The sequence below is a fragment of the Mucilaginibacter sp. P2_A5 genome (genome assembly GCF_056404995.1).
Genome location: NZ_JBFUCY010000008.1, coordinates 1 through 115,343, shown reverse-complemented (window position 1 = coordinate 115,343; position 115,343 = coordinate 1). Strand labels below are relative to the sequence as shown.

The window sequence follows — 115,343 nt, the reverse complement described above, 5'->3', positions numbered from 1 at the left end:
GGCAGGGCCGGTGGTTTTGGTGAGCGATCATTAAAGGAATTATATAGAGACTAAAAGCAGAAGGCAGAAGGCTCAAAGCTGACATTGATTTTCCATTCGATAATCTATATAAAAACAACATACACTCAAAAATCTCAACAATTCAAATACCAACCGGTATATTTGTATTATGGAAAAGGAATTATCAAAAGCCGAACGCACCCGCAAGTTCATTGTAGAAACCACCGCGCCCATCTTCAATAAAAAAGGATATGCCGGCACTTCATTGTCTGATTTAACTGATGCTACCGGCCTTACCAAGGGCAGCATTTATGGCAACTTTGCCAATAAAGAGGAAGTTGCCGCGGCGGCATTTGATCATAACTCGGCTATCCTGAGAAAACAGATCCAGGACCGCATTCAAAAAGCCGGCACTTATTACGATAAGCTGCTTGTTTATGCCCAGGTGTACCACAGCTTTACCAGGGCTACATTCCCGGCAGGCGGCTGCCCCATTTTGAATACTGCCGTTGATGCCGACGATACTAACCCTATGTTAAAAGATAAGGCCGCCCAGGCGGTACTCCGCTGGCAAAAATCGATAGAAAACCTTATCCGGGCGGGTATCGATGCAGGTGAGTTTAAGCCCGATGCCGATTTAAGCGGCACCGCCCTATCTATGATAGCGCTGATTGAAGGCGGTATTATGATAGCCAAGGTTACCAACACCCCCGCAAGCCTTGATAAGGTACTGCAAACTGTAACCGCTTTAATAACAGGCCTTAAAACAGGCTAACCATATTGCCGGATGTAACTATGCAGCCTTGTTATGGTAAAATTGTCTTCCTTTTGTAAGAAGCTTGTTACCGCAAAATTTATTTGACTGTATTTCAAAATATTATCATAACAGGTTGCAGCCGCAAGAAACAAATGATACCGGCCATACGTTATAAGGAGCACCAATTATATAAAAAATGTCTAAAAAAATCTTGATACTCGATGATAGCGAAGATATCCTTGAGGTGATGAAAGACGTGCTCGAGATGGAGGGTTACGAGATTGAAATTTTAAATTATACCGCTGATATATGCAAATCGGTCATAACTTTTAATGCTGACCTGGTGATATTAGATTATATTCTTTTTGGCATAAACGGCGGCGAACTTTGCCATATGCTAAAAACCAACCCGCTCACGGCACACATACCGGTAGTTATGGTATCGGCTTACCCCCGCGTACTGGAGTCATTGGGCAACTACGGCTCTGATGCCTTTGTAGCCAAGCCCTTTAGCCTTACCGACATTGTTAGTACAGTAAAAGCATGTTTGTTGAAGGCCGGGGATATTGAGCATAGTTTGAACTAATATTTGGCAGAACTCTAAAGCGGAGAATGGCGCTCAAAATAAGAAGACTGTCATATTGAGTTGTAAAATTTCGCGAAACTCTGAAGCAAGAGCAACAACGATTTAATCCCCAATGTCATGCTGAACTTGTTTCAGCACCCCACATGCTAAGTGTCCTTCATGCGGGTAATAAAAGACTATCATGCTGAGGAACGAAGCATCTATTCGCGAACTTTTCTATCGGTCATGCACAGCTGATAGATCCTTCGTTCCTCAGGATGACAGGAAAATGGGATATCTCATGGGTAACCGAGTGAAGGCTATTCGCGAACTTTTCTATCGGCGATGCATGTCGGTTAACAGGTTCTTCACTCCGTTCGGAATGACAAAGGCGTTATTTCCAAATACACCATGTGATGGCATAATCAAACAAATTCGGTACCAAGCTTTTTAAGTATACCAACAAGTGTAAAAGTGATTACCCAATGCTATGCTCATCCAGTTCCATGCCTTCTGCATCGGGCTCATGATAGCTTTTAATAAAACTCGCAATTTCCTCGGCTTGCGGGTGGGTAAGGTCGCCCATGCTGCTGTACTCCCATTGGTTCATGTTATCGTCAAAAACAATATCGCCCAAATCAACCATGCCTTCGCTCAGGCCAAAAACACCGGTAGCTTGCTTATTGCCACCCGGAATGGGTTGCGTTACCGGGTTAATAGTAATATAGCGGTCGCCATCTGCTGTATATAATATATATTCTACAGGCTTTGTCATGTTCAATGTATTTGCATAACCTACAAATACAGGCAGTTTTTGTTTATTTTATTTAGTTAAAAAACACTACCAACCCATTATTTCCATAACCCTGGTAAATTCGGGCTGAAAACCGGCATTTATAGTTATTTGCTGCCCCGTAACCGGGTGGCTAAATTCCAGGTGCGATGCATGGAGCAACATGGTATTCATCTCCCAGGTTTCGGTAAAAAACTTATTTTGTTTATTGCAACCATGTGTACGATCGCCAATAATGGGGTGAAATATATGGGCAAAATGCTTGCGAAGCTGGTGCATACGGCCAGTGGTTGGTATAGCTTCAACCAGCGAGTACCTTGATGTGGGGTGCGCGCCAAAAGGCACATGGAGTTCGGCACGTTTAAGCGTAGTGTATGTTGTAAAGGCATCCTGTAAAGTTCCGTTCTCTTTTCGTAGCGGATAATCAATATCCTCGGTATCAACCGTATGGCCGCGAACAATGGCCAGGTACTTTTTTTGAACCTTGTTATCCATAAAAGCCTGCTGCATAGCTATCTCCACCTGCTTATCCAGCGCGAAAAGTAAAATACCGCCTGTTTTCCTGTCTATCCGGTGTACCGGGTTAACCTTCTTCCCTATCTGGTCGCGCAGCATCTGTAAGGCAAACTCCGTGGCCTCCGCCGCAATCGGCGACCGGTGTACCAGCAATCCATGCGGCTTATTAACAGCAATAAGGTATTCATCCCGGTATACGATCTCTAACATCCGGCAAAGGTAATGATAGATTTGAGATGTGAGATTTGGTTGAATAAGTTGATTTGGTTGAATAAGTTGGATTAGGTTGATTGGGGGTATATTTTACATAATGTAATCTCACAACTCACAACTCACAACTCACAACTCACAACTCACAACTCACAACTCACAACTCACCACTCTCAACTCACAACTCACCACTCTCAACCACTCCGCCTTTTTTTTTACCTTTGGTGTTTACAGCATCTATTTTATATGAAAATTATTGCCATAGGCCGTAACTATGCCGAACATGCCAAAGAGTTAAATAACCCGGTGCCAACTGCCCCGGTTATTTTCATGAAGCCCGACACCGCACTTCTAAAAGATAATAAGCCATTTTATCATCCCAATTTTTCGGAAGACATACACCACGAGATTGAACTGGTACTTAAAGTGAGCAAGGAAGGCAAGCACATTGGCGAAAAATTTGCTGCCGGCTATTACGACGAGATAGGCCTGGGAGTTGATTTTACAGCCCGCGATATCCAAAGCCGTCACAAAGAAAAAGGATTGCCCTGGGAATTGGCCAAGGCTTTCGATGGCTCGGCACCGGTTAGTACCTTTGTACCCAAATCAAAATTTGCCGATATTTACAATATCAGCTTTAAACTGGATATTAATGGCGAAACCCGCCAGCAGGGCAATACTAATATGCTGCTTTTCAGTTTCGAGAGCATCATCTCTTTTGTATCCCGCTATATCACCCTAAAAAAGGGCGACCTGATATTTACCGGCACCCCTGCAGGCGTAGGCCGGGTAAGGGTTGGCGACAGGCTGGAAGGGTATATTGAGGATGAAAAAATGCTGGATTTTTGGGTGAAGTAGAATCCCCCCCTGTCATTCCGAGGAACGAAGAATCTATTATACGCCAGGCATAATGCACCTGCGAAGTTCGCGAATAGATGCTTCGTTCCTCAGCATGACAGGATTATTACGATGTCATCTATATTATCGAATTAAAATTATTCCGCTATCAAGCATGATTAAAAAAACAATTGTCCTCTTCTCCATATTATTTTTAGGCGTCTGCACACATTTACAGGCACAAACCACCACCATTCAAAGCAGGCAGTATCCACAAAACTATTTCCGCTACCCGCTTGATCTGCTGCCACATACCACTGCGGGTTCATTTGGCGAACTAAGGCCCGCACATTTTCACTCGGGGCTCGATTTTAAAACCAACCAGCGTACCGGCTACCCGGTTTACGCTGTGAATGATGGGTATATCTCGCGGGTGCGCGTTCAGTTTGGCGGCTTCGGGCGGGCTATTTATATTACGCACCCTAATGGATATACAACAGTATACGGTCACTTACAAGCTTTTACGCCTGCCGTAGCGGCGCTGGTTAAAGCCTATCAATACGAGCATCAAACTTACGAGGCCGATTTCAAATTGCCCCCTGCCCAGGTTACGGTTTGCAAAAATGACGTAGTGGCTATCTCCGGTAACGCGGGCGCATCTGCCGGCCCGCATGTGCATTTCGAGATCAGGGATACCCAAACGGAAGAAACCATCAATCCCCAACTATTCGGACTAACCATTCCAGACGAGGTGCAGCCTACTATTAGTTCCATTGGCATTTATCATTTAAATGGCAATCCATTCAGCGAAAAAACACAGCACGAGTTTATGGCAGTAAACGGCGCTGCGGGTAATTATCACCTGGCCAAACCACAGGTGCTCCATTTAAGCGGCAACATTGGTTTCGGCATCAATGCCACCGATATGAACAGTACATCGGCCAACCACAATGGCATCTACTCGGTTGAATTAAAGCTGGACGGCCAAACCGTATATACCTTTGCCGTAGAGCGTTTCGCGTTTGATCAAACACATGCTATTAATGCCTATATCGATTATCCATCGTATACCCTTGGCCGCCGTTGGATGCAAAAATGTTTTATTATGCCGGGCAGCCATATTTCGCTTTATCCGCAATCCGTTAACCGGGGTATCATCACCTTTAATGATAATGCACTGCATGATGTTGAATATGTAGTAAAAGATGTAGCCGGCAATACATCAACCTTAAAATTAAAAGTACAGGCAAGTCCTTTTAATGCGGTGCCCAACAAAATAGCCGGCACGCTTTTTCACTACGATACAAAAAGCGAGTTTAGTACCGATAAAGTAAAGGTTACCGTGATGCCCGGAAATTTGTATGATGACCTGGACTTTATTTATTCCATATCTCCAAAACCCACAGGAGGCTATTCATCTTTACATCATATCCATAACCGCCTTACCCCCATTCATGAAAACTATGAGCTGTGGATAAAACCTGAGGTTGATTTGGGCAAGTACACCGATAAGGCTGTTATTGTAAGTACTACCATAGGCTGCGTAGGCGGTTACTACCAAGATGGCTGGGTAAAATCGCAGGCAAGCACCTTTGGCGATTATTTTATTAAGTTAGATACAATCCCGCCTGTGATCCATCCGCTCAACATCCACGATGGCAGCAATTTGAAAGCTGCCCGCACTATCAGTTTCAGGATGAGCGATAACCTATCGGGCATTAAAACTTACGCCGGAACCATTGATAATAAGTGGGTTTTAATGGAATTGGATTATAAAACTAAAATTCTAAGTTATACCTTTGGCAGCGATATCGCGCCGGGTAAGCATACCTTCAAACTGGTCCTGGCAGATAACAAAAACAATTTTGCAGATTTTACCGCAGATTTTTATAGATAATATCTTAAAACTATGTCAACACTAAAAGAAGGCGATAAAGCCCCTGATTTTACAGCAAAAGATCAAAACGGAAATACGGTGTCATTATCTGACTATAAGGGCAAAAACGTAATCCTATATTTTTACCCGAAAGATGATACCCCAGGCTGCACAGCCGAATCGTGCGATTTCAGGGATAACTACCAATCGTTGCTAAGCAAAGGTTATGAAGTGATTGGCGTAAGCACCGACGACGAAAAATCCCATAAAAAATTCGAAACCAAGTATAGCCTGCCTTTTACCCTGATTGCCGATGAAGAAAAAGCCATTGTAGAAGCCTATGGCGTTTGGGTAGAGAAGAACATGTACGGCAAGCAATATATGGGCACCGCCCGCACTACTTTTATTATTGATGGTAATGGCATTATCCAGCACCTCATCAGTAAAGTAGATACCAAGAACTCATCACAACAAGTGCTCGACTTAGTAAAATAAGTGTTAAAAGAACAATAATTATTTTTACTTTAGCCGTTCAGTTTCCTAAATTCATAATGAAATCAACAATTCAAGACTTAGAAAAAACCGCGTCGCAAATCAGGCGCGACATTGTACGTATGGTACATGGTTGTCAATCGGGCCACCCAGGTGGATCATTAGGTTGCACAGATTTTTTTACCGCCCTATACTTTGAGGCGATGAACCACGATCCTAAATTCAACATGGATGGTATTGGCGAAGACCTTTTCTTCTTATCAAACGGCCACATTTCGCCGGTGTTTTACAGCACCCTGGCGCATGCAGGCTATTATGATAAAGCAGAACTTGCAACTTTCCGTAAGTTAAATACACGGTTACAAGGCCACCCTACAACCCATGAGCATTTACCGGGAGTACGCATTGCATCGGGTTCATTAGGCCAGGGTTTATCTGTTGCCATCGGCGCGGCTTTAGCTAAAAAATTGAATGGCGATAAATCGCTTGTGTACACCTTACATGGCGATGGCGAGTTACAGGAAGGCCAGATTTGGGAAGCAGCCATGTTTGCGCCGCACAACAAGGTTGATAATTTAATCTCGACCATTGATGTTAACGGACAGCAAATTGATGGACCAACCAATTTAGTATTGTCTCTTGGCGATTTGCATGCCAAATGGGTAGCTTTTGGATGGGATGTTTTGGAGATGAAAGGTAATGATATGGCCGATGTTGTTAAAACGTTGGAGTTGGCTAAGAGCCGTACAGGCCAGGGCAAACCTATTATGATATTGATGCACACCGAAATGGGTTACGGCGTTGATTTTATGGCAGGCAGCCACAAATGGCATGGTATTGCGCCAAACGACGAACAGCTTAAATTAGCTTTAGCACAATTGGAAGAAACTTTGGGCGACTATTAGGCTATCCATGCTTTTTTAGGTTGTACGTGGGACGTTATACGTTCTACGTTTGCCAGAAAGCACAAAGCCCATCAGTTAACGTACCATTTAAATAACACGTACCACGTAAAACGTCCAACGTATAACGTCCCACGTAAAACCCTATCCCAACAGAAATGAAAAAGTATACTTATACAGATAAAAAAGATACCCGCTCGGGCTTTGGCGCCGGGCTGCTGGAAGCCGGCAGAAAAAACGACCAGGTGGTTGCACTTTGCGCCGACCTTATAGGATCGTTAAAAATGAATGATTTTATTAAAGAATTTCCTGAGCGTTTTGTTCAGGTTGGTATTGCCGAAGCAAACATGATGTGTATTGCCGCAGGTATGACCATTGGCGGTAAAATACCTTTCACCGGTACTTTTGCCAACTTTTCAACAGGCAGGGTGTATGATCAAATCCGCCAGTCAATAGCTTACTCCAACAAAAATGTTAAGGTTTGCGCATCGCATGCCGGTTTAACTTTGGGCGAAGATGGCGCCACCCACCAAATATTGGAAGACATAGGCATGATGAAAATGCTGCCCGGGATGACAGTAATTAACCCTTGCGATTATAACCAAACCAAGGCTGCCACCATGGCCATTGCCGATTATGAAGGCCCGGTCTACCTGCGTTTTGGCCGCCCGGTTGTTCCTATTTTTACCGATCCTGACCAAAAATTCGAGATCGGAAAAGCATGGATGGTGAATGAAGGCGCGGATGTTAGTATATTTGCCACCGGTCACCTGGTATGGCAGGCTATTTTAGCAGGCGAGATTTTGGCAGAGCAAGGCATTGATGCCGAGATCATTAACATTCATACCATTAAACCTTTGGATGCCGAAGCGGTATTAAAATCGGTAGCTAAAACCGGCTGCGTTGTTACAGCCGAAGAGCATAACCGTTTAGGAGGTTTGGGCGATAGCATAGCGCAACTGCTTGCCGTGAATACGCCGGCCCCGCAGGAGTACATTGCCGTTAATGACAGCTTTGGCGAAAGCGGAACGCCTGAGCAACTGATGACCAAATACGGTTTAGATGCAGAACATATTGTGCTGGCCGTTAAAAAGGTGATCGAAAGAAAAAACAAAAATGCTTAATTAGCATTTAACTATAAAAATTATAAAATGTTGGTGCAGGTAGAAGATTCAGAGATTTTAAGCAAATTCCAGGACGAAAAAACGCGTAACGAAGCGTTTAACCTGTTGCTTAAAAAATACCAGCAAAAAATTTACTGGCACGTAAGGCGCATGGTTATTGATCATGACGATGCGGACGACCTTACCCAGGACGTTTTTGTAAAAGTTTGGAAAAACCTGTTGGGCTTCAGAAATGACGCGCAGCTTTATACCTGGATGTACCGCATAGCATCCAACGAATGCATTACTTTTTTGAATAAGAAAAAACTTAAAAATAATGTTTCGTTGGATGATGTTGCTTATGAACTGGCCGATACGCTGGCCGATTCGACCTATTTTAACGGCGATGCAGCGCAGCGTAAACTGCAGGAAGCATTGCTTACCTTGCCCGAAAAACAAAAGCTTGTATTCAACATGAAATATTATGAGGATATGAAGTATGAAGAAATTTCGGCAGTTTTGGGCACAAGTGTAGGCGCTTTAAAAGCCTCTTTTCACCTGGCAGTCAAGAAGATAGAGGCATATTTAATATCAAAAGATTAAATACAGAATTAATTCAGAATTACGTTAAACCTTTTAGCACTTTGTTCATCTATAGTTATGTATGAAAAGCGATATGGACAATAGGGAATGGCTGGATGACTTTGAGTCACTAAAGCAGGTTGGCGCAAGCAACCCGTTTTTGGTGCCTGCTGGCTATTTCGATGAATTAGCGCAGCACATAACATCACGCATCAGGCTGGAAGAGCTTAAAAACTCATCCGAAGGGTTTACTATTCCTGAAAATTACTTTGAACAATTAAACAGCAACATACAAAGCCGCATAAATATTGAGGCAGCTTTAGGTACTGAAGAAACCGGCTTTACCACGCCCGAAAATTTTTTTGACGAGCAAGCCAGCCAAATCCAAAGCAGGATTGCCATTGAGCAATACGTGAATAACGACGCTGAGAGCTTTAGCGTTCCCGAAAATTATTTCGGGGAATTGGATAATAACATCCAAAGCAGGGTGGCTATCGAAGAATATTTGGATAACCAGGATGAAGGTTTTGCGGTCCCTGAAAATTATTTTGACGAGCTAAGCAGCAATATCCAAAGCCGTATAGCGGTAGAGGAGCTGATGAACAATGAAGCCGAAACTTTTGCAGTACCTGCAAACTATTTTGAGCAATTAAGCCAAAACATTTTAAATAAAACAGTTAACGAGGTTATGACAGTTGAGGTTGAAGAAACCGACAATGTTATCAGTTTTAAACAGGCTGTTGATAAACGCAGTATTGTACGCAAGATGCTTGCATCGGGCACTTTCAGGTATGCTACCGCCGCTTGTTTCGCGGTTTTAATAAGCATTACTGTTTTGCTTAAAGGAAATTCTGTTCCGGATCATAACCACTCATTTTTACATGAGCAGGTTTCGGCTGTACCTGTAGATGAAATAAAAAGTTACCTGGAATTGCACAGCGATGCGAGCGACACCCGCACATTGATGGATGCTAACCAGAAAAGTAACAGCTCAAATGTAGACGAAAATCTGTCGGATTATATAGACGCTAATTAATAAGGAGTTTTAATGGTTAAATTGATCAGGCATATTTTTATAGTACTCTTTTTTATAGCGGTGGGTTATCACTCACGTGCGCAGGCCCAACTGGTGCCGGGCGGACGGGTAACTCCTAACACTAAGCTTAAAAAAGGAACAGGTGCCAAGCTTGAGGCAGCCCGTAATAACTACATAAGCAGGCAACTTGACCTGAGCGACGAGGAAGGGCGTAAATTTTGGCCATTATATCGTTCGTATCAGCAGGAGTTAACTGCTGTACGTATCTTAAAACGCTTAAATAACTCCAAGGCCACATCAAACGGTACCGAGCAGATAGACAAAGAAATTTACTACGAAAGCCAGCTGGTAGCCATCCGCAAGCGTTACAGGGATGCCTTTGCCAAAATCCTTCCACCCGAAAAAGTGAGTATGCTTTACAAAAGCGAGCAGGAGTTTAATGACGAGTTGATTAAACGCCTGAGCGAAAGCAGCGAAAGAGCGGGGAATTAGTCATTAGTCTGAGTGGTGAGTGGTGAGTGGTGAGTGGTGGGAAATACTTTTGGGAAGCTTTGTTTTGATTTTTTTCAAGCCTATTCCGAAAAACCAAAATCTTGATACTTGATACTAATTACTTGATACTCTTCCCCCTACCGCCGGATGAATTCAAAACTTCCATCGGGGGCCAGCTTCATGATGGTTGATGGATTGCGGATTTCTTTATTGTGCTGTTCCAGGTCAACAACGTAATCAACACCATCAATAATTTCCTGGTCAATTTGCGAAAAATATTGAGGCGATGGCTTACCGCTGATGTTGGCCGATGTAGATACCAGGGGCTTGCGCAGCCGCTGTATTAATTGCTTGCAAAAGTCATGATTGCTTACCCGGATGGCTACGCTCCCATCGGCAGCTATTACTGCAGGCGACAGGTTTTTAGCGCCCGGCATTACCAGGGTTAGGGGGTTTTCTGCATATTCAATCAGGTCATAAGCCAACGGGTTAACTTCCTGAACATAACTTTCCAATTTGTTCTCGGTATCAACTAATATCACCATACTTTTGGCCTCATCGCGTTGTTTCAGGCGAAAAATCTTTTTGATGGCTTCAGTATTTGTGGCATCGCAACCTATGCCCCAAATAGTATCTGTTGGGTACAGGATAATACCTCCCTCTTGCAGTACTTTAAATGCGTTGGCAACTTCGTCTCTAAGCATTGTTCAATGTATTGGTGTATAACCGCTGCAATTGCAGGGCCAGTTTGTCGTCGTTAAAATTAGCAGCATGTTCAATCCCCCGTGTTATCATGGCTTGCCTTAAACTATCGTCGTTAAGTATCTGGTTTACCTCTTTGGCCAAACCAGCCGCATCGTCCGGATCCACGTATCTGCTGCCGGGGCCACCGGCTTCTTCCAGGCATGAGCCTGTTGCTGCTATAACCGGGGTACCGGAGTTTAAAGCCTCTAAAACCGGGATACCAAAACCTTCATAGCGCGATGGGTAAATAAATACCGACGCTAATTGATAAATGACCGGCAATTCATCAAACGGAATATCCCTTAAAAAAATAACACGGCTGGTTAAATTACCGGCAGCAATGTAGGCGTTTACTTCGTCGGTGTATTTTGTTGGCTTACCGATTACCACTAAAGGGATATCGCCATCAATGTTTCTTAAGGCCACTACCGTTAGTAACAGGTTTTTACGTTCTTCGATAGTGCCTATGCTCAACAAAAATTTATCGGGCAGGTTGTATTTTAGCTTTACCGCGGCTTTTTGATCGGGCGTTTTTGTAACGTCAAATATAACGTCGCAGCCCTGGTAAATTACTTCAATTTTTTGGGGGTTGATGTCCAACAGCTCTACCAAATCGGCCTTGGTTTTCGCACTTATGGCGATGATTTTATCGGCTACCTTGCAGGCATATTTTACTTTGGCGAGGTAAATACGATAATTAAACCAGCCAAACTGCTTAGGATAGCGCATAAAAATAAGATCATGTATCGTGACAACCGACCGTATGCCGCTATTGGCAATGCCCGAAGGCAACTCATGGCTAAGGCCATGATACAATTGGATACCATCGCGCAATAAATCCTTAACAATACCTTTGCTACGCCACCAGGAAGTAAAAAATTTGCTGGCAGGCGTTAAAGTAAAAACATTGCCATGATCGCCCAAAAACTTAAGCCTTACATTTGGTTTAGCTTTTGGTGTATATAAAAAATAGGCGTTTTCGGGATGGAAATATGCCAGCGTTTTAATAAGCCAGCGGCTGTAGTTTCCGAGGCCCGTATTGTTATAAAAAGCCCGCTTGGCATCGTATCCTATTTTCATATTTTAGATATGAGATGTGAGATGTTAGATATGAGATTAAAACAGCCGCGTTTGAAGCGGTCTCAAATCTCATATCTAACATCTCAAATCTACCTTTAAACCGCTACATTATTTTCCCTCAACGCATCGTTAAGAGAGGTTTTTTTATCTGTCGACTCTTTGCGGGTGCCGATGATAAGTGCGCAAGGCACCTGGTAATCGCCTGCAGGGAATTTTTTGGTATATGAACCAGGTATAACTACCGAGCGGGCAGGTACACGGCCTTTATATTCAACCGGGGTCGACTGGGTTACATCAATAATTTTGGTTGATGCGGTTAAAACCACGTTGGCGCCCAACACCGCCTCGTGCTCAACATGTACACCCTCTACAACGATGGCCCTCGAGCCAAGGAAGCAGTTGTCTTCAATGATCACGGGAGCAGCTTGTAAAGGCTCCAAAACGCCGCCAATGCCTACGCCGCCACTCAGGTGTACATGCTTACCAATTTGCGCGCATGAGCCCACTGTAGCCCAGGTATCAACCATGGTACCTTCATCAACGTACGCGCCAATGTTTACGTACGACGGCATCATAATAACACCCTTTGCAAGGTATGCGCCATAACGGGCAATACCATGCGGAACTACACGAACGCCGTTTGCTTTATAATCGGTTTTCAAATCCATTTTATCATGAAAAACAAAAGGACCAACCTTAATTTCTTTCATGCTGCGGGTAGGAAAATAAAGGATAACAGCCTTTTTTATCCACTCGTTTACGTGCCAGCGCGTACCAATCATTTCGGCTACACGGATCTCGCCTTTGTCTAACCGTTCAACAACGGTTTCAATAGCGGTGATATATTCATTATAATTCAGCAGATTCCTGTCTTCCCAGGAATCTTCAATCATTTTTTTAAGATCTTGCATTGATAAATTAACTTTTGGCAAATTAAAGGATTTTTAAGGAAAAATACAGGATTAGCTTCAATAACTTGTTAGCCCTTTGCTTTTGTACCAGGCCGGTAAACCTATCTTCATTATTAAAAAATCAACCTTAAGGCAAAAATATATTAACTATTACGCCCAAAGCTAAATACGCTGATTTTTAATGACATAAGTTATATGGTTATGATAAATTACATTTATCATTGCCGTTATAAAACACAAATTCACCAACCTAATCTCCCCCCTCATTATGAACGTTATGGCTTTCTTTTGCATCGCTTTGCTGACAGTCTCCTTACTTATGATTGCCGGCATCGCATTTTTTAGCTTTTTAAAATGGATCAAAAGAGCCTATTATCCAAACTGGAAATTTCCTGATTATATCAGCGTTGGTTATGCAGAATACCTGTACCACAAATTCATAAAAAAAGACCTGGAGGCCTGGCAAAGCAACCAGTAGATTTATTAGTTGGATTGCTTAATTTTGCGCAAGTGCCGGCCAAAACTAAAATAACCGGAACCAGCGTAAATTAAATGCCCAATCATAGCAATTTTTGTAAAGATATTCTGTTTGGTGTTGCCGTTGGCGACGCTATCGGCGTTCCTGTTGAGTTTAAATCAAGGGAAGAAATTTCAAAAAAGCCGGTAACCGACATGATCGGGTTTGGCACTTATGACCAGTTACCCGGCACATGGTCTGATGATAGTTCACTTACCTTTTGCCTTGCCGAATCGTTAACCAATGGTTACGATATACATGATATTGCCAACAATTTTGTAAGATGGCGTTGCGACAATTATTGGACGGCCCGGGGCGAAGTTTTTGATGTTGGCATAACTACACAACAGGCTATTGAAAGGATAGTAAGGGGCGTACAACCAAACCTTGCCGGCGGATTTGATTCATGGTCGAACGGAAATGGTTCACTGATGCGAATTTTGCCATTGCTGGTTTACATTATGGATTTGCCGATAGCAGAGCGTTTTGCTATAACCAAAGATGTGTCCTCCATTACCCACGGTCATGTCCGGTCGGCAATTACTTGTTTTTATTACCTGGAATTTGCGAGAAAACTTTTAACGGGTAATGATTTGTATACTATTTATCATGAGGTAAAGGCTGAAGTCGCAGCGTTTCTTGATACAACAACCATCAGCAGGGACGAGATAAAACTATTTGACCGCCTTTTGGCCGGCAATATTTATGACGCTCCCGAAAGCGAGATAAATAGTAGTGGCTATGTTTTACACACGCTCGAGGCAAGCATTTGGTGCCTGTTAACCACAACAACGTATACGGAAGCTGTACTTAAAGCTGTAAATTTGGGGCTTGATACTGATACCACCGGCGCAGTAACCGGTGGCCTGGCAGGCCTGCACTACGGTTTTGAAAAAATACCCGAAGATTGGGTGCTCAAACTTGCCCGAAAAAAAGATATAGACGATTTAGCTGACAGGCTGGCTAAACTATTGTTGCCTAATTGAATAAACAATGGCCGAAAAAGAAAAACTAAGAATTGATAAATACCTGTGGGCTATCCGCATTTTTAAAACCCGCACACTGGCATCTGATGCATGCAAAGCCGGGCGCGTAAAGCTCGATAGCAAAAACATAAAACCTTCATACGAGGTAAAAATTGGTGATACCTACCAGGTGGCAAAAGGTCCCGACCGGAAGGTGATTCGTGTAACCGGCCTGTTGGAAAACAGGGTTGATGCAAAAAAAGCGGTTGATTATTACCTGGACATAACGCCGGTTGAACAAACCCAGGCTTTTAAATCCATGTTTCACGCCCCCATCCTTAAACGTGATAGAGGTGCCGGTCGCCCCACTAAACTCGACCGCCGCGAGATTGATGATTTAAAGGATAATTTTTTTGAGAAAGACGAGGAAGAAGATTAACCAAGTACCATGTCATTGCGAGGAACGAAGCAATCGCGAACTATACAGACTGCAATTGCACAGTTCGCGATTGCCGCGCTACGCTCGCAATGACATATAATATAAAGTCAATACTTCGTCTTATTCTCCTCTATTTCCCACAGCTTAAAAACAGCCATGGCTTCATCGCGGAGTAGTTGGACAAAAAGCAGCTTCCTGTCGGCCATAGGGCTTTCCAGTTCATCGTATATGTCATGGTCGTCAAAACCAATGGCTGCGGCATCGGCTTTGGTGTTGGCGTAATAAACTTTATCAATACGGGCCCAGTAAATAGCGCCAAGACACATGGGGCATGGTTCGCAACTGGTGTAAATTTCGCAACCGGAAAGGTCATAAGTCCCCAATTCCTGGCAGGCCAGCCGAATAACCGATACTTCGGCATGCGCGGTTGGATCATTGGTAGACACGACCCGGTTGGCACTACGGGCCAGGATCATACCATCTTTAGTTATAACAGCGCCAAAAGGGCCACCCGTTCCCTGCTTAACATTATACTCGGATAGCTCAATTGCTATCCGCATAAATTTTTCGTGTGCCGTGTTTTCCATAGTCCTCTAAATTAAAAAACCTCAGCCGGAGTTGAGGTTTTATTTGAAATTTGAGAATTCGGCAATTTGAAAGTTTGAAGATGCTTTTCATTTTCAAATCTTCAAATTCTCAAATTTTCAAATCGATTTTATTTTTTCTCCTTCGCGTAAGCGTCGTTAAGCCTTTTAACCACGTCGGTGGTTACATCTAACGATGGATCGCCATATAATACGGTTGGGTTTGCTTTTGAGTATAACAACACCAGTTTGTAACCCTTTTCTTTGGCGTAAGCTTTAGCAAAATCTGCAATTTTATCGTACTGCTTCGTGGCTTCTGTAGACTGCAGGTTTTGGAACTCAGCAGTAGCATTTTGCTGGTAACCTTGTAATTCTTGTTGTTTACGTTGTAAGCGTTGCTCGGTGGCCTGGCGCTGGTCGGCTGATAATGTAGCCTGGCTTTTTTGATATTCGGCAACTTCACGCTGAAATGCCTGGCCTTTATTTTGCAAATCGCCTTGTGAGGCTTTGCCTTTTTCTTCCAGGCGTTTGTTCATATCTTTTGTATACTCATATTTACTTAATAAAGTATCAGAGTTGATATAAACAATTGCTTCTTTGCCATCACTTACAGTGGTAGCGGCTGCGCCTGGTTTGTCGGCAGTTTTATTTTGGTTACAGGCCGCAATGCTGCCTGCAATTAATATCCCGAAGGTGAATTTTGTTAAAGTTGAAACAGTAGTTTTCATTATCTCACGTAAAAATTTAAAAAGTTTGACAAAGATAAACTTTCGTTGCAAGTATCCTAATTTGATGTGCAAATTACAGATTTCAGATGTGCAGATGAGGGGGGATGTGCAGATATGCAGATTTCAGATATGCAGATGATGATCAATTTGAAAGTATTGCGCTTACCGTCATCCGATTAATCATCTCCTCCACCTAAATTATTAATCTGCGCATTTGCATATCTGGAAAAACATCTGCACATCTGAAATCTACATATCTGCACATCTATCCACACCTCGTTTTTTATCCACAATCATTCGTCATTACCGTCAAAATTTCGTACTTTTGAAGGTTGTTGTACTAAATAAATATGAGCGAAGAAAATCAGGACAAATCCAATTATTCAGCAGATAATATACAGGTATTAGAAGGTTTAGAGGCGGTACGTAAGCGTCCGTCCATGTACATTGGTGATACAGGCGTTAAAGGTTTGCACCATTTGGTATATGAGGTTGTTGATAACTCTATCGACGAAGCCCTTGCCGGCCACTGCGACACAATTAAGGTTTTTATACTAAAAGATAACTCGATAAGGGTTGAAGATAATGGTCGCGGTATCCCGACCGCCATGCACACTAAAGAGAAAAAATCGGCTTTAGAGGTGGTAATGACCGTATTGCACGCCGGTGGTAAATTTGATAAGGATACCTATAAGGTATCCGGCGGTTTGCATGGTGTGGGTGTAAGTTGCGTTAACGCGCTATCTATTCACCTTACCGCTTTAGTTTACCGCGAAGGTAAAGTTTGGACACAGGAATACTCAGAAGGTAAACCTTTGTTCGAGGTTAAAACTATTGGCGAAACAGACAAAAGGGGCACTACCATCATATTTAAACCGGATGCTACCATATTCACACTCACAACCGAGTATAAATACGATACACTTGCCGGCCGCCTGCGCGAACTTTCATTCTTAAATAAAGGTATCCGCCTTAGCTTAACCGATGAGCGCATCCCTAACGAGGATGGATCGTACCCAACCGAGGAGTTTTACTCTGAAGGAGGGTTACGCGAGTTTGTTAAGTTTTTAGATGGCACCCGTACTTCTATCATTCCGGATCCCATCTATTTGGATGGTGTAAAGAATGGTATCCCTGTTGAACTTGCCTTTCAATATAATGATACTTACTCCGAGAATGTATTCTCGTACGTAAATAACATCAATACCATTGAGGGTGGTACACACGTAGCGGGTTTCCGCCGTGGATTGACCCGTACCCTGAAAGCGTATGCCGATAAATCGGGACTGTTGAAAAACATGAAGATGGAAATTACCGGTGATGACTTCCGCGAGGGATTAACCGCTGTAATTTCTGTTAAAGTGCAGGAGCCGCAGTTTGAAGGCCAAACCAAAACCAAATTGGGTAACAACGAGGTGATGGGCGCCGTTGATATGGCAGTAGGCGAAATATTGGGCAACTTCCTGGAAGAAAACCCCAAAGAAGCCAAGCTAATTGTAAACAAAGTAATACTTGCCGCTACCGCCCGTGCCGCTGCCCGTAAAGCACGCGAACTGGTACAACGCAAGAGTGTAATGACCGGATCTGGCCTGCCGGGTAAATTATCTGATTGTGCCAATAACGATCCGTCACTGTGTGAGCTATACCTGGTAGAGGGTGACTCGGCGGGTGGTACCGCCAAACAGGGCCGCGACCGCGAATACCAGGCAATTTTACCTTTACGTGGTAAAATCCTGAACGTGGAGAAGGCCATGGAGCACAAAATTTACGAGAACGAAGAGATCAAGAACATGTTTACCGGCCTTGGCGTAAGCCGCGGTACACCCGATGATGATAAAGCTTTAAATATCACTAAACTACGTTACCACAAAATCATCATCATGACGGATGCCGACGTGGATGGATCGCACATTACAACGTTGATCCTTACGTTCTTCTTCCGTTATATGAAGGAATTGGTTGAAGCTGGCTATGTTTATATTGCATCGCCACCATTGTACCAAGTAAAAAAAGGTAAAGAATTTGAATACTGTTGGAATGATGTACAGCGCGACGCCGCTATACAACGCCTTAAAGGCGCCGGTAAAGAAGATAGCGTACACGTACAACGTTACAAAGGTTTGGGCGAGATGAACGATATCCAGCTTTGGGATACCACCATGAACCCGGCCACCCGTACCCTTAAACGTGCTACCATCGAAAACGCCGCCGAATGCGATCATACCTTCAGCATGCTGATGGGCGATGAGGTTGCTCCACGCCGCGAGTTTATTGAGCGCAATGCTAAATACGCTAAGATAGATACATAGGATTGATGTGCAGATGTGCAGATTTCAGATGTGCAGATGCTATTTAAAGTTAATATTCAGCCTCGCTTTTAAGCGGGGCTTTTTTAGTTTTATAACCCGCTTGCCGTAGTCAATTACGGCCCTGTATTTCATCAAAATATCGCCGCCTAAAACACCCAATACCTGGGGATGCCCCATCTGGCCATAGGCTATGTTGATGGTGGACAAATCCAATACGGCAACTTCAAATTCATCAACCAATAAACCGCCTATCTGCATGCCGCTGATTAGCGCCGTGAATGATTGCATGGTATTGGTCCCTAAGCCTGTTGATAACCTGTCGCTCTCCAGTATGGAAGTTGCCTCACTCGCCCCGGCCAGCATGCTTTGGTCAAAAGCGGTTTTTGATGCACCGGTGTCTAACACCATAATAAATGCTTTGCCAAACAGGATCACCTCAATTAGCGGATGGTAGCCATCGTCATGCAGGTCGATGATCTGGAGTGGAATAGATGTCATTTTAGATGTGCAGATTACAGATGTGCAAATATGCAGATTATAATTATTGATAACTGAATTGGTGGGTGTTCAGGCAGGGAAATTGCTTTTAAACTTTTTCAGCTACAAACGGTTAACCTTTACCAGATAATACACTTTTAAGCTGCCTCGTAGAGGCTACCTGTTTGTAGAAACAAATAATTTAACCATTTTTTGCTCCTTAGGAGCTACCTTTCTCCAGCATTAACTTTTAAAAGCGATCCCTGAGTTTTCAAGTATGTTTAACTCGCTAATTCAGCAAATCGATAACTCAATAACTAAAAAGGATATCCTATTGCCAGGTTAAATACGCTCCTGTGCCAGTCAAGATTCCACTGGGGTTCGCCGGGGCGAACGTAGGGGGTACGAAGCGGCACGCCCAAGTCTGTCCGCAATACCAGTACCGTAATATCAAAGCGCAACCCAAAGCCAACGTCGACCGCTATATCATTAATAAATTTTTTACTGAACACGCCACCAGGCTGGCCTCCGTTTGAATTAAGCAGCCAAATGTTACCGGCATCGGCAAATAATGCGCCGCGAACAATGCTAAACAGTTTTGGCCGGTATTCAATATTGGCTTCAAGCTTGATATCGCCAGATTCATCGGGCAGGAAATTATTCTGGGCCACAGTTGCCGTTGGATTAAAGTGCCCCGGACCAATTGATCTGGCCTGGAACCCCCGCAAGCTGTTAGGCCCGCCTATGAAAAACTGCTGACTATACGGTAACTGAGTGGAGTTACCGTAGGGCAACCCAACGCCCAAAATAACCCTGGAGGCTATAGTACTATTCGGCGCCGTTTTATGGAAATATCGTATCTCATTTTCCAATTTTACATATTGATTGAAAGTGGCGCCAAACAGCTTACGCACTTTACCCGCGGTTGTATCGGCACCGGTAACCAACCCGTATAAATTATTAGATAAGCTTACCTTGCCGTTATAGTACATGGTGTTGGTACGATAGTCGTCGGTAGTGTTGGTATACGTATAACTATAGCTTGGCCCCAATATCAGCTGCTTATCTATAACGTGTTTTAAAGCCGGGTTTGGTAACACTCCGGGATGCTTTACGCCGCTTAGGCTATCAAGGTATAGCTGGGATACACTCAAGGGATTTACAAATGTAAAATTCAACACATTCAACTCATGCGTTCGATGCTTGTTTTCTTTCCAGTTGTAGCCAAATGTGGCATTATATGAGTTTAGGTTGTAAAGCTTTTGCCGGTTAACAATAGTATAGCCCAACGTTAAATTGGTATGCGGTATATAAGCATTATCGGCCCTGGGCTCAATTGGGCTTATAAACCGTGGCCACGATAAAGTGGTTTGAATACCAAACTGGTACACATTAAAACCGTTGTTGCCCCCTCCTACCTGTACATCAGAGCTACCAAAAAGCGTAACACCTAATGCTTCTCCGCCTTTAAAGGCGTTCCGGTGTTTCCAGCTCAGGTTTACCTGCGTGCCGGTATAATTGGCCGATGTAGTACGGCCCAAAATCTCAAATTGTAATGATTTACGCTTGTATGGCGTTAAAAAATAATACACATCCAGCTTAGGCGAATCGGGTGTAACATCCTCGAACCTGTTTTTTACAAATTTATAAGGCCCGAGGTTTACAAACCTGTTCAGCGAATTATTATGAACCGTCCGGCTGTAAACATCATTAGGATGCAGCAATACCGTATTGGCAAATGCAAAGCTGCTGATGGTTTTTCGTCTTTCCACTATGTTATACCAGCGGTAATGCTTCGCTTTGTCGAGCATCAGCGAGGTGTCTGTTAACGAATAATTGGGATACACATAAATATTCCGGATAGTGTAAACTTCCTTGGCCCGTTCAACGGTGCTGTTTTTTATTTTAACAAACAGGTCAACCTGGTGATTAGCAACAGTACTATCATACTGCACAATAATATCGTCGGGCGAAAAAAAGAAAAAGCCCTCCTCTTTTAATTTCGCGTCAATTCGCAGGCGCTCATTTTTAATTACATCAAGATTAAACTTATCGCCCGGTTTCAATAACGTTTTGGCGGCCGTGCCTACAATGGCAGTATCAGCATCTTCGACCCCGCCGGGAAAAGCTACTTTCCTTATTTTATAAGCTGGGCCTGCATGTACGGTATATACTGCTTTAGCTGTTTTACCCTTGCTAATGGTATCCCCATCAACCATCGCCTGAAAATAGCTGATATTTTGCATGCGGTTTTGAAGTATACTGGCATTTTTTTCAACATCTACCGCGCTTATTAACACCGGCGGCTCGCCAAATTTAGTGTTGAGCCAGTGTGCAAGCCCTTTTGTTTTTTTTGTTTTGGTGATGTTGTATATATATAGTTTTACCCTTAGCCCTAAAATAGAGCTGTTGGGATAAGGCCTTAATAATGATGTTAAATCGTTGGTTATCAAACTTTGCTCACTTTTTTTGATAGAATCCTTATCGGCTATTTTCACCTCGCTCCCTGTGTATAGTTTTTGACCTGGTGCCAGGTATTTTGTATTACTACAGGCGTTTAGTAAAACAGTTAATATCAATATATATCTTAAATGTTTGCTCATGGCGGCTTAGCTTGTAGGTGTATTTTGCGCTTTTTCTGCGGCTGCTTTATCGGCGGCCTCTTTGGCTTTTTCTTTTTCTTTTTGTTCCTGCCTGTATTTGCGGCGTAGTGCTTTTTCTTCCTCGGTACGCTTACGGAAGATCTCCCTGAACCGGTTATAATCTACGGTTAGCGTAAAACCCAAACCCGTTTCAATAACCTGGCCTTGTATCACAATAAACTCATCCTTGCGGTAGGCGCGTAATGCATACCGGCCATCCTTGCTCAATTTATAACCTACCGAAACATCGCCGGCAATATTGGTGGCTTTTTGCCCCTGCTGGGCACCTTCAAGGTTAAAATTGTTGCCTACGGTTACCGTGAGCCTGTCGTTCAGGAAACGTTTGGATAGGCCAACGTTTAAATCAGTACGGTTTGTTGCCGTGCCCGATGAATAATCCTCGCCCGATGTCAATCCAAAATTCAGATCGACGCCCGAGATCAGGTTCCCGGCCAATTTATTCAGCTGGTCAGATAACAAACTACTCACACTATTGCGGATGGCCCCTTCTACGCCACCACCGCCACCCTGGCTTTGCAGTGGGTTATCGCCAATAAAGTGGCCCAGCACCAGTACACCTAACACCTGCTTATTAAGCTCGTTAGGGTCCTGCCTAACCTGGGCAAGCCGCGTATTAACGTTGTTTACCACATCTGATGATACGGTGTAATTGCCTTCGGGCAAAACAATATCAAAGCTGATATCTGGTGTTAATAGTTGGTTTTTAAGGCTCAGGTTAACATTAAATGGCAGCTTCTGCTTATACATCACCGAATTATCATTTGCCGATAGCTGATTTTCTACCAGGTCTATCGGGGGCACGTTAGCTACATATACCGCGGTCAAATCAATGTTAGCGCTGGTGGGGTCGCCCGTCCATACAATGGTACTGCCTTTTTTAAACTGGAAGGTGCGCTTTACAGTAGCATAAGCCAGGTTATATGAGCCCGAATTAACTACATAAGTTCCCGTTAAATTTATTTTTCCGCTAGGATCAATACCGCCGTTTAAATTGGCTTCGCCCTTCAAATGCACTATATCGCCGTTACGTTCGTCAACCACGATAGTGAAAGCAGCATCCTTATCTATTTTTATATTGGCCGATACATCCAACCCTTTTACATCCGCTTTTTTGAGCGAATCCAACTGCCGGGCCAGCAGTATCGAGTCGAGTTTTGGCGCATTTCGATCGATAGCTTCAACCACACCTTCCCTGTCCTCAATAGCCGGATCGGTAGTTGGCAGCACAAAAGTCATGTCTGTTTTGGGGTTTACTGTTAGGGTGGCGTCAACCACAGGCTTTATGGTATTACCCCGGATGGTGATACGGCTATCAACGTAAAGCTTGCCGTAAAACAACTTATTATCTGCCTGGGTAGAGTTTACGGCCCTGAAGTTACTGGAGTTGATATCTAATCCAAATGCAAAATCTGTATAGTTTTTAGTGTACACACTGCCGGTAACAATGGCTTTGTTCCCGGTTGAATCAACCAGCGTAAAATCGTTAAAGCGTATTCCCTGGTCATTAAAAGTAATGCTCTCCTTAGGCATAGTAAAATAAGAGTTGAGCATGGCTACATTAAAACCCACTTTGTTAAAATTAACGTCGCCGCGGATAGACGGGGCTGTAGTTGTTCCCGATATTTTTAACTGACCACTAATATTACCGGATGAATTGCGTAAACTACCAAAAGTAAAACCTTCGATGCTTTTCATGTTTAAGGTTACAATGTTCAGGTTAAGATCAAACTTATTTTCGGGGTCTGTGTAATAAATACCATCCAGCTTAACCTGGTTCCCTTTGCCCGTAATATCCATATTGGCGGCGTAAGCATTGGCTGTTTGGTTATTTACCTTTAAGGCGATGTTTCCTACGGTATCCCCTTTAAAATTAAAGTCGTTGATGTTGATGGCCGCCGTAAATACCGGCGAGGCCTGGAAGTTACTAATCTCCGCATCGCCGTTAATAACGCCGCCTACCTGCAGGCTATCCTGTTTGGCCATTTTGGCAAGTCCCTCTATTTTAAAATTGCTGAACTTAACATCAATCGGGGCATTTGTTTCCTGCGTTTTGCTGTTGATGCTAAGCACCTGGTTATTATTGGCTACCGTAAAATTATTGGCTAATATTCCTTTTGGCCCGTATTGCAAAAAGTTATCGGCATTAACCGCCCAGGGCATATAATCCAGCAGCAGGCCATCCTGGTTAAAGCTAAACCGGTATTCATCCGGCAAGACGCCCAAAGTACCTGCTACACGAAAACGCTCCTTTTTTGCAGCATCCCTTACCTGTAAGTTTATGCCCAGCTTGTTGTTTTGGGCGCTGCCAGACAGGCTGGTATACAACAGATCAACCGATGAGCCAACTTTTACTTCATCTACAGATAGATTATAATTGAGCGCATTGTTGCCTGTATTTATTTTCAGGCTTCCCTTGTTAATGGTATTGGTACCGTAAACTACTTTTGGTATCGATCCGTTTACAATAAGTTCGCCACTTTCGCTGTTAAAGCTTCCTTTTAACAGTACCGGATCAAGTTGTTTTAAATCGGGCGCAAACTGGGTAAGCAAAGGTGTTTTAACCAGTTTAGCATCAAACACAAATTGCTGCGGCGAATATTTGGCGGCAACGGCAGGTTTAACTTTACCGGTTTTAACCGTTTTACCTTTTGCGTCCTTTTTGGTAACGGCCACCTGCTGCCCGCCTGCAATGGCGGTGTTAAAGTATTTATTGATCACATCCCGCACAGCATCGCCAACCTGCGTAAGTTTGTATTTGCCGGCCATGTGGGCACTCAATACAGGCGTTGTTAAGCGTAAGGTGCTGCTATCGGCATTAGCGGTAGATATTAGGCTTATTGTATCCAATTTTATGCGTTGGGTTCCGTTTACCACCAATAAATCGGTAGCCTCAACATCGGCGTTCAGGTAATCAGGATCGGCAGTTGGCACAGCAGCTACTACCTTACCATGAAAACGCATTTCGCCCGCAGTAAAATTAAGTTTTTTAAGGTTGATGCTGTCAACGGTTAAAGTTCCCGTTGCCGATGGATATTTTTTATTCAGGTTGGCTTTGGCATCCAGGCTAAAATCAATATTAGGGTCCTTCATTCGGGCTACAGCGGTGTAAGCTCCATTGTGCGAACTGCCTTTTAAAACCAGGTTTTTATAGGTATAACCTTTAACATAAGCGCTGGCCAGGTTACCATTAAATTTAATATTGGCCGTTTTAGGGTGAAGGCCATAACCATCTATATTAGCGGTTAACGTAATTTTACCTACGGTTTGCGGTTGTTTGGTGAGTGCGCCTACGTTTAGCCCGTTAACTTTAATATTGGCCTTATAACTTGCCTTTTGCTTGTTTTGTAAGTTTTTTACCGATGCAATAACATCTGCAGCGCCAAGGCTCGATCTCAACCCCAGTTTGGTATTAAAAGTGTACATCCCACCTTTAAAATTCCCCTTCAGGTTCATATTTTCGGGAATGGTTACGTTTTCCGGGATGCTGCCTGCGGGCGCCAGTTTGGCAATATCAGTACGGCTGGTGTTAAAATCATTTATGGTAACATCAAAATAGGCCTTGTTTATATCGGGCAGGCCTTTAAGCTTAGCCGATGCCTTAATGCGGGTATTGCTTAGGCCGGCAATATCCAGGCTGGGGATATCCAGGTTATTTACCTGACCCCTTACTTTGCCGTTTATTTTAAATACTGCGCCCGGCGACGATTTAAATGGTTCCATGGCAGCCATAGTTGGCATCAATAGTAACACATCTTTTAACCCCAGGCGGCTCCCGTCCAAATTGGCATTAATACCTAACGAGCCAATATTTTTACTGATAGCTGCAATAGAAGGATACCGCACCTGTACCGATTTTTGCAATGTGGTTTGCGGCGTTTGCAACAGCAGGTCGTTCATATAGGCGCTGGTAGGCCCATAAAAAAATGCTGTATGAAACTTATTGATCTTTAACCCGCTTTTTTCTGCAAAGGAAAAGCTGTTGATTTTCCCCGAAATAGTATCCGGGTTATAGGAAATATTTTCGGCATTGGCATTAAGGTCGCGGATGTCCATATGGGCATAATCCAGGCCCTTGGCTATAGTCTTTTGCGCGTTATTATCAAACTTAACGTTATTGTTGATCAAGCTGATCTTCCCTAAAGTAATCGCCCAGCGCGATGACTGCGGCGAGGCCACCAGCGTATCCAGTTTTTTGGCGGTTTTGATAATGGCTTTGGCTACAGTTTGGGGCTTGGCAAAAGTTAAAGCCGCTTTAGTATCATTCAGTTCGATGTTTTTGATGGCCACTTTTTGATGTTTGAGGTCCATCTTATCTACCTCAGCCAAAAGTTTATCAAAGTTGATATTGGCCGTCATTTCGCTGCTTTGGTAATCAACTTTTATTTTAGACAGATCTATCTGCCCCAGGTTCAAATCCAGGTTGAGGGGTTGTACCGCGGTATCTACCTTGGCCGCCTGCGCTATTGAGGACCCTGCCGGTGTTTGAATGATGCGTGCATTTACGCCCGACAAAGTAATTTTGGGTATGGTAAACTTCATTTTATCCATATCAAAATCCTTTATCCGGGTATCAAAGTGGCCGAGGAGGAATTTTACATCGTTGCCGGTTGTTAAATCCTTGTATTTTACATTGATCCTATCCAGGTTTACCTTATCTATAGAAAATTTCATGGTAGACGTTGTATCCTCAGGCTTAACTTCCTTTTTTTGTTCGCCTGCAAATGCCTTGATAATGTAATCGAAATTAAAAACGCTGTCGGCGCCCCGGTTTATGTTGGCGGTAATGCCCTGCAGGTTAATTTCACTAACCTCTACCTGGTTGTGCAACAGTTTCAGCATGCTGATATCAACCTTTAATTTTTCGCCGGCTATCAGGGTGTCTTTCTTCTGGTCTTCAAAGTATACATCTTCCAACACCAGCAGTTTGGGAAGGCCAAGGCTGATGTGGCCAATTTTAACTTTAGTGTGGATTTTGTTTTGTAAAAAAGTTACCGCTTTATTTTTAGCAAAATTTTGTACGGCAGGCACCTGTATCAAAATAACTACAAGGATAACCAGTAAAACTACACTCACCAGTATCCAAAGTATTGTTTTGAGGGCTATTCGTAGTATTTTTTTCAATTGTATTAATTTTTCAAAGGTGAAGATCGATGCGCTTAATATAGTCAAATAATGTGCTAAAGTAGCAGCCCGACCCCCTCTAAATCTCCCCCGGTAGGGGAGACTTTTAAATATTTTTTTTTCCTCTCCTTTGGAGAGGGCAGGGTGAGGCTCTTTTTTCAACACTCAACCCCGCGAACTTGTTTTTTAATAACTTTGTATTTCTACAGATTTTGTTGAAACGGATTTAATATGCCAGATTTTTCTCACTTACACGTTCATACCCAGTTCTCGTTACTTGATGGTGCCGCCGACATCTCTAAATTATACAAAAAGGCCGCAGCTGATGGGATGAAAGCCCTGGCCATTACCGATCATGGAAACATGTTTGGTGTATTTAAGTTTGTGGCCGAAGCTGGTAAACACAATGTAAAACCCATTGTTGGCTGCGAGTTTTACGTGGTAGAAGACAGGCATAAAAAAACCTTTACAAAGGAAAAGAAAGACATTCGCCGCCACCAGCTGATGCTGGCCAAAAATCCCGAAGGTTACAAAAACCTGGTTAAGCTATGTTCATACGGCTACATGGAAGGCCTGTACAGCAAATGGCCCCGTATTGATAAAGAGCTGATTTTAAAGCACCACAAAGGCATTATTGCTACAACCTGCTGCATTGGGGCATCGGTACCCCAGGCCATATTAAGGGATACCCCCGAAGCGGCCGAAGCCGAGTTTAAATGGTGGCTTGATTTGTTTGGCGAAGATTTTTACATCGAACTGCAGCGCCACGATATTCCCGACCAAAATACGGTGAACAAAGTATTGCTGGAGTACGCCAAAAAGTATAATGTGAAAGTAATTTGCTCCAATGATTCACATTATGTAGATCAGCAGGACTCCAACGCTCATGATATTTTGCTTTGCGTAAACACCGGTGATATGCAAAGCACCCCTATAGCTACCGACGAGGAAGGCGGCCGTGGCTATCGTTTTGGTTTCCCTAATGATCAGTTTTATTTTAAAACCCAGCAGGAAATGAGCCACCTGTTTAACGACCTGCCCGAATCATTGGATAACACCAACGAGATTGTGGACAAGGTAGAGGTGCTGAAGCTGAAGCGGGATATCCTGTTACCTAATTACGTAATACCAGACGAATTTAAAATTCACAATACCGGCGATGCCGATACGCTGAACCAATGGGAATACCTGAAGCACCTTACCTTTATGGGCGCCAAGGAACGTTACATTGATATATCGCCCGAAACTGAGGAGCGTATCAATTTTGAGCTGTTCACCATCAGAACGATGGGCTTTGCAGGCTACTTTTTAATTGTGGCCGACTTTATAAAGGCCGGGCGCGATATGGGCGTATTTATTGGCCCTGGCCGTGGTTCGGCGGCAGGATCAGTCGTGGCTTATTGTACCGGGATAACCAATATCGACCCGATGAAGTACAACCTCCTGTTTGAGAGGTTCCTGAACCCCGACCGTAAATCGATGCCCGATATTGATACGGATTTTGACGATGCCGGCCGCCAAAAAGTTATTGATTACGTGGTAGATAAGTATGGTAAAAACCAGGTAGCACAAATTATCACCTATGGATCGATGGCTGCCCGTACCAGTATCCAGGATGTGGGCCGCGTATTGGATATGCCCCTATCCGAAATGAACTTAATTAAAAAGCTGGTACCTGATACCCTGGGCATTACCCTTAAAGATGCCATTGAACAGGTACCCGAGCTTAAAGAAATATTAAATGGCAACGACCTGCGCAGCCAGGTACTGCGCGAAGCTGCCAAGCTGGAAGGCTCGGTACGTAATACCGGCGTACACGCGGCGGGCATCATCATTGCCCCTTATGATTTAACTGATATTGTTCCGGTAGCCGTTGCAAAAGACTCTGATTTGCTGGTTACCCAATATGATGGCCGTGTAATTGAAGATGCCGGTGTAATTAAGATGGACTTTTTGGGCCTTAAAACCCTTACCATTATTAAGGACGCACTGCGGATGATCAGGCAAAACCATGGTGTACACATCGATATTGATTACATCCCGCTTGATGATTTGCAAACTTATGAGCTTTACCAGCGCGGCGACACCAATGGTACTTTCCAATTTGAAAGTGACGGCATGCAAATGTACCTGCGCGAGCTTAAGCCCGATAAGTTTGAGGATTTAATTGCCATGAACGCCCTATATCGCCCAGGACCAATTGAGTATATACCCAACTTTATTGCCCGTAAACACGGCAGGGAGCCTATTGTGTTCGATTTGCCCGACATGGAGGAATACCTGGGCGAAACCTATGGTATTACCGTATACCAGGAGCAGGTGATGCTTTTATCGCAAAAACTGGCAGGCTTTAGTAAAGGCGATGCCGACGTTTTGCGTAAGGCGATGGGTAAAAAGCAAATTGAGATACTCAATAAGATGGAAGCCCAGTTTATGGATGGCGCCATAGCCAAAGGCCACCCCAAAGATAAACTGACCAAAATATGGACCGACTGGAAGGCTTTTGCGCAGTACGCTTTCAATAAATCGCACTCTACCTGTTACGCCTTTGTGGCCTACCAAACGGCTTATTTAAAGGCGCACTATCCATCTGAGTACATGGCAGCGGTTTTAAACAACCAGAACAACATGGAAAAGATTACCTTTTTTATGGAGGAGTGCCGCAGGATGGGTGTAGAGGTTTTAGGCCCGGATATCAATGAGTCTGACATGGCATTTGCGGTAAACAAAAAAGGCCAGGTACGTTTTGGATTAACCGGCGTAAAAGGTGTAGGCGATAAAGCGGTGGAGAGTATTATTGATGAACGTGTTGCCAACGGTGCTTACACTTCTGTGTATGATTTTGCACGCCGGTCAAACACCCGCAGTGTAAACCGCAAATCATACGAGAACCTGGTTTACGGTGGTGCCTTTGATGAATTTGGCTATAACCGCGCCCAGTTTTTTGCTAAAACAGATGTTGGTGTATTAACAGGTATTGAACGCCTTACCAAATACGCCAATGATTACCAGAATGTACAAAGCAGCTCGCAATCGTCATTATTCGGCGGTTCGGTAGCATCGTATGTGCCTGAACCAGCCATGCCCGAGGCTGAAGAATGGCCGTTGATAGAGAAACTGAAATATGAAAAAACAGTGATCGGCATTTACCTTACCGGCCACCCGCTGGATAACTATAAGGTAGAACTTGACCGCTTTTGCAACAGCACCATCAGCGATTTGAAACTGATGCAAAAAGCACGATCGGGAGAAGGTGGCGAAGAGATCATGGGCGCCTTTAACGAATTACGTAAACGCGGCGAGATCCGCATAGGCGGCCTGGTGGGCAATGTTCAGCATAAAATAACTAAAACCGGTAAGCCCTTTGGCACTTTCGTGTTGGAGGACTACAATGAATCGTACGAGTTTGCGTTGTTTGGCGATGATTATGTAAAGTTCCGCAACATGATGATGGACGGTTATTTTTTACACATCAAAGGCACTATCGAAGAAAAATTCAGGCAAAAGGACAACTGGGACCTGCGCATCCTTGTGATGGATTTACTGTCTGAAATGCGCGACAAGCTCACCAAATCGTTAACAGTTTGTATCGACGTGAGCATGCTTAGCAGCAAATTACTGGACGATATACAACACATCATCGACGAAAACAACCAGAAATACCCGGTAAAAAACTGCAAGCTGCGCTTCAAGATTAATAACCGCGAAGAAGCCATGCACGTGGAGCTATCATCCAAAAACTTTAAAGTAAACCCCAGCGATGATTTGATTGAGGGCATATTTAATATTACGAATACGCAGCCTTTGTTGGGGTAGAATGATAGATTTTAAATGTTGGAATGGCCCAGGCCCAGGGACCGAAAATATTAAGAAGTCTCCAGCCTATTCTCATTCTGTTTTTTAAACCGATATACGATGTAGCTAATTACCGCGATTAACGGCGCCGTAATAACCTGCAAGAAAAAACTACCACACAGAACTGCAAACTGCGGCATACCGCACCTAACTCCAGTGGGAGAAGAGGGAAGTTCAACAGTATTCATAGCAACAAAGGAAAAAACAACACCTATAAAAAATGCCAGGAACATGATGCCACCAATAGGCACACCTATATGGCCTGTTATCCTTAATATTGACGCTATGATCTGCAACGTTGGCGCTGCTATTAACAGTATGATGATAATCATAACGTTATAGTAGCTTCAGTTTTATGAGCACTGGCGTATCTTAAATAACTTACAATGGCAATTATAGGTGTCGTAATAAAAAATTGAAGGAATCCCAAACCTAAAAAGCCGGTACAACCAACGGCACATTTTATATTTGGAGGCAGCCCCCACATTGAAATGATAAACGCGAAAAATGATAATATAACAACCAGCGCGAAGGACATTAATGTAATGGCATACAGCGGCAGCTTAACTTTATCTTTTATCCTCATTCCAGATAGTTTAACCTGAAAGATGAGTGGCAAAAGAGTAAGAATCAGCGGGATAATAAAAACGAACATATGAGTAAAGGTTTATTACTTATTAATACCAAAAATTCATTAAAAGTAACCCTTGTTAAAAACTTACAGTCACGCCAGCGTTAAGTGGATAACTTATATCAATATAATTGTCACATTGTCAGGTATGGTTTGTGGCAAGCTATTTGAATAGTATATATTTGTACAACAAATTATTAAAAAATAGAAATCATGGCTTTAGAAATAACTGATGCAAACTTTGACGAACTTGTCCTTAAATCAGACAAACCCGTACTTATTGACTTTTGGGCTGAATGGTGCGGTCCGTGTAGGATGGTTGGTCCGGTAGTTGAAGATATTGCAAAAGAATACGAAGGCAGAGCTGTTGTTGGTAAAGTTGATGTCGACAACAACCCAGGTATATCTGTAAAATTCGGTATCCGTAATATTCCTGCTTTATTATTCTTTAAAAATGGCGAAATTGTGGATAAACAAATTGGTGCAGTTCCAAAATCAGTATTAACTGATAAATTAGCTAAGCAATTAGCTTAATCCGTACAGGCATAAATTAAGTTTATCAACAGCTTAATTCACCATATTTTACTTTAAAAAGCGTTGCTAATGTTGGCAACGCTTTTTTTATGCCCTATATTAGCCCTATGCCCAAATTAAACGACGATCAGCAAATACGGCAGTTGGCCAACCTTGAACTGTTGGCCCGCCAGGTAGTTGAAGGTTTTATAACCGGCCTGCACCAAAGCCCTTTCCATGGCTTTTCGGTTGAGTTTGCCGAGCACCGTTTATACAACAACGGCGAATCGGTAAAAAACATCGACTGGAAATTATTAGCCCGTACCGATAAGCTGTTTGTAAAACAATTTGAGGAGGAAACCAACTTGCGTTGTTACCTGCTGCTGGATACCTCATCATCCATGAACTTCCCCGAAAAAGAGACCAGCAAGCTGCAGTTTTCTATCTATGCCATTGCATCATTAATGCATTTGTTTAAAAAACAACGGGATGCATTTGGCCTGTGCCTTTTTTCGGACAAGGTAGATTGGCTGAGTTCGGCAAAATCAACTACAACACACCTGTTTCATTTATACGCCGAACTGGAGAAAGCTTATAATAATCCGAAAGCCAACACAGTTACCAATATAACACAGGTATTGCACCATGTTGCCAACGAGATTCATCAACGATCCATGGTCATTATTTTCAGCGATATGCTGGAGAATAGCCTTAATCCCGACAAAGTACAGGCCTTGTTTGCAGCTGTTCAGCACCTGAAATTTAGCAAACACGAAGTGATCATTTTTAACATCAGCGATAAGCACAAAGAACTCGATTTTAATTTTGATAACCGCCCGCACCATTTTATTGATATGGAAAGCGGTGCCGAAATAAAGGTACATCCTGGCAAAGTAAAGGATGCTTACAAAGCATCGTTAACCGAATATCGTCACCAACTTGAACTTAAATGCGCCCAATACCACATTGACCTTGTTGATGTTGATATTAATGAGGGCTACCACACCATGCTAAAAACCTACCTGGCCAGGAGGAATAAAATGGTATAAGTTATTGAACCGGGATAGGTGTATTAAATATCAGCGTTATTGATGTACCCTCGCCTTTTGTAGAATTTATCCTGATTTTAATGCCGTGAAAGGTGGTAATACTTTTAACTATGGCTAAGCCTAAACCATAGCTCTCTTTTTCATCGGTATCCAGCTTTTCAAAACGATTAAAGGCGTTTTCTATTTGCTTTTTTTCCATTCCTGCCCCGGTATCGGCAATAGTGATGGTATAAACATCGTCGTTAAGCTCGTCAGAAATGGTGATGCTACCGCCCGGATTGTTGTATTTTATCGAATTGTTGATAATGTTAAACAGCAGCGTATGCATAAGCGGCCGGTTGCCTTGTATGCTGTAAATATATTTGAGATTATTGATAAACGTCAGCCGCTTTTCGTCAATACGGTCTTCCAGTTCCTCCCGTATCTCCATAACTACGGCCGCAATCATTACCATATCCGCTTTATCATACTGGTTGTTTTCAACTTTGGATATCAGCAGCAAACTATTGATGATAGATTTAAGCCGGTTAAGTGTTTTTAGCGAAGCATGCATTTTGTTTTCGCTGCCCTCGCTTAACTCCTCGTGCAATAAAATATTCTCCAGTCTTGAACTGATGATGGATATCGGCGTAAGCAATTCATGCGATACATTGGCAATAAATTGTTTTTCGAGGATGAAAAGGTTCGAGATCTTTTTCATGAGCGAACTTATACTGTCGTCCAGCAGTTCAAAATCCTGTGTGGTGGTCTTTATTTTTTCATAATCAAAATTCATCGGATCGTTCACCTTAATCAATTTCCGGTCGATGATCTGGTAAAAAGGTGCCAGCAGGAATTTGGTAAACACAAGATCGCTTACCAGGGTTAAAACCAGCGCTATAATCAACACCACAATAGTGAACTTTTTGATAATGGATTTTAATTCTTCAACCGATTCAATAGCCACCCCCACTTCCAACATGTAGGCATGGTTGTTAAAATTAAACTGGTGTGATAGCACACGATAATCCTGCGTATTGTGGTCAATTTCGCGTTGCTGGGTGGTAAATTCTCCGTTGGGGGCTACATCGGGTTTATATTCTACCGGTTTAATTAAGATAAACTCCTCCTTAAGGATATTATAATCGGTATAAATTTTTTGAGTGCTTAAATATCCGCTGATTTCTTTGGACGACAGGCTTCTTAATATTTCCCGCTCGTCATTCTGCAGCCGCAATTCAATATGGTTATAAGAGATCTTCTCGATAGACAACAGGATGAGCAACCCTGTAAACAGGATGATAGCTACCTTGGTTAAAGTATTATACAGGGCCAGCTTTACCTGTAGTTTCATTGGCGGTTGTTTAAATATTGATGCGGTAACCTATACTGCGTACCGTTTCAAACCAATCAATAGGAATATATTGCGACAGCTTTTTGCGCAGATTTTTTACGTGTACGTCAACAAAATTCGAATCGCTGTTTATTTCGAGCACATCGCCCCAAACATGTTCGGTAAGATTAGTACGGGATATCACCCTGTTTTTATTGAGCACTAAATAGTTCAAAATTTCAAATTCCTTTTTGGTGAGGTTTATGCGGTCGTCGTTAAACATTACCGTGCGGTTTTGAATATTTATTTTAAGGCCTTTAATACTGATGTCGTTACTCTCCAGCCTGTGTTTGCGGCGGGTAATGGCGTGCATCCGGGCCAGCAGTTCACTTAACGAAAACGGTTTAGCCAGGTAATCATCGGCGCCCTGCTCCAGGCCGGATACCCGGTCGTCAACAGCGCCGCGGGCAGTTAGGATAATAACCGCATCCTCGCGTTTATCAAGCCCTTTCAGCATTTTTAACAGGTCGAAACCATCACCATCAGGCAAACCAAGATCAAGCAGGATAAAATCGTAATTATTAACAAAAATTTTTTCCTCGGCCGATTTTTTAGTCCGCGCATGTTCAACAGTAAACCCCTCGTGGCTTAAAAATTCATCAACTTCAAGGGCTAAGCCCTTTTCGTCTTCAACAATCAAAACATTCATAAGTGCGCAATTTAGTAAAATAGAATCAAGAGTTAAGAATCAGAATCAAGAGTCAAGAATCAAGAGCCAAGACAAAATTTATATTTGATTGGATTACATAAACCAATGCTGTCTTAACTCTTGAATTCTTGCTTCTTTTTTTAAAAAATATCAGAACCAAGAGTCAAGAACCAAGACAAAATTTATATTTGATTGAGTTACTTAAACCAATGCTGTCTTAACTCTTGATTCTTGACTCTTGATTCTATTTTAAAAAATAGCTAAATCAATTTCTGCTTAATAGTGTTACCAAATAAATACTACTATTGTATATATGAGACTTTCCATCGAACGAAAACCAATAAGAGTTAATCCAGATCCCAAACGTGTTATTGCCAGATTCTTTTTTAATGGGAACGATCGTGCAAAAGAAGTAATTGAACGGGTTATGCAAATAAGTGAGGAGGTAGCCTTTGGTATAGTATCCCCCTTGTTACAGGAATACTCCAAACGGCACCGTAACATAACCCGCGTTTTAAACAGGCATTGCAGCAAATTAAAGCCGCTTTTTTTAGAGCTGAATATTGATTACGACACGTTAACAATTAACCGCAAGCTGCTCATAGGCTCCTACTTTACGCATGAGTATTCCATAGAATCTGCTGCCTTTTTTAACCCTTCTATTGTTGAAGATCCGGACCAGAGCGAGTTGGAAGACGGGCAACGCAGGGTGATTATTAGTTTCAGGGCTGTGGGCGAAGGACATATTTCATCTATCACCTTTCGCCGGGGAATGATAGATAAATATAATAACATTACCATTTTGCCGGCCGGCAGCTATATTGACGAAGCTGAAATTGTGAGGAATGCGGTATACAATAAAAAGCTGTTTTTTGATAAGGCGGCCATTACCCAAATTAATATTGACGTTTTACACGAACTGGAATCCAAGCTCGACCATCATTTTGAGTATGCCAACCTGCGCCGCATTATTATCGATTCGCAAAAATTGCAGGAAAGCGATATGAAGAAGCTGGAATACGACAAGGTACTATGGCTGGCCGACTCCTACTACGAGATTGTTTTTTCGCTGGATACCGATATTTCCGACAGGGTAATATTCCCGATATCGGAGTACGAGCGTAAAGGCATTGAGGATGCACGTTTTGTACAGTTCAGAAACGATGATGATACTTCGGTTTACTATGCAACGTATACAGCGTATGATGGCGCGCTTATTATGCCCAAATTGCTGCAAACAACCGATTTTTATAGTTTTAAAATAATGCCCTTATACGGCGCGGGAGCCCAAAATAAAAACCTGGCTTTGTTTCCGCGTAAGGTGAATGGCAAGTTTGTAATGATTTCGCGTATTGATGGTTGTAATAATTACATCATGTATGCCGATAAAATCAATATATGGGAAAAGCCAATTATGCTGCAACAGCCGCGCTTTAGCTGGGAGTTTGTACAGATAGGTAACTGCGGATCGCCTATTGAAACCAAAGATGGCTGGCTGATGATAACCCACGGCGTAGGCCCTATGCGCCGCTATGTACTGGGCGCCAGCTTATTAAAACTTGACGACCCTGCCATTGAAATAGGCCGCCTGCGCGAGCCTTTGCTTATCCCTAACAGTGATGAACGTGAAGGCTACGTGCCCAATGTGCTATATTCCTGCGGGGCAATAATTCATAATGAAAAATTGATAATACCTTATGGTGTGTCCGATTCGTCGACCGCGTTTGCAGAAGTTTGCCTGCAGGAACTATTGAATAAATTGAAGGAAGATCAAAGCGAATAAGGCTGCTTTTGTTATCCGTTTAAATAATATTAATTTAACAGCTTAAATTTAAATAAAGTGCAATTAAGTGGTTATTATTAAACGGATTAACGGCCAATTGGCCAACAGGCTGCACTTTTTATCCTACTTTATTGCCAACAGCAAGGCATACAACTATTCGTTGCTTGTAGCCTGTTTCCCGGAGTATCATGACTTGTTTACGGCCGTTGGTGATCATGAACCCAGGGTAGCTTTTACAAGCCCTGGAATAAAGCAAAAAGCTTTAAACAAAATTTTAAATAAACTTCATGCGCTCACGCTAAAATTCGGGATAAAACTACCAGGCATTATCTTTCATTCCATCCCCGAAAACGACCTGAAACTTTCACAATACGATATCAACAGCCCCGAATTTGTAAAATTAGCGCAGCACCGGGTTGTAATACCTGAAGGTTGGGTTTACCGCGATTACGTTAATTTCAAAAAATATCTGCCTCAAATTAAAAAGCTGTTTTCGCCTAAACAGGAATTCAGGGATGCGATAAAACACGAAGTTGGCCTGGCTCGCGGCATGGGCGATATCCTGATTGGCGTCCACATCAGGCGTGGCGATTATAAAGATTTCAACGGCGGCAAATGGTTTTATAGTAATGAGGTATACATAAATAAAATGCAAGAAGCAGAACAGCTTTTCGCGGGGAAACAATGCGTGTTTATTATATGTTCACAGGAAAAACTTGACACTAACGAGTTTAGTGGTTTCAAAACAGTTATTGCCGAACGGCCGGCAATTGTCGATTTGTATTTACTGGCCGAATGCAACTATATTTTTGGCCCGCCAAGCACGTTTACGGGCTGGGCATCGTTATACAACACCGTACCTGCTTACTACATGGAGTCGGCCGGGAAAAAAATCACCATCGATTCGTTTAAGGAGTTTTTTGATTAATGATAAATCCTATCGCCAGGTTCTACTGATTTTTTTAAGGGTAAACTTTTCAAAAATCTCAATAGCAAATTCTTTGTGGTCGCCTTTTTCTGATTTACGAACGTAATTATTAAGACTTAAGAGTTTTAGCTGCGATGTATTACCGTTACCACTTATGTTCAGGTTGGCATACATCGTCTTTAAAACTATGGTATCTGCATCTTTTACCCGCTCATAATCAATAAGCATGGCCAAAGTATCTCTTTTGTTTTTAATCAGCGACGAACTGTAGTAGAAAATATTGCTCCTGCTGTCAAAGTCTATCCTGGCGGTATCTTTGTACAGTGCGCCATAACTAAGTTTATTATTGTCCCGGACATATTTGTTAACCTCATGAACGTAATCCAGTTGCAGGGCATTAATCCTGGAAACCAGTTCGCGCTTAGGAAAATCGAAAGTGTAAATTTTATTGATATCGTTAAACCTGGTATAAGTACCCGGAGGCATGGTTGTAGCAATAAAAGATATCAAACAACACACCATCAGCATATTTAAAATTACAGGTCTTACTTGATACGCCGCCGGTTTATTGAATCGATAAAATGATAGTGGCAGGCTAATCAGCGCTATATAATCGGTATAATCAACCGTGCGGTGAGCTCGGATGCCGGCGCCATTTAGTGCATTGATAACAGGCTGCATTAAAGGCGATTTCCAAACTATAAAAAACAGTAAGGTAAAAAAGTAAACCGGCCTAGCTTTTCGCGGAAATAAAGCACTCCATAAAAACGGGAAAGCAAACAAACCGGCAAAATCAGAAAGCTTACCTGTTAAGCCGTTATGAAATGTTTGTTTAAAATACCAATCGTTTGCAATTAGTAATAAAACCGCGGTTATAAATGCCGGGCTGCCTAATTTATGCTTTGCCATTGCTGCAGGTTAATTAACAGCAAGTTACAGAATAATTAATTCAGGGCCGGCCAAACTTAGTTTTAAAAACTTAAGTTTATCTGAACTAACGCCAGGGCATTTTATAAAATGTTTGTTGAAGCTGTATAAATTGTCCCATAAATCCGCTTGTATGTCATTTTATTGGCTTGCTATAAACGACAAACCGTCCTAAATAATAAGCGAATTATTTGGCGTCCCATCCCTGTTTTCCTGTAGTTCATATGCAAAAATGGCCGCTGCAATTTAATACGGCAGGTTATTAAACTTTTTCGAAAAAAAAGCTGTTTGGCATATCCATTGATATAAATAATTTAGTATATTTAATTGGTATATTGAACGTTACAAATTATTATATGATAAAAAACTTATAAAGCCATGGACCATTTCAGAGAAATAAAAAACAGCTTAACCTGGCACAATGAGGGCAAATTTGAAGTTGAGCTGATTAATGGTATTATTACCAAACTTAATTTTTGTGAGCCGGGCAAAGGCCCCGAAGATGTAGGCAAGTGCCTTACCTCAACCAACTATAAATATTTGCAGTCGGTTTATTCATGCCTCGGCGATCTGTTCAATTTTATTGAGGAAGAAAACAAAAAATTAGGTTACAGCTATGCCCGTGCAAGCGAGGTTTTGCCACATCAGCAGGAAGAAATCACAGAAAACACCTATCCGCTGCTTGGCGAAACTAAAATAAGGCCGTTAAATGATTACGTTAATCAGCCGGAATCAGGCAATTCTTCCCAGGAAAACCAACTGATAAGGGATGCCGGTTGATAGCTGCAGGCAAAAAATTACCCTCTTTTTGGTATTGTGTGGCACTCAAAGTACCGCGATGCTTCCGCTTTGTGTTTTTACTTCATTATCCACCCAATATCTTCTCATACAGTTTTAAATAATCGGCAACCATCTTGTCGCTTGAAAACCGGGCGCTTGCCCAATTACGGCAATCAACTCTTTTAATTTCACCCAGCCGGGTTACAGCCTCAAGCGCTTCGTCAACCGTATCAACCAAAAAGCCTGTTTCGGCATCTTTAATCAGTTCCGGCATCGATCCTTTGTTAAAGGCTATAACGGGCGTTCCGCAAAGCATCGCTTCGGCTACACTCATACCAAAGGGTTCATTAAAGTTAATAGGGTGCAACAGGGCCGCAGCATTGCCTAACAAATCTCTCCGTTTATCCGGCCCGGCATGGCCAATATATTGTATCTGGTCGGATAAAAAAGGCTCAACTTTTTCGCGCCAGTAATTCCCGTCCTGAATGATCCCGGCAATTAATAACTTGCGTTTACTTTTTCGGGCTATTTCGATAGCTTCAGCAGTTCCTTTATCAGGGTGAATACGACCAAAGTATAGCAAATAATCTTCGGGCTGTTCGTAAAACTTAAAATCGCGGGTATCCAAACCATTATAAACAGTAGCCAGGTAATTCAGCGCGGGGCTGCGGTCTGAATTACTGATAGAAACATAGTGCCCTATATCATTATACTTTTTATAAACAGGAATAATTTTCGGCGACGAAAAACCGTGTATCGTAGTAATAACAGGTGTTTTTATCAACCTGGAATAAGTAAGCGGCAAAAAATCAAAATTGTTATGGATAATATCAAACCCACCTGCCTTCTCCATGAGGTTGCTAATGTGCAGGCACTCCAAAACTTTGGCATCCTGGCTTCGGTCTTCCTCGTAGCCTGTATCACAAATTGCATCCAGTTTACCGGCAGTTACCGAATCGCCCGTGGCAAACAGTGTCACCTCAATGCCCAGTTTTACCAGGCCTTCGGCTATGTTTGATGCAATTTGTTCCCAGGGGCCGTAATGCCTGGGCGGTGTGCGCCAGGCTACGGGGGCTAAAACGGCTACCCTCATTTAACAAACCTCCAGTTTCTGCCCGTATTTGTTGTATTCGTATTCCAGCTCAAACGCTTTCAATACCGTCAAATGCGATATCAGGTAAGCCAGCGTACTTTCGGCGCCCTGGTTACGGTTAATGCCGCCAGGCAGCAAACCATCGCAACAGCCCTTGGTTTCGTGGTCATAAAGCGGGGCACGCAAAGTGTTTTCGCCCAGGAACCATTTGTAGCACAGGAACATTTTCTCCACATATTGCGGCACCCTGAAAATCTGGTAAGCTTGGAAATGCATCAGCACCATAGCCATAGTTTCAATAGCCTGCTGATCAAACGTTGGGAACGTACCCCCGCGGTGATACCAGCCATCATTACCAACAGGGCTTAAATAACCATTTGATAAGGTTAATTTATCCAAAAAAGCCATCGAGGCCAATGCAATCCTTTTGGCATTCTCGTTCCCGGTTATCTCGCAAGAGTGTAACAAGGCCAGCGGAAGTATAGCGTTATCGTAGGTCATTTTATCTTCAAACCATTGCCAATCATCAGCCTGTGTATTTTCAAAAGCATCAATAAGCGGCCTGGTCAAATCGTTCAGAATTTTAATCATACCATCATCTGTGGGGATGGCCCGCAGGTAAAGGCTAATCCCAATTATGGTATTCGCTATGCCCCTTAAATGTTTTAATGCAGCAAAGTGGGGTACCGATTTATGAAATATCTCCAGAGCAAATTCCCTATACGAATTATTGGCAGCACAACCTATCAAATGCCCTAACGACCAAATGGTACGGCCAAATGAATCTTCAGAACCAACCTCGTCCAGGTAACGCCTGTCAAAACTCAAAAAATTACGGAAGTTACCATCATCAGTTTGCATATAGTGAATATAACTCAGGTAGATAGGCAGCAGCTCAAAAGCCTCTTTGCTTCCGCTGCGCTGGTAAGCCATCAAGGCCATAATCAACGCGCGGGCATTATCATCAAGGCAATACCCCTCTTTTAAATTAGGGATGCCATATTTGGCATGCTGTACAATACCCGTATCATCAGTTAGCCGCAAAACGTGTGTAAGGCTGAATTTTGGCAATATCTCGGGGTCAACAATGCTGTTTTTTAATATTTTATCACTAAAATCAAACCGTGAAATAGCCTCCTTGGCAGCTTTTATAAATTCGGCCCCAACTACCGGCCAGCGCAGGTGAAGGCCATATTGATAGGTGTTCTCTTTCAATTCCTTTAATACCCTGTCCTGGTCAAGCAGTTCAATTACAGTATCGGCAAGTGCATCTGAATTTTTAAAATCGAAAAGCCTGCCGCGTCCGTCAGCCAAAAGTTCGGTGGCGTGCCAGTATGGCGTAGATACTATTGCTGCGCCGGCACCAACAGCGTAGGATAAGGTACCACTGGTAATTTGTGCCTCGTTCAGGTATGGAGTTACATAAATATCGCAGGCGGTAAGGTAATCTACCAGTTCCTCTTCAGAAACAAATTTGTTAATGAAGGCCAGGTTTTTGGATACGTCAAGCTGCACTGCCAATGATTTCAGATGGTCGCGATATTCCTCGCCCGAGTTTTTAATAACGCCGGGGTGGGTGTTACCTAATATCACGTACATAACATCGGGATGCTTTTCAACAATTTTAGGCAAGGCCCTCACCACGGTTTCCAGGCCCTTGTTTCGGCTTATTAATCCGAAGGTGAGCATCACCCGGTGATTTTTAAACGAACTGAGTGTTTTAACAGGGTTTTCTTCAGAAGCCTCTACATCGGGCACGCCATGTTCTATTATCTGGATTTTATCCGCAGGGATCTCATAAATAGTAGTTAAAAATTCCACTGCACGCTGGCTCATCACAACAATTTTTGATGACTGCTCGGCAATCTCACGGATGATGATACGCTGCACGTAACTGGGATCTTTTAATATGGTGTGCAATATTGATATCAGCGGTTTCTCCAGCCTGTTTATCAATGGTAGTATGTAAATACCGCTCTCGCCGCCATAAATACCAAATTCATGCTCCATAATACAAACATCTGCGGCGCTGGTATTAATGTAATTAGCCGCCCGGATATAATCTTTTTGATGGTTTTGGCGGATAACATACTTTACTTCATCCGGGTATTCGTATTCATGCAGGTCTTCAGAATCATTAAGCGCTACAACAAAGCCGCCTTGCAATAATGATTTCCTGTCGGGATAATTGGCGCTGATAGCGCGCATTAAATTGTAATTGAATGTGGCTAAGCCGCACTCGCGGGGAGGATAGGTTGATATATAAGCGATTTTCATAATTCGATAGAAATATTAAAACCCGTAGTTATAAGCAAACAGCAATATAGTGGCACTTGTTTAGTTCAATGACTACAAAAAAGTGCATTTGCTTGCTGATTTTTCAGAATAGAGGCCATTGTGGCACATTTTTCTACGGCTATATGATAATTGCATAAACCATACCAGCTTAACTAAAAATAAATATTATGAGATATTATTTAATATAGATGGCGTAAAAGTTACATAGCAGTACCGGCAAACCCGGTTATTAAGCTGAATCCGGACACTACCTCTGAAGGATTTTCTTAAATTAGAGGGGTATAGAAACCGATGGCTTCGATGATTACCGCGCAGGCCTTTTCTATCTCGTGAGGCTGGATAATAAGCGGCGGCGCCAGGCGCATGGAGTTGCTGCAATGTAAAAACCAATCGGTTATTACACCATTTTCAATACAGCGGTCTATTATTTTTTTATTCAGGTCGAAGTTTTCCAGTTCAACGGCCAGCATCAGGCCTTTGCCTCGCACCGCTTTAATAGCTGGGTGCACCAGTAGCTTCCGAAACAGGGCCTCTTTTTGGACTACGCCAGGTACAAGGTCATCATTAATCAGTACCTCCAATGCAGCCAGGCCCGCAGCGCAGCATACCGGGTGGCCGCCAAACGTGGTTATATGGCCAAGTATAGGGTTATCCTTTAACGCATCCATGATTTGGGTTGATGCGATAAATGCGCCTATCGGCATTCCGCCGCCCAGTGCCTTGGCCAGCAACAAAATATCCGGTACTATGCCAAAGTGCTCAAAAGCAAACAACTTACCCGTACGGCCAAATGCCGCCTGAATTTCGTCCAAAATCAATAACGCACCTGTTTCATCGCAGCGCTTGCGCAAGGTCTGCATATAGGCGATGTCAGGTACACGGATACCAGCCTCGCCCTGCACGGTTTCTATAATCACACAAGCGGTTTGTTCAGTTATCAATTGCAGGTCATCTGCATGGTTAAAATTGATGAAAGCCACACCCGGCAATAAGGGGCGATAGGCTTGCTTAAACTCCTCGTTACCCATTACGCTTAACGCGCCGTGCGTACTGCCGTGGTACGAGTTGTTGCAGGCGATGATCTGTTGCCTGCCGCTAAAACGTTTAGCTAATTTCAACGCGCCCTCCACCGCCTCGGCACCCGAATTGGTAAAATAAACTGATTGCAAATTGTCCGGTAACAACGATACCAGTTTCTGTGCAAACATTACCTGCGGTGTTTGCACAAACTCGCCGTACACCATCAGGTGCATATATTTATCAACCTGCTGTTTAATAGCTTCCTTCACATAAGGGTTGCCATGCCCAAGGCTGCTTACCCCAATGCCCGATATCAGATCGATAAAAGCCTGCCCGGACGAGTCGTACATATAAATCCCCTCGGCGCGTTCAAATTCCAGCAATAAAGGAAAGTTGGTAGTTTGCGCATTATTAGCCAAAAAAAGCTGACGGAGAGTGGGCATGAGAAAGTTGTATGTTATGAGTTGTAAGTTGTATGTATGGCAACAGCGCAAAGATAATGTTAATGCCGCTAAATGATCGTTTTTGAAAATCAGAAAATAAGCATTCCTGGTAGCCATGGGTTTAAAGTCTGGAGCGTTCGAAAGCAACAGAAAAGAGCAGGGAAGATGCCGGCTATCTCAAATCCAGAGTTTTCGACATTTTTTTGTTTCTTGGCTCTCCAATTTTTGATTTCCCCCCTGCTGTTGCGATTTTGTTGCGATTTTTTAAATATGGCAATTCTTAATTTATTGATTATTAGACAATTGACATTTTTACCTGTTTCACCTGTTGCGCAACACAACACTCTTGATTTTTTATAAAATGCAAAAGATTATTGCACTGCAGGTTTGAAATCCATCACTGTAATAAACCTGCTGCTACAAGTAACTAACGGCTTTTAACGTTTAAAATTTAGAGTTTAGATTTTAGCATTACCTTTGCAGTTCATTCGGCATTTAAAACTTATAGCTTGATATTTTAAAAATTAGAATTTAGGTTTTAGAGTTTAGGATTTTAAAGAACTATGAAAGATCACCTGCGGCATCCTGTATTTTCTGTTATATCAAAACTTGCCGCGCAGCATAACCTACAGGTATATGCCATTGGTGGCTTTGTGCGCGATATTTTTCTGGATCGCCCGTCAAAAGATATCGACATTGTAATTATTGGTAACGGGATTGAATTTGCCGAGGCCGTAGGCGCTAAGCTGAAGGTGAAAGTTGCTGTTTATAAAAACTTTGGCACTGCATCACTCAAATACCAGGACCTGGAGGTTGAGTTTGTGGGCGCCCGCAGAGAATCGTACCGCCGAGATTCGCGCAAGCCTATTGTTGAAAATGGTACGCTGGAAGACGATCAAAAACGCCGCGACCTTACCATTAACGCGTTGGCCATATCTCTTAACCCGGAATCATTTGGCGAGTTGCTTGATCCTTTTGGCGGCATTACCGATCTGCAAAAAAAACTGATCCGCACACCGTTAAATCCGGTGGAAACTTTCTCTGACGACCCATTGCGTATGATGCGTGCCATCAGGTTTGCGTCACAGCTTAATTTCAGGATAGATGATGAAGCGCTTACCGCTATAAAAAATAATGTAGAAAGAATCAGCATTATATCGCAGGAGCGTATTACCGACGAACTGAATAAGATCATCTTATCAAAAGTTCCTTCCATTGGGTTTAATTATTTGTTTGATACCGGCTTGCTGCATAAAATATTCCCACTGATGGCAGGGCTTTACGGGGTTGATTATATCGACGGCAAAGGCCACAAGGATAATTTTTACCATACCCTGCAGGTGCTGGATAACATTTGCGAAACCACCGACGACCTTTGGTTGCGCTGGGCGGCTATTTTACATGATATTGCCAAACCTGCCACCAAACGCTTTGAAGTCGGCCACGGCTGGACATTTCATGGTCATGAAGACCGCGGCGCGCGTATGGTGCCTAAAATATTTGCCCAGCTAAAGCTGCCGCTTAACGAAAAAATGAAGCAGGTGCAAAAACTGGTACAGCTGCATTTAAGGCCCATCGTACTCTCGCAATCTATCGTGACAGATTCGGCGGTGCGGCGCTTGCTTTTCGAGGCGGGGGATGACATTGAGGGCCTGATGTTGTTGTGTAAAGCAGACATCACCACAAAAAACGAATACAAGGTTAAAAAATACCGTAACAATTTTGAGCTTGTTCAACAAAAATTAAAAGATGTTGAAGAGCGCGATAGCATCAGAAACTGGCAGCCGCCGGTTACCGGGCTGGATATTATGGAGCTTTTTGGTATAAAAGAAGGCCGCGAGGTAGGAATTATCAAAAATCAGATCCGCGAAGCCATACTGGAAGGCGAAATTCCGAACGAACGGGAAGCTGCCATCAACTACACAATTGCCAAAGGTTTAGAAATTGGCTTAAAAGTTGTGGCAAGCTGAAATTGAATTAAAACACTATTTTTGTCCCCATTAAAAATTTACTAACAAAATGGCACTATACAGGTTCAGGGTTACTTTCGAAGATTATGATGATGTGATGCGTGAGATTGATGTAAAATCGAATCAGACATTCGAAGATTTACACCGCGCAATACACCAGTCAACCGGTTATAATCCCGAATTCCCATCGTCTTTTTATATCAGTAACGATCAGTGGATGAAAGGCGAAGAAATTACCTATTTGCCAAATCAAAAAAGAAAAGATCGTGGCATTTCGCTCATGACCAATGTAAAGCTCCTGAGCTTTATAGACGATCCGCATCAAAAATTTTATTATACGTTCAACTTCGACCGTCCTTTTGATTTTCATGTCGAATTGATGAAAATCATCCTTGATGAAACACCGGGCACTACTTACCCCGCAGTTATAAAATCAGTAGGCGAAGCGCCAAAACAATTTGGCAACGTATTTACGCCGGCTGCAACAGCTGCTGCCCCTGATGAAGATTTTGACTTTTTGAATGAAATGGCCTATAACCCGGAAGATGCCGAAGATTTTTCGGAAGTAACCGATATTGACGCCGACCTGCCCGAAGAAAAAGTAGCGGAGGATGAAGAGGAAGATGAATTTGGCAATGATTTTGCCGACGACGAAGGCTTTGAAGATGATGATAAACCACATCGCGGTAGTGGTGATGATTATTAATTGCTTCGCAGTTCATGGTTCATAGATCATGGTTAATGGCCATAACAAACAATAGCGTTGATGGTTGATGGTTCATAGTTCATGGCCGGATCTAATAAAACGGGAAATGTTTTTTTACCATGAACTATCATCCATGAACCATGAACTATCATCTATGAACTCCCCCAAAACCAAAATCCTCATTGTAATTGCCGGCCCTACAGCCATTGGTAAAACGGCGGCGGCTATTGAGGTTGCAAAGCATTTCGATACCGTGGTTGTGTCGGCCGATTCCAGGCAATTTTTCAGGGAGATGAGCATCGGTACGGCCAAACCCAGCGCGGAAGAACTGGCGCAGGTAAAGCATTATTTTATTGATTCCCATTCTATAACCGAACCTTTTTCGGTAGGCGATTTTGAAAGGGAATGCCTGATGTTACTCGACGAGCTTTTTAAAAAGCACGACCATGTAGTTTTGGCAGGTGGCTCTGGCCTGTACATCAAAGCCATTTGCGAAGGTTTTGATGATTTACCAACGGCCGATCCGGCTATCCGCGAACAATTGAACCTTGAGCTGGAAGAAAAAGGGCTTAATTATTTGCAGGAGAAGTTAAAACTGGCCGATCCGGTTTACTATAACCAGGTTGACCTGGGCAACCCGCAACGCATCATCAGGGCGCTGGAAGTTTTTGAAAGCACCGGCAATCCCATTTCATCCTATCGCCAGGCAACGGTTAATAAGCGCCCGTTTCATATCATCAAACTGGCCCTTAACATGCCGCGCGAGTTATTGTACCGCCGTATTAACGACCGGGTTGATATGATGTTACAACAAGGCTTATTAGCCGAGGTAGCGTCATTACTCCCCTACCGCCATTTAAATGCATTGAATACAGTGGGATACTCGGAACTGTTTGATTACCTTGATGGAACAATCACACTTGAAAAGGCAGTAGAGATGATAAAGCAAAACACCAGAAGGTTTGCTAAACGGCAGCTCACCTGGTTTCATAAAGACCAATCTTTTCTTTGGTTTGAGGCAGGAACACCGGATTTAATCGAAAAAATGATTGAAGTAGTCGAAAGTGCTTCCTAAAAGTCTTTAATGCTAATCCCTTTTATTTGGCTTAGTAAAATCCATCAGGGAAATCGCCTTTAAAAGTTTGTCTATCGGATGATGGGTAGCCTCTACGAGGCAAAATAGCTGTTCTGTTTCTTGCTACAAACGGGTAGCCTCTACGAGGCAAAATGCCATACAATTAATGGTGCTTGCCTCGTAGAGGCTACCTGTTTGTAGAAATATGATCTAAAATCTTTTTTTGCCTCGTAGAGCCTACCTTTTCAAATAGCAGTTGCATTCAAAGAAGTTCAAACGCTATTCCCTGTAAAATCCATTTAATACCCTCAACATTAGTATAAAATTGCTAATATTGCAGTTTAAATGCTAAGTACTACTATTTAGGTGGATTTAGCGGGTTTTTTAAATTAGCATGCACAAATATTATCTTACCCATCTGCAGGAATTAGAATCGGAAGCCATTTACGTAATAAGGGAAGTGGTTGCCCAGTTTGATCGGCCTGCAATACTGTTTTCGGGCGGTAAAGACTCCATTGTTGTTACCCACCTGGCCCAAAAGGCTTTTTGGCCCGCCAAAATACCTATGCCGCTTATCCATATTGATACCGGGCATAATTTCCCCGAGACTATGGAATTCAGGGACCTACTGGTAGAAAAGCTTGGCGTACAACTTATTGTTGGCTCGGTACAGGATGCCATCAACAAAGGCCGCGCGGTTGAAGAAAGCGGTATTAACGCCAGCCGGAACGAATTACAAATCGTATCGTTATTAGATACCATCGAGCATCATAAAATTGATGCTGCTATTGGCGGCGCCCGCCGCGATGAGGAAAAAGCACGTTCAAAAGAACGCTTTTTTTCGCACCGTGATGAGTTTGGCCAGTGGGACCCTAAAAATCAGCGACCAGAGTTGTGGAATATTTTTAACGGCCGCAAACGCATGGGCGAACATTTCAGGGTATTCCCGATCAGTAACTGGACGGAAATGGATATCTGGAATTACATCCTGCAGGAAAACATTGCTATCCCTTCGTTATACTTTGCACATAACCGTAACGCCGTTTACCGCGATGGTACATGGTTGCCGGCATCGGAATTTTTATCATTACGCGATGGGGAATTTGTAGAGAATAAACTGATGCGTTTCCGTACCCTGGGCGATATTACCATTACCGGTGGCATTGAATCGGATGCAGATACGCTGGAGAAAATTGTAGCCGAGGTATCGGCTACGCGCAGCACCGAGCGCGGTAACCGCAGCGACGACAAACGCTCGGATACGTCAATGGAAGACAGAAAAAAACAAGGCTATTTTTAAATTGAATTAACAGGCTTTTTGGCCAACAATATACTACGCCAACCTGGCAACAGGCCACACGTACCTCATTATTATGGAACTATTACGTTTTACAACAGCCGGCAGTGTAGATGATGGGAAAAGCACCCTCATAGGGCGGTTACTTTACGACTCCAAATCTATTTTTGAAGACCAGATGGAGGCCGTAAAACAATCGAGCGAAAGGAAAGGCTTGCAGCACATCGACCTTTCATTGCTTACGGACGGGCTGCGTTCCGAAAGGGAACAGGGCATTACTATTGATGTTGCCTACCGTTATTTTGCTACGCCTAAACGTAAATTTATTATTGCCGATACCCCAGGGCATATTCAATACACACGTAACATGGTTACCGGCGCATCAACCGCTAATTTAGCTTTGGTGCTGATAGATGCTCGCAAAGGTGTTGTTGAACAAACCTGCCGTCACTCTTTTATCGCGTCGTTGTTAAAAATACCTCATATCATCGTCTGTATCAACAAAATGGATTTGGTTGATTACTCCGAAGAGGTATTTAATAATGTAGTTGAGCAATACAAAGCTTTTGCTGCCAAGATAGATGTTAATGATATCCGTTTTGTGCCTATCAGCGCGCTTGAAGGCGACAACGTGGTTAACGATTCGGTTAATATGCCGTGGTACAAAGGTGAAAGCTTATTACACACCTTAGAAACCATTCATATTGCAAGTGATGAAAACCATGCCGATGCGCGTTTCCCGGTACAAACCGTGATTCGCCCGCATGCTGCCGAATACCATGATTACCGTGGCTATGCAGGCCGTATTGCCGGTGGTATATTTAAACCCGGTGATAAAATAACGGTATTGCCTTCGGGACTAACATCGGCTATTAAATCAATTGATACGTTTTCGGGACCTGTTGAGGAAGCTTTCGCGCCAATGTCAGTATCCATTACTTTAGAGGATGACATTGATGTAAGCCGTGGTGATATGATTGTTAAAGACGAAAGCGAACCGTTTGTAAGCCAGGACCTGGAGGTGATGCTTTGCTGGATGGGGACCCGTGGCCCACGGCCGGGTGCCAAATATCACCTTAAAAATACCACCCGCGAGGTGATGGCCATTATAAAAGAAGTTTATTACAAGCTTGACATTAACACCATGGAAAAGCTTGAAAATGCCGGCGATATTAAAATGAACGAAATGGCCCGTGTACGCCTGCGTACCACCCAGCCGCTTGTTTTTGATGAATACCGTAAAAACCGCATTACCGGCTCATTAATTTTGGTTGATGAGGCCACCAATGAAACCGTAGCAGCAGGAACGCTGGCCCCCCCCGCCCTGTAATTGCGGATGTGCAGATTACAGATTTCAGATGATAAAAACAGGGTCCGGCTTCTTATGAAACCGGACCCTGTTAGCTTAACAAGCTACTATCTTATCATTTGAAATCTGCACATCTGAAATCTGCACATTTGCACATCTGAAACCCTAAATATACTTCGTCCCGAATTTACTCTTCACATCGGCGACCACTTGTTTCACATTCTGTTCTTCGTCGCGTGGGCAAATCATCAGGGTGTTGTTGGATTCCACTACGATGAAATCATGCAGCCCTTTTAAAATCACCAGTTTTTCGCCCGGTACGTTTACCATACAGTTAGATGAATCATACATGATCACCTTTTCTGAAGGAATTACGGCGTTGCCAACATAATCTTTATCGGCCAAGTCATAAATAGACGCCCATGTGCCCAGGTCGCTCCAGCCAAATTCTGATGGCAGCACATAAACATTATTGGCTTTTTCCATTATCCCATAGTCAATGGAGATGTTAACACATTGCTGATAAGCCTTGTGTATATGTGTTTTCTCGCCATCTGTATTATAAACCGGCCGTGCATCGGCAAAAATCTCATGCATTTCGGGCAGGAAAGTATCAAACGCTTTCAATATCTCTTTGGCCGACCATACAAAAATGCCCGCGTTCCACAAAAAGTCGCCGCTTTGGATAAATGTTTTCGCTATATCAAGCGTCGGCTTTTCGGTAAACGTTTTTACCTTGTGGAAGTCTGAATTTATGGTGTTATCAGTGTATTGAATATAACCATAGCCGGTATCCGGCCTTGATGGTTTGATGCCAAGAGTTACCAGGCAATCGTTGGCAGTGGCGGTTTCTAACGATTTAATAATGGCTGTTACAAAAGCATCCTCATCTAATATCTGCTGATCTGAAGGGGCTACAACAATTGCAGCATCGGGGTTAAGGCTTTCTATCTTAAAACACCCGTAAGCTACGCAAGGGGCGGTATTACGCATAACCGGCTCGGTAAGTATTTGCTGGTCTTCCATATCCGGAAGCTGGGCCTTTACAAGTTTGGTGTAATTTTCATTAGTTACAACGTAAATGTTTTCTTTAGGACAAACTTTCAAAAAGCGTTCGTAAGTATTTTGTATCAGGGTTTTGCCGGTTCCAAGAATATCAATGAATTGTTTAGGATGCGATGTGCGGCTTATAGGCCAAAAACGGCTACCTATTCCGCCTGCCATGATGATGGCATAGTAGTTTTTGTTCATGTGTAATTTTAAGAATTAAGCTGAATATATCATAATCGAAAATTAGCAACTTTGAGTACTAAAATACACTAACAATTCAACAAAGCAGTAGTTTCATTATAAATTATTTAACAATTAAACTACTCATTATTAAGCATAAAGATCCCGGCCAATTTTAATGACCGGGACTACTTTAAAAATAAAATGCAATTATCAGGCTTTAAATACACCTATTGGCTTGGCAGTAAAATCAGGAAACAGCACTTTATCATTACTGATTCTGAGGTGCTTATCCGCTACTTCGCTAAACACGTTTCTAAAATCAGTTGTAACCGCAAGGTCGCGGCCATCTTCCAGGTTTTCTGTTGCAAGTGGCTGTACACTACCGTGCACCAGGCCGCCATTTACACTGTTGCCTAAAATAAAGTTACAGGATGCGCGGCCATGATCGGTACCGCCAGTGCCATTTTGATGAACGGTGCGGCCAAACTCAGTCATCGTCATTACCGTTACATCATCCTGGTAGGTGCTGCCTATATCTGCCCAAAAAGCCATCATGCTATTGCTTAAGTCGGCTACGTTGCGGGCAAATACGCCATTCCCTGTTCCCTGGTTAAAGTGCGTATCCCAACCATTTGATTCGGCAAAAGCCACCTCCATACCCACATTCATTTTTATCAGCTGCGCAATTTGCTTTAAAGAATTACCTAAGGCCGAGTTTGGATAAACGGCTCCGTTGGCGGGTGCATAATTTTTAACATTAGCCTTTTGCAGCATTTTTAAGGCATCAAAACTTTCCTTACCAGTATCTTTTAACAAACCGGGAGCGGTTCTGTCATAAAGCTCCTCAAAGCTTTTCGCGGCCAGGTTGGTACCTGCCGGGTTACCGCGCATTTGCAATGCAAAATCCTGCAGGTTGCTGATGGCCACCGCCGGATTGTCGCCATAAAATGACCGTGGCATAGCCGATGTTAAGCTTACTGCCGTAAAAGGCGTAAGCGCATCATGACCTAACAGGCCAACCGCACGGTTAAGCCAGCCGCTGGCGGTACCTTTATTAAAAGGGGTGCCGCTTTCCATATAATCCTGCGCATCAAAATGCGAGCGGGTATTATTTGGGGAACCGATACCATGCACGATACCCAACCTTTTTTCGCGAAACATAGGTTCAAAGGCCTTCATAGCGGGATGTAATCCAAATCTGCCATCCAGGTCAATCAATGGGTTATCGTTACCTGTTTTGGCGGCATCCATAAATAAGCCGGGACGCGCGTTTTTAAGATACTGATCGGTAAACGGTGTTACGGCCATCAGCCCATCCATAGCGCCGCGCTGAAAAATACACACCAGCGTTTTGCCTTTTTTATAAGGGGCTACTATCTTATCCCGCGCAGCAGCTTCGGCTATAAATGCCGGGATGCCGCCCAGTAACCCAACACCAAAAAGGGCAAGGCCGCCTGTTTTTAAAAATCCTCTTCTTGATAACATGATTGCAATTTATCAAATTAACGCCTCTGATACTCCGGCGACCCGATTATTATGCCAACCACCTGCGCCAGCATTGATTTTGTTTCGTCGACCCCGGGCATCAGCTGTACCGTGGCTTTTTTACCGGCAGAATCGCCCGCCATTGATAACGCATCCTTAGCCGGCGGCGTGATATTGTTGCTTGCCTTATTTACCTTAGCCATCAGCTGCGGATCATTGAGCATCGGCGTCAGCTGCTTTATGGTATTATCCAGTGGCCGTTCGGGCATAATAAGTTTGCTATAGGTAACCAGGGCAGCCTGGGTACTTTCGGGCTCGTGGCCTTTGTTTAATTTTAGCAAATCGAATTTAATGCCTGGTATACGCCCGGTGGCAAAAGCCAGTCCAAAATTCATCCGGCTAAGTAAAGCGCCTGTATTGATCCAGTACTGCCCCTTATCCGGGAAACCGGTTGGCGCCTGGTAATAATATACTTTTTCGCCCATCCGGTTTATCCAGGTATATAACTGGTATGGCTGGGTTACCTGGGCGTTTAAGCTACGCACGGTATTTATAGCCAGCTCAAACGGCGATTTTGTTTTTCCCCGCAAGGCAGATTCCGACCAAAACTCCGGCGCCGATACCATCGTAATTAATACCTGTTTAATATCGCCATCACCGTTTAAAAAGGTTTTGGCCATTTTATCAATTAAACTTTGTGGCGGAGTATCACTTACAAACCTTATCGCCAGCTTACGCGATATGAATTTTGCGGTTGACGGGTGATGTGCCAGCATATTCAATAATTGTACACCTTCATCGTAACCGCCGTTGGGGCCAAAGTGCCGGCCTAATACAATCTTCTCGCTGTTATCGTGCCGGTTTGGGGTGAATAAAAAGTCGCCGTCATGCACCTTTCCCCCGGCAATGATACCCTTATCTATACCTTTTGATATGATATCGTTTCCCTTGCTATAATCGCCCATAGGGTATACCGACCAGCCTGTTAGCACCTTTGCTGCCTGGGTAACATCCTGCTGGCTGTACCCGCCATCAACCCCCAACGTATGCAGTTCCATTACTTCGCGGGCGTAGTTTTCATTAAGGCCACGTTGCTGCCTTGCTTTTTTTAACTTGTTAAGCGCCATGACTTGCTTGGTTGTATCAGCAAACACCAAATGGTGTGTTATTTTAGGCTTCTCTGGCAGGGCAGATGCGCTGCTAAAATTATCCAGGTAATACAACATAGCCGGCGATTTGGCCGTGGCTAATAACAAATCATTAAACTTGCCCAACGCATTAGGCCTGATAACATCGCGCTCATAATCGGGTATAAACTGGGCGCATTCATTTTTAGTAATAGATACATTGAAATGGTTAAACCAAAAACTGGTCATTACCTCCTGCAACTGGTTATTTGTATAGGCTGCCCGCAGTATTTTCTGATTGATGAATTGCCTGAACAACTCCTGCTGTGGCTTCATCCCATTTTTAGCCATATATTCCTGCAGCATCTTTTTATACTCGGGCTTGTTATTTTGAATTGAATCTTTATTGATAAGCCCATCCTTTACAGCCCGCCGGGCCACAATACCTGGCCGGGGATAAATATCAGCAATTTGGCTATTGCTTAGCTTAAGTGCATCCAGGCCATCCAGGGCATGGCTAAGGGAATCATCCGGTAAGTTAGCATCTAACTGCTCGCTAAACCATTTTTCTAAACCCTCGCTTGCTACAGCTTCAACCTGGCCTGGCGTAGCGCCGTTGGTAAAGCGACTTAGTAAATGTGCCGCAGCCTGATCTTTGCTTAAACCAGCCTGTTTATAGGGGAATTTATGAATCTCATTTGGATTGCCGCGGTCATAAAACGACGAAAATATCAGCAAACTACCGATAAGCACAAGCACCGGTAGTATCAAACCTTTTAATGATTTCATAAATGAATTATTTGCCGTTTACAATTCTATGACGAACACGGGCATGTATAGTTTAATCTAAATGTACCAGGACTTTGTAACAAATATGTACAGAAGTTATTAAACTAAAAAGCCTGCAAATAGTTGGCAGGCTTTTCATGAAAGTTTTGAAAATGCTAATTAAAACCAAATTGCCCGGCAGCCATATCGGCAATTGCATTGCCGATAGCTAACGATGCCGTTGCCGCCGGTGATGGCGCGTTGATAACATGCAGCATATTATCTTTGGCCTCAATTTTAAAATCATCAAGAGTTTCGCCTTCGGCAGATATGGCCATCGCCCTTACGCCGGCGCGTCCGGGCTGCAAATCGTCCATAGTAAGGCTGGGAATAAGCTGCTGCAGGCCGGTTAAAAAACGTTTTTTGGAAAAAGCACGCCGGTACTCATCAAGCCCAAAGCGCCAGTGTTTTGTAAACAGGTTCCAGGTTCCTTTAAATTTCAAAGCCTCGATAGTATCGCCTAACGAAAAATCGGTTTTGCCGTAGCCTTCACGCTTAAATACAAATACCGCGTTGGGGCCGCACTCCACAGTACCGTCAATCATCCGGGTAAAATGTACGCCCAGGAACGGAAACTCGGGGTTGGGAACCGGGTAGATGAGGTTTTTTACTTTACTTTTCCCCTGTTCGGTCAAATCAAAATAATCGCCTCTGAAGCCAACTATATGGGCCTCGCTTGGCGCACCAGCACCGGCCGCCAGCCTGTCGGCTTGCAATCCACCCGCGGTTATCAAATATTTTGTATTAAAAGTACCTTTACTGGCAACAACTGTGGTATAATCGGCATGGTGCTCAAATGCTTTGGCAGCACAATTGGTAAGTACTTTGCTTTGGGGGAATTTAGCCTCAAACAGTTCGCGGTATTTGCGGGTAACGGCAGCAAAGCCAATAATGCCGGTACAAGGCACCCAGATGCCTTCAATCCCTTCACAATAACGCTCAATTTCTTTAATTTGAGCGCTATTTATCCTTTCAATCCCTTCTACTCCGTTGGCCAGGCCATTATTAAAAACCTTGTTCATGTGCGCCAATTCGGATTGTTTGGTAGCTACGATGATCTTCCCGCAGATATCATGCGGTACATTGTGCTCTTTAGCAAATGCAACCAACTCGCGGCGGCCATCTACACATAATTTAGCTTTATATGAATTGGGTTTATAATAAATACCCGAATGAATAACTCCCGAATTATGACCCGTTTGGTGGGCGGCTACCTCGCCTTCCTTCTCCAGCACCAGGATTTTTTTATCCGGGTTGCGGGTATTGATTTTGTAGGCTGTTGCCATACCTACTATGCCACCACCTACGATAACGAGGTCATATAAATTTTCCATAGTTTGTTTACGCTACGTAACCCTAACAGCATTGATATTTGGTAATACTTACCGCTTTTAAGGCAACCCAAAAATACAAAAACGGACTGACGCAAGTCAATCCGTTTTCATTTTTATAAAGCCCTGTATAATTTCAGGTTCCCTGATATTATTGTTGTATACTTTGAATATACTTGCCGTAACCGCTTTTAATATACTTTTGAGCTAAAGCCTGCAGGGCTTCGTAATTGATGAACCCCATGCGGTAGGCAACCTCTTCAATACAGCCTATTTTGGTTGCCTGTCGTTTTTCAATTACCCGTACAAATTCAGTCGCATCGCTCAATGAATCAAAAGTACCCGTATCAAGCCATGCGGTACCCCTATCCATTACACCTACATGCAATTGCTCTTTTTCAAGATACACCCTGTTTACATCGGTAATTTCAAATTCTCCTCTTGGCGAAGCCGGGATATTTTTGGCTATTTCGACTACCTGGTTATCGTAAAAATAAAGGCCGGGAACTGCGTAGGATGATTTCGGCTTCAATGGTTTCTCTTCTATCGAAACTGCTTTAAAATCTTTATCAAATTCAACCACCCCATAACGCTCAGGATCGGCAACCGGGTAGGCAAATATTGCGGCGCCGTTTACATCATTAAAACTTTGCATTAAAGTGCTAAAGCCCGACCCGTAAAAAATATTATCGCCAAGTACCAAAGCTACTTTGTCGGTACCAATAAAATCGGCCCCTATTACGAAGGCCTGGGCAAGCCCGTTAGGCACCTCCTGTACTGCAAACTCAAAGCGGCAGCCAAGTTCGCTGCCATCACCCAATAAACGCACAAAGCCGTGCTGATCTTCGGGGGTTGTTATAATTAATATCTCGTTTATCCCGGCCAGCATCAATACCGATAAGGGATAATAAATCATTGGTTTATCGTAAATAGGCATCAGTTGCTTGCTGATGGCCTTGGTAATTGGATAAAGACGGGTTCCGGAGCCGCCTGCCAGGATAATTCCTTTCATATGAGGATAAATTAGATTTTATTGTTCAGATTCAAGCGCTTTAATACAAACTATAAGGCTATCGCGCCAGTATGGAATGCTGATACCAAATGTTTTCTTGATTTTGGATTTATCCATTACAGAAAAAGCAGGCCTTGCTGCCCTTGTGGGGTATTCGCTTGTACGTATAGGATAAACTTTCACCTGGGTATTTGATATATCAAATATCCCTTTGGCAAAATCGTACCACGAAGTAACACCCTCATTACTGTAATGATAGATACCATAATTATCTGCACCAGAAGTAATAATATCCAGTATCGCACCCGCCAGGTCGATACCATAAGTTGGTGTGCCTACCTGGTCGGCAATGATCTTTAACTCGTCTCTTTCCGCACCAAGCTTAAGCATAGTTTTAACAAAATTATTGGCAAATTCAGAGTACAACCAACTGGTGCGAATAATGTAATGCGCCGGCAATATAGCGGCAACGTCTTGCTCGCCCTCTAATTTTGTAAGGCCATAAATACTTATCGGCTCAGCAATATCATCTTCTGCAAGTGGGTTGGGTTTATCTCCTTTAAACACAAAATCAGTTGATATCTGTATTAATGCAGCGCTATGGGCTTTACATTGGATTGCCAGGTTTGCGGCCCCTGTTTTGTTTATTTTACGAGCAAGGTCAACGTCGTCCTCTGCTTTATCTACAGCGGTGTAAGCCGCGCAATTAATGGCGTGAGTAGGTTTATATTGTTCAAATACCTTGTTTAATAAACCGGCATCCAGGATATTGGCTTCGGATTCCGGAGGGAAAAATATCGAAGTTATACCTTTAAGGGCGGCTACTTTTTTTAAACATTGCCCCAGCTGACCCGAGGCACCGAACACCACTATATTTTGCATATCGAAATTTATAATTTAGCTATCGGGGATAAATGTAATTATTAAAAGCCCAGATCACCTGCATCTTTTAAAAATGGCAACTCCACATCTTTTTCAGACACTAATAGTTCGCTTGCCGGCATACTCCAATCAATATTCAATTCCGGGTCTGCGTAATGTAACCCGCCTTCGGCAGCTTTATTATAATAATTATCGCATTTGTATTGAAAAACTGCCACATCGCTCAAAACAATAAAGCCGTGCGCAAATCCCCTGGGAATAAAAAGTTGTTGATTATTTTCTTCGGATAACTTCACTGAAAACTGTTGCCCGTAGGTAGGTGACCCTGTTCTCAGATCAACAGCTACATCCAGCACCTCCCCTTTTGTCACCCTTACCAGTTTTGCCTGTGCATGTTCGCCTTTTTGAAGATGTAACCCTCTAAGTACGCCCTTTGTTGAATAGGATTGATTATCCTGAACAAAATTAACTTCGTATCCTACTGCATTGTTAAAACTTTGTGTATTATAGGATTCAAAAAAGTACCCCCGCGCATCATTAAAAATCCGGGGTGCTATAATTATACATCCTTCGAGCGGAGTAGGTGTGATTATCATCGTTTCTGTAAATGGTTATTTATCGCTTAACGTGTTTGTACTATATAAAAATAAAAACTCCCGCTTGTATCCCTCGTAGTACATGTTATTGATTATTTTAAAGTTAGAGACGGCCTTTCAAAATAAGCATTGCCTGTTTGTTTATTCATGAACACCTGCTTTTGCTTTTTATTTATGATGTAAAGGTACAAAATCAAATATTTTAATGCGGCCTGCTTTATCGGATTCCGCTATTTAACCATCTTAAAACATAGATGAATAACTTCATTAATATTATCTACCTGCCTGTAAGTACCCGGCCCCTAACCGTCAAAATAGCACAACCCACATCTTGCAATCAATTATCTTTTTTGTTTGTCCTAACGCCATCAATACTGCACCTTAACAATTTCACCGCTTAAAAGAACCAGCTTTTTAGCAAAGATGATAGTATTTTTACCTGAAATATTCAGAAGCGATTGCTGGCTGATCAACCCTAAAGAGCACACCTGCAACAAATTCCTTATCTTTGTGCCACAATGCAATTAACAGGAGAGAAAACAGCGGTATGGGAAAAGGGTTATAACAATTACGGCCCATGGCTTAAAGAAAAATATAAGGGCCACCGGGTATTTAAGGTAATTGTTGATGGCGGCTTTACCTGCCCCAACCGAGATGGCAGCAAGGGCTATGGCGGCTGCACCTATTGCAATGTTGATTCGTTTACCCCATCGGTAAGCCGCAATGCCCCTACCGTACGCCAACAGGTGATGGAAGGCATGGAGCGTGCCCGTAAAGGCAACAAGGCCGATAAATTCATCATTTACTTTCAGCCTAATACCAATACCTACGCACCCGCACATTATTTAAAAATGATGTATGACGAGGCGCTGAGCTATGGTACCGAAGATATTGTTGGCCTGAGCGTTGGCACACGCCCCGATTGTATTGATGCCGAAAAAATTGCCCTGCTTGAAAGTTATACCGATAGGTTTGACGTTGACCTGGAGATGGGCATGGAATCTATCTACAACGAAACCCTGGGCCAGATAAACCGTGGCTGCAGTCACGAGGAATTGATAAAAGCCCTTAAACTGGTGGAGAACAGCAAACTGGATATTTGCGTACATACCATTTTTGGTTTCCCCTGGGAAACTCACGAAATGATGCTAAAATATGCCGATGAGATAAACCGTTTCCCGCAAATAAAATTTGTGAAATTCCATCACCTGCATATCGTAGAAGGATCGGTAATGGGCGTAAAATACAAACGCGAACCGTTTAAACTGTTCGGCATTGATGAATACGCCGATTTTTTATGCGAACTACTCCCCCGCGTTCGCCCCGATATCGTGATCCAGCGCCTGTTCGGCTTAAGCGACCGCGAACTGCTGATAGCGCCAAACTGGGGTTTAAAAAAATCGGAGATCCAGTACTATATTGATCAAAGGATATTGAGCCGGGGTGTGGTACAGGGGAGTAATCTTGCTGTTTGAATTACAACACCCCATATTTTGTTGATTTACGGAATTTGGAATGCGCTTAACATTCTGAATACTCTTTAATCTGTAAGTTCTGATTCCCTCCTTTGGTACCAGTTTTGTTAACCCATAGTTGAAAAATCCCGTATAAAAATTTTAACTTAGATACGTTTTGTCACAAAGAGCGCAACAAAATTACATTCCAGCATTAACCGGTGTACGCGCAATGGCTGCTTACCTGGTTTTTATATCGCATTTTGCGTATGTTTTTGATGAAAAATTTCCTCACACTGTGCAACGCTTCTTTAACGAGTTCCACATTGGGGTTACCATTTTCTTTGTACTATCGGGCTTCTTAATTGCTTTCAGGTACTTTGATAGTTTTAAGCTTACTAAAGATTGGTTTAAGCAATACCTTAAAAACCGGGTAGCACGTATATATCCTATGTACGCCATTTTAACCATCGGCGCTTTCATTGCTTTTTATTTTACCAACAATCAAACGGTTACCGCCGGGCACAACCCGGTTGCCATGTTCCTGATGAACATTCTTTTTTTGCGGGGCTTTTTTGATCAACTCAAGTTTACCGGGGTAGCCCAGGGCTGGTCGCTCACGGTTGAAGAATGCTTTTACTTTTCGGCACCCTTCATATTCCTGGTAGCCACCAGGTACAAAAAATTTTACATTCAGCCTGTAGCCGTTACTTGCCTGGGCATTGTGCTTGTGCTAATATTCAGCCATGTTAACTGGTATGGTTTTTTTGGCAACTTCACTTTTATGATGTTGTATACCTTTTTGGGCAGGTGCTTTGAGTTTTTTGCAGGTATACAGCTTGCACTTATTATACGTAGGCAAAAGCCGGATGGTAACGGCAAAAAGAAACTAACTTACATTGGTTTTTTCATGATTTTTGTTTGTGTATGGATCATGTCTTTATTGCCCATTCCAAAAGGACAGGAAGCTGGCCTGCATAACCCTTTGGGTATTATCACCAATAACTACCTGCTGGCCTTATCAATAGCGCTGTTTTTTTATGGTATCCTTACCGAAACAACCCTGTTAAAAAAAATCCTGGCCACGCGGTTTGTGGAATTGCTTGGCAAAAGTTCCTACATATTTTACCTGGTACACCTGGGCTATATGTACAACTTTTTACATTTTGGTTTTAACTGGCTTAATGATTACACGTTTACACTTTACGACAAGTGGGGGGTCGACTGGAATTCGCCGTTTCAATACGATAGTATGAACCTTCTGTATGCTTTTATCGTTTTAAATATAATTTCTATCACGTTGTTTAAACTTATTGAAGAACCGTTAAATCATTATATCCGTAAATCAGACTTCCTGATAAAAAACAAATCGCTTAAGACCGAAAATGCGCCGGCAAATATCAATGCTTAGTGAATATATCATGTTGAAGAAACTAAAAAAATATTTGATCTTAATTTTGGCTTTATCGGCTTTTCAGCAGGCTTTTGCACAACACAGTTCTCCTGAAGGTTCTAAAACACTGGCGAACGAAGATGAAGAAAATGTATCAACCACATTAAGTATTAACAATAAAGACGGCATTTTTAATTCGGTTGCATCATTTACTTTTGACGTAAAAAACACTTATAATACCGACCAGGAAGGCACGGTATCGTACATTGTTACCAACGAAAAGGGTGTAAAAGTTAAAACACTTTCAAAACAGGTGAAAGTTGGAAAAAAAAGCGAGGAACGCTATAGCTTTGAAATTCCGGCCCTTAAAAGCGGATTTTACAAGCTTAATATGATGATCAATGTATCCGATTATGACGATACCACCCGCCGTGCTTTTGGCATCAGACCCGATGAGATCAAATCGGCTTACCCAAAGCCGGCAGATTTTGACAGCTTTTGGGCCAATGCCAAAGCCGAACTGGCCAAGGTGAAGCCGCAATTTAAAGTGACGGAGGCCCCATCTCAAAATACCGATAACCGCAGGGTTTTTCTTATCGAAATGAAATCGTTAGATAACCTGACTATCCGGGGCTGGATGACGATTCCCAAAAACAACAATAAAAACAAGCAATTTTCAGTACTTTTAGGGTTGCCGGGTTACCAGGTTAGTTTGCAACCCATTGTAGGGCGCGACGACGACCTGGCAATTATCACCTTAAATACCAGGGGGCAGGGTAATAGCCGCGATGTTATACATACCGAACGCGATGCCTTTATATCGCACAACATTGAGGACAAAGATAAATATGTAATGCGCGGCGTAATTATGGATTGCGTACGCGCTGTTGATTTTATTTATTCGCGAAAGGAATTAAGGCATGATCAAATAATGGCTACCGGTGGCAGCATGGGCGGTTACCTGGCTATTGCGCTTGCTGCATTGGATAAACGGGTAACTATTTGCTCGGCCCAAAACCCTATCATGAGCGATGTGCACAATTTGGCCGGCGCGGTTGAGTGGCCAATAAAAGATATCAGAAAATATGTGGCCGGGAAGCCCGGCGTAACATTTGAGCAGGTTTTGCATAATATGGAATATTACGATACTAAAAACTTTGCAACTGACGTTAAGTGCCCCATTCTGCTGGGTTTAGGCCTGCTTGATCCCTATGTACCACCCGGTAACGGTTTTGCGGTTTATAACTCGTTAAATACCGATAAAAAAGTAATGGTGTATAAAGACCTGGGGCACGAAGTGAGCCAAAAATACAAGGACTACGAAGGCGCCTGGATGCGCGATACCTTTGGATTATTTTAAAATTAAGCCTATGGACAAAATCATGACCTTCAACAAAAAGCTATTTAAATACCTGCTTGCCGCCGCCATACTATTGGTATTTGCGCCGCGCAACAGCTACGCCGATGGGTTCCCCGTAAGGCCGGGCCGGTTCATATTATCGCCATCGGTAAGTTACTTTTTTGCCAATAAGCAATTTGATTCAACAAGCCACAGGCGGGTATTTGATGATAACGGGCGTTTTCATTCCGTTAGTTATGCGTTTTATAGCGAATATGGTATCAGTAGGAAATTTACATTATCAGCCCTGGTGCCCTATTCCATGAACTACTTTAATACCGATAGCCTAACACATGCCATCACCACATCGGGTTTGCAGGACATTGAAATTGGCCTTAAATATTACCTGGCCAACATCAATTACAAATACTATTTCAGCATAAAAGCTACCGGTATTATCCCCACCTACCGCAATAACGCAAGCCTGGGCTATGGATACTATGGTTCGGAACTTAAGCTGGCATTTGCCGGCAGCGGGCATTTGTTTGGCAAACAAAGCTACTTTGTTGCCGAAAATGCCGTTCGCGAATATTTTGGAAGCGAGTCTGTTTTCCAGGACAGGTATAACCTAACCTATGGTTTGACGCTTGATAAAAAATTCAAAGAGCAGCTATCCATAAGTATTGGCGGTTTTTATGCTACCAGCGGCAATTCAATGACCAATCCTAACCCTATTATTTCTGCCAATCCTAATACCAGTAAAAACTTTGCGTTTAACCAGGTATCGGCAAGCTACGGGCACGCTTTTAGCAAAAATTTATCACTGTTTTTAACCGGCGGAACCTTTATAACCGGTCGCAATACCGGTGCGGGTACAAGCCTTTCGGCATCGTTGAATTACCGGTTAGATACCAGGTAGTTTTAATATATTTGAGATAGAAATTATGATCAGCCTAAAATCCATTATCCGGTTGTTGCAACTTGCCATGTTTTTATTCATGGCCGGCGCAAATGCGAAAACAACTATTCATAAGGCTGATCAGGAAGTATCAACCACGCTTATAGCGGGTAACAAAGATGCCATTTTTAGTGGCCACGCCAGTTATACCTTTAACGTAAAAAATGCGACGGATGTACCGCAAACCGGCACCGTATCTTATGTAGCCCTTACACCCACCGGGGTTACAGTTGCAAAAGAAAGCAGGAGGGTAAATCTATCCAAACATAGCAGCGCCAGCTATGACTTTACCGTACCGGAGCAAAAACCGGGATTTTACAAGATCAATTTTATGATCAATGTATCTGATTACGATGATACAACACGCCGCGTGTTTGGCGTCCGCCCGGAAGAGATCCAATCGCAACATGGCCGTCCTGCCGATTTTGACAGTTTTTGGCAGACTACCAAAAGCGAATTAGCTGCGGTTAATCCGCAATTTAAGATGACCGAAAAAGCCGATCAGGAAACAGAAAACCGCAAGGTTTATTTAATAGAGATGCGTTCGCTGGATAATATCACGGTTCGGGGCTGGCTAACAATTCCTAAAACCACCATCAGGAACAGACGCTTTACAACCCTTTTGGCATTGCCTGGCTACCAGGTTGATTTAAAACCCATGTTAGGCGAGGATAATGACATCGCCATAATTACACTTAATGTACGCGGCCAGGGCAACAGCCGCGATGTAATTCATCCTAAAAGACCAGATTATATTAGCCTGAACGCCGAGGATAAAAACAAATATGTACTTCGTGGCGCCATTATGGATTGTATCCGCGCTATTGATTTCATTTACTCGCGGCCCGAGCTCGACCCTAAACGTATTGAGCTATCGGGTGGTAGTCTGGGCGGTTTTCTCGCTGCTGCGGTAGCTGGGTTGGATAATCGCGTGCAGCTTGTATCATCACAAAATCCTATCCTGAGCGATATCCGCAACCTTCCCGACCAGGAAGACTGGCCCATGTATGATTTGCACAAATACGCAGGCGAAAAAGGGATTAAATTTGATAAAGTATTGGATAACCTGGATTACTTCGACATCAAAAACTTTGCGCAAAACATTCAAACCCCAATCCTGCTGGGTATCGGCTTGCTTGACCACCTGGCACCGCCCAATAATGAATATGCATTTTACAACCTTATTCCTCAAAAGTACCGCAGGATAATGGTTTTTAAAGACCTTGGCCACGAAGTAGCCACAACTTATGTGCTGAAAGATGGCCACATGATGCGGGACAAGTTTGGCTTGTTTTAAAATGCTTTTGAGGATTTAGCGAAGCGTAACTCGCGGCAGCATATAGACTTTTCCCTTTTGCCGTTTAGCATAATTTCCATTTTTAAGAGCTTCTTAATGCTATTAAATTAAGGAAAATATAAAAATTTAAGTTTCGCGCAAAGACGCCAGGACGCTAAGCAAAAATAAGCAAATCACTTTGTGCCTCCGCGTCTTTGCGCTAAAAAAATCCCTTAACTTAATAGCCTTGAGGAGCTTCTTACAGAACCATCAGGCTTTTTGCTTATAAGCCACCGAAACATTTTTTAACTTCTCTATAATTTCGTTCAGTTTCATAGGCTTGGCTATATAATTATCCATACCGGCCTGCAGGCAAATTTCTTTATCTTCGGCCATGGCATTAGCCGTCATAGCGATTATGTATGGCTGCGGCCGTCCATTTTTCCGGATGTGTGAGGTTGCTTCAAGCCCGTCCATACCGGGCATTTGGATATCCATTAATACTACATCAAAATCATTCTTCTCTATCTCATCTAAAACTTCAACCCCGTTTTGAACCATACCCGGCATATAGCCCAGCTTGTTTAAAATGCGCTGTATCAACTTTTGGTTTATAGGATTATCTTCGGCAACAAGTATCTTAAGCGGATTTTGCGCGGCAAAATCAACCGAAAGTGTATGTTTACTTTTATCTTCGAACAAAGAACCGTCATTGTTTAAGTTTAATGCTATCTGCAGGCTGTTATATAAGTACTGCTGCTTAACCGGTTTTATCAAAATAGCCGCAAATAATCCAGGAAACTTTTTCCTGCTCTCATCGCCTATCGAACTTAGCATAATAACAGGCATTAACGGCTTAATACTTTTTACCGCTTTGGTCAGGCCTACTCCGTCCATTTCGGGCATCTCCATATCCGTAATAAGCAGTTGTATGCTATTGTCTGTTAACAATTGGTTAAGGGCATCTTTGGCCGAAGTAGTTGCTATAACCTTCATACCCCAGTTTTCGAGCTGGTTTTTCAAAATTTTAAGGTTTGTTTTATTATCATCAACAATTAATACCTGTATCCCATTAAAACCTGCTGTGGTGTACATATCATCCCGGGGCGCTTTAGCATTACTTACACCTGCATTAATAGTAAAATTAAAAACCGAGCCTTCTGATGGCAGGCTTTGAACCCAAATCTCTCCACCCATAAATTCGACAAGCTTTTTGCTGATTACCAAACCAAGCCCGGTGCCGCCATATTTGCGCGTGGTTGAAGAATCTACCTGGCTAAAAGGTTTAAATAAATTTGATAACTTATTTTCCGGAACTCCAATACCGGTATCCTTCACGCTAAAGCCAATCAGTATATTACCGTCGTGAGGTTTAGAGGCAGCAAATACCCTTATAAATATTTCTCCTTTCTCGGTAAATTTTATGGCGTTACTTACCAGGTTTATCAATACCTGTTTAAGCCTGAGTTCGTCGCCCACAATACATGCCGGTACATCAGTATCTATTTCATAAATTAAATCAATATGTTTTTCAGCAATTTTGGTCGAGAACACATCCATCACATTTTCTATGCTTTTACGAAGCACAAAATCCTCGTGTTCAATTTCGATTTTACCCGATTCGATTTTTGAAAAATCAAGGATATCGTTAATCACGTTCAGCAAGCTTTCGCCGCAATTGATAATGGTGTCGGTATACTCGCGCTGCTCGCTGTCAAGTTTGGTTTCCGCCAGTAATGATCCCATTCCGATAACGCCATTCATTGGTGTGCGTATCTCGTGGCTCATGGTGGCCAAAAAAGTACTTTTGGCCAGGTTGGCTTTTTCGGCCTCCTCACGGGCCAAATGCTCCTGGTGTTTTTGTTCGGTAAGTTGCTGGTTAAGCACTTTCAGGTCATCAGCCTGCTCAAGCAACTTATCTGATTTTATGGTTAATTCGGTGTTTAACGAATGTAATTCTTCTGATTGTGCCTGCAGTTCCTCGGCCTGTGCCTGCAACGCTTCTGATTGTGTTTGCAGCTCTTCGGCTTTATTGGCAATATCGGCGGTCCGTTCTTTAACCTGTTTTTCAAGCTCAATCTTTTGCTTGTTGATGCTGTTAATACGGCGGCGGTAATAAGAATAAATGCCGGCAATAAAAGTTAGCCCGGCTAAAATCCGGAACCAAAGCGTTTGCCAGTACGGAGGCGTAATAATAATTTGAACCGAGGCTGTTTTAGGGTTCCAAAATCCATCGTTATTTGATGCTTTAACCCTAAATGTATAAGTACCGGGATCAAGATTGGTGTAAGTAGCTCTTTTGGTGGCATCGGCACTTGTCCAACTGGTATCAAACCCCTCCAGCTTGTAAGCGTAGCTGTTATTTTCGGGTATTACATAATTTAATGCGTTAAATTCAAAAGTGAGCGACGTTTGCTGGTAGTTTAAATGCAACTGCTTTGTTAAAGAAATATCGGTTTTTAATATCGAATCCTTTTGACCCGGAACAATGGTTTTATTAAAAATCTGTAGCCCGGTAATAAAAACAGGCGGCAGAAAGGTGTTGATTTTGATATTTTTAGGATAAAAAGTGGTGAGCCCTTTGGTACCGCCAAAAAACATTTCGCCATCTTTGGCCCTTAAAAACGAATTGGATTCAAATTCAATCCCCTGTAGGCCATCATGAATATTAAATTTTTTGTAGGTGTGCTTATCCGGATTAAACATAGACAGGCCGTCATTAGCTGATACCCATAGGTTGCCAAATTCATCTTCGGTTATGCCTTTAATCACATCATCAAGCAGCTCTGGCTGTTGGCTGTAAGGTGCAAACGCGTTTTTTTTCGCATCAAAAAGATACAAGCCCGTTTGACCGAGCCACAGGCGTCCTTTATGGTCGGTAAATATTACCCTGATATCGGGCTTCTTGGCAGATTCATTAAAATAGTGCGAGAAGCGCCTGCTTTTTAAATTATAACAATTTAAGCCGCCGTCGTCGCCACCAAACCAAACATTGCCGGCTTTATCCTGGTTAATTATAAATACATTATTGCCCAAAAAGCTGGTAACCCCGTCGGGGTCTTTAGTAACACGCCTGAATTGATGGGTTTTAGCATCAAGCAGGTTTAGCCCACCACCAAAAGTACCTACCCACAGGTTGCCTTCGCTATCCTGGAAGGTTTTAAATACCATATCCGAACTAATCGTTGTTTTATCATTCGGGTTATTTTTAAAACGGTTGAACTTTGTACTTCCGGGGCTGAGCAGGTTTAACCCACCGGCCCAGGTACTAATCCATAGGTTTTTATCGCGGTCTTCGGTAATGTCAAGCACCGCGTCAGAGCCAATACTGGCCGGGTCGGCCTCGTTGTATCTGAAATGTTTAAACGATGCATTCTCCCGGTTAAACAGATTTAGCCCGCCCCCATCGGTACCAATCCAGATATTGCCCCTGTTGTCTTCACAAAACGACTTAACATCGCTGAAGCTTAAACTATTGGCATCTTTTTCCTGCCTGTAAACATTAAACCTATTGGCCGCAGGTGTATACAGGCACATGCCTCCGCGGCCTGTACCCACCCATAAATTGCCCTGGTTATCCTCAAATAAGCCCGATGCCGAAAGTTGGGCCAGGCTGGTTGGATCATAAAATTTATGTTTATAATGATAAAAACTGTCATCTTCCGCATTATAAAGGTTAAGCCCCCCGTTTATAGTTCCTATCCAAACATGGCCCTCGTGGTCAATAAGCAAACCCGCAATCGTTATCTCGTTGCCCGATAGGCTGCCCTCCGATCCCGGGATATGTTTATATTGTTTAAAAGAATTGTTTTGCGGGTCGAAAACCAGCACCCCTGCCGTTTGGGTAGCAAGCCAAAGTTTGCCATCATGGGCTTGCTGCATATTTTCTATATCGTTGCCCGTTGGGCCGAATTGATTTTTAACCAGGCTGAATTTTTTTGTAACACGGTTATACAGGTTTAAACCCGAATCGGTTGCTACCCAAAGCCTGTTCTGCCTGTCTTCTAAAATAGAATTAACTGCGCCGGCGCTAATACTGTTGCCATCCTTTTTGTTGTGGGTAAAATGTGTAAACTGTTTTGTTTGCCGGTTAAATATATCAAGCCCGCCATCTTCGGTAGCAATCCATAAAGTATGCTGGCTATCTTCTAAAATACAATCTATGGTCCTTCCGCTAATGCTGTTCTTATTTTTAGCATCGTGATTGTAACGCGTAAATGAATTGCTATACGGGTTAAAGCTATTTAGCCCGTTTAATGTGCCAATCCATAAAATTTTATTGCTGTCTTCGTAAATATACTTGATCAGGTTATCACTAAGGCTATGCGCATCGCCTGGTATGGTACGGTAAACAATCATTTGCTGCCCATCGTAACGGTTTAAACCATCCTGGGTACCAAACCACATAAAGCCACGGCTATCCTGCCGGGTTACAAATACATAACTGTTTGACAGGCCCTGCTCTATACTAATCTGCTTGAATTTTATTTCGGGCGCTTGTGTTTTGCCTATTGCGGGGTATAAAAGGCATACAAGCGCTATGAGCCCGAAAACCAAACACGTAAACCATCTGTGCGGTTTAATCATTACTATAATAAATATAAAAGTTTTTTTAGGTTTAGCTATTTGCTGTCTTTTTATACGTTTACTATCAAGTAAAGTTAGCATTAAGTAAAATTTTACATATTTAATAAAAATTTGACACAGAGGCACATAAGTCAGTTAAAACGAGTTCGTATCATTGCACATACTAATTTAAGTATTATGGGACGCATAGTTATTGTAGCATACAAACCCAAGCCGGGCAAAGCCGGGGAGTTAAAAGAACTCACCAAAACCCATGTACCGCGTTTAAGGGCTGAGAGGCTGGTTACTAATCGTGAAGCTATAATTATGGAAGCTGCTGACGGTACAGTTGTGGAAGTTTTTGAATGGCTTTCTGCAGATGCCATCAGGCAGGCGCACGCAAATCCCGTTGTACACCAGTTATGGGCAGAGTATGCCGGGGTGTGCGATTATATAAACTTAAGCAGCCTTGCCGAAGCAGGAAATATGTTTGCGGAGTTTAATGGCGTGGATTAATGGGCGACCATTACTGCATCAAACTTATTAACTGCAGGCCAACAAAGCGGGTATTTTATTGTTGGGCTGCAATAAATATAAATACTGATACACTTTAACACCAGGAAATATGAAATTCAATCTTGTAGCAATCATTGCAATTTTAGCTTTTTGTTCCGTAGGGCAGCGCTCATTTGCCCACTCGGAAAAAAATACCATAACAACTTACGCGGTTACAATTGAGCCGGGCGAAGTGCTGCCCCAATTTCCGGGCGGGCAGGCGGGTCTTACCGCTTTTATCAAATCAAAATTGCGTCTTGTAAAAGGCGCGTCGGGCAAAGTTTTGGTTTATTTTGTTGTGGAAAAGACCGGAAAACTAAACCATATTAAGGTGGTAAAAGGGCTTAATGCCGAGGCCAATAAAGAAGCCGTCCGGGTTATCAAACTTTCTCCAAAATGGAAGCCGGGTTCGCAAAATGGGGTTGTGCGTAGGATAGCCTATACTACTCCGGTAATTTTTAGTTAAACCCTGGCGTCGAAAAAAGTTTTAATTTAATGCCCGCGCAAACATTTTGGGGCGGCTACAGCGGCTTTTTTACCGACCCGGAAGATAATTTGTGGGAGCTATGCTACAACCCGATACCCGGAACCAAGGCCTGAGATCCTATCTAAAATGAAAATTATCGGCCTTTAACCGCTTCTGCATTTCCTGTTTATAGTTACGGCCAATGGGCAATTCGTGCCCGTTCACCTCTACACTGTAGGCGTAAAAGGAACTGATATGCGCAATGGCTATAATAAAAGACCGGTGCGCGCGCACAAACTTATTTTCGGGCAACATCCCTTCCAGCAGGCTTATTTTTTGTTTGCTGATATAGGCGTTACCGGTAGTTATCACCTTTACATAATCGCGCAGGCTCTCTACCCATAAAATATCATTTACATTTATTTTAATGGTTTTACGTTCAACCTTCAGGTACAGGAATGCCTCGGTATCGCCAACGGGTTTTTCATAATTGTTGCCTGCGCTGGCTTTATTGCCATTAAGCTGGTAAACCTTATCAATAGCCCGCATAAACCTGTCAAGCGGAATGGGCTTAACCAAATAATCAACCACATTTAACTCAAAACCATCAAGAGCATACTGGCTGTAGGCTGTAGTAAAAATAGTTTTGGGTGGATTTTTAAGGGTCTTTAAAAAATCAATACCCGTTATTCCAGGCATCTGGATATCCAAAAACATCAAATCAACAGTTTTTTGCTGCAACAACTGGAAGGCCTGAATGGCGTTATAGCATTTGCCAACAATCTCCATATCATTAAAGTTTCGCAGGTAATTCTCCATCACCTCAATGGCATAAGGCTCGTCGTCAACTATGAGTATACGCAATTTCATGGGTGTTTATTTTATATGGGCTGTGAGGTGCAAAATTAAGCCTGAGATCGAGCACGGCCAGAAAAGTGTCATGGTCGTCCATTATTTTAAGACTGTGGCTGGTTGGGTATATCAGCTCCAGCCGCTTCATCAGGTTTTGCAGCCCAATATTCCCGGTTTTACCTGCGCGATTGTTTGCGCCCGCTACTTTACTGTTTGATATTTTGAGTTTAAGCTCATCGCGCATAACATATAAATTGATATTAATCCACGCATCGCCCATTTGCTCGCCGGCACCATGTTTAAAAGCATTTTCAACAAGCGGCAACATCAGCAATGGAGCTATCAGCTTGCCGTCGGTATCGCCATAAATATTAAAATTGATATCCAGCCTGTCTTCATAACGCAGCTTTTCAAGGCTTATAAACTGCTGCAGCATTGCTATCTCCTGGTTTAACAATACCTCGCCGGTATTGCATTCATATAGCATGTAACGTAAAATATTACTCAGGTTAAGGATCAGCTGCGGCGATTTTGCAGATTGGTTTAAACTTAAAGCGTAAAGGTTATTTAGCGTATTAAATAAAAAGTGAGGGTGTACCTGCGCTTTCAGTGCATTTAGCTCGGCCTGTAAAGTGGCCTGTTTACGCTGATACCACATTTTAAACAACTTAATAGCCAAAACAAAGCCTATTACCAGGTTGGTTCCTTTTAATGCATTGATCATGTTTTGTAAATCGAACAGCTTCACTAAAAACGGCCGCCGCGAAGATTCAAAATAGTCGCCTTCGGTAAGATGCATCATGCGAATGGTATAGGGCGTTACAAACAAAATACCAACTATGCGGGTAACAACAACCGACAATACAAACACCCCCAACGCCAGGTAACCAAACTTTAAATACTTGCCCGGAAACAGGTATTTAGGGATAAGCCAGCCGGCTATGGCATAATAGTAAGCTATCTGGATAGGCATAAAAATAAGATTGTTGCGTAGCGATACCATGAAATTGGTTGGTACCGAATACATCATGGTCATGATAAAGCTCACCGTTAGCCAAAACAATATGTGCTGCAGGGGCCTTGGCATTTTAAATTGGGCAACATCAAAATCAGCAAGCTGTTTCATATAGCTAAATTACTTATAGTCAGTTAAAAGAATGAATCATTTAGTCGGTCCGTCGACGGATGACACGCCAGCGTCGACAAAACGCATTTCAACAGGTTTATCCGGCATGCTTTTGCACATTAATGCAGTTTATGTATACCACAAGGCTGTTTGTATCCGGTATCCTGCTATATGACGCTGTTAGTTTATAAAGTGTTACCCGGCCTATAATTTAGTTACCGGATTTAAAAAATAACCGACATGAAAAAGACCATATTAACATTTGCCATTATTTGTATGGCGGCTGCAGGCAGCATAGCCCAAACAAAAACCAGTAACACCGCTACCTGGGTTGTGGAAAGCAACCTTAACAACCCGGGCATCCAAACGGTGAGGTTTTATGATAATGATAAGCACCTTATTTACAGCGAAACCATTAAAGCCCGTATAAATGTGAGTAACAAAAAAGTACAGCAAAAGCTCAATAGCATGCTGGACCTTTTAATTACAACCGGCAAACCAGTAAACGACAGCAACATGCTTGCAGCATCTTTCAAAGTAAAAAAAAGCTAAACGCGCAAAACGGAAGTGAGGGGGTGTTGATTTGCGCTAACCAAAAATTATATAAAGGTGCTTTTTAATTATACTCAGGGGAGCGCGAGGCGAACCTGTTTATTTTTGCCGATGCCTTATTAAAAACAAAAAAGGCAAACTTGTTATAAGTCTGCCCCTTTTTTATGTACCAATATATAGTGAAGCCTTTAAGGGCTGCTTGTTTTTGTAGTGTTTGTTACCTATAGTTCTTAATTATCTTATGCCTTAATATAGTCCGTTATCCCGTCAGGATATCGGGCTTTCAGCCTTGAGCATTCTGCTTTAAGCTTTACTATTACCTGTAAATGATGGCTAATATCTGGTAGGTTCCAAAGTACAATTGCAGTAATCTGCTTTTTATGAGTTCTATGTTTTCCTTTTTCATGACCGTATTGTTTGATTGACATGTCAAAGGTACTGCGCGTAGCGGGGCGCATCAATCTCAATAAATCGGTTTTAACAACCAATTTTTCCTGATGCCGGTTATTACCGTCAGCCGATAGTCATAACGGCGATTGGGGTGAGCTAAATGGAGAGAATTTTATTGAAGCTGCTTAAACTCCGAAGGATTATTACCCGCAAAGCGTTTAAAAAAACGACTGAAATGCGAGCTGTTATCAAAGTTCAGCCGCTCGGCAATTTCTTTGATACTCAAACCGGATGAAGAGAGCAGGTATTGCGCCTCCAGGTACATCCGGTTATGGATAACATGCAGGGCGTTTTGGCCGGTCTCGGCCTTTACAATTTCGGTTAAATACTTTGCCGATATAAACAAGGCATCTGCATATTCCTGCACCGTTTTAAGAGTGAGAAACTGATCCTCCACCAGCTTTTTAAATTTATAAACCAGCTGATATTGTTTGCTCAAGTGGCGGGTTGAATGCAGCAGGCAGTTTTCGCAGGCCCGGTTCATTTCGTAAAGCAAATCTGTTAACAGCAACCGCAGGATGGGTAAGTGAAAAGCGCCTCTCTCCCTGCTTTCGTTGCTTATTTTTTCATAAAGGGCTTTTAACGAGGCACAGCTTTTATGCGACAGGCCATAAATTGGCGGATAATCGGGATTTACCTCCAACAGGTTATCCAGTATGTTTTCTTTTAGCAGGTTATTGGTGAGGAATTCTTTTTTAAACAATACCTCATACAATAATAAATCGGGCGAGGCATCTTCAAAGGAAGTTATAAACTGGGGCGATACCAGGTGGATGGAATTGGTATAAACCTCGAACACAAAATGGCCGATTGTTTTTTTACAGCTACCCCTTAAACATAAAATAACCGAGTAATAATCTGTTTTAACAGGCAAGCCATGAGCAAGGCCTGGCTGGTTATTGAGCACTGCAAAATCATCCTGGTTCCAGCCATCGTTAATAATCCCAAAATCAGGCGCGTGATCACCTGCCGATGCCAGGTGCTTTTTTAGTGTCGATGGAATATCTAAAACGGTGATCTTATCGCTCATAAATTAGGTTTATTCCTGCTCAACCCAGTTGCCGTCGTCTTTAATGATGCCTATAAGCTCATCTAAAGCGTTTGCCGCACTGATGTTTTTCTTTACGGCTTCTTTACCACGGTAAAGGGTGATTTTATCTGTGCCCGAACCAACGTAGCCATAATCAGCATCCGCCATTTCGCCAGGACCATTTACAATGCAGCCCATAATACCAATCTTCAAGCCTTTAAGGTGACTTGTGCGGCTGCGGATCATCTGCGTGGTAATCATCAAATCAAACAAGGTACGCCCGCAACTTGGGCAACTGATATATTCTGTTTTAGAAATTCTTGACCGCGTAGCCTGCAAAATACCAAAAGCGGTTGAAGTGATCACCTTGGTATCGACTTCAGGCGCATCAATCCAAATGCCATCGCCAAAGCCATCAACTAATAAAGCGCCAAGGTCGGTGGCGGCGTAGAGCTGCAGTTTAGACGTGAGATTTGAGATATGAGATGTGAGTTCTGCTTCACTTCCGGACTTTCCGACTTCCGGACTTTCGGACTCAAATGCATAACTCATTTTCACTATAACCGGCACATCCAAACCCAGTTCTTCCATTTTGAAGAAGAAGCTGCGTTGATCGGCCATACCATGCAGTGCGTTGGTTTCTAAAACAAACACCAGTGAGTTATCAAACGGTAATGAGCCAAACTCTTCCGAATCAATATCTTCCGGAAACAGCGTCACCAGGTTTAATGCTGATGTTTTGTTGGTGGCCCCGATATATTCTTTCAGTGTAAATAATGGATGGCAAAGGGTTTTATCAGCCAGTTTTAACCAGGTTTGGTAGTTATAAAGCTGTTTTAAATTGCCTGGTAGGTTAAACGAAGGTAACTCATCAGCCAGGTAAACAAAATCAACCGATTGCTCGGCCATATTATATTTATCCAGCAAGGGCGAGTAGATATAACCGGCATCCGCCATAATACCCGGATCTTTCAGATTCTTTTTTGACAGATCAAGCACCACCCTTGGCACCATATGGCCGCCAATAAAAGCATTAGCCTCGTAGGTATCTCGTTTCTTATACTCATATGGATTATGCGTTTGAGGCGAAAGGTGAAAGGCGAAAGGTGAAAGGTTCTTATCTGTGATAATCTCCGTGCCTTTTGCCTTTAACCTTTCGCCTTTAACCTTTTCCCTCAAAGAGTATCGTTTCACCAATTCAATAGCTACCGGTGCTTCGGCCTCGGGTTCTTCGGTTAATGATACGCGAACGGTATCGCCAAGCCCGTCTTCCAGTAAAGTGCCAATACCTACGGCTGATTTAATGCGGCCATCTTCGCCGTCGCCGGCTTCGGTTACGCCAAGGTGCAGGGGATAGTTCATACCTTCGGCAACCATGGTCTCTACCAGCAGGCGGTAGGCTTGCACCATTACCTGCGGATTGCTGGATTTCATGCTGATCACCAGGTTATAGTAATTCAGCGTTTCGCACATGCGCATAAATTCCATGGCCGATTCCACCATGCCCTGCGGGGTATCGCCATAACGGCTCATGATCCTGTCGCTTAAGCTACCGTGATTGGTGCCAATGCGCATGGCGGTGCCATATTCTTTGCAAATGTTTACCAGCGGCGCAAATTTTTGGTAAATGCGTTCCAGTTCGCCCTGGTACTCCAGGTCGGTATAATCAATCTGGTCGAATTTTTTTTTATCGGCATAGTTGCCGGGGTTTACGCGTACTTTTTCAACAATACGTGCGGCAACCTCGGCAGCATTTGGCGTAAAGTGGATATCGGCCACCAGGGGTACATTATACCCACGGGCGCGAAGTTGTTTTTTTATCTCGGCCAGGTTTTTGGCTTCCTTAATGCTGGGTGCGGTAATGCGCACGTACTCGCAGCCGGCATCAACCATGCGGATAGATTGCTCAACCGTACCCATGGTATCCATGGTATCGGTAGTGGTCATGCTTTGTATACGAATAGGGTTATTGCCGCCCATGGGTACATCGCCAATATTTACCTCGCGGGTAACAAAACGCGAATATTGGGTTAACGAATTACAATAACGGCCTTGCAGCAATTTAACAGCATCAGTATTCATGCAGCGGATAATTAATAAGCTGCAAATTTAACGATTATGTTGAGGAATAAGTTGTTTGGATGTAAATGATAAATTAATGGTGGATTAAGTTATGGTGAGGATAAAATTTATACTTTAGGGGTGAACAACCTTTAAGTATCACAATGAAAAATATACTGTTATTGGGTTTGATGATGTGTTTTTTGCCGTGCTGCCGGACTAAACGTTCACCATCCATCGCAGAGTCATTTAAACAAGCATTTGAGGGTGCATGGGTAAAAAGCGAATATATTGATGAAGTAGCGACTACAAAATCTCCGTATTTGTCGCAACGCAAATCAAACGGATTTACAGCTTTAACAGTTGATCCTGATTTGATTAATGATAGCAGTGCCGTAGTTAAGGCAATGGGCATAATTTTACTTTCAGATGGATTTTTAAACAAGGCCTTAAACCTACGTCATTTAAAATAGCTGACCCAAATGATTACATTCATTCTTCAAATTTTAATGAATTGGGATATGAAATTTCAGCGGGCGATACCAGCATGGTTTTGTATAACTATGATAAAGACAACACATTATTGGGCAGTACAAAATATACCAAAGTGTTAAACAAACCGCTAAAAAATGATCTTGTACCTCTTTTACAATATGCTATAAACAAAAAGTTGTTTGCCGGCACTTATTCATTTTCGGATATCAACGGGAAAACATTAAAGGCTACGTTTACAAATGATGGAAAAGTGATAGGGCTGCCTGATTTTAAAACATACTATGTTAGTACCGATTTCGGCCCTGAAAGTGACCGAGATCAACTATTTTTTGATATTCAGCCCGATAAGTTCTTCTACGATTTAGAGCCTAAGGATCAAAAGCGATACCTTTTTAAACTTGCAGGAGACACCTTGAATATTTTTAATATCAGCCCAAAGAGAGACGAAACGGGTGGATTAAATTTTGGAAGCTTAAAATATAGTTTGGTGAAGGTGAGGTAGCTTACTTTATTAAAACAGCTTGTCAACATCTACACTGACACCTTTTCCTGCTTTTAAGTCTGCTTCACCTTGTAAAATCATGTTTACAAATTGAGAATCGTAAGTGCTTTCTTCTTCAAAAGGGATGTTAAATGCCTTCATCAAACCTTTTAACGCATTATACTTTTCTTTATTATCAGGATAAATAATCAAAGTGGTCATTAGGTTTTAAATTTCTATATCCAATAATCTTGAGCCGTGCACAATTCTAATAATATTGATGTTCTTTTCATCAACAATTTGATATATGATCCGATATTTGTTTAGTAGCAACTCCCGCACAGATCTGTTATTGATTTCCCGGACAAATTTTCCCGACATCGGGTAATGATAGAGTTGATCGATTTTATCAAATATCTTATTAATGAAGCGTCTCGCTATATATTCAGAGTCTTGAGAGATATAAGTTTCAATATCTAAAAGATCGGCGTAAGCCGATTCAGTAATTGTAATATTTACTGGCTCCACTTATCGATAAACTTTTTTTTAACTTCTTTATAATCCAATACTTTACCCTCAGCAACATCTTGCAATCCCTTCTCAACTTTTTCGACAAACAATAGTCTTTCAATCAGTTTTTCAGTATCAAACTCTTCATCAAACGAATCAAGGGTTTCAATAACAGTGGTCTTTTTCATCTGATTTAATTATATAAGCTAATATACAAAATAATTAATTACCCCCCTAAAACAACCTCTCCTTAATCACCAGCGTACCCGCCATCATATCATGTAAACATTGCTGTTTCTTGTTAAAAAAGGCCAGCAGGTAGCCGATAAAAAAAGTAAGTACAGAGAATATTTTGCACAGGTTACGGGCTACAGCTTTGCCAAAAGTAATGCGGTCGCCATTCATATCAACCACTTTTATTTTGAGCATCAGTTTTCCGTAGGTGGCCTGTTTGGCCGAACTTTCCATCACCATGTGGTAAATAATTTTGGCAAAGGGCACACAAGCCGATAAGCCAAAGCTGGCTGTCATACGCGTTTCTTTATCCCGCAATACCAACAGTACTACCACAAAGATAACGATCACAAATGCGCCGAAAACTATAAACCAATCCAAAAACGAAGCCAGCAAACGCTGGTCGAAACTACCAAAATACTGCATCAGCAACGCCGGCTTTTTAAAACCAAAAAGTTCGCGCAGTTCGGCAATTTCCTGGGCTTCCTTGTAATCGGGCATTTCGGGCGTCTTTACAAAGTCGGCAGGTTTTATTTTTCGGGCTTTTAGCTCATCAATACTGAAAGGCCCTTCGGGCTTGCCATTGATTACTAAAATATAGTTTGGATGCATGTGCAGGAGCTTTTCTGTTAAGAATACTTTTGGTGCGAAAAGTTACAACTTTAGTATCAAGTCGCAAGTATCGAGTATCAAGTACTTTGCATGTTGTTTAGAATTTTACTCTTCTCGATCTAAAAAAATCTTGATAACTGATGCTAAATACATGCTACTTTTTCCACCAAGTAAATTGTCTTTTATTTAAGATTTTGCGCTCGGATATCCAAAAAAATCTTGATACTTGATACTTGCGACTTGATACTTCTCAAGATACTTGATACTTGCGACTTGATACTATTCTACCATGCATTACGAGGACGAAACATTTACCAAAGCCCCTGCCGCGCAGCTTACCGGGCGCAACCATACGTACGAAAATTGTAAATTCATCAGTTGCGATTTGTCGCATGCCAACCTGTATGGTTTGATTTTTATCGACTGTGTATTTGATGGCTGCAACCTGGCGCTGGCCGACGCAACCGACACCGGTTTCCAGAACATCCGGTTTAAAGATTGCAAACTAAGCGGACTAAACTTTGGCAAAGCCCGCGACTTTCTGTTCGAAGTTTACTTTGAGAACTGCATTTTAGATAACGCCATCTTTTACAAAAAGAAAAACAAAAAAGGCCGGTTTACTGATTGCTCCATGACCGAGACCGACCTCACCGAAGCAGATTTAACCGAGGCTAAATTCATCAACTGTAACCTTAACCGCGCGTTTTTCAGCCGTACGATATTGAAGGGGGCCGATCTGCGCAGCTCCTATAACTACACCATCGACCCGGATGATAATATGATTAAAAAAGCCATGTTCTCGCTCCATGGTCTGCCTGGCCTGCTGGACAAATACGATATTAAAATTGAGGGATAATATTCTGGCTGATATTTAGTTATATGTATTCCTTGAGATAAACCTTATGCGAAAAATTGTACTGCTTGTTGGATTACTTTTGGATTGTTGTTGCGGTTTTGCGCAGACACATGATACAACTGCATTGAGATACAAATTAACCAGTTGCTACACACACGAAATGGATACGATGGCATATCCTTCGTTGGTGCTTGCCCCCGCAAGGAAACGCAAAACTGTGACCCGAAACCCATGGAACCTCCAAACGGTTCCGTTTAATGTTTTGGAAGTCAAAAATTACGATCCTTACCCAGTTATACCAGTACAGGAGGAACAATATGGCCAAAGGATGGATACTATTCCTGTTTTTCAGAATTTCGATAAACTGAACACCAAAGTTTTGCAAGGCGGCGTAAAAAAAGGGGAAGTTCAAAAAGCTATAAAACAGTTAAGGCACCATATTACACAATGGCTTCTTTTGCGCAGCCAGATAGATGAGCTAAATGACACATGGATATTTCCATTAAGAGGATACAATTACCATGCTATTGGAGGCAATGGCGATGGCTATTCAGATAAAGGCTACCATTACCTTGATGGCAACAAACACGGTGCACATCCTGCACATGATATATTTATAAATGATAAAAACCAGGATTGCATTGACGACCACTCTCGTAAACCGGTAGATGTACTTGCTATAGATCATGGTATTGTGATTGCTTGCAGTGATACATGGGAGACTAACAGCGATCTTCGTGGTGGGAAATATATCTGGATCTATCACTTTGTTTATGGCTATCATAAGCTCGGAAGCAAGTTAAAAGATGATTTTTCAACCGCTGGAGTAATTACCTATTACGCACATAACAATAAAATTTTTGTGTCCCCTGGACAAGAAGTTAAACCCGGCCAAAAAATAGCTGAGGTTGGGCGTAGCGGTTACAATGCTTATAAAAAACGCTCTCCAACACATTTGCACTTTTCGGCGTTCCGATTGGTTGATGATATCCCAGTGCCCTTTAACCCTTATCAGCAATTAAAAAAAGCTAAAACATTATGAAGGCGATTTTGATACTCATGATACTGGGTTTGATGACCAGCTCCGTAAAAACCGACAATGTTATCACCCGTTTTAGGCCCCCTACTGGTTATAAACAAAGTGCCGTAGCGCCCGGTAGCTTCAGTGCCTGGCTACAGAACGTACCGCTGAAACCTAATGGATCGCAATGCCTCACCTACCAGGGTAAGGTGGCCCGTACGGAGGGTTATACCGCTGGCATAGTTGATTTGAGTGTTGGCAAGCACGACCTGCAGCAATGTGCCGATGCTGTAATGCGCCTGCGCGGCGAGTACCTGTACAGCCAGAAGAAGTATGATGACATATCCTTTAACTTTACCAGTGGTTTCCGCTGCGATTTTGTGCATTATGCCAATGGTTACCGTTACAGTAATGATCATTGGATACTTAAAGCCAAAAAAGATTATGGTTACGATAACTTTATGCGGTACATGACCCTGGTATTTAGCTATGCCGGCACCCTATCGCTACAAAAAGAATTGAAAACCGTAAGCAATCCATCAACCTTAAAAACCGGCGATGTGTTTATTAAAGGCGGTTCGCCGGGGCATTGTTTTATAGTGATGAATGTGGTAGAAGATGCGGCCCATCATAAAAAATTCCTGCTGGCGCAAAGCTACATGCCTGCCCAAAGCATCCAACTGCTCCAATACCAGGAAAATCCCTGGTTTACCCTTGATGAACCAGCCTACATCCTTTATGGCGAACTGGTAAGACCCGCATACTTAAAACGTTTTGAGTGATCCTGGTCATTTTTTAAACTATACCCTGCTTGTACATTTGCATGTATAGTTAACCAATAATGATCATGAGAGAGTTTTTTATAAACGGCCTGCACGTTTTTGTTATCGTAGTTATAGGTGGCTTCGTCATTTTGGGCAACATGGCATTATCAGGTAAATTCGATCATTGGGATTCGCGTTTTATCAAAAAAGCCCAACATATGTTCAATCGCTTAAGGCGTTACTTTGACCGGAAACACTCCAGGCAACAAATTATTAAACAGGATGAAAATATCAGCGCCCGCCGTGAACACCATGCACATCACGAAACGCATACAAATGATAACGAAATCATTAAGTAACTCCGGACGGTATCATAATGCCACTACGTTATGGGATTACGAACAATTTAAATATTGAACACTGAATGTCCAATATCGAATAATGAAGGAAAAACTTCGATGTTGGACATTCAAAATTCATTATCCGATATTATTTGGCCATCTGTTTTAATTAACTTACTACCTTTTCTCCACCCTGTCATAAAACCCACCAAAGCTGTTATTTTTAACTGCCTCTTCGTTAAAAAAATCGCCGGGGAAACCTAACTCAATGGCGCTGGCGTCACTGAGACGTTTCATCTGGTCGGCGCTTAAGGTAACCTCAACGGTTTTTAAATTATCCAGCAGCTGATCTACCTTGGTAGCCCCTACAATTGGGATACACGAAAAATATTGCTGGCGGGTCCAGTTAAGGGCAACGTGGCTTTCAGATACACCCAGTTCGGCGGCAACCTCCATTACTACTTTGGTAATCTTTTCGGCACGGGCATTCAGCCGGTTGCTTTCGGGTTTTATGCGGCCTTTATCGCCTTTTAAATATTTACCTGTAAGCGCACCTCCTGCAAGCGGCGCCCAGGGTGTAACCGTCATCCCAAAATGTTTGGCCATCGGTATCAGCTCGCGCTCGGCTGTCCGGGCAAGCAGGCTGTACTCAACCTGTAAAGCTATAAACTGGCTCCAGCCCATGAGTTCGGCAAGGGTATTGCCTTTGGCTACTACCCAGGCAGGCGTATCGCTGATCGCGGCATAGGTAATTTTACCTTGTTTTATCAGGTCGTCCATGGCGCGGAGTACCTCGTCAATAGGGGTAATATTATCCCAGATGTGCAGATATAATACATCAATAAAATCAGTTTTCAGGCGTTTCAGGCTTTCCTCTACGCTGCGCATCATATTTTTGCGGTTATTACCCGATGCATTGGGGTTGGTTACATTATCCTTTAGCGTATACTTTGTTGCCAGTACAAAATAGTCACGGTCATGATTGCTCATATAATCGCCTATGATCTTTTCGCTGGTGCCCAGCTTGTAAACATTGGCAGTATCCCAAAAATTGCCCCCTGCATTAGCGTAGGCATCCATAATGGCAAAACTGGTTGCCGCATCGGCACCCCAGCCACCTTCGGTGCCAAAACCCATAGTGCCCAGGCACAGTTCAGAAACTTTAAGGCCCGAGCGGCCAAGTAATTTGTAGTTCATAGGGAGATTTTTAAATATAAAGTAATGCCATTGCGAGGTACGAAGCAATCGCGAACTATGCAGATCCGCCCTGAAAAGTTCGCGATTGCCACGCTGCGCTCGCAATGACATAATTTTAAGTCGCTGATTATCAATATTATTTTTTAATGTAGAGACGCAATATTTTGCATCTCCCGCATGCAAATCCAACCTTGCAAATCCGCTTGTCTGGCGGGAGACGCAAAATATTGCGTCTCTACAAGAATCCAGGCTGTAGCTATGTCATTACTGTTTTTTCCGGCCCAGGCTGGTGGTTACTCGCAATGACATAAAGAACGAAACAATAACAAAGGTGCTTTGTAATATTAAACAATACAAATGTATTACTATGAAAATTATAACACTCCATACCCCAATTCATATTCACGAGTTATTTAACATACTGCAGCATAAGCTTAACCAGCTTTTTCATGAGCGCAGGCAAAGTGCTATTAACTTTACCATCAGCGGGCATAATGATGTTATTGAAATAAGTCAGCCCGATTTGTACGAAGGGGTTTTGTTTAAGCTGGAAATAGTTGATCACGAACTACATATTACCCGTAACGAGCATTATGTAGACGATGTAAATTCCCTCACGGTAGAATCGATCCTGAACGACCTGTTTGCCGATGTGGCGGGCAAGCACGGTACCGACCTTGTGCAGGAAGGCTAAGCAAAAATTTGAAATATAATTTTTAGCTTTAACAGAAAAACTACCTATGCGTAATACCTGGTACCTGTTGATCTGTTTTTTATTAGCATCGGTCAACCTAAACGCGCAAGCGCCTGTTAAAGGCAAAGCCCCCGCCCTTGCTCCTTTGCAGGGCGAGCCGGTTATCATTAAACGTGATACCCTGTTTAAATTTTATACCGGCCAGGGCTTGTTTGAAGTGCAGGAACGTGCGGCCATAGTTACCAAACGGATAGAAGCGCTTGTAAACCGGATAGATTTTAACCCCGATTCGCTTACATTAAAAAACGACAGCACGCTATCGGTTATCTATTACAACTCGCAAATTGTAATGGCGGTAAACAATAAAGATGCTACCTATTCTGAACTTAACCGGCCTCAGCTTGCCACCAGCTATTTACTCATCCTTAAACAAAAACTGGGCAATTACTTTACCAACAACAACAGCCAGCAGGTTGTGGTTAATATATTGGAAGCCATAGCGGTTATTATATTGCTGATAGTGTTGATCTGGGCGCTCTTTAAAGCATCGCGATGGTTAAAACTGAAGCTTTTGAGGGCCTGGGAGGCCCGGATGGACAAACTGGCGTCGCAGGGGGCGCCCGTGGTTTATGCCCATCGCGTGCTGCCTATTGTTACCGGCCTGCTGAGGATAGTAAGAATAGTTATTATTATTGTGCTGGTTTACCTGGCGCTGCCGGTATTGTTTTTTATTTTCCCGTCATCAAAACCTATTTCGGTACAGTTGCTTGGATATGTAGTAACGCCATTTAAGGGCATATTGCTGGCCATAGTACGTTATATTCCTAATCTGCTTACCATCGCGGTTATTTACGTGGTAACCCGCTACATTGTTAAGCTGGTAAAATTTATCGCGAACGAAATAGCCCTTGGCAATTTTACCATCAATGGTTTTTATGCCGAGTGGGCCATGCCTACCTATAACATTATCAGGGTGCTGCTTTTCGCGTTCATGTTTGTGGTGATATTCCCTTATTTACCGGGTTCCGATTCCAAAATTTTCCAGGGGGTTACTGTTTTTCTGGGTGTACTATTTTCGCTGGGATCGTCATCGGCAATTTCAAATATGGTGGCAGGTATTGTACTTACCTATATGCGTCCCTATAAAATTGGCGACCGCATAAAAGTAGGCGAAGTTATGGGCGATGTGGTAGAAAAAAACTTATTGGTAACCCGCCTGCGCACCATCAAAAACGAGGATATTACCATACCCAATGCCACCATATTGAGCGGCCATACCATTAACTATACTACCGTAGCCAATACCATGGGCCTGATATTGAACACCACAGTTACCATTGGTTACGATGTGCCCTGGCAAACGGTACATCATCTTTTAATCAGCGCAGCCGAAGCCACCGAAGGCATCATGGCCGATAAAAAACCTTTTGTCCTACAAACCGAATTAAACGATTTTAACGTGAGCTATCAGCTGAATGCATACACAGCCTTGTCGAACCAAATGGCTGCCATCTATTCGCGGTTACACCAAAACATACAGGATAAGTTTAACGAAGCTGGGGTCGAGATCATGTCGCCGCATTATACATCGTTGCGGGATGGCAACCATATCCAAATTCCGGATGGATATGTGGCCGAAGGGTATGTTAAACCGGGGTTTAAGGTGGGGTAGAAGTATTAACGCAAAAAAAAGTGTCGATAGAGCGAGCCGTGGGGAGATTTCTCTTTCGCGCCCTACTTTTTGCCCCTGCTCTATCGTATGGCATTCGGTCATCGCTGGTGGTAGAAGATCTCGGATAATCCCCAAACAAAAAAAGACGCATGTAATGCGTCTCTACAAAAATTATTTGGTAAGCTTAGCCGTTTATCCAGCTAAACTTGTATTCCAGCATAGGGTTTTTCATCCTGTCGGCAACGCGCAGCAGGCGGGTGGGCAGCCCCATGATATAGTCGCGGGCTTTTTCGCCGCTTTCATTAAGGTCGGTAACACTTTCAATGTGCCAGTCTTCAATTAGTTCCTTCAGGATATCTACATAATCAATAGCGGTATAAATCCCCAGGCGCTGGGCAGCATCGGTAAAATGGCCAAAAGTTTGGCCTATTTTTAAACCTACTTCGCGCAGGAAGTGGGCCGGCATTACAATTTTTTTACGCATCATATCCTCAAAGGCTATCATGGCTTCGTTCGGGTCAACCTCAAATATCTTTTCGATAAAGTATTTGTAAGCTTTGGCGTGCCGGGCCTCATCGCCTGCAATTACACCGCACATTTTTGATAGCAGGGTATCGCCATCTTTTTTAGCCTGCGATGCCACACGCCGGTGCGATACATTAGTTGCCAGTTCCTGAAAAGATGTATATATAAAGTTGCGGTACGGATCATGACCGGTACCCAGGTCGAACCCATCGGCAATAAGGTATTGGGTAGATACCTCCATCATGCGCATGTTAACCCGGCCTGAAAGGTAAAGATATTTATTAAGCAAATCGCCGTGGCGGTTTTCTTCGGCAGTCCAATGGCGGGTCCATTTCATCCAGCCGCCGTCTTCGTTTCTTGATACACCTTCAACCATGGTTAACCATGATTCGTAGGTTGGCAGCGCTTCCTCGGTAATGGTATCGCCTACCAATACAGCAATAAGATCATAGCTTAATCCCTGCGCGCTTTCCTGTAGTTCCTTAATTTCGTTGAAGAAGGTATCTCTTGAAGAATCGGGCAAAAAATCTGATGGCTGCCATATGGTATCAACAGGTTTTAAAAAATCATACATCTTTTCGAGCATGAATTTTTCAATGTGGCTCATTACTTCCCTGCGTTTTTCTACAAAAAATTCCATAACAAATTATTAGTGTTCAAAGGTAACATTTAAACCCCAATAAAGTTACATCATTTTAAGGCATTATAACCTATTGCGTCTTGCATACACGCAGGTAAATTGTCCATCGAAGGCTTACCCGCGAATATTGAAAACGAGCTGTTATAATCCCAAAGCATCCCCGGAATGTCCAGTCTTTTTAATGCGGCCCTTACGGCCTTAATGTACCTGCAGCGGCTGTCCAGATCAGTATATTGGTTGTATACGCCATATTCGCCGCAAATTATGGGCACATCATATTTATTTGCCCAGTTTTTTACAATCTGCAACTTATCATTTACCGATTGTTCATTACCATCGCGTTTATACATTTCGTAGTTACTTTCGCCCGGCGTGCCTTTTGCTATGGGATTAAGGGCTGGAAAATTTTCCGCACTATAAGGAAATGGCACCCCGGTTGTGGCAACCTGGCTGCCCACCCAGCTGGCGCCCTGGTGGGTAAAAAAGAAAGGTTCGTAAAAGTGGAAGGTGTATATGATGTTATCATCCGCAAGCCGCACAAAGCGGCTTAATTCATATATGCTATTGTAATTGCTGGCGCCAATTATTAGCGTACGTGTTTTATCAATTTTACGCAGGGCGGTTACTACGTTATATGCCACATCTTTCCACACATCGGGGTTCATATGGGGCGGCTCATTATATAATTCAAAAAACAACTCATCCGGGCTGATATGTTTATATCTTTTGGCCAGTTTTGTCCACAAATCGATTATTTTAAGGGTTTCGGCACGGCCGTTTGTATCATTTAAATTGCCATAATGGTAATCCAATACCAATTTAAATCCGTACCTATGGCTTTGCTTAACCACTTTATCAATGTATTCCAATATTTCGGCAGCCGGCACTCCTGCCGATTCAAAGTATGTAAAAGCTACGGGAAGCCTGATACTCTTAAACCCTAATCTTTTTAATAATTCAAAATCGGTATCTTTTATAGCGCCCTGGCCCAATGGCATTTTGTTCCATGTTTGCTCGAGCCATGAAAAGCTAATGCCATTATTGAGGCTGGCGGCCCGTTTAAAGGTCAGTATGCGTGCCTGCATATTTTTTGGACTGCTTTTTGCAACCGGGCAAGTTGTTGTTATGAATAATAATATTAACAAACAGTTTAATAACTGCGTATAAAACATAATTTTGTTTTTCACGATAACACGTTTAACCCGATTAACTTAAAGCCTTTATTTTTGATCATAATTCCAAGATAACGAATAATGTTTGTTCAAATTACAAAAGAAGAATTAATAAAAGAGACATCAAAAAAAGCATGGTTCCAAACCAATAATATTGTTTGGATGATCATATTTCTTTACCCGCTTTTTAGCATAGTCGATTTTATTTACACACCCGATATCTGGATACAGTTTTTCATTGTAAGGATAATTACCTGCCTTATAATTTATGCTTTGTACACGTACATTCAATACAAAAAATACGACTATCGCATATTGCTACATGTTAGCATGTTACTGTTATCGGTAACATCGGCACTGCTTTGTAATATAGTAGGTGTATCCAATTTAAATATATACTACTCGCTTTTTGCTACGCTGGTACTGTTTTTTAACCTGCAGGTTTTTTGGGAGCCTATAAATTCAATCATCCAGTTTTTGCTGGCCATTTTGTTGCTTGCCGTGTTTTTTAACATGCAGCACGAGTACAACCTGGATATTGTAATAAACGGGGGCGGCCAGCTTTTTTTTATTATATCGGCCATTTCATGTATTGTGCCTAATACCCGCTTTAAGATAATGAAGCGTGATGTGCGTTCGGCAATACTTATCGAAAAATCGAACGAGCAACTAAAGGAACAAAATACATCTATCAACGAAAAAAACAACCTTATTGATTTGCAGTATGCGGAACTGCGCAAACTGGATGAGCAAAAAAACAGCTTCATTAATATTGCGGGGCACGATTTAAAAAACCTGATTGGTTCTATCACCATGAGCAACAACATGATCAGGGAAGAGGATTACCGTTTAAGCAACGATCAAAAAGAATATGTGGGCTACATAGCCGAATCGGCCGAAAAAATGCAGTATATGCTTAATAAGCTGATGGATGTTAAGGAGATTGAATCGCCGGAGATAAAATTCAACACAGAAATTTTTGATATTAATGTTGAAGTAATGCATGTTTTTAAAGGCCTGTATGATACCGCGCAAATGAAAAACATCCATTTGGTTGATAACATATTGAAACTACCCCTTAACGTAAAACTTGATAAGGTATTTGCCGGGCAGGTGTTCCAAAACCTGTTATCAAACGCCATTAAGTTTTCGCAAACCAATAATACCATCAAAGTTGTAACCAGCCTGCAGCGCCAACGCTTTGTTTTTGAAATTATTGACGAAGGTATTGCCATAGGACAAGGCGAATTGGATATGATGTTTAATAAATTGAAAACATTAAATGATACATCGGGCGTAACCGAAAGCCGTTTGGGGCTTGGCCTTTCCATAGCCAAATTAATGACCCAGGAAATGGGCGGCGATTTATCATACCGCAGCGATGAAAACGGCAATTATTTCCGGGTAGAGTTTTACGTTATAAGTTAATTATTTACAATCAGATGAATAAATTTTTTTCCCTCTTAGCCTTTCTATTTGTTATTAGTACAGCCTCGAAAGCACAGCAACTTATAACTTTTAAAGCGCTGGGGCACGATGATGATATGATATATGGCATGAGCGGTGCCAATTCATTTTATTTTAAAATTACGCCGCTTACCGAAATGAACGGAAGCAAGGTGGTTTTATTTTTTGAACCTTCGCAGGCCCTGCTCAAAGATCACTCGTACATTAACGTCGTTATAAACAATAAGCCCGTTTATAGCGGACGCATGACTAAGGATTCTATCCAAAAAATAGCGCTTACCTTAACCAGGGCCGATTTATCAAACGATAAATTCCTTAAGATCCAGATTAAAACCCTGCTAACTATCACTGACGATGAGTGCCGCGACCTGGATAACCCGGGCATGTGGTTAAAAATTAAAAATTACTCATACCTGTCGCTCAGGCGCAGCAATAAAGGTTTTTTTGATAACGTAAACATCAGTAATTGCTTCGATTCAAAAAAGGCTATAGTTTATCCGGCAAACCCTACCCTTGCTGATCTTAAAGCGGTTGCATGGGCCTACTCCAGGTTAAAAAAGACACAAACCAGGGACATTATGGTTTATGATGAAGCCCATATGCCCGATACTTTACGGAACTACATTAAAGTTGGCTTGATTGGCAAGTTGAATGCCGACGCACGCCAACTGATAAAAGTAACCCCGCAAAACGACCAGGGTTTATTTTACCTGCATAAATCAATGAGCCTGGTTACAGATACCAACACCCGCCTGGTTGATGTTAAAGGTGTACTTACAGCTGTAAAAACCGCTACGCAGGAAATGCAGCCAAAAGAGATTTTATTTGTAACCGGCGGCGGCGATGACGGCTACGAAAAAGCCATTACCGCCCTGGGTAACATGAACATCTTAAATTCGACCTTTGGCGACTACCTCCTGATAGAAAAAGCACAAAACACCTTTTCAAAAACCATTGACGAAAACCGCTCAAAACTATCATTGAAGCAGGTTGGCGGCGTAAGCGATTTTTTAGCGGGCATAGGATCGTTAAAAAGCGCCTATTCGTTTAAAAACAGCGATTTTAGCTTTACGCCAAAAGAAGTGGAGATCCGTTTTGTAGCCAACTACAGCGCTTTAAGTGTAGGCGACCGCGGTTTCTTTAACATATACCTTAACGGCTTATTGATTAGCAGCGAAAAATTGGATGGTACCGGCAAATTAAACACCGCCATTACCATTAACCGTTATCAACACCATAAATACAATACGCTGGAAGCCGAATTCAGGTTTTACCCAACTGCCGGGCACTGTAAGGATAGCTTTACCAACTTTTTTGCCGAAGTGGATGTTGACAAATCATACCTGGAATCAAAAAATCCTTTTATAACCAGCGACCTGAGCTTTTACCAATATCCCGAGGCATTTAATACCGGTACAACACGCATCATTATATCCAAAGAGTATGCAAAATACGCCGCAGGCGCTTTGGGCGAAATTATTTATGAACTAAACAACAACATTAACGCCAACAACTTCCCGGAGTTTGATTACTCAACCGATTTTCCGTCAAACGACCTTAAAAAATATAACATCATTGCCCTGTTATCCAAAAATGACAAGTTGCTGAAAGAATTTCAAGATGCGCCAATCCAGTTTGAGAGAGATTTCAGGTTATACAAAACTGACGATAACACTACCGTTTACTCCCTATCTGATACGGTATCAAATGGGCTTGCACAGATATTTTACGGCCGCAGCAACAACGCTACACTGGTACTTACCGCAACCGGCACCCATATTGCCGAAGCTTTCCTGGCTACGTCAAAATCAATTACCGAGCAGCTTTCAACCCTGTCAAGCAACGTATGTATATCTGATGTAAACTCCAACAAATACCTGTTCAATATCAATAAATCGAGCGCAAACCTGGAGTATATAGATACAAAAAGCGGTTTAACCCGTTTTTGGGATACCTATAACCTGTACATTTTATTAGGTATACTTATACTGATATTACTATCGTTCCTGTACGTTCGTTCAAGGGTACAAAAATCACAGGATTTGTTTAATGATTAATTTTTTAAGCATCAAGTATTTAGTATCAAGTATCAAGATAGCTGCAACGGCGGCTTCCAGGTAGTTGATGCTGAGCACCAACTACCTGGTTTAACGGGCCTTAGTATAAATATTTTTAAACCGGTACCACTTACTTGATACTTGATACTAACTACTTGATACTAATCTTACATATATAATGAGTATTTCAATTCCTGAACTTTTGGTTAATGACGGGTTTATAACACCAGGCAGTCAGGAAAAAATTAAAAGTTTTTCAGAAAGATCGGGAATGGCCTACGTTAAAATAGCGCTTAACTTTGGTTACATTTCCCGCAAAAACTATGAACGCTCATTAAGTAACGCCGGCTATCATTTTGCGCAGATAAGGGAAGAAGCTTTTGATACCGAAGTATTAAAAAAAGTTGAGCTTAAATTTATCAATGATCACCTTGCCTTGCCACTCCGGATTGAGAACAACCGCGTGGTTACCCTCATGGCCGACCCTACCGACCAGCTTTTTATTGATTTTATCAGGTTTACCTATGATATGGAACCCGATATTATTATTGCTTATGATTTGGATATCACCTGGCTTAGCCACAAATTATTAGGCGAAAAATACGTTAAGGCATCGGTATATGAATTAATGAGGCGCGACCCTAAAAGTTCGGCCTCCACCACTTTTACCACCCCGCAACTGGCATTCCTGTTTATATTGCTGGGTATTATAGCGGCCGGGATGGTTTTAAATTTTAAAAACACATCCATCGCCATCAATGTGGTTATCAGTATGTTTTTCCTGGTGGCCATTACCTTCAAACTATTCCTGGCGCTGGTAGGCTCGCGGTTTGAGTTGCACCAGGCCGTAACAAAAGATGAGGTGCGCGATGTTGTTAATGCCGACCTGCCCCTATACACTGTACTATTGCCGGTGTACAAAGAGGATAAGCTTATCAAAAAACTCATCTGGAACCTGCAAAGCCTTGACTATCCCCGCGAAATGCTGGATATAAAACTGCTGATTGAGGAAGATGATGATAAAACGTTAAAGGCTGTTCAAAACCTTGATTTCCCGGCTGTATTTGAGGTAATTGTAGTGCCTTTTCACATGCCCAAAACCAAGCCCAAGGCTTGTAATTACGGCCTGCATTTTTCGAGAGGTAAATTTTTAACTATTTACGATGCCGAAGATATCCCCGATACCGATCAGCTTAAAAAAGTAGTTACCCTGTTTGCCAAGCTTCCCGAACATTACATTTGCATCCAAAGCGCGCTCAACTACTTTAACCGTAACGAGAACTTTCTTACCCGGATGTTTACACTGGAATATTCGTATTGGTTTGATTATATGCTGCCCGGTTTAGATACCCTGGATATACCCATCCCCCTGGGCGGTACCAGCAACCACTTTAAAATGGATGCCCTTATTGAGTTGGGCGCCTGGGACCCTTTTAACGTAACCGAAGATGCCGACCTTGGCGTACGCGCTTATGCCAAAGGCTATAAAATTGCCATTATCAATTCAACCACTTACGAAGAGGCCAATAACGAACCTATTAACTGGATAAGGCAACGCTCCCGGTGGATAAAGGGTTATATGCAAACCTACCTGGTGCACATGCGCAATCCGGCCGAGTTAATCAGGAAGATTGGTTTCAAAGGCTTTTTGGGCTTTAATTTTTTTATCGGCGCCACATCGGCCACGTTTTTGGTTTACCCCTTATTGCTGGCCATATTTATCTGCTACCTGGTTTTCGATTTTTCAACCATCCGTACGCTTTTTCCCGATTGGGTTTTATTTATGGCTATATTTAATTTGATGGTAGGCAACATCCTGATGATATATGTAAACATGATGGCCGTATTTAAACGCCGGTATTTTGAATTGATATTGTTTGCCCTTGCCAACCCTGTTTACTGGTTAATGCACTCGGCAGCAGCATATATGGGCTTATACCAGCTGATAACAAATCCGTTTTATTGGGAAAAAACCAATCATGGTTTAAGCAAAGTTAAAAATCCTACAAATGTTGTTAAGTAAAAAATGAGGATCTCTAAAAGTCAATACCTGTTTATAATAACCGCAGTGCTTGCCGTTTATTACCTTGCTGTGGGCATTTACATGAACCATTTGGGCTATTATAACCAGGAGAGTATTTTTTATATCGAAAAAACCAAGATCATTTTTGAGGGCCTTGGCAACCGTATTAAAGTAATGGGGCTTACATCGCCGCTATTACCTTTTTATTGTTCCATCATATTTAGTTCCATCAGCACTTTCCTGGCCCCGGTAATAGCATCCGCGCTGGGTACGGCCGCTTTATTTTACATCCTTGCATCCACATTGCGTACCCGCATACCAAACGACGACTTTTATTTTTACCTGTTCATCGCCTTGTTTTTTTTACACCCCGGTTTGTTGTATGTGGCTACATCGGGCAAGGCCATTTACCTGGTGCTTATCAGTTTTTTCCTCTTCTTTTTTAACCTGTTAAAGTTTTACCGGTCAAATACAACCTTCCACGTTTCATTGTCCAGTATAGCACTGGTAACCCTTATTTTTTGCGATTATAAGTTTGTATGGCTTTGCCTGTTCTTTATCCCGCTGGTATTGGCCATCACTTTGCAAAGCTTAAACCTGGGCGAAAAGGAATCCATCTTCCGCCTGTTTTTAAGCTTTAACAGCCCATCATTGCGCCGTAAACTGGTAAGCAAAACCTTTGCTATTTATATCATCATGTTTATTTTGCCCATAGCATCTATCATTTGTTATAAACTGCTCAATTTAACGCATGCCAGCGATCTTAATTACTTTATCGAAAGCCCGTACGCCACCTGGAATGTATTGGTTGACAAGCTGAATTATGATATTACCACAGCCGCAACCAATTACCAGCTGCCCGAACTTTCGGTACTGGTATCGGTAAGGGTTATTTATTTTTGCCCGCTCATTTTGGTGGCTATATACCTTTTCCGCGAAAGTACTTACCAGGCTTTAACCATTTTAAGCCCTTTCGCCTTTATCGAGTTTTTACATATCAAATACGATAAACTATATATTACGTATGAGTATTACCTCATTTTCCTGGTGCTATCATTGCTTTGCCTCATTTTTAAAGCGCTGGTAGTTAAAAATCAAAAGGTGTTTAAAATAATTGTATCGGTTGCTGTACTCGCCCAGCTTTATACAGGTTACGCTTTCCTGAAGGGATCATTCATTCACGATGAAAAAGCGTTTATCACTACACTCACCAGCGGTGAGCATAATGTGGACCAGGCCGAAATTATGGACATGGCGGGGTATATCAACAGCTTGCCCAAAAACGCGCATGTACTTATGGATGATGCCGTAGCCTACCCGGTTGCAGCGTTTACAAACGATATCAGAAAATTGACCCTGCCCTACCAGGACCTGTTTTTAAGCGCTATAGAAACGCCCTACCGGTATGATGATTATATCCTGATTGCTACAGCCAAAAATCCGTTTACCGGTTATACCCAGCTCAACAATAAATATATCCCGGCCATACGTATTGTAAACAGCGGCATTAACTACCGGCGTGTGCACGAAAGCAACAACTGGATACTGTACAAAATCATCTCCATGCAATAAAACCGAACTATTAACTATTGACTGACTTATATTAACTAAGACCTGCCCCTTGCGGGGCCGGTCTTTTATGTTTACAGCCAATAAATCACATAGCAGCATCCGGTACGGGCTTACCCATCACAAACCAGGCTTTGGTAATTTTATCACCGGCTACCTCATAAATACAAAGCGCGTCAATATGTCCCGGCCCGTCGGGGAAGGTGCGGGATACCAGCTCAAAATCCACAACTTTATTATAGAGTACTGTGCGGCTAATTAGTTTACCAAACAAATCCGGTTCTCTGAACCTTACCAGGTGCCTTTCGCGGATGGCTGCAGCGCCGCTTGCCAGTAGTGTATCCGGAAATTCATAATACAAGGCATCGTCGGCCCAACAAGTCATAAACAAATCGATATCTTTTGCATTATAGGCATCAAGCTGTTTTTTTACCACTTGTTCCATAGCGGTTTGGGTTGTGTTTTCCATGAGCGATTATATATATGGCGGCTAATATAGATGTTATGTATTGGACAATGTATGTAGCAAGCTTATTAGTCGCCCCCGCCGCCGCAACCACTACAACCCGATGATGAACAGCCCGAACAGCCGCTACCACAACCGCTATGCCCACTACAACCATGGCTGCCTCCATGATCGCTATGGCTTGAGTGACCCGAATGCCCGGTATTGTTATCCCCATCCGCATCGCCGCCGCAACCGCTATCGCCGTCTTTTTTGCGTTTATTGTTATCATAACTGTCATCATCTCCGCCTTTGTAAACGGCCACAACCACCAGGCCAATAACCCCGACTATTAAACCTAAAGCAATAGTAGTTTCTGATGCCTGTATAAACAGGCCGACCGCCACTATCAGCATCAGCAATATGGCTACCTGGCCCATGTTGCGGGGTTTGGGCACAAGCCAATACCTGCCCACATTTACCCGCCTGAAGTTGATATCTGTAAAGCGGGTTTTATTATTGTGCCAGATATCTGCCGGGGGCATAGTGCCGAAAGTTTGGATATACAGCTGGTTTGTATGCGTGTAATAACCGTCGAATTTAATGGCTTCGGCTTTGCCGCCTTTGGTTGGGTTATGATGTATTTGCTGCCCCAGGGTATCGCGGCATAAATCGTTCCAATACGATTGGGTGAAGGTTAAATGCAGGTGCCAGGCCTGGTCTACCGGGTCAGACGGAGTCACGCCGCCGGGCGTGATACAACACAGGAAGATAAATTTTTTATATTCTTCAATCACGCGCAGGGCATAGGCGGGCGGCCAGCCGTTTTCGCGCGCAAGCCGGCCCGAAAATTTGAAATCGACACCGGGATTATCTAAACTAAAGTTTTGAATATTTTGCCATAGTGGTTCTTGTGCGGGTATCATGATGGTACAGGTTATCTGGCTTAAATGTAGTTAAACGGCGGCAGAAGAAAAAGCGGGAAACAGCTTCTTCCATTTTATAAAAATGTATTAGATCAGATAAAATCATTAAATTTGTTAGAACAGAATTGTTATTGGCATACCCAACGGGGTAAACAATGACGTTTTCTTAAAAAGATGCGAAATGGAAACAGTTATTATAGAACTGACTAATCAAAAAGCTTATAAAATTTTGAAAGATCTTGAAGAACTTAATATCATTAAAGTGATAAAAAAACCTTCAACACTTTCGTCATTACGAAAAAAAATACAAACCAAAATGAGTAATGAAGAAATTGACGAGCAACTCCATAATCTTCGGGACGAATGCCAAAGACCTATCTGATTGATAACTCCGCGATAATCAAGTATTTTAATGGCTCATTACCAGAAAATGACCATGACTTCCTAAAAGTTAACGTTAAAATATATTAATCCCAATAAAGTTGTTTAACACTGATTTTTGGCAATGTACCCGCATAGCGTGAAGGATTGCAATGAATACCGGCCCGGCAGTGGGCAGCAGGGCAGGCCGCGCCTAATGCCTTGCAGGCGTATAAATGGAAAGCCTGGCCCCCCGCTTCTACCAGCGGGAGGGACACGCCATAATACGAACATCTCAATTAAGACGGCGGTATCAATAATTTCGAATAATGAATTTTTAATATCGAACACCGAACTTTCTCATTCATTATTCGATATTGGACATTCAGTGTTCGATATTTATCGTAAGCTTATTCTCAAACCCGATAATCCTTCCCTATCACAAATTAAACATCACCTTTGCCAACATCATTCTGCCCGGAATGCTGTAAGTGCTTGACGTAAACACATTGGCCGACAAATACAGCGAGGTATAGTTTTTTACGTTGAACAGGTTTTGGGCCGTAAGCTGTACATCTATTTTGGGCTTGCTGAATTTGTAGCGAACTGATGCATCGGCAAAAAAGTATTTAAGATCATTGGCCTGTTGCTGGTGGGTGTAATAATGATCGGCCGCCAGGTTAAACTGCAGGGTATTAAGCGGATTATATTCGATAGCGGCGGTTTGGATAAGCCGCTGAAATTTGCTGCTGCCGGCAACCGCCGTTGATTTGCTGGTGGTTTGGCTGTAATTGGCCTTGTAGCTTAAGTTAACTTTACTGCTCAGTTTGCTTTCGGCACCCACATTCAGCGTTTCGCCTACTGTACTGAAGGGCAGTATAAGTCCGTTTTGCAGCTGGTTTAGCCGGGCGGTTTGCCAGGAAGCCCCGGCGCTGAAAGTGGTTTGCAAATCGAAATTATACTTGCTGATGTAGCCGCTTACCGCCCAGGCGTCCGTTTTATTATCATAAGGCAGCACCACCCGTTGCTGCAGGTTATTAGTTAATGTGCTGGACGCAATATTGTTGGCGTAAATATGGCTGTAATTAACATTCAGGCTAAAAAAGAAAAGCGTAATGGCTTTGCGGTAGTTAAAGCCCAGGCCGGCATTTTGGCTCTGGCGCTCGGTAAGTGCGGCGCTGTTGGCATATAGGGTGCGGTAGTTGGTAAGTATGTAGCCCCGGTACACATCCTGAATGCTGCCAATGTTATTGCGCAGGCCGTAGTTTAGGGTAAGGTAGTTTTCAATCCCGGTTTGGTATTTTACATACAGCCGCGGGTTAAAGTACAGGCGGTTAAGGCTGTTGTTTAGCTGGTAATAATCATCGCTGTAATGGGTTTGCTGCCAGCTCAGGGGCAGGTTTACCTTTATATTCAGGATTTTGCCGGGGATGTCATAATCGGCTTCGGCATAGGCTTTATTGCGGCTCCAGCTTAAGCTGTTGCGGGTACTATCGCCAACCGGGTTTACCGCGTTGTTTTGTTGCGTGGCCGAAAGCCAGGAGCTTAACGTTTGCGATTGGCTGCTAAACCCCGTCTTATAACTTTGGGTTACATATTGCCCCGGTACTTTGTAAGCCAGGTAATTGTTGGTAAACCAGGTAGGGATATTTACAGTTTGGGTAAGCAACGAATAATCAACACCGTTGTTAAATATACCTGGGTTAAGATTAGGCTCTATAACCCGGTTCTCGGGCTCGGATGTGCGGTTAATGTAGCTATAAACCTCCATAATTTTATTGGTTTTGAAGGTTTTCATCAGGTTGAACTCGTTGGAGAAATCGAACAAATTATCTTTAAACGTTTGGTTTACCGGTACGCCATTACTCACCAGGCCGGAATACGAGGTATTGCGGTTATAATCCATTGCCAGGTTATCGTTCAGGTAATATTTGCTTTGGTTAACGTTTAGCGTAAACTGGGTATGGATTAAATCGGGGCGCCATTTGTTGTTTTGCTTTTCGGTATAGCGGATGGTATCACCGGGCAGGTAAACCTCGCTCAGGCGGCTGTAATCCTGGTGCTGGCTATCGCGCAGGTATGATACATTGGCCCGCAGCTGCACATCTTTTTTCAGGTTAACCAGGTTATTGAGGTTAAGGATACCCGATTGGTTAAACAAGTACCTGTTGCGCGGCAAATCCGGGTCGCCTGCGGTGCCAAGCGAGAGCACCGTACCAGGCTTATCATTATCCAACTGCTGCATCCTGTTGGCCGAGTTGTGCGATACCAGGTCGCCGGCTACATCATAGCCCGTATTGTTGCCGCGCAGGTAATTAATAGCCTTGTATTTATCCTTAAACATCATAGCGTTCAGGTCTTCATCGTACTTTTTTGGCAGGCCCGCGCCTATCGTTTCCTGGCCTATCAGCTGTAGTTTGGCATCTTTTTTTATGGTGAGGTTAAGGGCCACATCCTCGCTTACTACCTTATCGCGCAGCATTTTTACAGGCTGATGGTTTTCCATTACCTGCACCTGGTCAACCACCCCATGCGGAATGGTACCGGTGGCAATGTTGTATTTATCATCCAGCAAATTATCGCCGCCTATGTACAGGTTGGATATAGCCTTGCCGTTGTAACTTATTTTGCCATCCTTAGCTACCTCAATGCCCGGCAGTTTTTTAATTACATCGCCAATAACCCTATCCTGCGGGCTGCTAAAATCCGATACCTTGTAACTGGTAGTATCGCCGCTAACCCGCAGCCGTGGCCGCTTATTTTTTATGGTAACCCCCTGCAGCTGATGCACCGCGCCTGCAAGCTTAAAGTTGTAGGGTGTTGTAAAGTTGTTTATTTGTAGCCCCGCCTTTTTAAAGCCTATGCAACTGGCCTCCAAAGTAAGGCCGCTTTTATCGGCAGTCGCCGGGATGTTAAGGCTGTACAAGCCGTTGGCATCGCTGGTAGTGTAGGCGATAATAAGGCTGGCGCTGTTTTTAAGGTTGATGCCGGCGTAGCTTATTGGCTTGCCCAGGCTATCAGTTACTTGGCCTTTGATGCTTTGGCCAAGGCATACCATGCCCATGAGCATCCAAAATATGAATACCCCGGCGCTTTTATATAGCCTGCTCATTTCTTTTCGGGCAATTCTAAAGGATTATTGATCACCGGGCCCGGGCCTATATTTATCCGCACCTGGTCGCCGCCGCCTGGCCCGCCTGGACGCATCCCCCCGCCCGCGCCGGCCATAGCCGATTGTGCAAAAGCGTTAGGGTCCTTACGCATAGCGGCCTCTAAGTTTTTAAATTCCTTTTCGGTAGTTTTAACGGCGTCAGTTGGCAGGGCTATTACATTGGGATCGTCGTTGGCATCGTCCATACCAATCATTTTAACCGTCATGCCGCCTGGGGGCGGGGTTTCGGCAACTGGTTTGGTACTACTGGTTACTTCTTCAAGCCCGTCAAACTTAAACACTACCTCTTTATTAGTATCATAAGCCTCCACAATTAAGCCAGGCAGGCCGTTCAGCTTCCATGGCCCGGTATGAAAAGGCAAATCGGGGCAAAACCAGGCTGTATAATCGCGGCCCTTAAAGTGCCCTGTAGCCTTCTGGCAATGCAAGCCCGAAAAGCTGGCCGTATCGGCGCTTATCTTCCAGTCAATCACCGGCATGGGCTCTTCAATCATATACGGGGTTATCAGCCGCTCCTTACGTACCAGTTTGTGTTGCAGCGGAAACTGGTAAAACTCGTTCCGGGTGGTAGGCGCGCCGCCGGTTACTTTAATATTAATGCGTCCGCCATTGCCCTTTTGCTCGGCCATCTGGTCGGCAACCTGCTTTTTCATCAGGGCCTCCTGCAACTTGCGGTCGTAACTTTTATAAGCGCTGGAAGTTGCGCCCACAAACAACACCATATTTTCGGTATATGGCTTATCGCGGTGCGCAGTATCCCGCAGGTGCGAAAACTTGTAATGTACAATAGCCCTGGCGGTATCGGGCTTTTGCGCTTGTGCCCCACCAGCAAGGCCAAGCAGGCAGGCTAAAGAGAGTATCGTTTTTTTCATGATGGTTATAAGGTTATATCTGTTTTTTTATAATTACAGATCAAATATAACTAACAGAATAGTTAAACTACGAAACTTTCGTAGAATTAACAAATTTTAACAATTGGGCTATCGTTCATTGGTTCACTGGTTCATTAGTTCATTGGTGGATAGTTGGATAGCTGATCGGCGTAGTATTCTTTTAGCTCGAAATCCCGCGCTTCAAAAATCTTGATACCTGATACTTGCTACTTGATACTTCTACCCTACCACCGTAACAGCTATCCCCTTTTCCTGTAGTATTTTCAGCATAGCGGCACTGATGCCGCTATCGGTAATAATATGTTGCACCTGGTCTAAAGGACAAATTTTCCCCAAGCCGCGTTTTCCAAATTTGGTGCTGTCGGCCAGTACCACTACGGTTTGGGCGGCCTCTATCATTTTTTGGTTTAGGCGGGCTTCCATCAAATTAGTGGTGGTAAGGCCAATTTCGGGGTCGATGCCGTCGACACCTAAAAAAAGCATGCTGCATGCCATATCCTGCAGCATTATTTCGGAGTATGATCCCGTTACCGATGATGATGAACTGCGCAACTGGCCGCCTAACTGAATTACCTCTACATTGGCGTGTTGTGATAGCTCGATAGCCACATTAAGGGCCGATGTGATCACCGTTAAATGCTTGCCAGCATTAATTGACCGCGCCAGGGCCAGCATGGTAGTACCCGAGGCAATAATGATAGAATCGTTATGACCAATAAGCGTGGCGGCGGCTAAGCCTATCTGCTGCTTTTCGGTGGCATTTAGCTTTTCCTTTTCGGCAACGGGCCTGTCGTTTGTATAGGGGTTGCTTTTGGTGGCGCCACCATGCGTACGGAATAATAGCTTTTTATCCTCCAAAAGTTTCAGGTCCTTTCGGATGGTTACTTCCGAAACATTTAATTGCTTACTCAGCTCCTGTACGTTTACAAAGCCGCCGTCTTCCAGTTGCCGGAGTATAATTTTATGCCTGTCGGTGTTTTTATTCATAACAAACAAAAATAAGTAAAAAACCGGCGCGGGATAAATTGAAACAAAAAATAAGTTTCGATTTGTTATTTTATATTTCGATATTGTATATTTGAAGCGAATTCGAAATACAACAGAATAAAAATGAGTATTTTCAAAAGAGATTCCATTTTGCAATCCATTCATGATCAGGATAAAGTTTGGGATATCGTTATCATTGGAGGTGGCGCAACCGGCCTTGGCGCCGCGGTCGACGCAGCCTCGAGAGGGCTATCAACCCTACTACTAGAACAGGCCGACTTTGCCAAAGGCACATCCAGCCGCGCAACCAAACTGGTGCATGGCGGCGTACGTTACCTGGCGCAAGGCGATATCGGCCTGGTGCGCGAAGCCCTGCACGAGCGGGGTTTACTGTTAAAGAACGCCCCGCACCTGGTAAAAAACGAAAGCTTCATTATTCCTAATTACAGCTGGTTTGATGGCGTATTTTACACCATCGGCTTAACCATATATGATTTACTGGCCGGCAAGCTGGGCTTTGGCAGGGCAAAACACATCTCCAAAAAAGAAACCATAAGCAGGCTACCGGGAATTGAAGACAAAGGCCTGCACGGCGGCGTAGTATACCACGATGGCCAGTTTGATGATTCGCGGCTGGCTATCAACCTGGCGCAAACCGCTTTGGAGCAGGGCGCCACCGTGTTAAATTATTTTAAAGTTACCGGGCTGATAAAAGATGGCAACCACAAAATAGCAGGCGTTGATGCCATGGATACCGAAACCGGGCTTAGTTATAACTTAAAAGCCAAAACCGTTATTAACGCCACCGGGGTTTTTGTTGATGATGTGCTTAAAATGGATGTGCCCGATAAAAAGCCTTTGGTAAGGCCAAGCCAGGGCGTGCACCTGGTGCTCGACAGGCGCTTTATGCCCGGCGAGGATGCCATCATGATCCCCAAAACCGAGGATGGCCGGGTCCTGTTTGTTGTGCCCTGGCATAACAAGCTTTTGGTAGGCACCACCGATACCCCTATTGACGAACATAGCCTGGAGCCGGTAGCCCTTGATGCCGAAATTGATTTTATTTTGCGCACCGCAGCTAAGTACCTGAAAAATGCACCCACCCGTGCCGATGTGTTAAGCGTTTTCGCAGGCTTACGGCCATTGGCAGCCCCGCAGGATGATTCATCCAACACAAAAGAGATTTCGCGCAGCCATAAGCTTATTGTTTCTCAATCGGGGCTTATCACCATAACCGGGGGCAAGTGGACCACCTATCGTAAAATGGGCGAGGATACCATCAATAAAGCAATAGAGGTGGGCAAATTACCAAACAAACCTTGCCATACGGCGGGTTTATCCATCCATGGCAGCAGGCCAAATCCCGACAGGAGCAATCATATGTACGTTTATGGCGATGATATGGAAAAGGTACTGGCCCTAACCGATGAGGATAGTGATTGGAAAAACCCGGTACACCCGGATGATGAATACACCAAAGGCGAGGTGATCTGGTCGGTACGGCACGAGATGGCGCGCACCGTTGAGGATATACTGGCCCGCCGTACCCGTGTATTGTTTTTAAATGCGCGGCTGGCCATGGCCATGGCCCCGAAGGTTGCCCGGCTGATGGCCGAAGAATTAAATAAAGATACCGAATGGCAAACAGAACAGGTAAAAGCCTTTAATAAGGTGGCCGGAAATTATATATTAGCATAGAAAAGAATCAAGAGTTAAGAATCAAGAGTCAAGACGGGAAAAAAGCCGGGCATGAGGAAGAATCAAGAATCAAGAATTAAGACAAGGGAAAAAGCCGGGCGTGAGGAAGAGTCAAGAATCAAGAGTCAAGACGAGGAAAAAAGCCGGGCGTGAGAAAGAATCAAGAGTCAAGATAAAAAAAAGTGAGGCGGATAGGGATTGATTTAACAGATTACCCGGAACATCACCATAAACAAACAGCTTTTCTCTTGATTCTTGACTCTTGATTCTTGACTCTATTTCAACCAACAATTATAAATACCTAAATAATGGAAGAATACATTTTGGCCCTTGACCAGGGGACAACCAGTTCGAGGGCGATCATATTTGATCATGCGGGGCAAATTATAGCGCTGTCGCAAAAAGAATTCAAACAATATTTCCCAAAACCGGGCTGGGTTGAGCATGACCCGAACGAGATCTGGTCGACCCAGGCAGGTGTTGCCGCCGAGGCTACCGTTAAGGCGGGGCTTAATGGCAAAAACATTAAAGCCATAGGCATTACCAACCAGCGCGAAACCACCATTGTATGGAACCGCGAAACCGGCGAAGCCATTTACAACGCCATAGTTTGGCAGGACAGGCGCACCGCGGCTTACTGCGATAAATTGAAGCAGGATGGCCATAGTGATATGATCCGCTCCAAAACCGGGCTGGTAATAGATGCCTATTTTTCGGGCTCCAAAATAAAATGGATCCTGGATAATGTGGATGGCGCCCGGGCGCTGGGCGATGCAGGTAAACTGGCCTTTGGCACGGTTGATAGCTGGCTGGTATGGAAATTTACCCGCGGCCAGGTGCATGTTACCGATGTAACCAATGCCAGCCGTACCATGCTGTTCAACATCCGCACCCAGCAATGGGACGATGAACTGCTGCAGCTGCTGGATATCCCCAAAAGCATGCTGCCCGAAGTAAAACAATCAAGCGAGGTTTATGGCGAAACGGCCACCACCATATTCGCCAGCAAAATACCCATTGCGGGCATAGCCGGCGATCAGCATGCCGCGCTGTTTGGGCAAATGTGTATTGATAAGGCCATGGTTAAAAATACTTATGGCACCGGTTGTTTTATGCTGATGAACATTGGCGATCAATTTATCGAATCAAAAAACAACCTGCTTACTACCATCGCATGGAAAATTAATGGCCGGGTGCAGTACGCCTTTGAAGGCAGCATATTTATTGGCGGCGCCGTAGTACAATGGCTGCGCGATGGCTTAGGCATCATCAAAACATCGGCCGATGTAGAGCAGTTGGCCAACAGCGTTAAAGATACCGGCGGCGTATTTTTCGTGCCCGCTTTTGCCGGCCTTGGCGCCCCTTACTGGGACCCTGAAGCCAGGGGCACCATAGTTGGTCTTACAAGGGGTACCACTGCCGGCCACCTGGCGCGGGCCGCCCTGGCATCCATAGCCTACCAAACTATGGATGTGCTAAAAGCCATGGAGGCCGATGCCGGCATGCCCATTAAAGAGCTGCGGGTAGATGGCGGCGCAACGGCCAACGATTTGCTGATGCAGTACCAGGCCGATGTATTGAATTGTAAAGTAATAAGGCCAAACGTGGTAGAAACCACTGCTTTAGGCGCGGCCTACCTTGCCGGCCTGGCAGTAGGTTTTTGGAAAGATGTAGCCGAAATACAGCAACTCTGGCAATCCGAAAAGGAATTTATCCCGGCCGGTAACCCGGAGGATATTAAAGCGGATATTGAAGGCTGGGAAAGGGCCATTCATGCGGCTAAGAGCTGGGCCGGTAAAGGCTAAAAGCGAAAGGCAGAAAGCAGAAAGCCTGGAAGCAGATGGATTACGGCAGGCTGATGCGCCTGGAATAATTTATGATAACCTGTTACCAATTATTTAAACCTATAAATTTTATACCATGTCTCCATTTATTGCCGAACTGATTGGCACCATGTTACTCATACTTTTAGGCGATGGCGTTGTGGCCAACGTAGTATTAAAAGATACCAAGGGAAATAACAGCGGCTGGATAGTTATTACCACGGCCTGGGGCCTGGCCGTATTTGTGGGCGTGGTGGTGGCCGGGCCCTACAGCGGGGCTCACCTTAATCCCGCGGTTACCATAGCGCTGGCTATAGCGGGTAAGTTTGCCTGGGCGCAGGTGCCGTTGTATATAGCCGCGCAGTTTTTAGGCGCCATGATAGGTTCGTTCCTGGTGTGGGTAATGTATTATGATCATTTTAAACGCACCAATGATCCGGCGGCTATACTGGCCGTGTTTTGCACCGGCCCGGCAGTGCGTAATTACATCTCGAACATTACCAGCGAAGTTATTGGCGCTTTTGTGCTGTTGTTTACCATATTTTACATTTCGGGTGCGCAAATTGTGCCTACAAATACGCCAATAGGCCTCGGCTCCGTTGGCGCTATACCGGTGGCATTACTGGTATGGGTAATAGGCCTATCGCTGGGCGGCACCACCGGCTACGCCATTAACCCCTGCCGCGACCTTGGCCCCCGCATCATGCACATGATACTCCCCATCAAAAACAAAGGCACCAGCGATTGGCCCTACGCCTGGATCCCCGTTTTAGGCCCCATAGCAGGCGCAGCCATAGCTGCGGTCGTGTATTTATGGATAAGGTAAAAAGGCTACAGTACTGAAAGGATGACATGCCAGCCGCAGTAACAATATCAACAAGGGCGAAGGATAAAAATATTCGCCGCCCGGTTGTATGTTACCCGTGAATATACTTCGGGTTTCTGCGACATTATAACGAAAAACAGGTTTATTGCACAAAGTGCAGGTATATAACAAACCCTCCACCAATCAACAATTCCAGTCTATCCAACCATCCACCAATGAACCAATGAACTAATGAACCAGTGAACCAATGAACTAAAATGGCGTTGCCTGCGGCCCGTGCTGTACGTTCATACGCGCACAAGGCATTAGGCGCTGGGCCGGTATCCACTTCCATCACTAACGTGGGCTTGGGAGGATAATGACGGGCGTTGAAGTTATTTTAAAGCATCGTGATTTGCATGCGGGCCACAAGGGAGACCCTTGCGGCAACGGAGGGATCCCGAGGGTGTTGTAAAACGATGGCATTAGGTTTCCGATGAGCCGTCTCTTCAGGTTCCTCTACGAGAGAACCTGAGGAGACGGCAATTGTATTACCACCATCAATTTGCCGGTATCGGCAATATGATCGCCCCCGTACCCCGTTATTTATGCACCATCGGTGCTACCCGTTTGTAGCAACAACGTACCCCCACGTTTTTTGCCCCGTAGCGGGCTACCTTTTCCAACACGCGGGCAACCTGCAGGGCGGCGCGGTAGCACCTACGGCGCACAAATCATTTTTGTAATCGGGGCTACAAACGGGTAGCACCTATGGCGCAGGCTGCGAAGGAGGGATTTTTTCTTTTGAATTAAAATCTGTCCGTCCGCAAGGTATGCCGCCACTCCAACCGACAAATCCGGACACATCATCCATTTCCTTCAGCACTCATTCACCCTTTTAGTTATAAGCATTATTGTGCTATACGTTTGGAATTGCTAAAAATATTAGTATATTTGTAGCGTGTGTTGGTAAATAATGCACCACCTTTTTTTGCCCCAATCTTCGGGCTTAGTACGCAGGCATGGCCGGTACGCCAAAATCAAACAACAAGCAACAAACAATTAAATTTTTTATACACATGAGTACACTTAAATTAGCCCACATGGGCGTAAGCAGTTTAAACGGTATTGGTACCGAAATTAACTTTGGCTGCCACGACTACCTGTTAGATTACGACTTTATTGTAGTAAGCGCCACCGCAATACACGAAAGTGCCGATTTTTTACTGGAAGACATGGATGCCGACCACGACCGCGCACTGGCCTTTTTAACCAAACGCAGCCAGGATTTAAAAGATTTTTACCACCACGGCGGCACACTGGTGTTACTGCTCGACGAGGAGCCCATTATCCAGCGCATGGAATACGTACCCGAGTTTGGTTACGGCAAACTGATAGATGTGCTAAGCACCCGCCCTGCAAAAATCAATTACATTATACAACACGGCACCAACGTGCAGCACCACCCCATAGCCAGCCCCCTTGCCGATACGGTAGATGTTTATTTTAAAGCCATCCTGAACCATAGCGGCACCAATACCCTGCTGCGTACCCAGCGCACCAAACAGCCCATAAGTTACCATTGCCGGGTAGATAAAGGCTTCTTTTTAACCCTGCCCGACATTGCTTTTAAAAACCCCGACAACCCCGATGCCCCCGCCGAAGTGCTTGCCCAGGTGCTTAGCATTTGCCAAACCCTTAAACAACACAAATTGCAGTTAGCATAAACAACACAAAGGCCGCGGTTAATGCGGCCTTTGTGCGTAATGAGGTGTCCGTCCGTCCAGGGGGAAGGGTGTGTGGTTGGGTGGGTGGACGGGGTTTAATGTTGCCTATCTCCATTATGTCATTGTGAGGTACGAAGCAATCTCCTGGCTGTGCATGGTGGTTATGCATGGGCGTATACCATCCCCACCATGTCATTGCGAGGTACGAAGCAATCTCCTGGCTATGCATGGCGACTATGCCTGGCGTATACTTAGCATGAGTACCACAAGGGTGGACCCTTGCGGTAGCGGGAGTCCGTCCGTCTGTGGGTGTAGGTGTGTGGTTGGGTTGGCGGACAAGGTTTAACGTTACCTATCCCCACTATGTCATTGCGAGGTACGAAGCAATCTCCTGGCTATCCATGGCGGTTATGCATGGCGTATACCATCCCCACCATGTCATTGCGAGGTACGAAGCAATCTCCTGGCTGTGCATGGTGGCTATGCTTGGCGTATACTTAACATGAGTACCACAAGGGTGGACCCTTGCGGTAGCGGGAGCCAGCGTTCAAAGCCAATGTTTGTATAAAACCGAATACGAAGCAATCTCCGGGCTATGCGTGGCGTATACTTAGTATACGGGACACAAGGGTTAAAATAAATCAAATTTTATCGGTGTGTTTATTTAAATTTAAGGACAAAAGGACTTCAGAAAACATGAACGAAATTATAAGGAATCTTTCAATCCAAAACTATCTTAATTTGAAGTCCCAGTTTGACAACTCGAAAAAGATCTTTTGGGATGAGAAGAAAAACAAATTATTTCATCCAGGGGAATATGGTTCGTACCGGGAGCAAATAGTTACCAATTGGTTAAAGATGTACACTCCTGAAAGATTCGGGATGTCGAGTGGCTTTATCATTAATTCTACTGGCGCGATAAGTTCTCAATGTGATATTATTATCTATGATAAATTTGTAGCGCCCAAAATTGAAAATTCAGATCAGCAGAGATTTTTTCCAGTTGAATGTGTTGTGGCTGCTTGCGAAGTGAAATCGACAATCAAATCAATAAACGAATTAAATTCGCACCTCAATAAGTTAGCTAAAGTAAAAAAGCTGAGAATCGATGTTGTCGACCCTGTCGCTTCTTCAAGATATTTTAATAGCCCTCTAAATCCAACACTTAATAGTTTTGATAACATTTTCACTATGATTATATGTAATAATTTCGGTTTTAAATTCGATAAGAAGAATATTGACTATAAAAGCACATCCCCACATCTACGACACAATTTGGTTTTAAGTCTTGAGAACGGTTGTTTACTGTATAAGGAAGTACGAAACGCAACAACTGAAACCCTGATAAACATACCTTTCAAGGAGAATAAACAATTTGAAAATTATTTTATAGAAGCCTCCGATGACGAATTACCTGCCCACGTAAAAAATTTTTTAAATCAATATTGTTCTGGAATAGGTTTAACAACGGTACTTTCAGCTGATATGAGCCATTATTTCTTAAACGATATAGAATTGTTGAGAAGTTGAGGTTGATTTGTATTGGCCAGCAAGTTGCGCTTTGTTCGCGTTGACATCAACAAATTTTGGCGCGGCTTTAACGCATTATTAAATACTTCCTTAATCGATCAACTTTGGCTCGTCCGGGATAACTCAAGAAGCAGGTAAAGCTATATAAAAGCTTTTCTATTTGTAAACAGTATTTAAACCGGGCTGTGCATGGCGTATACTTAGCATGGTGACCACAAGGGTGGCCCCTTGCGGTAGCGAGTGTATACTTAGCATGAGTACCACAAGGGTGCCCTTGCGGTAGCTGGGGAAACGCAGGGTTAGTTGAATTAATGATCAGGCTTGATAATTATTTCAACTGTAAACTTCTCATCTTCAGAGTTTAGATCATTCTGTAAACCTTGAGGGTTTAATATTCTTCCTTCAGGGTCATAAGTAAAACATATTAATCTTTTACAGTTCGGATGCGTTTGATATTTTGCTTTGTCTTCAATTAATTGTTTACCGAGTACTTTGTCGTCTAATCCAACCCTTGTCTTTTTTACCTCTATTACTATTTCCTCTTCCTTTAATAAAAAATCCATTCTTGATGAGCCTCCAGCATAGCTTGGTGTCCATTCTTCGTTGCGGATATCTTTAAAATGAAGTTTCAATAAGCTATGTAACAAATCTTGAACATCGTATTCGTCGATTACATCCAAGGTATTCCTATTATTATGCCTACTACGTAATTGAATAGCAACTGAATGAAATTTATTGAAAAGATTTGAGAGCAGTTCTTTTTTAGCAAAAGATACAATGGCGTTTTTAGGTTTGATTAACTTACAGGCATTTAAAGCACCTAACAGAATATTCTTTTGCCTTTCAAATTCATTCTCATAATTTCCTTCGACTCTTTCGGCATTGAAAAGTGTATATAATTTGCCAGGCGCACTGTTCTCGCCATAGTTTTCAGTTATAAAATCCCCAACAACAGCGCCCCAAGTTCTAAATTCAACTGAAAGCCTCCCGAAAGTTCCGTCTGAAGAGTTATAGCTGTTTTGTGCGAACACAAGCCCATTCCCCATCGCTAACAATTCTTTTATTTTTTCTTCCATATCGGTTATAGTAAGTAATAATAATTAATTTTCATCAAACCTTAAACATTTGTTTAATTACTTTCCGCATCCCTCCAGCCTTATACCCTCTCATACAAGATATTAAATACACAAATCCCTGATGCTCATTCCGGGATTTTGAATCACAGCAGATTTACCTCAGGGCCTATGTTGTCCGTCCGCTCCCCATCCCCACCATCCCCGGCCACTTCCCGACAAAATCAACTTTTTTAAAGAATATTCTTTATTTTAAAGAATTATTTGTATTATTGTAGTGAAAATAACCCTGTAGGCTTTTAAGCCTGTTCCATAAGTGTCCACCCCCGTCGGGCAATGTACTGCTCTCCCGGCGGACGGACACCACAAAACAACCATAGCTTACTGATATGTTCCCGATGAGGGGCTTATCCCTATCTATATAATATTATAGGTATTTAAAGGGGTATTTTTTTTAAAATCCCGGTCGGGATTTTTGGTTGATTGGGTGAGTGGTTGATTGGTGAATGGTTGTCTGTCGGATGCTGAAGGGGAAATGATAGTCAAAAATAAAAAACTGTCATGCTGAGTTGTAAAATTTCGGGAAATTCTGAAGGTGGAGTGACAAGCCGGCGAAAGACTTACGAAGTTTTTAAAACTTCGTAAGTCTGGGGTTTTACAACTTGTCATGGGTAGGAACGAAGCATCTATTCGCGAACTTTTCTATCGGCCATGCATAGCTGACAGATGCTTCGTACTTCAGCATCACAGCGGGAAAGATACCAGCGACTTATCCGCCAACCCACCAATGAACTAATGAACCAGTGAACCAATAAACAAACAAACATGAATCACGAATTAATGAACAATCAAAACAGTATGCAGATTAATGCTGCGCAATTAGAGTACGAAAGCCTGCAACAGTTGCAGCAAGGGCAGTTACCCGAAAATAACGACGATGTTTTAATGGTGCGCAAAGTAAGCCATTGGATGGAGCAGGCCAGCAGCAGGCCTGTACCGCTGATGCTTTTCGGCAAGTTTTGGCACCAGGGCGAGGTGTGCATTTTATTTGCCGATAGCAACCTGGGCAAAAGTATTGTAGCGGTGCAAATTGCCGATGCCATTAGCCAGGGTACCGGCGTTTATCCCTTTGATGTGGAAGCCCCTGCACAACCCGTGTTGTACTGCGATTTTGAATTGACCGACAAGCAGTTTGAAGCCCGCTACTCGGTTGATTATGCGCAGCACTATCCCTTTAACGGCAACTTTTACAGGGCCGAGCTTAACCCCGATATTGACGTGCCCGAAGGTTTTGGAGATTTTGACGACTACCTGACCTGCTCGTTAGAGCGATCTGTACTGCAAACCAACGCAAGGGTGCTTATTATTGATAACCTTACCTACCTGCGCAGCGAAACCGAGCAGGCCAAAGACGCTTTGCCGCTGATGAAGCAGCTTAAAAGCCTCAAAAATAAGTACAACCTAAGCATACTGGTTTTGGCCCACACCCCCAAGCGCGACCTTACGCAGGTAATTACCCGCAACGATTTGCAGGGCAGTAAAATGCTCATGAACTTTTGCGATAGCGCCTTTACCATTGGCGAAAGCAAGGCCGATTTTAACCTACGCTACCTGAAGCAAATTAAGCAGCGCAATACCGAGCAGGTGTATGGCGAGGGCAATGTGTGCCTGTGCAGCATAAGCAAGCCCCACAACTTTTTACAATACGAGTTTGTAGGCTTTGGGCACGAGTTGGAGCAATTAAGCAGGCCCGATAAAGCCAAGCAAGACGAGCAGATGAAAAACGCCTACGAACTTAAGCAGCAAGGCCTAAGCCTGCGTGAAGTGGGCAAAATGCTTAACATATCGCACCAAAAGGTCGACAGGCTTTACAAGCAATACATTGCCGTTAATATGCAAGCCAACGCCTAAGGCGTCCGTCCGTCCACCGGGAAGGGGTATCGGGGAATGGACGGACGGGGCAGTTAGCGTTTTATAAAGAGTCAGGAATCAAGAGTCAAGAATCGAGAGTCAAGAATCAAGAGTCAAGAATCAAGACAAAAACAGCTTCGGGAATCCATCCTCCAAAAAACTATGTCATTACGAGCGCAGCGCGGCAACCCCGTAGCCCTGCGGCAATCGGCGGGCTATGAACGCTGGCTAATACTCACCCGACGAGGCTGCGCCCGTCACCCTCTCTTCACCTGCGGTGAAAATAGGGGCTTGAACGCTGATTATCAAAACATTAAGCAGAAATAAAAAAGAAACCACTTCCAAGCCCCTCTTTCCGGCGAAGCCGAAGAGAGGGTGACAAGCGTAGCGATGTCGGGTGAGTCTTCGCCGCCATGCAATCGCCGCCCCTCCACCAATGAACTAATGAACCAGTGAACTAATGAACCTATCGGCGGGCTATGAACGCTGGCTAATACTCACCCGACGAGGCTGCGCCCGTCACCCTCTCTCTTCACCTGCGGTGGAAAGAGGGGCTTGAATGCTGATTATCAAAATATTAAGCAGGAATAAAAAACAAACCACTTCCAAGCCCCTCTTTCCGGCGAAGCCGAAGAGAGAGGGTGACAAGCGCAGCGATGTCGGGTGAGTCTTCGCCGCCATGCAATCGCCGCCCCTCCACCAATGAACTAATGAACCAGTGAACCAATGAACCAACCAATGAACCAACCAAATGAAATACAAATTACAACCTTACGCGGGCATGCAATCGCGCTACCGTTGCCCCGGCTGCAATCATCACAGCAAAAGTTTTGTGCGCTATATTGATACCCAAACAGGCCAGCAACTGCCCCCGCACATAGGCCGCTGCGGCCGGGTTGATAAATGCGGATACCACGTTAAGCCGGAGGGTCAGTTTGCAGTAGGCAGTGGGCAGTTTGCAGGCAGTTCAAAGAAAAGCTTCGGCCAACTGCCAACTGCTAACCGGAAACTGCAAACCGGCCAACTGCCAACTGCGAACCGGAAACTGCAAACCGGCCAACTGCCAACTGCTAACCGGAAACTGCAAACTGGCCAACTGCCAACTGCTAACCGGAAACTGCCAACTGATGCCGACTACTTCATTAACCCCGATTATGTACGCCTAACCCTTACTGCTTATAAGCAAAACAACTTTGTGCAGTACCTTATAATTCGACTTGGCAGGAAAACCACCCAGCAGCTGATAAAGCGTTATCACATTGGCACTCATGGCCACTGGCCGGGCGCTACCGTGTTTTGGCAGTACGATAAGGATAACTGGGTACGCACCGGCAAAATAATGCTGTACGATGCCGAAACTGGCAAGCGGGTGAAAGAACCCTTTAACCACATTACCTGGGCGCACACCGTAATTGCCAAACAACTGCAAGCCCAGGGCCAGCCCGAGTATTTTGAACTGAAGCAATGCCTTTTTGGCGAACACCTGCTTGCCGCCGAGCCGGGCAAACCTGTAGGCATAGTTGAGAGCGAGAAAACCGCCATTATAGCCAGCGCCATTTTACCGCAGTTTATATGGCTGGCCTGCGGCAGCCTGCAAGGCTTAAACGCAGCTAAATGCAGCGTGCTTAAGGGCCGCAGTGTAATGCTTTTCCCAGATGTGAATGCCTACGACAAATGGCGGCTAAAGTCGCAGGAACTAAACCGGGCCATGCCCGATACGATGTTCATGGTATCGGAAGTGCTGGAGCGTATGGCCACCGCAGCCGACAGGATGAACGGGGTGGATATTGGGGATGTGGTTTATTGGTGAAAGGAGGTGAGGGAGGCTGGCCGCTCTGTAAATTCATAGCGGTACCCGGGGACGGACGGACACCTTGCATCCCACTTTCCCTTTGAAAAAGTGTCCTGAGGTTGCATAAAAACCAATTCCAATACCTGCTCACCTGCGCAAAAAAACAATTGTTATTAAACCAATTGCGGGTGTAGGCGGTTTACAATACCCGCCTGCGCACAACAACCCTGCGCGCCACAACCGGCACAGCGGGCCGCACTACCACAACCCGCCTGCCCGGCACAACTACTACCCTGCGAACAGGTGTACGTACTACTACCCTTGTTTGCGCTTCGGCCTGCAATGCCACTCCAAAGCCGATGGCTATAAATAAAATGATCTTTTTCATGGTGCTTTTAATTTGTTGAGGTAAAGTTGCCATGAAAACATACGCCTGCAAACCCAAATAAGGGTGAGGCTGAAAAACAAGGGGGTGAAATGGCGGGGGGCGGGAGCGGTTGCCTGGCACTTGCCGGCCCCTTTGCCCCGCTGCCACCGCCTCCCCAAACTAATGCCCAATGACCAATGACAGCGCAGCGAAATGACTAATGCCAAGCGCAGCGAATGACCAATGCCAGCGCAGCGAATGACCAATGACGAAAAGTGTTAAACGCAAAAACCCCTCATCTTTAGGATGAAGGGTTTTACGATAAGATCTGGCACCGACCTACTCTCCCACGTTTTACCGCAGTACCATCGGCTCTGGCGGGCTTGACTTCTCTGTTCGGAATGGGAAGAGGTAGACACCGCCGATATAGGCACCTGAATTTCTTTTGTTAGTATTTAGTAGCTAGTATCAAGTAGCAAGATTTTATTTGCTCAAGTGATAAGTACCATTATACTTACAATACAATATTTTATTT

Annotated in this window: 99 protein-coding genes and 1 rRNA gene (1 of these 100 running past the window's edge); 55 read left to right on the top strand and 45 right to left on the bottom strand. The window is 43.4% G+C overall.

Features of this window, described 5'->3' with window-relative positions:
• From AC1DXF_RS08940 to AC1DXF_RS08930, 3 genes are all read left to right on the top strand, one after another.
• Window positions 1-34, top strand: the final stretch of a protein-coding gene (locus AC1DXF_RS08940) for a DHA2 family efflux MFS transporter permease subunit (protein ID WP_477447962.1). It extends 1,508 nt beyond the left edge of the window; the window shows 34 of its 1,542 coding nt (coding positions 1,509-1,542); its start codon lies beyond the left edge, outside the window; the stop codon is at window positions 32-34.
• A gap of 135 nt (window positions 35-169) precedes the next feature.
• Window positions 170-775, top strand: coding sequence for a TetR/AcrR family transcriptional regulator (locus AC1DXF_RS08935; RefSeq protein ID WP_477447961.1), 606 nt, complete (start codon window positions 170-172; stop codon window positions 773-775).
• A 178-nt stretch (window positions 776-953) separates the two neighbouring features.
• A complete protein-coding gene (locus tag AC1DXF_RS08930; protein ID WP_477447960.1) occupies window positions 954-1,343 on the top strand; it encodes a response regulator in 390 nt (129 codons plus the stop codon).
• A 457-nt stretch (window positions 1,344-1,800) separates the two neighbouring features.
• On the opposite strand, the gene AC1DXF_RS08925 is transcribed toward AC1DXF_RS08930, so the two are convergent.
• Complete coding sequence (locus tag AC1DXF_RS08925) at window positions 1,801-2,097, bottom strand: hypothetical protein (protein ID WP_477447959.1); 297 nt, start codon at window positions 2,095-2,097, stop codon at window positions 1,801-1,803.
• Between the two features lie 66 nt (window positions 2,098-2,163).
• A complete protein-coding gene (locus AC1DXF_RS08920; RefSeq protein ID WP_477447958.1) occupies window positions 2,164-2,841 on the bottom strand; it encodes a pseudouridine synthase in 678 nt (225 codons plus the stop codon).
• Window positions 2,842-3,087: 246 nt separating this feature from the next.
• On the opposite strand from AC1DXF_RS08920, the gene AC1DXF_RS08915 reads away from it, so the two are divergent.
• The 8 genes from AC1DXF_RS08915 to AC1DXF_RS08880 all read left to right on the top strand — a co-directional run bounded on the left by AC1DXF_RS08915 (window position 3,088) and on the right by AC1DXF_RS08880 (window position 10,161).
• Window positions 3,088-3,699 carry a fumarylacetoacetate hydrolase family protein gene (locus tag AC1DXF_RS08915; RefSeq protein ID WP_477447957.1) on the top strand — a complete coding sequence of 204 codons (612 nt, stop codon included), beginning with the start codon at window positions 3,088-3,090 and terminating at the stop codon, window positions 3,697-3,699.
• A gap of 154 nt (window positions 3,700-3,853) precedes the next feature.
• A complete protein-coding gene (locus AC1DXF_RS08910) occupies window positions 3,854-5,575 on the top strand; it encodes a M23 family metallopeptidase (RefSeq protein ID WP_477447956.1) in 1,722 nt (573 codons plus the stop codon).
• 12 nt (window positions 5,576-5,587) lie between these two features.
• Window positions 5,588-6,049 (top strand): thioredoxin-dependent thiol peroxidase, encoded by a 462-nt coding sequence (bcp, locus tag AC1DXF_RS08905; RefSeq protein ID WP_477447955.1) that lies wholly within the window; start codon window positions 5,588-5,590, stop codon window positions 6,047-6,049.
• Between the two features lie 56 nt (window positions 6,050-6,105).
• Window positions 6,106-6,951 carry a transketolase gene (locus tag AC1DXF_RS08900; protein WP_274212025.1) on the top strand — a complete coding sequence of 282 codons (846 nt, stop codon included), beginning with the start codon at window positions 6,106-6,108 and terminating at the stop codon, window positions 6,949-6,951.
• 155 nt (window positions 6,952-7,106) lie between these two features.
• On the top strand, window positions 7,107-8,072 hold the full coding sequence (locus AC1DXF_RS08895) for a transketolase family protein (protein WP_477447954.1): 966 nt from the start codon (window positions 7,107-7,109) through the stop codon (window positions 8,070-8,072).
• 27 nt (window positions 8,073-8,099) lie between these two features.
• Window positions 8,100-8,654: an RNA polymerase sigma factor gene (locus AC1DXF_RS08890; protein ID WP_274212024.1), complete on the top strand. Its 555-nt coding sequence runs from the start codon at window positions 8,100-8,102 to the stop codon at window positions 8,652-8,654.
• Window positions 8,655-8,727: 73 nt separating this feature from the next.
• On the top strand, window positions 8,728-9,669 hold the full coding sequence (locus AC1DXF_RS08885) for a hypothetical protein (protein ID WP_477447953.1): 942 nt from the start codon (window positions 8,728-8,730) through the stop codon (window positions 9,667-9,669).
• A gap of 12 nt (window positions 9,670-9,681) precedes the next feature.
• Window positions 9,682-10,161, top strand: a complete 480-nt coding sequence (locus AC1DXF_RS08880; RefSeq protein WP_477447952.1) for a hypothetical protein — start codon at window positions 9,682-9,684, stop codon at window positions 10,159-10,161.
• 137 nt (window positions 10,162-10,298) lie between these two features.
• Here the strand turns inward: AC1DXF_RS08880 and AC1DXF_RS08875 are convergent, their stop codons facing one another.
• From AC1DXF_RS08875 to AC1DXF_RS08865, 3 genes are all read right to left on the bottom strand, one after another.
• A complete protein-coding gene (locus AC1DXF_RS08875) occupies window positions 10,299-10,865 on the bottom strand; it encodes an L-threonylcarbamoyladenylate synthase (RefSeq protein ID WP_477447951.1) in 567 nt (188 codons plus the stop codon).
• A complete protein-coding gene (locus AC1DXF_RS08870) occupies window positions 10,858-11,985 on the bottom strand; it encodes a glycosyltransferase family 4 protein (protein WP_477447950.1) in 1,128 nt (375 codons plus the stop codon). The genes AC1DXF_RS08875 and AC1DXF_RS08870 overlap by 8 nt, the downstream gene beginning before the upstream one ends.
• A gap of 95 nt (window positions 11,986-12,080) precedes the next feature.
• Window positions 12,081-12,896 (bottom strand): 2,3,4,5-tetrahydropyridine-2,6-dicarboxylate N-succinyltransferase, encoded by an 816-nt coding sequence (locus AC1DXF_RS08865; RefSeq protein WP_477447949.1) that lies wholly within the window; start codon window positions 12,894-12,896, stop codon window positions 12,081-12,083.
• A 319-nt stretch (window positions 12,897-13,215) separates the two neighbouring features.
• Here AC1DXF_RS08865 and AC1DXF_RS08860 point away from each other — a divergent pair, with 319 nt between their 5' ends.
• From AC1DXF_RS08860 to AC1DXF_RS08850, 3 genes are all read left to right on the top strand, one after another.
• On the top strand, window positions 13,216-13,374 hold the full coding sequence (locus tag AC1DXF_RS08860; RefSeq protein ID WP_477447948.1) for a hypothetical protein: 159 nt from the start codon (window positions 13,216-13,218) through the stop codon (window positions 13,372-13,374).
• A 74-nt stretch (window positions 13,375-13,448) separates the two neighbouring features.
• Window positions 13,449-14,399: an ADP-ribosylglycohydrolase family protein gene (locus tag AC1DXF_RS08855; RefSeq protein WP_477447947.1), complete on the top strand. Its 951-nt coding sequence runs from the start codon at window positions 13,449-13,451 to the stop codon at window positions 14,397-14,399.
• Between the two features lie 7 nt (window positions 14,400-14,406).
• Window positions 14,407-14,817 (top strand): RNA-binding S4 domain-containing protein, encoded by a 411-nt coding sequence (locus AC1DXF_RS08850; RefSeq protein WP_477447946.1) that lies wholly within the window; start codon window positions 14,407-14,409, stop codon window positions 14,815-14,817.
• Between the two features lie 107 nt (window positions 14,818-14,924).
• Here the strand turns inward: AC1DXF_RS08850 and AC1DXF_RS08845 are convergent, their stop codons facing one another.
• Both AC1DXF_RS08845 and AC1DXF_RS08840 read right to left on the bottom strand, forming a co-directional pair.
• Window positions 14,925-15,404, bottom strand: a complete 480-nt coding sequence (locus AC1DXF_RS08845) for a nucleoside deaminase (RefSeq protein ID WP_477447945.1) — start codon at window positions 15,402-15,404, stop codon at window positions 14,925-14,927.
• Window positions 15,405-15,532: 128 nt separating this feature from the next.
• Window positions 15,533-16,129 (bottom strand): OmpH/Skp family outer membrane protein, encoded by a 597-nt coding sequence (locus AC1DXF_RS08840; protein WP_477447944.1) that lies wholly within the window; start codon window positions 16,127-16,129, stop codon window positions 15,533-15,535.
• A gap of 350 nt (window positions 16,130-16,479) precedes the next feature.
• On the opposite strand from AC1DXF_RS08840, the gene gyrB reads away from it, so the two are divergent.
• Entirely contained in the window at window positions 16,480-18,438 is a 1,959-nt protein-coding gene (gyrB, locus tag AC1DXF_RS08835) for a DNA topoisomerase (ATP-hydrolyzing) subunit B (protein WP_477447943.1), read from the top strand.
• Between the two features lie 39 nt (window positions 18,439-18,477).
• On the opposite strand, the gene AC1DXF_RS08830 is transcribed toward gyrB, so the two are convergent.
• The 3 genes from AC1DXF_RS08830 to AC1DXF_RS08820 form a co-directional block, all read right to left on the bottom strand.
• Window positions 18,478-18,936, bottom strand: coding sequence for an aspartyl protease family protein (locus tag AC1DXF_RS08830; protein WP_477447942.1), 459 nt, complete (start codon window positions 18,934-18,936; stop codon window positions 18,478-18,480).
• A 296-nt stretch (window positions 18,937-19,232) separates the two neighbouring features.
• Window positions 19,233-21,518 carry a translocation and assembly module lipoprotein TamL gene (gene tamL / locus AC1DXF_RS08825; protein WP_477447941.1) on the bottom strand — a complete coding sequence of 762 codons (2,286 nt, stop codon included), beginning with the start codon at window positions 21,516-21,518 and terminating at the stop codon, window positions 19,233-19,235.
• Window positions 21,519-21,524: 6 nt separating this feature from the next.
• Window positions 21,525-26,699: a translocation/assembly module TamB domain-containing protein gene (locus tag AC1DXF_RS08820; protein ID WP_477447940.1), complete on the bottom strand. Its 5,175-nt coding sequence runs from the start codon at window positions 26,697-26,699 to the stop codon at window positions 21,525-21,527.
• A gap of 231 nt (window positions 26,700-26,930) precedes the next feature.
• On the opposite strand from AC1DXF_RS08820, the gene dnaE reads away from it, so the two are divergent.
• A complete protein-coding gene (dnaE, locus tag AC1DXF_RS08815) occupies window positions 26,931-30,515 on the top strand; it encodes a DNA polymerase III subunit alpha (protein ID WP_477447939.1) in 3,585 nt (1,194 codons plus the stop codon).
• 50 nt (window positions 30,516-30,565) lie between these two features.
• Here the strand turns inward: dnaE and AC1DXF_RS08810 are convergent, their stop codons facing one another.
• Window positions 30,566-30,886, bottom strand: coding sequence for a hypothetical protein (locus AC1DXF_RS08810; protein WP_477447938.1), 321 nt, complete (start codon window positions 30,884-30,886; stop codon window positions 30,566-30,568).
• Entirely contained in the window at window positions 30,883-31,209 is a 327-nt protein-coding gene (locus AC1DXF_RS08805; protein WP_477447937.1) for a hypothetical protein, read from the bottom strand. Before AC1DXF_RS08805 ends, AC1DXF_RS08810 begins: the two co-directional genes overlap by 4 nt.
• A gap of 189 nt (window positions 31,210-31,398) precedes the next feature.
• On the opposite strand from AC1DXF_RS08805, the gene trxA reads away from it, so the two are divergent.
• Both trxA and AC1DXF_RS08795 read left to right on the top strand, forming a co-directional pair.
• Complete coding sequence (gene trxA, locus AC1DXF_RS08800) at window positions 31,399-31,719, top strand: thioredoxin (protein ID WP_090651316.1); 321 nt, start codon at window positions 31,399-31,401, stop codon at window positions 31,717-31,719.
• 107 nt (window positions 31,720-31,826) lie between these two features.
• On the top strand, window positions 31,827-32,747 hold the full coding sequence (locus AC1DXF_RS08795; RefSeq protein WP_477447936.1) for a DUF58 domain-containing protein: 921 nt from the start codon (window positions 31,827-31,829) through the stop codon (window positions 32,745-32,747).
• Between the two features lies 1 nt (window position 32,748).
• Here the strand turns inward: AC1DXF_RS08795 and AC1DXF_RS08790 are convergent, their stop codons facing one another.
• Both AC1DXF_RS08790 and AC1DXF_RS08785 read right to left on the bottom strand, forming a co-directional pair.
• Window positions 32,749-34,080 carry a sensor histidine kinase gene (locus tag AC1DXF_RS08790; RefSeq protein WP_477447935.1) on the bottom strand — a complete coding sequence of 444 codons (1,332 nt, stop codon included), beginning with the start codon at window positions 34,078-34,080 and terminating at the stop codon, window positions 32,749-32,751.
• A 10-nt stretch (window positions 34,081-34,090) separates the two neighbouring features.
• Window positions 34,091-34,768: a response regulator transcription factor gene (locus AC1DXF_RS08785; protein ID WP_477447934.1), complete on the bottom strand. Its 678-nt coding sequence runs from the start codon at window positions 34,766-34,768 to the stop codon at window positions 34,091-34,093.
• A 313-nt stretch (window positions 34,769-35,081) separates the two neighbouring features.
• Between AC1DXF_RS08785 and AC1DXF_RS08780 the strand changes: the two genes are divergently transcribed.
• A complete protein-coding gene (locus AC1DXF_RS08780; RefSeq protein ID WP_477447933.1) occupies window positions 35,082-36,551 on the top strand; it encodes a glycoside hydrolase family 130 protein in 1,470 nt (489 codons plus the stop codon).
• A 67-nt stretch (window positions 36,552-36,618) separates the two neighbouring features.
• Window positions 36,619-37,479, top strand: a complete 861-nt coding sequence (locus AC1DXF_RS08775) for an alpha-1,2-fucosyltransferase (protein ID WP_477447932.1) — start codon at window positions 36,619-36,621, stop codon at window positions 37,477-37,479.
• 9 nt (window positions 37,480-37,488) lie between these two features.
• Here the strand turns inward: AC1DXF_RS08775 and AC1DXF_RS08770 are convergent, their stop codons facing one another.
• Window positions 37,489-38,388, bottom strand: a complete 900-nt coding sequence (locus AC1DXF_RS08770; protein ID WP_477447931.1) for a hypothetical protein — start codon at window positions 38,386-38,388, stop codon at window positions 37,489-37,491.
• Between the two features lie 396 nt (window positions 38,389-38,784).
• Between AC1DXF_RS08770 and AC1DXF_RS08765 the strand changes: the two genes are divergently transcribed.
• Entirely contained in the window at window positions 38,785-39,186 is a 402-nt protein-coding gene (locus tag AC1DXF_RS08765) for a hypothetical protein (RefSeq protein ID WP_477447930.1), read from the top strand.
• Window positions 39,187-39,271: 85 nt separating this feature from the next.
• Here the strand turns inward: AC1DXF_RS08765 and AC1DXF_RS08760 are convergent, their stop codons facing one another.
• The 3 genes from AC1DXF_RS08760 to AC1DXF_RS08750 form a co-directional block, all read right to left on the bottom strand.
• Window positions 39,272-40,279, bottom strand: a complete 1,008-nt coding sequence (locus AC1DXF_RS08760; protein WP_477447929.1) for a glycosyltransferase family 4 protein — start codon at window positions 40,277-40,279, stop codon at window positions 39,272-39,274.
• Window positions 40,280-42,556, bottom strand: coding sequence for a glycosyltransferase family 4 protein (locus AC1DXF_RS08755; RefSeq protein WP_477447928.1), 2,277 nt, complete (start codon window positions 42,554-42,556; stop codon window positions 40,280-40,282). It lies immediately after the preceding gene.
• A gap of 287 nt (window positions 42,557-42,843) precedes the next feature.
• Window positions 42,844-44,040 carry an aspartate aminotransferase family protein gene (locus AC1DXF_RS08750; protein ID WP_477447927.1) on the bottom strand — a complete coding sequence of 399 codons (1,197 nt, stop codon included), beginning with the start codon at window positions 44,038-44,040 and terminating at the stop codon, window positions 42,844-42,846.
• Window positions 44,041-44,112: 72 nt separating this feature from the next.
• On the opposite strand from AC1DXF_RS08750, the gene AC1DXF_RS08745 reads away from it, so the two are divergent.
• The 6 genes from AC1DXF_RS08745 (at window position 44,113) to cysN (ending at window position 50,418) form a co-directional block, all read left to right on the top strand.
• Window positions 44,113-44,400 carry a hypothetical protein gene (locus tag AC1DXF_RS08745; RefSeq protein WP_477447926.1) on the top strand — a complete coding sequence of 96 codons (288 nt, stop codon included), beginning with the start codon at window positions 44,113-44,115 and terminating at the stop codon, window positions 44,398-44,400.
• 203 nt (window positions 44,401-44,603) lie between these two features.
• On the top strand, window positions 44,604-46,010 hold the full coding sequence (locus tag AC1DXF_RS08740) for a CCA tRNA nucleotidyltransferase (protein WP_477447925.1): 1,407 nt from the start codon (window positions 44,604-44,606) through the stop codon (window positions 46,008-46,010).
• Window positions 46,011-46,059: 49 nt separating this feature from the next.
• Window positions 46,060-46,716 (top strand): IS1096 element passenger TnpR family protein, encoded by a 657-nt coding sequence (locus AC1DXF_RS08735; protein ID WP_477447924.1) that lies wholly within the window; start codon window positions 46,060-46,062, stop codon window positions 46,714-46,716.
• A gap of 154 nt (window positions 46,717-46,870) precedes the next feature.
• On the top strand, window positions 46,871-47,791 hold the full coding sequence (miaA, locus tag AC1DXF_RS08730; RefSeq protein ID WP_477447923.1) for a tRNA (adenosine(37)-N6)-dimethylallyltransferase MiaA: 921 nt from the start codon (window positions 46,871-46,873) through the stop codon (window positions 47,789-47,791).
• A gap of 394 nt (window positions 47,792-48,185) precedes the next feature.
• Window positions 48,186-49,091: a sulfate adenylyltransferase subunit CysD gene (gene cysD / locus AC1DXF_RS08725; RefSeq protein ID WP_477447922.1), complete on the top strand. Its 906-nt coding sequence runs from the start codon at window positions 48,186-48,188 to the stop codon at window positions 49,089-49,091.
• 73 nt (window positions 49,092-49,164) lie between these two features.
• A complete protein-coding gene (gene cysN / locus AC1DXF_RS08720; RefSeq protein ID WP_477382324.1) occupies window positions 49,165-50,418 on the top strand; it encodes a sulfate adenylyltransferase subunit CysN in 1,254 nt (417 codons plus the stop codon).
• A 144-nt stretch (window positions 50,419-50,562) separates the two neighbouring features.
• Here cysN and AC1DXF_RS08715 read toward each other — a convergent pair whose 3' ends face one another.
• The 7 genes from AC1DXF_RS08715 to rfbC form a co-directional block, all read right to left on the bottom strand.
• Window positions 50,563-51,648, bottom strand: a complete 1,086-nt coding sequence (locus AC1DXF_RS08715; protein ID WP_477447921.1) for a mannose-1-phosphate guanylyltransferase — start codon at window positions 51,646-51,648, stop codon at window positions 50,563-50,565.
• 192 nt (window positions 51,649-51,840) lie between these two features.
• Complete coding sequence (locus AC1DXF_RS08710; RefSeq protein WP_477447920.1) at window positions 51,841-53,115, bottom strand: DUF1501 domain-containing protein; 1,275 nt, start codon at window positions 53,113-53,115, stop codon at window positions 51,841-51,843.
• Window positions 53,116-53,132: 17 nt separating this feature from the next.
• Complete coding sequence (locus AC1DXF_RS08705) at window positions 53,133-55,031, bottom strand: DUF1800 domain-containing protein (protein ID WP_477447919.1); 1,899 nt, start codon at window positions 55,029-55,031, stop codon at window positions 53,133-53,135.
• A gap of 155 nt (window positions 55,032-55,186) precedes the next feature.
• The gene (lhgO, locus tag AC1DXF_RS08700) at window positions 55,187-56,404 is read right to left on the bottom strand and encodes an L-2-hydroxyglutarate oxidase (protein ID WP_477447918.1); all 1,218 of its coding nucleotides are present in this window, start codon (window positions 56,402-56,404) and stop codon (window positions 55,187-55,189) included.
• A 148-nt stretch (window positions 56,405-56,552) separates the two neighbouring features.
• Window positions 56,553-57,413 carry a glucose-1-phosphate thymidylyltransferase RfbA gene (gene rfbA, locus AC1DXF_RS08695; protein ID WP_477447917.1) on the bottom strand — a complete coding sequence of 287 codons (861 nt, stop codon included), beginning with the start codon at window positions 57,411-57,413 and terminating at the stop codon, window positions 56,553-56,555.
• An 18-nt stretch (window positions 57,414-57,431) separates the two neighbouring features.
• A complete protein-coding gene (gene rfbD / locus AC1DXF_RS08690; RefSeq protein WP_477447916.1) occupies window positions 57,432-58,295 on the bottom strand; it encodes a dTDP-4-dehydrorhamnose reductase in 864 nt (287 codons plus the stop codon).
• Window positions 58,296-58,336: 41 nt separating this feature from the next.
• Complete coding sequence (gene rfbC, locus AC1DXF_RS08685; RefSeq protein ID WP_477447915.1) at window positions 58,337-58,891, bottom strand: dTDP-4-dehydrorhamnose 3,5-epimerase; 555 nt, start codon at window positions 58,889-58,891, stop codon at window positions 58,337-58,339.
• A gap of 518 nt (window positions 58,892-59,409) precedes the next feature.
• Here rfbC and mnmL point away from each other — a divergent pair.
• The 5 genes from mnmL (at window position 59,410) to AC1DXF_RS08660 (ending at window position 65,332) form a co-directional block, all read left to right on the top strand.
• Window positions 59,410-60,366: a tRNA modification radical SAM protein MnmL/YtqA gene (mnmL, locus tag AC1DXF_RS08680; protein WP_477447914.1), complete on the top strand. Its 957-nt coding sequence runs from the start codon at window positions 59,410-59,412 to the stop codon at window positions 60,364-60,366.
• A gap of 157 nt (window positions 60,367-60,523) precedes the next feature.
• Complete coding sequence (locus tag AC1DXF_RS08675; protein ID WP_477447913.1) at window positions 60,524-61,756, top strand: acyltransferase family protein; 1,233 nt, start codon at window positions 60,524-60,526, stop codon at window positions 61,754-61,756.
• A gap of 10 nt (window positions 61,757-61,766) precedes the next feature.
• The gene (locus AC1DXF_RS08670) at window positions 61,767-63,098 is read left to right on the top strand and encodes an acetylxylan esterase (protein WP_477447912.1); all 1,332 of its coding nucleotides are present in this window, start codon (window positions 61,767-61,769) and stop codon (window positions 63,096-63,098) included.
• 10 nt (window positions 63,099-63,108) lie between these two features.
• Window positions 63,109-63,996: a hypothetical protein gene (locus tag AC1DXF_RS08665; RefSeq protein WP_477447911.1), complete on the top strand. Its 888-nt coding sequence runs from the start codon at window positions 63,109-63,111 to the stop codon at window positions 63,994-63,996.
• Between the two features lie 25 nt (window positions 63,997-64,021).
• Complete coding sequence (locus AC1DXF_RS08660) at window positions 64,022-65,332, top strand: acetylxylan esterase (protein ID WP_477447910.1); 1,311 nt, start codon at window positions 64,022-64,024, stop codon at window positions 65,330-65,332.
• A gap of 249 nt (window positions 65,333-65,581) precedes the next feature.
• On the opposite strand, the gene AC1DXF_RS08655 is transcribed toward AC1DXF_RS08660, so the two are convergent.
• A complete protein-coding gene (locus AC1DXF_RS08655; protein ID WP_477447909.1) occupies window positions 65,582-69,979 on the bottom strand; it encodes a hybrid sensor histidine kinase/response regulator in 4,398 nt (1,465 codons plus the stop codon).
• Between the two features lie 96 nt (window positions 69,980-70,075).
• On the opposite strand from AC1DXF_RS08655, the gene AC1DXF_RS08650 reads away from it, so the two are divergent.
• Entirely contained in the window at window positions 70,076-70,393 is a 318-nt protein-coding gene (locus tag AC1DXF_RS08650) for a hypothetical protein (protein WP_477447908.1), read from the top strand.
• Window positions 70,394-70,502: 109 nt separating this feature from the next.
• Entirely contained in the window at window positions 70,503-70,898 is a 396-nt protein-coding gene (locus AC1DXF_RS08645; RefSeq protein ID WP_477447907.1) for an energy transducer TonB, read from the top strand.
• 138 nt (window positions 70,899-71,036) lie between these two features.
• Here the strand turns inward: AC1DXF_RS08645 and AC1DXF_RS08640 are convergent, their stop codons facing one another.
• Window positions 71,037-71,768, bottom strand: coding sequence for a LytR/AlgR family response regulator transcription factor (locus AC1DXF_RS08640; protein ID WP_477447906.1), 732 nt, complete (start codon window positions 71,766-71,768; stop codon window positions 71,037-71,039).
• Entirely contained in the window at window positions 71,743-72,876 is a 1,134-nt protein-coding gene (locus AC1DXF_RS08635; RefSeq protein WP_477447905.1) for a sensor histidine kinase, read from the bottom strand. Before AC1DXF_RS08635 ends, AC1DXF_RS08640 begins: the two co-directional genes overlap by 26 nt.
• A 240-nt stretch (window positions 72,877-73,116) precedes the next feature.
• Here AC1DXF_RS08635 and AC1DXF_RS08630 point away from each other — a divergent pair, with 240 nt between their 5' ends.
• Window positions 73,117-73,428, top strand: coding sequence for a hypothetical protein (locus tag AC1DXF_RS08630; RefSeq protein ID WP_477447904.1), 312 nt, complete (start codon window positions 73,117-73,119; stop codon window positions 73,426-73,428).
• A gap of 562 nt (window positions 73,429-73,990) precedes the next feature.
• On the opposite strand, the gene AC1DXF_RS08625 is transcribed toward AC1DXF_RS08630, so the two are convergent.
• Window positions 73,991-74,908, bottom strand: a complete 918-nt coding sequence (locus AC1DXF_RS08625; protein ID WP_477447903.1) for a helix-turn-helix domain-containing protein — start codon at window positions 74,906-74,908, stop codon at window positions 73,991-73,993.
• Between the two features lie 9 nt (window positions 74,909-74,917).
• On the bottom strand, window positions 74,918-76,990 hold the full coding sequence (ispG, locus tag AC1DXF_RS08620) for a (E)-4-hydroxy-3-methylbut-2-enyl-diphosphate synthase (RefSeq protein WP_477447902.1): 2,073 nt from the start codon (window positions 76,988-76,990) through the stop codon (window positions 74,918-74,920).
• Between the two features lie 143 nt (window positions 76,991-77,133).
• On the opposite strand from ispG, the gene AC1DXF_RS08615 reads away from it, so the two are divergent.
• Together AC1DXF_RS08615 and AC1DXF_RS08610 are read left to right on the top strand one after the other, a co-directional pair.
• Window positions 77,134-77,442, top strand: a complete 309-nt coding sequence (locus tag AC1DXF_RS08615; RefSeq protein ID WP_477447901.1) for a hypothetical protein — start codon at window positions 77,134-77,136, stop codon at window positions 77,440-77,442.
• Between the two features lie 41 nt (window positions 77,443-77,483).
• Window positions 77,484-77,966, top strand: a complete 483-nt coding sequence (locus AC1DXF_RS08610) for a hypothetical protein (RefSeq protein ID WP_477447900.1) — start codon at window positions 77,484-77,486, stop codon at window positions 77,964-77,966.
• Window positions 77,967-77,975: 9 nt separating this feature from the next.
• On the opposite strand, the gene AC1DXF_RS08605 is transcribed toward AC1DXF_RS08610, so the two are convergent.
• The 4 genes from AC1DXF_RS08605 to AC1DXF_RS08590 are packed head-to-tail and all read right to left on the bottom strand — an operon-like array spanning window position 77,976 to window position 79,301.
• The gene (locus tag AC1DXF_RS08605) at window positions 77,976-78,167 is read right to left on the bottom strand and encodes a DUF2683 family protein (RefSeq protein WP_477447899.1); all 192 of its coding nucleotides are present in this window, start codon (window positions 78,165-78,167) and stop codon (window positions 77,976-77,978) included.
• A 6-nt stretch (window positions 78,168-78,173) separates the two neighbouring features.
• Window positions 78,174-78,473: a type II toxin-antitoxin system RelE/ParE family toxin gene (locus tag AC1DXF_RS08600; RefSeq protein WP_090651355.1), complete on the bottom strand. Its 300-nt coding sequence runs from the start codon at window positions 78,471-78,473 to the stop codon at window positions 78,174-78,176.
• Window positions 78,461-78,643, bottom strand: a complete 183-nt coding sequence (locus tag AC1DXF_RS08595) for a hypothetical protein (RefSeq protein WP_477447898.1) — start codon at window positions 78,641-78,643, stop codon at window positions 78,461-78,463. Before AC1DXF_RS08595 ends, AC1DXF_RS08600 begins: the two co-directional genes overlap by 13 nt.
• Before the next feature lie 46 nt (window positions 78,644-78,689).
• Window positions 78,690-79,301 (bottom strand): RDD family protein, encoded by a 612-nt coding sequence (locus AC1DXF_RS08590; protein ID WP_477447897.1) that lies wholly within the window; start codon window positions 79,299-79,301, stop codon window positions 78,690-78,692.
• Between the two features lie 289 nt (window positions 79,302-79,590).
• Between AC1DXF_RS08590 and AC1DXF_RS08585 the strand changes: the two genes are divergently transcribed.
• The 4 genes from AC1DXF_RS08585 (at window position 79,591) to AC1DXF_RS08570 (ending at window position 82,301) form a co-directional block, all read left to right on the top strand.
• Entirely contained in the window at window positions 79,591-80,157 is a 567-nt protein-coding gene (locus tag AC1DXF_RS08585) for a pentapeptide repeat-containing protein (RefSeq protein WP_477447896.1), read from the top strand.
• Between the two features lie 124 nt (window positions 80,158-80,281).
• Window positions 80,282-81,199: a M23 family metallopeptidase gene (locus AC1DXF_RS08580; RefSeq protein WP_477447895.1), complete on the top strand. Its 918-nt coding sequence runs from the start codon at window positions 80,282-80,284 to the stop codon at window positions 81,197-81,199.
• The gene (locus tag AC1DXF_RS08575) at window positions 81,196-81,960 is read left to right on the top strand and encodes a DUF4846 domain-containing protein (RefSeq protein ID WP_477447894.1); all 765 of its coding nucleotides are present in this window, start codon (window positions 81,196-81,198) and stop codon (window positions 81,958-81,960) included. The genes AC1DXF_RS08580 and AC1DXF_RS08575 overlap by 4 nt, the downstream gene beginning before the upstream one ends.
• 65 nt (window positions 81,961-82,025) lie before the next feature.
• Window positions 82,026-82,301, top strand: coding sequence for a hypothetical protein (locus AC1DXF_RS08570; RefSeq protein ID WP_477447893.1), 276 nt, complete (start codon window positions 82,026-82,028; stop codon window positions 82,299-82,301).
• Window positions 82,302-82,460: 159 nt separating this feature from the next.
• Here the strand turns inward: AC1DXF_RS08570 and AC1DXF_RS08565 are convergent, their stop codons facing one another.
• Entirely contained in the window at window positions 82,461-83,480 is a 1,020-nt protein-coding gene (locus tag AC1DXF_RS08565; protein WP_477447892.1) for an aldo/keto reductase, read from the bottom strand.
• Window positions 83,481-83,847: 367 nt separating this feature from the next.
• Between AC1DXF_RS08565 and AC1DXF_RS08560 the strand changes: the two genes are divergently transcribed.
• Both AC1DXF_RS08560 and AC1DXF_RS08555 read left to right on the top strand, forming a co-directional pair.
• The gene (locus AC1DXF_RS08560) at window positions 83,848-84,174 is read left to right on the top strand and encodes a hypothetical protein (RefSeq protein WP_477447891.1); all 327 of its coding nucleotides are present in this window, start codon (window positions 83,848-83,850) and stop codon (window positions 84,172-84,174) included.
• A 46-nt stretch (window positions 84,175-84,220) separates the two neighbouring features.
• Complete coding sequence (locus tag AC1DXF_RS08555; RefSeq protein WP_477447890.1) at window positions 84,221-85,846, top strand: mechanosensitive ion channel family protein; 1,626 nt, start codon at window positions 84,221-84,223, stop codon at window positions 85,844-85,846.
• A gap of 184 nt (window positions 85,847-86,030) precedes the next feature.
• On the opposite strand, the gene AC1DXF_RS08550 is transcribed toward AC1DXF_RS08555, so the two are convergent.
• Window positions 86,031-87,011, bottom strand: a complete 981-nt coding sequence (locus AC1DXF_RS08550) for an acyl-ACP desaturase (protein WP_477447889.1) — start codon at window positions 87,009-87,011, stop codon at window positions 86,031-86,033.
• 50 nt (window positions 87,012-87,061) lie between these two features.
• Window positions 87,062-88,096 carry a glycoside hydrolase family 5 protein gene (locus AC1DXF_RS08545; protein WP_477447888.1) on the bottom strand — a complete coding sequence of 345 codons (1,035 nt, stop codon included), beginning with the start codon at window positions 88,094-88,096 and terminating at the stop codon, window positions 87,062-87,064.
• A gap of 168 nt (window positions 88,097-88,264) precedes the next feature.
• Here AC1DXF_RS08545 and AC1DXF_RS08540 point away from each other — a divergent pair, with 168 nt between their 5' ends.
• From AC1DXF_RS08540 to AC1DXF_RS08525, 4 genes are all read left to right on the top strand, one after another.
• Entirely contained in the window at window positions 88,265-89,611 is a 1,347-nt protein-coding gene (locus AC1DXF_RS08540) for a sensor histidine kinase (RefSeq protein ID WP_477447887.1), read from the top strand.
• Between the two features lie 14 nt (window positions 89,612-89,625).
• Window positions 89,626-91,707, top strand: a complete 2,082-nt coding sequence (locus AC1DXF_RS08535) for a cellulose biosynthesis cyclic di-GMP-binding regulatory protein BcsB (protein WP_477447886.1) — start codon at window positions 89,626-89,628, stop codon at window positions 91,705-91,707.
• Between the two features lie 178 nt (window positions 91,708-91,885).
• Window positions 91,886-93,730, top strand: coding sequence for a glycosyltransferase (locus AC1DXF_RS08530; protein ID WP_477447885.1), 1,845 nt, complete (start codon window positions 91,886-91,888; stop codon window positions 93,728-93,730).
• A gap of 3 nt (window positions 93,731-93,733) precedes the next feature.
• Window positions 93,734-95,302: a hypothetical protein gene (locus tag AC1DXF_RS08525; protein WP_477447884.1), complete on the top strand. Its 1,569-nt coding sequence runs from the start codon at window positions 93,734-93,736 to the stop codon at window positions 95,300-95,302.
• A gap of 85 nt (window positions 95,303-95,387) precedes the next feature.
• On the opposite strand, the gene AC1DXF_RS08520 is transcribed toward AC1DXF_RS08525, so the two are convergent.
• Both AC1DXF_RS08520 and AC1DXF_RS08515 read right to left on the bottom strand, forming a co-directional pair.
• The gene (locus tag AC1DXF_RS08520; RefSeq protein WP_477447883.1) at window positions 95,388-95,768 is read right to left on the bottom strand and encodes a nuclear transport factor 2 family protein; all 381 of its coding nucleotides are present in this window, start codon (window positions 95,766-95,768) and stop codon (window positions 95,388-95,390) included.
• Between the two features lie 65 nt (window positions 95,769-95,833).
• Window positions 95,834-96,670, bottom strand: a complete 837-nt coding sequence (locus AC1DXF_RS08515) for a glycine-rich domain-containing protein (protein WP_477447882.1) — start codon at window positions 96,668-96,670, stop codon at window positions 95,834-95,836.
• Window positions 96,671-96,851: 181 nt separating this feature from the next.
• On the opposite strand from AC1DXF_RS08515, the gene AC1DXF_RS08510 reads away from it, so the two are divergent.
• Window positions 96,852-97,052: a hypothetical protein gene (locus AC1DXF_RS08510; RefSeq protein WP_477447881.1), complete on the top strand. Its 201-nt coding sequence runs from the start codon at window positions 96,852-96,854 to the stop codon at window positions 97,050-97,052.
• A 417-nt stretch (window positions 97,053-97,469) separates the two neighbouring features.
• On the opposite strand, the gene AC1DXF_RS08505 is transcribed toward AC1DXF_RS08510, so the two are convergent.
• The 3 genes from AC1DXF_RS08505 to AC1DXF_RS08495 all read right to left on the bottom strand — a co-directional run bounded on the left by AC1DXF_RS08505 (window position 97,470) and on the right by AC1DXF_RS08495 (window position 102,082).
• Window positions 97,470-100,142 carry a TonB-dependent receptor gene (locus tag AC1DXF_RS08505; protein WP_477447880.1) on the bottom strand — a complete coding sequence of 891 codons (2,673 nt, stop codon included), beginning with the start codon at window positions 100,140-100,142 and terminating at the stop codon, window positions 97,470-97,472.
• A complete protein-coding gene (locus AC1DXF_RS08500; RefSeq protein WP_477447879.1) occupies window positions 100,139-101,074 on the bottom strand; it encodes a GLPGLI family protein in 936 nt (311 codons plus the stop codon). Before AC1DXF_RS08500 ends, AC1DXF_RS08505 begins: the two co-directional genes overlap by 4 nt.
• A gap of 240 nt (window positions 101,075-101,314) precedes the next feature.
• Window positions 101,315-102,082 carry a DeoR/GlpR family DNA-binding transcription regulator gene (locus tag AC1DXF_RS08495; protein ID WP_477447878.1) on the bottom strand — a complete coding sequence of 256 codons (768 nt, stop codon included), beginning with the start codon at window positions 102,080-102,082 and terminating at the stop codon, window positions 101,315-101,317.
• Window positions 102,083-102,205: 123 nt separating this feature from the next.
• Between AC1DXF_RS08495 and AC1DXF_RS08490 the strand changes: the two genes are divergently transcribed.
• From AC1DXF_RS08490 to AC1DXF_RS08470, 5 genes are all read left to right on the top strand, one after another.
• Window positions 102,206-103,780 carry a glycerol-3-phosphate dehydrogenase/oxidase gene (locus tag AC1DXF_RS08490; RefSeq protein ID WP_477447877.1) on the top strand — a complete coding sequence of 525 codons (1,575 nt, stop codon included), beginning with the start codon at window positions 102,206-102,208 and terminating at the stop codon, window positions 103,778-103,780.
• Window positions 103,781-104,088: 308 nt separating this feature from the next.
• Window positions 104,089-105,585 carry a glycerol kinase GlpK gene (gene glpK, locus AC1DXF_RS08485; RefSeq protein ID WP_477447876.1) on the top strand — a complete coding sequence of 499 codons (1,497 nt, stop codon included), beginning with the start codon at window positions 104,089-104,091 and terminating at the stop codon, window positions 105,583-105,585.
• Window positions 105,586-105,700: 115 nt separating this feature from the next.
• Window positions 105,701-106,429, top strand: a complete 729-nt coding sequence (locus AC1DXF_RS08480; protein ID WP_477447875.1) for an MIP/aquaporin family protein — start codon at window positions 105,701-105,703, stop codon at window positions 106,427-106,429.
• Between the two features lie 1,058 nt (window positions 106,430-107,487).
• Complete coding sequence (locus tag AC1DXF_RS08475) at window positions 107,488-108,135, top strand: hypothetical protein (RefSeq protein WP_477447874.1); 648 nt, start codon at window positions 107,488-107,490, stop codon at window positions 108,133-108,135.
• A 696-nt stretch (window positions 108,136-108,831) separates the two neighbouring features.
• On the top strand, window positions 108,832-109,665 hold the full coding sequence (locus AC1DXF_RS08470) for a DUF6602 domain-containing protein (RefSeq protein WP_477447873.1): 834 nt from the start codon (window positions 108,832-108,834) through the stop codon (window positions 109,663-109,665).
• Window positions 109,666-109,973: 308 nt separating this feature from the next.
• Here AC1DXF_RS08470 and AC1DXF_RS08465 read toward each other — a convergent pair whose 3' ends face one another.
• The gene (locus tag AC1DXF_RS08465) at window positions 109,974-110,741 is read right to left on the bottom strand and encodes a PD-(D/E)XK nuclease domain-containing protein (protein ID WP_477447872.1); all 768 of its coding nucleotides are present in this window, start codon (window positions 110,739-110,741) and stop codon (window positions 109,974-109,976) included.
• A gap of 822 nt (window positions 110,742-111,563) precedes the next feature.
• Between AC1DXF_RS08465 and AC1DXF_RS08460 the strand changes: the two genes are divergently transcribed.
• Both AC1DXF_RS08460 and AC1DXF_RS08455 read left to right on the top strand, forming a co-directional pair.
• The gene (locus tag AC1DXF_RS08460; protein ID WP_477447871.1) at window positions 111,564-112,649 is read left to right on the top strand and encodes an AAA family ATPase; all 1,086 of its coding nucleotides are present in this window, start codon (window positions 111,564-111,566) and stop codon (window positions 112,647-112,649) included.
• A 751-nt stretch (window positions 112,650-113,400) separates the two neighbouring features.
• Window positions 113,401-114,459 (top strand): DUF6371 domain-containing protein, encoded by a 1,059-nt coding sequence (locus tag AC1DXF_RS08455; RefSeq protein WP_477447870.1) that lies wholly within the window; start codon window positions 113,401-113,403, stop codon window positions 114,457-114,459.
• Window positions 114,460-114,640: 181 nt separating this feature from the next.
• On the opposite strand, the gene AC1DXF_RS08450 is transcribed toward AC1DXF_RS08455, so the two are convergent.
• Both AC1DXF_RS08450 and rrf read right to left on the bottom strand, forming a co-directional pair.
• Window positions 114,641-114,829 carry a hypothetical protein gene (locus AC1DXF_RS08450; protein ID WP_477447869.1) on the bottom strand — a complete coding sequence of 63 codons (189 nt, stop codon included), beginning with the start codon at window positions 114,827-114,829 and terminating at the stop codon, window positions 114,641-114,643.
• 305 nt (window positions 114,830-115,134) lie between these two features.
• Window positions 115,135-115,246 (bottom strand): 5S ribosomal RNA (rrf, locus tag AC1DXF_RS08445).
• Between the last annotated feature and the right edge of the window lie 97 nt (window positions 115,247-115,343).

What these genes read in the sequence shown, in the direction of transcription:
- AC1DXF_RS08750 (WP_477447927.1), bottom strand. Translation starts at nt 44,040, where the DNA reads ATGCCCACTCTCCGTCAGCTTTTTTTGGCTAATAATGCGCAAACTACC.
- AC1DXF_RS08550 (WP_477447889.1), bottom strand. Translation starts at nt 87,011, where the DNA reads ATGGAATTTTTTGTAGAAAAACGCAGGGAAGTAATGAGCCACATTGAA.
- AC1DXF_RS08785 (WP_477447934.1), bottom strand. Translation starts at nt 34,768, where the DNA reads ATGAATGTTTTGATTGTTGAAGACGAAAAGGGCTTAGCCCTTGAAGTT.
- AC1DXF_RS08935 (WP_477447961.1), top strand. Translation starts at nt 170, where the DNA reads ATGGAAAAGGAATTATCAAAAGCCGAACGCACCCGCAAGTTCATTGTA.
- AC1DXF_RS08565 (WP_477447892.1), bottom strand. Translation starts at nt 83,480, where the DNA reads ATGAACTACAAATTACTTGGCCGCTCGGGCCTTAAAGTTTCTGAACTG.
- AC1DXF_RS08455 (WP_477447870.1), top strand. Translation starts at nt 113,401, where the DNA reads ATGAAATACAAATTACAACCTTACGCGGGCATGCAATCGCGCTACCGT.
- AC1DXF_RS08925 (WP_477447959.1), bottom strand. Translation starts at nt 2,097, where the DNA reads ATGACAAAGCCTGTAGAATATATATTATATACAGCAGATGGCGACCGC.
- AC1DXF_RS08500 (WP_477447879.1), bottom strand. Translation starts at nt 101,074, where the DNA reads ATGAAAAAAACGATACTCTCTTTAGCCTGCCTGCTTGGCCTTGCTGGT.
- AC1DXF_RS08805 (WP_477447937.1), bottom strand. Translation starts at nt 31,209, where the DNA reads ATGTTCGTTTTTATTATCCCGCTGATTCTTACTCTTTTGCCACTCATC.
- cysD (WP_477447922.1), top strand. Translation starts at nt 48,186, where the DNA reads ATGCACAAATATTATCTTACCCATCTGCAGGAATTAGAATCGGAAGCC.
- AC1DXF_RS08635 (WP_477447905.1), bottom strand. Translation starts at nt 72,876, where the DNA reads ATGAAACAGCTTGCTGATTTTGATGTTGCCCAATTTAAAATGCCAAGG.
- AC1DXF_RS08780 (WP_477447933.1), top strand. Translation starts at nt 35,082, where the DNA reads ATGAGACTTTCCATCGAACGAAAACCAATAAGAGTTAATCCAGATCCC.
- AC1DXF_RS08460 (WP_477447871.1), top strand. Translation starts at nt 111,564, where the DNA reads ATGAATCACGAATTAATGAACAATCAAAACAGTATGCAGATTAATGCT.
- AC1DXF_RS08860 (WP_477447948.1), top strand. Translation starts at nt 13,216, where the DNA reads ATGATTGCCGGCATCGCATTTTTTAGCTTTTTAAAATGGATCAAAAGA.
- AC1DXF_RS08505 (WP_477447880.1), bottom strand. Translation starts at nt 100,142, where the DNA reads ATGAGCAGGCTATATAAAAGCGCCGGGGTATTCATATTTTGGATGCTC.
- AC1DXF_RS08595 (WP_477447898.1), bottom strand. Translation starts at nt 78,643, where the DNA reads ATGAAAAAGACCACTGTTATTGAAACCCTTGATTCGTTTGATGAAGAG.
- AC1DXF_RS08665 (WP_477447911.1), top strand. Translation starts at nt 63,109, where the DNA reads ATGGACAAAATCATGACCTTCAACAAAAAGCTATTTAAATACCTGCTT.
- AC1DXF_RS08845 (WP_477447945.1), bottom strand. Translation starts at nt 15,404, where the DNA reads ATGGAAAACACGGCACACGAAAAATTTATGCGGATAGCAATTGAGCTA.
- AC1DXF_RS08480 (WP_477447875.1), top strand. Translation starts at nt 105,701, where the DNA reads ATGTCTCCATTTATTGCCGAACTGATTGGCACCATGTTACTCATACTT.
- AC1DXF_RS08760 (WP_477447929.1), bottom strand. Translation starts at nt 40,279, where the DNA reads ATGAGGGTAGCCGTTTTAGCCCCCGTAGCCTGGCGCACACCGCCCAGG.
- miaA (WP_477447923.1), top strand. Translation starts at nt 46,871, where the DNA reads ATGAACTCCCCCAAAACCAAAATCCTCATTGTAATTGCCGGCCCTACA.
- AC1DXF_RS08850 (WP_477447946.1), top strand. Translation starts at nt 14,407, where the DNA reads ATGGCCGAAAAAGAAAAACTAAGAATTGATAAATACCTGTGGGCTATC.
- AC1DXF_RS08630 (WP_477447904.1), top strand. Translation starts at nt 73,117, where the DNA reads ATGAAAAAGACCATATTAACATTTGCCATTATTTGTATGGCGGCTGCA.
- AC1DXF_RS08510 (WP_477447881.1), top strand. Translation starts at nt 96,852, where the DNA reads ATGGAAACAGTTATTATAGAACTGACTAATCAAAAAGCTTATAAAATT.
- mnmL (WP_477447914.1), top strand. Translation starts at nt 59,410, where the DNA reads ATGCAATTAACAGGAGAGAAAACAGCGGTATGGGAAAAGGGTTATAAC.
- AC1DXF_RS08865 (WP_477447949.1), bottom strand. Translation starts at nt 12,896, where the DNA reads ATGCAAGATCTTAAAAAAATGATTGAAGATTCCTGGGAAGACAGGAAT.
- AC1DXF_RS08585 (WP_477447896.1), top strand. Translation starts at nt 79,591, where the DNA reads ATGCATTACGAGGACGAAACATTTACCAAAGCCCCTGCCGCGCAGCTT.
- AC1DXF_RS08575 (WP_477447894.1), top strand. Translation starts at nt 81,196, where the DNA reads ATGAAGGCGATTTTGATACTCATGATACTGGGTTTGATGACCAGCTCC.
- AC1DXF_RS08475 (WP_477447874.1), top strand. Translation starts at nt 107,488, where the DNA reads ATGAGTACACTTAAATTAGCCCACATGGGCGTAAGCAGTTTAAACGGT.
- AC1DXF_RS08650 (WP_477447908.1), top strand. Translation starts at nt 70,076, where the DNA reads ATGGGACGCATAGTTATTGTAGCATACAAACCCAAGCCGGGCAAAGCC.
- ispG (WP_477447902.1), bottom strand. Translation starts at nt 76,990, where the DNA reads ATGAATACTGATGCTGTTAAATTGCTGCAAGGCCGTTATTGTAATTCG.
- AC1DXF_RS08765 (WP_477447930.1), top strand. Translation starts at nt 38,785, where the DNA reads ATGGACCATTTCAGAGAAATAAAAAACAGCTTAACCTGGCACAATGAG.
- AC1DXF_RS08930 (WP_477447960.1), top strand. Translation starts at nt 954, where the DNA reads ATGTCTAAAAAAATCTTGATACTCGATGATAGCGAAGATATCCTTGAG.
- cysN (WP_477382324.1), top strand. Translation starts at nt 49,165, where the DNA reads ATGGAACTATTACGTTTTACAACAGCCGGCAGTGTAGATGATGGGAAA.
- AC1DXF_RS08615 (WP_477447901.1), top strand. Translation starts at nt 77,134, where the DNA reads ATGAAAAATATACTGTTATTGGGTTTGATGATGTGTTTTTTGCCGTGC.
- AC1DXF_RS08590 (WP_477447897.1), bottom strand. Translation starts at nt 79,301, where the DNA reads ATGCATCCAAACTATATTTTAGTAATCAATGGCAAGCCCGAAGGGCCT.
- AC1DXF_RS08830 (WP_477447942.1), bottom strand. Translation starts at nt 18,936, where the DNA reads ATGACATCTATTCCACTCCAGATCATCGACCTGCATGACGATGGCTAC.
- AC1DXF_RS08895 (WP_477447954.1), top strand. Translation starts at nt 7,107, where the DNA reads ATGAAAAAGTATACTTATACAGATAAAAAAGATACCCGCTCGGGCTTT.
- AC1DXF_RS08640 (WP_477447906.1), bottom strand. Translation starts at nt 71,768, where the DNA reads ATGAAATTGCGTATACTCATAGTTGACGACGAGCCTTATGCCATTGAG.
- AC1DXF_RS08555 (WP_477447890.1), top strand. Translation starts at nt 84,221, where the DNA reads ATGCGTAATACCTGGTACCTGTTGATCTGTTTTTTATTAGCATCGGTC.
- gyrB (WP_477447943.1), top strand. Translation starts at nt 16,480, where the DNA reads ATGAGCGAAGAAAATCAGGACAAATCCAATTATTCAGCAGATAATATA.
- AC1DXF_RS08645 (WP_477447907.1), top strand. Translation starts at nt 70,503, where the DNA reads ATGAAATTCAATCTTGTAGCAATCATTGCAATTTTAGCTTTTTGTTCC.
- AC1DXF_RS08745 (WP_477447926.1), top strand. Translation starts at nt 44,113, where the DNA reads ATGATCGTTTTTGAAAATCAGAAAATAAGCATTCCTGGTAGCCATGGG.
- AC1DXF_RS08920 (WP_477447958.1), bottom strand. Translation starts at nt 2,841, where the DNA reads ATGTTAGAGATCGTATACCGGGATGAATACCTTATTGCTGTTAATAAG.
- glpK (WP_477447876.1), top strand. Translation starts at nt 104,089, where the DNA reads ATGGAAGAATACATTTTGGCCCTTGACCAGGGGACAACCAGTTCGAGG.
- AC1DXF_RS08790 (WP_477447935.1), bottom strand. Translation starts at nt 34,080, where the DNA reads ATGAAACTACAGGTAAAGCTGGCCCTGTATAATACTTTAACCAAGGTA.
- rfbC (WP_477447915.1), bottom strand. Translation starts at nt 58,891, where the DNA reads ATGATAATCACACCTACTCCGCTCGAAGGATGTATAATTATAGCACCC.
- AC1DXF_RS08870 (WP_477447950.1), bottom strand. Translation starts at nt 11,985, where the DNA reads ATGAAAATAGGATACGATGCCAAGCGGGCTTTTTATAACAATACGGGC.
- AC1DXF_RS08560 (WP_477447891.1), top strand. Translation starts at nt 83,848, where the DNA reads ATGAAAATTATAACACTCCATACCCCAATTCATATTCACGAGTTATTT.
- AC1DXF_RS08490 (WP_477447877.1), top strand. Translation starts at nt 102,206, where the DNA reads ATGAGTATTTTCAAAAGAGATTCCATTTTGCAATCCATTCATGATCAG.
- AC1DXF_RS08755 (WP_477447928.1), bottom strand. Translation starts at nt 42,556, where the DNA reads ATGAAAATCGCTTATATATCAACCTATCCTCCCCGCGAGTGCGGCTTA.
- AC1DXF_RS08705 (WP_477447919.1), bottom strand. Translation starts at nt 55,031, where the DNA reads ATGAAATCATTAAAAGGTTTGATACTACCGGTGCTTGTGCTTATCGGT.
- AC1DXF_RS08520 (WP_477447883.1), bottom strand. Translation starts at nt 95,768, where the DNA reads ATGGAAAACACAACCCAAACCGCTATGGAACAAGTGGTAAAAAAACAG.
- AC1DXF_RS08840 (WP_477447944.1), bottom strand. Translation starts at nt 16,129, where the DNA reads ATGAAAACTACTGTTTCAACTTTAACAAAATTCACCTTCGGGATATTA.
- AC1DXF_RS08885 (WP_477447953.1), top strand. Translation starts at nt 8,728, where the DNA reads ATGGACAATAGGGAATGGCTGGATGACTTTGAGTCACTAAAGCAGGTT.
- AC1DXF_RS08515 (WP_477447882.1), bottom strand. Translation starts at nt 96,670, where the DNA reads ATGATACCCGCACAAGAACCACTATGGCAAAATATTCAAAACTTTAGT.
- AC1DXF_RS08915 (WP_477447957.1), top strand. Translation starts at nt 3,088, where the DNA reads ATGAAAATTATTGCCATAGGCCGTAACTATGCCGAACATGCCAAAGAG.
- rfbA (WP_477447917.1), bottom strand. Translation starts at nt 57,413, where the DNA reads ATGAAAGGAATTATCCTGGCAGGCGGCTCCGGAACCCGTCTTTATCCA.
- dnaE (WP_477447939.1), top strand. Translation starts at nt 26,931, where the DNA reads ATGCCAGATTTTTCTCACTTACACGTTCATACCCAGTTCTCGTTACTT.
- lhgO (WP_477447918.1), bottom strand. Translation starts at nt 56,404, where the DNA reads ATGGAAAATTTATATGACCTCGTTATCGTAGGTGGTGGCATAGTAGGT.
- AC1DXF_RS08545 (WP_477447888.1), bottom strand. Translation starts at nt 88,096, where the DNA reads ATGCAGGCACGCATACTGACCTTTAAACGGGCCGCCAGCCTCAATAAT.
- AC1DXF_RS08605 (WP_477447899.1), bottom strand. Translation starts at nt 78,167, where the DNA reads ATGACCACTTTGATTATTTATCCTGATAATAAAGAAAAGTATAATGCG.
- AC1DXF_RS08525 (WP_477447884.1), top strand. Translation starts at nt 93,734, where the DNA reads ATGAGGATCTCTAAAAGTCAATACCTGTTTATAATAACCGCAGTGCTT.
- AC1DXF_RS08570 (WP_477447893.1), top strand. Translation starts at nt 82,026, where the DNA reads ATGAGAGAGTTTTTTATAAACGGCCTGCACGTTTTTGTTATCGTAGTT.
- AC1DXF_RS08535 (WP_477447886.1), top strand. Translation starts at nt 89,626, where the DNA reads ATGAATAAATTTTTTTCCCTCTTAGCCTTTCTATTTGTTATTAGTACA.
- AC1DXF_RS08900 (WP_274212025.1), top strand. Translation starts at nt 6,106, where the DNA reads ATGAAATCAACAATTCAAGACTTAGAAAAAACCGCGTCGCAAATCAGG.
- AC1DXF_RS08770 (WP_477447931.1), bottom strand. Translation starts at nt 38,388, where the DNA reads ATGGCAAAGCATAAATTAGGCAGCCCGGCATTTATAACCGCGGTTTTA.
- AC1DXF_RS08715 (WP_477447921.1), bottom strand. Translation starts at nt 51,648, where the DNA reads ATGAACAAAAACTACTATGCCATCATCATGGCAGGCGGAATAGGTAGC.
- AC1DXF_RS08540 (WP_477447887.1), top strand. Translation starts at nt 88,265, where the DNA reads ATGTTTGTTCAAATTACAAAAGAAGAATTAATAAAAGAGACATCAAAA.
- AC1DXF_RS08470 (WP_477447873.1), top strand. Translation starts at nt 108,832, where the DNA reads ATGAACGAAATTATAAGGAATCTTTCAATCCAAAACTATCTTAATTTG.
- AC1DXF_RS08710 (WP_477447920.1), bottom strand. Translation starts at nt 53,115, where the DNA reads ATGTTATCAAGAAGAGGATTTTTAAAAACAGGCGGCCTTGCCCTTTTT.
- AC1DXF_RS08495 (WP_477447878.1), bottom strand. Translation starts at nt 102,082, where the DNA reads ATGAATAAAAACACCGACAGGCATAAAATTATACTCCGGCAACTGGAA.
- AC1DXF_RS08465 (WP_477447872.1), bottom strand. Translation starts at nt 110,741, where the DNA reads ATGGAAGAAAAAATAAAAGAATTGTTAGCGATGGGGAATGGGCTTGTG.
- AC1DXF_RS08795 (WP_477447936.1), top strand. Translation starts at nt 31,827, where the DNA reads ATGCCCAAATTAAACGACGATCAGCAAATACGGCAGTTGGCCAACCTT.
- tamL (WP_477447941.1), bottom strand. Translation starts at nt 21,518, where the DNA reads ATGAGCAAACATTTAAGATATATATTGATATTAACTGTTTTACTAAAC.
- AC1DXF_RS08625 (WP_477447903.1), bottom strand. Translation starts at nt 74,908, where the DNA reads ATGAGCGATAAGATCACCGTTTTAGATATTCCATCGACACTAAAAAAG.
- AC1DXF_RS08660 (WP_477447910.1), top strand. Translation starts at nt 64,022, where the DNA reads ATGATCAGCCTAAAATCCATTATCCGGTTGTTGCAACTTGCCATGTTT.
- AC1DXF_RS08530 (WP_477447885.1), top strand. Translation starts at nt 91,886, where the DNA reads ATGAGTATTTCAATTCCTGAACTTTTGGTTAATGACGGGTTTATAACA.
- AC1DXF_RS08740 (WP_477447925.1), top strand. Translation starts at nt 44,604, where the DNA reads ATGAAAGATCACCTGCGGCATCCTGTATTTTCTGTTATATCAAAACTT.
- AC1DXF_RS08450 (WP_477447869.1), bottom strand. Translation starts at nt 114,829, where the DNA reads ATGAAAAAGATCATTTTATTTATAGCCATCGGCTTTGGAGTGGCATTG.
- AC1DXF_RS08875 (WP_477447951.1), bottom strand. Translation starts at nt 10,865, where the DNA reads ATGCTTAGAGACGAAGTTGCCAACGCATTTAAAGTACTGCAAGAGGGA.
- AC1DXF_RS08890 (WP_274212024.1), top strand. Translation starts at nt 8,100, where the DNA reads ATGTTGGTGCAGGTAGAAGATTCAGAGATTTTAAGCAAATTCCAGGAC.
- AC1DXF_RS08910 (WP_477447956.1), top strand. Translation starts at nt 3,854, where the DNA reads ATGATTAAAAAAACAATTGTCCTCTTCTCCATATTATTTTTAGGCGTC.
- AC1DXF_RS08880 (WP_477447952.1), top strand. Translation starts at nt 9,682, where the DNA reads ATGGTTAAATTGATCAGGCATATTTTTATAGTACTCTTTTTTATAGCG.
- AC1DXF_RS08735 (WP_477447924.1), top strand. Translation starts at nt 46,060, where the DNA reads ATGGCACTATACAGGTTCAGGGTTACTTTCGAAGATTATGATGATGTG.
- AC1DXF_RS08655 (WP_477447909.1), bottom strand. Translation starts at nt 69,979, where the DNA reads ATGCTAACTTTACTTGATAGTAAACGTATAAAAAGACAGCAAATAGCT.
- AC1DXF_RS08810 (WP_477447938.1), bottom strand. Translation starts at nt 30,886, where the DNA reads ATGATTATCATCATACTGTTAATAGCAGCGCCAACGTTGCAGATCATA.
- bcp (WP_477447955.1), top strand. Translation starts at nt 5,588, where the DNA reads ATGTCAACACTAAAAGAAGGCGATAAAGCCCCTGATTTTACAGCAAAA.
- AC1DXF_RS08670 (WP_477447912.1), top strand. Translation starts at nt 61,767, where the DNA reads ATGTTGAAGAAACTAAAAAAATATTTGATCTTAATTTTGGCTTTATCG.
- trxA (WP_090651316.1), top strand. Translation starts at nt 31,399, where the DNA reads ATGGCTTTAGAAATAACTGATGCAAACTTTGACGAACTTGTCCTTAAA.
- AC1DXF_RS08855 (WP_477447947.1), top strand. Translation starts at nt 13,449, where the DNA reads ATGCCCAATCATAGCAATTTTTGTAAAGATATTCTGTTTGGTGTTGCC.
- rfbD (WP_477447916.1), bottom strand. Translation starts at nt 58,295, where the DNA reads ATGCAAAATATAGTGGTGTTCGGTGCCTCGGGTCAGCTGGGGCAATGT.